95 protein-coding genes and 2 tRNA genes (2 of these 97 running past the window's edge) are annotated in these 115,343 nt (G+C 47.5%); 47 read left to right on the forward strand and 50 right to left on the reverse strand.

What is annotated here, in order from left to right; all coding sequences use genetic code 11:
• Positions 1-295, reverse strand: partial view of a phosphopyruvate hydratase gene (gene eno, locus BQ7480_RS16190; RefSeq protein ID WP_022353034.1) — the 5' portion only. Its footprint begins 986 nt before the window's first position; the window shows 295 of its 1,281 coding nt (coding positions 1-295); the start codon lies at positions 293-295; its stop codon lies beyond the left edge, outside the window.
• A 149-nt stretch (positions 296-444) separates the two neighbouring features.
• Positions 445-1,023 carry a rubrerythrin gene (gene rbr / locus BQ7480_RS16195; protein WP_072543647.1) on the reverse strand — a complete coding sequence of 193 codons (579 nt, stop codon included), beginning with the start codon at positions 1,021-1,023 and terminating at the stop codon, positions 445-447.
• Between the two features lie 360 nt (positions 1,024-1,383).
• Here rbr and BQ7480_RS16200 point away from each other — a divergent pair, with 360 nt between their 5' ends.
• Positions 1,384-3,078, forward strand: coding sequence for a SulP family inorganic anion transporter (locus BQ7480_RS16200; protein WP_072543648.1), 1,695 nt, complete (start codon positions 1,384-1,386; stop codon positions 3,076-3,078).
• 223 nt (positions 3,079-3,301) lie between these two features.
• Here the strand turns inward: BQ7480_RS16200 and BQ7480_RS16205 are convergent, their stop codons facing one another.
• Complete coding sequence (locus BQ7480_RS16205; RefSeq protein ID WP_083581855.1) at positions 3,302-5,269, reverse strand: helix-hairpin-helix domain-containing protein; 1,968 nt, start codon at positions 5,267-5,269, stop codon at positions 3,302-3,304.
• 179 nt (positions 5,270-5,448) lie between these two features.
• Here BQ7480_RS16205 and BQ7480_RS16210 point away from each other — a divergent pair, with 179 nt between their 5' ends.
• Positions 5,449-6,027, forward strand: a complete 579-nt coding sequence (locus tag BQ7480_RS16210) for a DUF4294 domain-containing protein (RefSeq protein ID WP_072544094.1) — start codon at positions 5,449-5,451, stop codon at positions 6,025-6,027.
• Positions 6,028-6,080: 53 nt separating this feature from the next.
• Here the strand turns inward: BQ7480_RS16210 and BQ7480_RS16215 are convergent, their stop codons facing one another.
• Complete coding sequence (locus BQ7480_RS16215; RefSeq protein WP_072544095.1) at positions 6,081-6,626, reverse strand: RNA methyltransferase; 546 nt, start codon at positions 6,624-6,626, stop codon at positions 6,081-6,083.
• 451 nt (positions 6,627-7,077) lie between these two features.
• Here BQ7480_RS16215 and nadA point away from each other — a divergent pair, with 451 nt between their 5' ends.
• From nadA to BQ7480_RS16235, 3 genes are all read left to right on the forward strand, one after another.
• Positions 7,078-8,070, forward strand: coding sequence for a quinolinate synthase NadA (gene nadA / locus BQ7480_RS16220; RefSeq protein WP_072543650.1), 993 nt, complete (start codon positions 7,078-7,080; stop codon positions 8,068-8,070).
• Between the two features lie 629 nt (positions 8,071-8,699).
• Positions 8,700-8,773 (forward strand) — tRNA-Asp (locus tag BQ7480_RS16230).
• 80 nt (positions 8,774-8,853) lie between these two features.
• Entirely contained in the window at positions 8,854-9,270 is a 417-nt protein-coding gene (locus BQ7480_RS16235; protein ID WP_072543652.1) for an EamA family transporter, read from the forward strand.
• Between the two features lie 71 nt (positions 9,271-9,341).
• Here BQ7480_RS16235 and BQ7480_RS16240 read toward each other — a convergent pair whose 3' ends face one another.
• Entirely contained in the window at positions 9,342-9,644 is a 303-nt protein-coding gene (locus BQ7480_RS16240) for a hypothetical protein (RefSeq protein WP_072543653.1), read from the reverse strand.
• Between the two features lie 606 nt (positions 9,645-10,250).
• Between BQ7480_RS16240 and BQ7480_RS16245 the strand changes: the two genes are divergently transcribed.
• Entirely contained in the window at positions 10,251-11,459 is a 1,209-nt protein-coding gene (locus tag BQ7480_RS16245) for a leucine-rich repeat domain-containing protein (protein WP_161946444.1), read from the forward strand.
• Between the two features lie 210 nt (positions 11,460-11,669).
• A complete protein-coding gene (locus BQ7480_RS16250) occupies positions 11,670-12,554 on the forward strand; it encodes an MBL fold metallo-hydrolase (protein WP_072543655.1) in 885 nt (294 codons plus the stop codon).
• Between the two features lie 95 nt (positions 12,555-12,649).
• On the opposite strand, the gene BQ7480_RS16255 is transcribed toward BQ7480_RS16250, so the two are convergent.
• Together BQ7480_RS16255 and mutS are read right to left on the reverse strand one after the other, a co-directional pair.
• Entirely contained in the window at positions 12,650-13,429 is a 780-nt protein-coding gene (locus BQ7480_RS16255; protein ID WP_072543656.1) for a radical SAM protein, read from the reverse strand.
• 12 nt (positions 13,430-13,441) lie between these two features.
• A complete protein-coding gene (gene mutS / locus BQ7480_RS16260) occupies positions 13,442-16,030 on the reverse strand; it encodes a DNA mismatch repair protein MutS (protein WP_072543657.1) in 2,589 nt (862 codons plus the stop codon).
• A 197-nt stretch (positions 16,031-16,227) separates the two neighbouring features.
• On the opposite strand from mutS, the gene BQ7480_RS16265 reads away from it, so the two are divergent.
• A complete protein-coding gene (locus tag BQ7480_RS16265) occupies positions 16,228-16,734 on the forward strand; it encodes a flavin reductase family protein (RefSeq protein ID WP_072543658.1) in 507 nt (168 codons plus the stop codon).
• 98 nt (positions 16,735-16,832) lie between these two features.
• Here BQ7480_RS16265 and BQ7480_RS16270 read toward each other — a convergent pair whose 3' ends face one another.
• The 5 genes from BQ7480_RS16270 to BQ7480_RS16290 form a co-directional block, all read right to left on the reverse strand.
• The gene (locus tag BQ7480_RS16270; RefSeq protein WP_072543659.1) at positions 16,833-17,816 is read right to left on the reverse strand and encodes a Ppx/GppA phosphatase family protein; all 984 of its coding nucleotides are present in this window, start codon (positions 17,814-17,816) and stop codon (positions 16,833-16,835) included.
• A 16-nt stretch (positions 17,817-17,832) separates the two neighbouring features.
• Entirely contained in the window at positions 17,833-19,905 is a 2,073-nt protein-coding gene (locus BQ7480_RS16275; protein ID WP_072543660.1) for an RNA degradosome polyphosphate kinase, read from the reverse strand.
• Between the two features lie 71 nt (positions 19,906-19,976).
• Positions 19,977-21,095, reverse strand: coding sequence for a glycosyltransferase family protein (locus BQ7480_RS16280; RefSeq protein WP_072543661.1), 1,119 nt, complete (start codon positions 21,093-21,095; stop codon positions 19,977-19,979).
• Complete coding sequence (locus tag BQ7480_RS16285) at positions 21,092-21,901, reverse strand: UDP-2,3-diacylglucosamine diphosphatase (protein WP_022354517.1); 810 nt, start codon at positions 21,899-21,901, stop codon at positions 21,092-21,094. The genes BQ7480_RS16280 and BQ7480_RS16285 overlap by 4 nt, the downstream gene beginning before the upstream one ends.
• 192 nt (positions 21,902-22,093) lie before the next feature.
• Entirely contained in the window at positions 22,094-22,285 is a 192-nt protein-coding gene (locus BQ7480_RS16290; RefSeq protein WP_022354518.1) for a type II toxin-antitoxin system HicB family antitoxin, read from the reverse strand.
• Positions 22,286-22,844: 559 nt separating this feature from the next.
• Between BQ7480_RS16290 and BQ7480_RS16300 the strand changes: the two genes are divergently transcribed.
• Positions 22,845-24,368, forward strand: a complete 1,524-nt coding sequence (locus BQ7480_RS16300) for an IS1182 family transposase (RefSeq protein WP_072543663.1) — start codon at positions 22,845-22,847, stop codon at positions 24,366-24,368.
• A 173-nt stretch (positions 24,369-24,541) separates the two neighbouring features.
• Here the strand turns inward: BQ7480_RS16300 and BQ7480_RS16305 are convergent.
• Positions 24,542-24,612, reverse strand: a tRNA-Gln gene (locus tag BQ7480_RS16305).
• Positions 24,613-24,744: 132 nt separating this feature from the next.
• On the opposite strand from BQ7480_RS16305, the gene BQ7480_RS16310 reads away from it, so the two are divergent.
• Positions 24,745-27,993, forward strand: a complete 3,249-nt coding sequence (locus tag BQ7480_RS16310; RefSeq protein ID WP_072544096.1) for a S41 family peptidase — start codon at positions 24,745-24,747, stop codon at positions 27,991-27,993.
• 253 nt (positions 27,994-28,246) lie between these two features.
• On the opposite strand, the gene tyrS is transcribed toward BQ7480_RS16310, so the two are convergent.
• The 10 genes from tyrS to BQ7480_RS16360 all read right to left on the reverse strand — a co-directional run bounded on the left by tyrS (position 28,247) and on the right by BQ7480_RS16360 (position 38,750).
• Positions 28,247-29,539: a tyrosine--tRNA ligase gene (gene tyrS, locus BQ7480_RS16315; RefSeq protein ID WP_022353781.1), complete on the reverse strand. Its 1,293-nt coding sequence runs from the start codon at positions 29,537-29,539 to the stop codon at positions 28,247-28,249.
• Between the two features lie 77 nt (positions 29,540-29,616).
• Entirely contained in the window at positions 29,617-30,276 is a 660-nt protein-coding gene (locus BQ7480_RS16320) for a TatD family hydrolase (RefSeq protein WP_072543664.1), read from the reverse strand.
• 11 nt (positions 30,277-30,287) lie between these two features.
• On the reverse strand, positions 30,288-30,509 hold the full coding sequence (gene yidD / locus BQ7480_RS16325) for a membrane protein insertion efficiency factor YidD (protein ID WP_022353779.1): 222 nt from the start codon (positions 30,507-30,509) through the stop codon (positions 30,288-30,290).
• Positions 30,506-30,901 carry a ribonuclease P protein component gene (locus BQ7480_RS16330; RefSeq protein WP_072543665.1) on the reverse strand — a complete coding sequence of 132 codons (396 nt, stop codon included), beginning with the start codon at positions 30,899-30,901 and terminating at the stop codon, positions 30,506-30,508. The genes yidD and BQ7480_RS16330 overlap by 4 nt, the downstream gene beginning before the upstream one ends.
• A 72-nt stretch (positions 30,902-30,973) precedes the next feature.
• Complete coding sequence (locus BQ7480_RS16335; RefSeq protein WP_072543666.1) at positions 30,974-31,720, reverse strand: uroporphyrinogen-III synthase; 747 nt, start codon at positions 31,718-31,720, stop codon at positions 30,974-30,976.
• A gap of 5 nt (positions 31,721-31,725) precedes the next feature.
• Positions 31,726-32,535, reverse strand: a complete 810-nt coding sequence (locus tag BQ7480_RS16340) for a DUF4271 domain-containing protein (RefSeq protein WP_072543667.1) — start codon at positions 32,533-32,535, stop codon at positions 31,726-31,728.
• Positions 32,532-33,119: an LOG family protein gene (locus BQ7480_RS16345; protein ID WP_072543668.1), complete on the reverse strand. Its 588-nt coding sequence runs from the start codon at positions 33,117-33,119 to the stop codon at positions 32,532-32,534. Before BQ7480_RS16345 ends, BQ7480_RS16340 begins: the two co-directional genes overlap by 4 nt.
• Positions 33,120-33,211: 92 nt before the next feature.
• Positions 33,212-34,525 (reverse strand): TolC family protein, encoded by a 1,314-nt coding sequence (locus BQ7480_RS16350; protein WP_072543669.1) that lies wholly within the window; start codon positions 34,523-34,525, stop codon positions 33,212-33,214.
• Positions 34,522-37,692, reverse strand: coding sequence for an efflux RND transporter permease subunit (locus tag BQ7480_RS16355; RefSeq protein ID WP_235816703.1), 3,171 nt, complete (start codon positions 37,690-37,692; stop codon positions 34,522-34,524). The genes BQ7480_RS16350 and BQ7480_RS16355 overlap by 4 nt, the downstream gene beginning before the upstream one ends.
• Positions 37,692-38,750, reverse strand: a complete 1,059-nt coding sequence (locus BQ7480_RS16360) for an efflux RND transporter periplasmic adaptor subunit (RefSeq protein WP_235816704.1) — start codon at positions 38,748-38,750, stop codon at positions 37,692-37,694. Before BQ7480_RS16360 ends, BQ7480_RS16355 begins: the two co-directional genes overlap by 1 nt.
• Positions 38,751-38,925: 175 nt before the next feature.
• Here BQ7480_RS16360 and BQ7480_RS16365 point away from each other — a divergent pair, with 175 nt between their 5' ends.
• Positions 38,926-39,840, forward strand: coding sequence for a helix-turn-helix domain-containing protein (locus BQ7480_RS16365; protein WP_072543670.1), 915 nt, complete (start codon positions 38,926-38,928; stop codon positions 39,838-39,840).
• Between the two features lie 82 nt (positions 39,841-39,922).
• Here BQ7480_RS16365 and metK read toward each other — a convergent pair whose 3' ends face one another.
• The 8 genes from metK to BQ7480_RS16405 all read right to left on the reverse strand — a co-directional run bounded on the left by metK (position 39,923) and on the right by BQ7480_RS16405 (position 46,613).
• Positions 39,923-41,218, reverse strand: coding sequence for a methionine adenosyltransferase (metK, locus tag BQ7480_RS16370; protein ID WP_072543671.1), 1,296 nt, complete (start codon positions 41,216-41,218; stop codon positions 39,923-39,925).
• Positions 41,219-41,456: 238 nt separating this feature from the next.
• Positions 41,457-41,915 (reverse strand): 2-amino-4-hydroxy-6-hydroxymethyldihydropteridine diphosphokinase, encoded by a 459-nt coding sequence (gene folK, locus BQ7480_RS16375; protein ID WP_072543672.1) that lies wholly within the window; start codon positions 41,913-41,915, stop codon positions 41,457-41,459.
• A gap of 12 nt (positions 41,916-41,927) precedes the next feature.
• Positions 41,928-42,983, reverse strand: coding sequence for a tRNA preQ1(34) S-adenosylmethionine ribosyltransferase-isomerase QueA (queA, locus tag BQ7480_RS16380; protein WP_072543673.1), 1,056 nt, complete (start codon positions 42,981-42,983; stop codon positions 41,928-41,930).
• A 17-nt stretch (positions 42,984-43,000) separates the two neighbouring features.
• Positions 43,001-43,705: a tRNA pseudouridine(55) synthase TruB gene (truB, locus tag BQ7480_RS16385; RefSeq protein ID WP_072543674.1), complete on the reverse strand. Its 705-nt coding sequence runs from the start codon at positions 43,703-43,705 to the stop codon at positions 43,001-43,003.
• Between the two features lie 46 nt (positions 43,706-43,751).
• On the reverse strand, positions 43,752-44,555 hold the full coding sequence (locus tag BQ7480_RS16390) for an undecaprenyl-diphosphate phosphatase (protein WP_072543675.1): 804 nt from the start codon (positions 44,553-44,555) through the stop codon (positions 43,752-43,754).
• A gap of 5 nt (positions 44,556-44,560) precedes the next feature.
• Positions 44,561-44,809, reverse strand: coding sequence for a DUF3098 domain-containing protein (locus BQ7480_RS16395; protein ID WP_072543676.1), 249 nt, complete (start codon positions 44,807-44,809; stop codon positions 44,561-44,563).
• A gap of 31 nt (positions 44,810-44,840) precedes the next feature.
• Positions 44,841-45,710 carry a cell division protein FtsX gene (locus tag BQ7480_RS16400; RefSeq protein ID WP_072543677.1) on the reverse strand — a complete coding sequence of 290 codons (870 nt, stop codon included), beginning with the start codon at positions 45,708-45,710 and terminating at the stop codon, positions 44,841-44,843.
• Between the two features lie 6 nt (positions 45,711-45,716).
• Positions 45,717-46,613, reverse strand: coding sequence for a class I SAM-dependent methyltransferase (locus tag BQ7480_RS16405; protein WP_072543678.1), 897 nt, complete (start codon positions 46,611-46,613; stop codon positions 45,717-45,719).
• 140 nt (positions 46,614-46,753) lie between these two features.
• Here BQ7480_RS16405 and BQ7480_RS16410 point away from each other — a divergent pair, with 140 nt between their 5' ends.
• Complete coding sequence (locus tag BQ7480_RS16410) at positions 46,754-46,954, forward strand: PspC domain-containing protein (RefSeq protein ID WP_072543679.1); 201 nt, start codon at positions 46,754-46,756, stop codon at positions 46,952-46,954.
• A gap of 186 nt (positions 46,955-47,140) precedes the next feature.
• Here the strand turns inward: BQ7480_RS16410 and miaB are convergent, their stop codons facing one another.
• Positions 47,141-48,514 (reverse strand): tRNA (N6-isopentenyl adenosine(37)-C2)-methylthiotransferase MiaB, encoded by a 1,374-nt coding sequence (gene miaB, locus BQ7480_RS16415; RefSeq protein WP_072543680.1) that lies wholly within the window; start codon positions 48,512-48,514, stop codon positions 47,141-47,143.
• A 121-nt stretch (positions 48,515-48,635) separates the two neighbouring features.
• Between miaB and BQ7480_RS16420 the strand changes: the two genes are divergently transcribed.
• On the forward strand, positions 48,636-48,998 hold the full coding sequence (locus BQ7480_RS16420) for a hypothetical protein (RefSeq protein ID WP_072543681.1): 363 nt from the start codon (positions 48,636-48,638) through the stop codon (positions 48,996-48,998).
• Between the two features lie 50 nt (positions 48,999-49,048).
• Positions 49,049-50,545 carry a butyryl-CoA:acetate CoA transferase gene (locus BQ7480_RS16425; protein ID WP_072543682.1) on the forward strand — a complete coding sequence of 499 codons (1,497 nt, stop codon included), beginning with the start codon at positions 49,049-49,051 and terminating at the stop codon, positions 50,543-50,545.
• A 76-nt stretch (positions 50,546-50,621) separates the two neighbouring features.
• On the opposite strand, the gene BQ7480_RS16430 is transcribed toward BQ7480_RS16425, so the two are convergent.
• On the reverse strand, positions 50,622-53,060 hold the full coding sequence (locus BQ7480_RS16430; RefSeq protein WP_072543683.1) for a glycoside hydrolase family 2 TIM barrel-domain containing protein: 2,439 nt from the start codon (positions 53,058-53,060) through the stop codon (positions 50,622-50,624).
• Positions 53,061-53,200: 140 nt separating this feature from the next.
• Here BQ7480_RS16430 and leuS point away from each other — a divergent pair, with 140 nt between their 5' ends.
• The 5 genes from leuS to BQ7480_RS16455 all read left to right on the forward strand — a co-directional run bounded on the left by leuS (position 53,201) and on the right by BQ7480_RS16455 (position 62,799).
• Positions 53,201-56,035: a leucine--tRNA ligase gene (leuS, locus tag BQ7480_RS16435; RefSeq protein ID WP_072543684.1), complete on the forward strand. Its 2,835-nt coding sequence runs from the start codon at positions 53,201-53,203 to the stop codon at positions 56,033-56,035.
• Positions 56,036-56,105: 70 nt separating this feature from the next.
• On the forward strand, positions 56,106-57,002 hold the full coding sequence (locus BQ7480_RS16440; RefSeq protein WP_072543685.1) for a YitT family protein: 897 nt from the start codon (positions 56,106-56,108) through the stop codon (positions 57,000-57,002).
• 136 nt (positions 57,003-57,138) lie between these two features.
• Positions 57,139-59,703: a beta-mannosidase gene (locus tag BQ7480_RS16445; protein ID WP_083581900.1), complete on the forward strand. Its 2,565-nt coding sequence runs from the start codon at positions 57,139-57,141 to the stop codon at positions 59,701-59,703.
• A gap of 34 nt (positions 59,704-59,737) precedes the next feature.
• Positions 59,738-62,056, forward strand: a complete 2,319-nt coding sequence (locus tag BQ7480_RS16450; RefSeq protein ID WP_394332638.1) for a glycoside hydrolase family 20 protein — start codon at positions 59,738-59,740, stop codon at positions 62,054-62,056.
• Between the two features lie 152 nt (positions 62,057-62,208).
• A complete protein-coding gene (locus tag BQ7480_RS16455; RefSeq protein WP_072544099.1) occupies positions 62,209-62,799 on the forward strand; it encodes a non-canonical purine NTP diphosphatase in 591 nt (196 codons plus the stop codon).
• Here the strand turns inward: BQ7480_RS16455 and BQ7480_RS16460 are convergent.
• The 6 genes from BQ7480_RS16460 to polA all read right to left on the reverse strand — a co-directional run bounded on the left by BQ7480_RS16460 (position 62,796) and on the right by polA (position 70,294).
• A complete protein-coding gene (locus BQ7480_RS16460) occupies positions 62,796-63,782 on the reverse strand; it encodes a winged helix-turn-helix domain-containing protein (RefSeq protein WP_072543688.1) in 987 nt (328 codons plus the stop codon). The genes BQ7480_RS16455 and BQ7480_RS16460 overlap by 4 nt on opposite strands.
• A gap of 220 nt (positions 63,783-64,002) precedes the next feature.
• On the reverse strand, positions 64,003-64,653 hold the full coding sequence (locus tag BQ7480_RS16465) for a chloramphenicol acetyltransferase (protein ID WP_072543689.1): 651 nt from the start codon (positions 64,651-64,653) through the stop codon (positions 64,003-64,005).
• A complete protein-coding gene (locus BQ7480_RS16470) occupies positions 64,650-65,561 on the reverse strand; it encodes a ketopantoate reductase family protein (RefSeq protein WP_072543690.1) in 912 nt (303 codons plus the stop codon). Before BQ7480_RS16470 ends, BQ7480_RS16465 begins: the two co-directional genes overlap by 4 nt.
• A gap of 71 nt (positions 65,562-65,632) precedes the next feature.
• Positions 65,633-66,736 carry a redox-regulated ATPase YchF gene (ychF, locus tag BQ7480_RS16475; RefSeq protein WP_072543691.1) on the reverse strand — a complete coding sequence of 368 codons (1,104 nt, stop codon included), beginning with the start codon at positions 66,734-66,736 and terminating at the stop codon, positions 65,633-65,635.
• 249 nt (positions 66,737-66,985) lie between these two features.
• Positions 66,986-67,372, reverse strand: a complete 387-nt coding sequence (locus tag BQ7480_RS16480; RefSeq protein ID WP_072543692.1) for a DUF3836 domain-containing protein — start codon at positions 67,370-67,372, stop codon at positions 66,986-66,988.
• 153 nt (positions 67,373-67,525) lie between these two features.
• Positions 67,526-70,294: a DNA polymerase I gene (polA, locus tag BQ7480_RS16485; RefSeq protein ID WP_072543693.1), complete on the reverse strand. Its 2,769-nt coding sequence runs from the start codon at positions 70,292-70,294 to the stop codon at positions 67,526-67,528.
• A gap of 94 nt (positions 70,295-70,388) precedes the next feature.
• On the opposite strand from polA, the gene BQ7480_RS16490 reads away from it, so the two are divergent.
• Positions 70,389-71,363 (forward strand): polyprenyl synthetase family protein, encoded by a 975-nt coding sequence (locus BQ7480_RS16490; RefSeq protein WP_072544100.1) that lies wholly within the window; start codon positions 70,389-70,391, stop codon positions 71,361-71,363.
• Between the two features lie 82 nt (positions 71,364-71,445).
• On the opposite strand, the gene deoC is transcribed toward BQ7480_RS16490, so the two are convergent.
• The 8 genes from deoC to BQ7480_RS16530 form a co-directional block, all read right to left on the reverse strand.
• Positions 71,446-72,393 (reverse strand): deoxyribose-phosphate aldolase, encoded by a 948-nt coding sequence (gene deoC, locus BQ7480_RS16495; RefSeq protein ID WP_072543694.1) that lies wholly within the window; start codon positions 72,391-72,393, stop codon positions 71,446-71,448.
• 7 nt (positions 72,394-72,400) lie between these two features.
• Entirely contained in the window at positions 72,401-72,721 is a 321-nt protein-coding gene (locus BQ7480_RS16500; protein WP_022353851.1) for a nucleotide pyrophosphohydrolase, read from the reverse strand.
• 2 nt (positions 72,722-72,723) lie between these two features.
• Positions 72,724-73,176 carry a D-aminoacyl-tRNA deacylase gene (gene dtd / locus BQ7480_RS16505; protein WP_072543695.1) on the reverse strand — a complete coding sequence of 151 codons (453 nt, stop codon included), beginning with the start codon at positions 73,174-73,176 and terminating at the stop codon, positions 72,724-72,726.
• A 33-nt stretch (positions 73,177-73,209) separates the two neighbouring features.
• The gene (gene uvrC, locus BQ7480_RS16510) at positions 73,210-75,042 is read right to left on the reverse strand and encodes an excinuclease ABC subunit UvrC (RefSeq protein ID WP_072543696.1); all 1,833 of its coding nucleotides are present in this window, start codon (positions 75,040-75,042) and stop codon (positions 73,210-73,212) included.
• A 100-nt stretch (positions 75,043-75,142) separates the two neighbouring features.
• Entirely contained in the window at positions 75,143-75,667 is a 525-nt protein-coding gene (locus BQ7480_RS16515) for an adenine phosphoribosyltransferase (protein ID WP_072543697.1), read from the reverse strand.
• Positions 75,668-75,724: 57 nt separating this feature from the next.
• The gene (mnmG, locus tag BQ7480_RS16520; protein WP_072543698.1) at positions 75,725-77,596 is read right to left on the reverse strand and encodes a tRNA uridine-5-carboxymethylaminomethyl(34) synthesis enzyme MnmG; all 1,872 of its coding nucleotides are present in this window, start codon (positions 77,594-77,596) and stop codon (positions 75,725-75,727) included.
• A gap of 38 nt (positions 77,597-77,634) precedes the next feature.
• Positions 77,635-78,057, reverse strand: coding sequence for an rRNA maturation RNase YbeY (ybeY, locus tag BQ7480_RS16525; RefSeq protein ID WP_072543699.1), 423 nt, complete (start codon positions 78,055-78,057; stop codon positions 77,635-77,637).
• A gap of 9 nt (positions 78,058-78,066) precedes the next feature.
• On the reverse strand, positions 78,067-79,299 hold the full coding sequence (locus BQ7480_RS16530) for a nucleoside recognition domain-containing protein (protein ID WP_072543700.1): 1,233 nt from the start codon (positions 79,297-79,299) through the stop codon (positions 78,067-78,069).
• Positions 79,300-79,399: 100 nt separating this feature from the next.
• Here BQ7480_RS16530 and BQ7480_RS16535 point away from each other — a divergent pair, with 100 nt between their 5' ends.
• The 18 genes from BQ7480_RS16535 to BQ7480_RS16620 all read left to right on the forward strand — a co-directional run bounded on the left by BQ7480_RS16535 (position 79,400) and on the right by BQ7480_RS16620 (position 104,459).
• Positions 79,400-80,449, forward strand: a complete 1,050-nt coding sequence (locus tag BQ7480_RS16535; RefSeq protein ID WP_072543701.1) for a DUF3810 domain-containing protein — start codon at positions 79,400-79,402, stop codon at positions 80,447-80,449.
• A gap of 314 nt (positions 80,450-80,763) precedes the next feature.
• Positions 80,764-81,894, forward strand: a complete 1,131-nt coding sequence (locus tag BQ7480_RS16540) for an N-acetyltransferase (RefSeq protein ID WP_072543702.1) — start codon at positions 80,764-80,766, stop codon at positions 81,892-81,894.
• Positions 81,895-81,915: 21 nt separating this feature from the next.
• Positions 81,916-83,856, forward strand: coding sequence for a DNA topoisomerase IV subunit B (locus BQ7480_RS16545; protein ID WP_072543703.1), 1,941 nt, complete (start codon positions 81,916-81,918; stop codon positions 83,854-83,856).
• Between the two features lie 39 nt (positions 83,857-83,895).
• Positions 83,896-84,357, forward strand: coding sequence for a pantetheine-phosphate adenylyltransferase (coaD, locus tag BQ7480_RS16550; protein ID WP_072543704.1), 462 nt, complete (start codon positions 83,896-83,898; stop codon positions 84,355-84,357).
• A gap of 12 nt (positions 84,358-84,369) precedes the next feature.
• Positions 84,370-85,959 carry a S41 family peptidase gene (locus BQ7480_RS16555; RefSeq protein ID WP_072543705.1) on the forward strand — a complete coding sequence of 530 codons (1,590 nt, stop codon included), beginning with the start codon at positions 84,370-84,372 and terminating at the stop codon, positions 85,957-85,959.
• Between the two features lie 263 nt (positions 85,960-86,222).
• Complete coding sequence (locus BQ7480_RS16560) at positions 86,223-86,912, forward strand: succinate dehydrogenase/fumarate reductase cytochrome b subunit (RefSeq protein WP_072543706.1); 690 nt, start codon at positions 86,223-86,225, stop codon at positions 86,910-86,912.
• Positions 86,913-86,945: 33 nt separating this feature from the next.
• Entirely contained in the window at positions 86,946-88,928 is a 1,983-nt protein-coding gene (locus tag BQ7480_RS16565) for a fumarate reductase/succinate dehydrogenase flavoprotein subunit (RefSeq protein ID WP_072543707.1), read from the forward strand.
• A gap of 35 nt (positions 88,929-88,963) precedes the next feature.
• On the forward strand, positions 88,964-89,719 hold the full coding sequence (locus BQ7480_RS16570; RefSeq protein ID WP_072543708.1) for a succinate dehydrogenase/fumarate reductase iron-sulfur subunit: 756 nt from the start codon (positions 88,964-88,966) through the stop codon (positions 89,717-89,719).
• Between the two features lie 288 nt (positions 89,720-90,007).
• On the forward strand, positions 90,008-90,724 hold the full coding sequence (locus tag BQ7480_RS16575) for a hypothetical protein (RefSeq protein ID WP_072543709.1): 717 nt from the start codon (positions 90,008-90,010) through the stop codon (positions 90,722-90,724).
• Positions 90,667-91,644 (forward strand): helix-turn-helix domain-containing protein, encoded by a 978-nt coding sequence (locus tag BQ7480_RS16580; RefSeq protein WP_139255803.1) that lies wholly within the window; start codon positions 90,667-90,669, stop codon positions 91,642-91,644. The genes BQ7480_RS16575 and BQ7480_RS16580 overlap by 58 nt, the downstream gene beginning before the upstream one ends.
• 341 nt (positions 91,645-91,985) lie before the next feature.
• Complete coding sequence (locus BQ7480_RS16585) at positions 91,986-92,546, forward strand: DUF3575 domain-containing protein (protein WP_072543711.1); 561 nt, start codon at positions 91,986-91,988, stop codon at positions 92,544-92,546.
• Between the two features lie 14 nt (positions 92,547-92,560).
• Entirely contained in the window at positions 92,561-94,024 is a 1,464-nt protein-coding gene (locus BQ7480_RS16590) for an OmpA family protein (protein ID WP_072544101.1), read from the forward strand.
• A gap of 52 nt (positions 94,025-94,076) precedes the next feature.
• Positions 94,077-95,606 (forward strand): Mfa1 family fimbria major subunit, encoded by a 1,530-nt coding sequence (locus BQ7480_RS16595; protein WP_072543712.1) that lies wholly within the window; start codon positions 94,077-94,079, stop codon positions 95,604-95,606.
• Between the two features lie 167 nt (positions 95,607-95,773).
• Positions 95,774-96,811, forward strand: a complete 1,038-nt coding sequence (locus BQ7480_RS16600; protein WP_072543713.1) for a FimB/Mfa2 family fimbrial subunit — start codon at positions 95,774-95,776, stop codon at positions 96,809-96,811.
• A gap of 27 nt (positions 96,812-96,838) precedes the next feature.
• Positions 96,839-98,347 (forward strand): hypothetical protein, encoded by a 1,509-nt coding sequence (locus BQ7480_RS16605; RefSeq protein WP_072543714.1) that lies wholly within the window; start codon positions 96,839-96,841, stop codon positions 98,345-98,347.
• Positions 98,348-98,361: 14 nt separating this feature from the next.
• A complete protein-coding gene (fimD, locus tag BQ7480_RS16610; protein WP_139255804.1) occupies positions 98,362-100,620 on the forward strand; it encodes a fimbrial tip adhesin FimD in 2,259 nt (752 codons plus the stop codon).
• A gap of 25 nt (positions 100,621-100,645) precedes the next feature.
• Positions 100,646-103,492: a hypothetical protein gene (locus BQ7480_RS16615; RefSeq protein WP_139255805.1), complete on the forward strand. Its 2,847-nt coding sequence runs from the start codon at positions 100,646-100,648 to the stop codon at positions 103,490-103,492.
• 13 nt (positions 103,493-103,505) lie between these two features.
• Entirely contained in the window at positions 103,506-104,459 is a 954-nt protein-coding gene (locus tag BQ7480_RS16620; RefSeq protein WP_072543717.1) for a DUF5106 domain-containing protein, read from the forward strand.
• 2 nt (positions 104,460-104,461) lie between these two features.
• On the opposite strand, the gene dprA is transcribed toward BQ7480_RS16620, so the two are convergent.
• Together dprA and BQ7480_RS16630 are read right to left on the reverse strand one after the other, a co-directional pair.
• Entirely contained in the window at positions 104,462-105,574 is a 1,113-nt protein-coding gene (dprA, locus tag BQ7480_RS16625; RefSeq protein ID WP_072543718.1) for a DNA-processing protein DprA, read from the reverse strand.
• Positions 105,571-105,975 (reverse strand): acyl-CoA thioesterase, encoded by a 405-nt coding sequence (locus BQ7480_RS16630; protein WP_072543719.1) that lies wholly within the window; start codon positions 105,973-105,975, stop codon positions 105,571-105,573. Before BQ7480_RS16630 ends, dprA begins: the two co-directional genes overlap by 4 nt.
• Positions 105,976-106,033: 58 nt before the next feature.
• On the opposite strand from BQ7480_RS16630, the gene BQ7480_RS16635 reads away from it, so the two are divergent.
• Positions 106,034-106,972: a tRNA-dihydrouridine synthase family protein gene (locus BQ7480_RS16635; RefSeq protein ID WP_072544102.1), complete on the forward strand. Its 939-nt coding sequence runs from the start codon at positions 106,034-106,036 to the stop codon at positions 106,970-106,972.
• Between the two features lie 423 nt (positions 106,973-107,395).
• Here the strand turns inward: BQ7480_RS16635 and BQ7480_RS16640 are convergent, their stop codons facing one another.
• Complete coding sequence (locus BQ7480_RS16640) at positions 107,396-108,667, reverse strand: DUF2851 family protein (protein WP_072543720.1); 1,272 nt, start codon at positions 108,665-108,667, stop codon at positions 107,396-107,398.
• 83 nt (positions 108,668-108,750) lie between these two features.
• Here BQ7480_RS16640 and dapB point away from each other — a divergent pair, with 83 nt between their 5' ends.
• The 8 genes from dapB to BQ7480_RS16680 all read left to right on the forward strand — a co-directional run.
• Positions 108,751-109,506, forward strand: a complete 756-nt coding sequence (gene dapB / locus BQ7480_RS16645) for a 4-hydroxy-tetrahydrodipicolinate reductase (protein ID WP_022353063.1) — start codon at positions 108,751-108,753, stop codon at positions 109,504-109,506.
• A gap of 2 nt (positions 109,507-109,508) precedes the next feature.
• The gene (locus BQ7480_RS16650) at positions 109,509-110,933 is read left to right on the forward strand and encodes a S26 family signal peptidase (RefSeq protein ID WP_072543721.1); all 1,425 of its coding nucleotides are present in this window, start codon (positions 109,509-109,511) and stop codon (positions 110,931-110,933) included.
• 4 nt (positions 110,934-110,937) lie between these two features.
• A complete protein-coding gene (lepB, locus tag BQ7480_RS16655; protein ID WP_072543722.1) occupies positions 110,938-111,855 on the forward strand; it encodes a signal peptidase I in 918 nt (305 codons plus the stop codon).
• Positions 111,856-111,869: 14 nt separating this feature from the next.
• Positions 111,870-112,520 (forward strand): WbqC family protein, encoded by a 651-nt coding sequence (locus BQ7480_RS16660; protein WP_072544103.1) that lies wholly within the window; start codon positions 111,870-111,872, stop codon positions 112,518-112,520.
• A 65-nt stretch (positions 112,521-112,585) separates the two neighbouring features.
• The gene (locus BQ7480_RS16665) at positions 112,586-113,260 is read left to right on the forward strand and encodes a rhomboid family intramembrane serine protease (protein ID WP_072543723.1); all 675 of its coding nucleotides are present in this window, start codon (positions 112,586-112,588) and stop codon (positions 113,258-113,260) included.
• Positions 113,235-114,128 (forward strand): rhomboid family protein, encoded by an 894-nt coding sequence (locus BQ7480_RS16670; protein ID WP_072543724.1) that lies wholly within the window; start codon positions 113,235-113,237, stop codon positions 114,126-114,128. The genes BQ7480_RS16665 and BQ7480_RS16670 overlap by 26 nt, the downstream gene beginning before the upstream one ends.
• Entirely contained in the window at positions 114,125-115,183 is a 1,059-nt protein-coding gene (locus BQ7480_RS16675) for an endonuclease/exonuclease/phosphatase family protein (RefSeq protein WP_072543725.1), read from the forward strand. The genes BQ7480_RS16670 and BQ7480_RS16675 overlap by 4 nt, the downstream gene beginning before the upstream one ends.
• A gap of 18 nt (positions 115,184-115,201) precedes the next feature.
• On the forward strand, positions 115,202-115,343 hold the beginning of the coding sequence (locus tag BQ7480_RS16680; protein WP_072544104.1) for a M3 family metallopeptidase. 1,952 nt of this gene lie beyond the right edge of the window; only the first 142 of its 2,094 coding nucleotides appear in the window; the start codon lies at positions 115,202-115,204; the stop codon falls past the right edge of the window.

A 115,343-nucleotide genomic window follows, 5' to 3' on the forward strand; every position in this document is an offset into this window, starting at 1 on the left:
TGCCGTCCAGCTCCAGCATTTTCTTATCAATACTCCGCTGATCCAATACAGACCAACCTATCAATGCCGGAGCAATTACTTTGTTTACATTCTCGACAGCCTTCAAGACTCCCTTTCCTCCGTAACGATGTGCATCCTTATCGCGCAATTCCAATGCTTCATGTTCACCCGTAGAAGCTCCCGACGGTACAGAAGCACGTCCTATCACACCAGACTCCAGTTTCACTTCTACCTCTACAGTAGGATTTCCTCGTGAATCGAGTATTTCACGACCTATAATCGACTTTATTTTCATATTTATTGCATTTAAAATTTGATATACAAAAATGAGAACTTCCTACGCACGACGCAATACCTTGAAATAGGTATTTTACCTTACAAAAAAAGGACTGCCGCTGAAAAAACAGCCACAGCCCTTCTTTGTTGTCATGCAATCAAAATGGATTAGTAATTATTTTTCTTCACTTCAAAATAAGCCTGTGGATGCAAGCAAGCCGGACATACCTCGGGAGCTTCCTTTCCTACATAAATATAACCGCAGTTACGGCACTGCCATACCACTTCCACGTCTTTCTTGAATACGGTTTCATCTTCAATATTCTTCACGAAAGCCAGGTATCTTTCTTCGTGTCCCTTTTCGGCTACAGCAATTTCACGATACATCTTTGCGATGGCCGGAAAACCTTCTTCGTCGGCAATGTCGGCAAATTTCGGATAATCCAGACTCCACTCTTCATTCTCGCCTGCAGCTGCAGCCTTCAAATTTTCCAATGTAGAACCGATTACTCCGGCAGGATAGCTGGCTGTAATTTCCACCATTCCACCTTCCAACCACTTAAACATTCTCTTGGCGTGTTCCTTTTCCTGTTCAGCAGTTTCCAAGAAAATAGCTGAAATCTGTTCGAAACCTTCTTTCTTAGCTGCACTCGCAAAATAAGTATAGCGCATTCTGGCTTGTGATTCACCTGCAAAAGAGATTGCCAAATTTTTCTCGGTTCTTGTTCCTTTAATGCTTTTTCCCATATCTATTAGTTATTAAGTTGATGAATAAATTACGTTTTTAGGTTTACGCCACAAATATAGTAGTTTTATTCAAATTTGTAATAATTACAATTTTATTTTTCTATTTTATTAACGTTTCATCTTATATATAACAAGGTATTTATCTATAAAACAAAACACAATGAAAAATGGTTTTCCCGGTTGACCATAAATAACGCCTGCGGAACAAAGTTTCATCTACATGACATTTTTTGAGTCAAACCAGACGCCTTTCACCCTCCACCCTATCTTTTTCAAAGATAATTAAAATAAAGGTCGCTCAAATATAAGAAAATATATACTTTTGTGCTTCTTTTTAAATTAGTAACATTTTTAAGATAGATGAAAGGATTAGAATTCAGACCCAAACTTTTCACCATGATGAAAACCTATACCAAGGCCGACCTGATGACCGACCTGATGGCAGGTGTCATCGTGGGAATTGTTGCTCTGCCATTAGCCATTGCTTTTGGTATTGCTTCCGGAGTAAGTCCGGAAAAAGGAATCATCACAGCCATTGTGGCCGGTTTTATCATCTCGTTTCTGGGAGGAAGCAAGGTACAGATTGGCGGACCGACCGGTGCTTTTATTGTCATCATTTATGGCATTATCCAACAGTACGGAATCGAAGGACTGATGGTAGCCACCATGATGGCCGGTATTCTCCTTATATTATTAGGAGTATTTAAACTGGGGACCATTATCAAATTTATTCCCTATCCCATCATTATCGGCTTTACCAGCGGTATTGCCGTCACGATTTTCACCACCCAGATTGCCGATATTTTCGGACTGGATTTCCAAGGTGAGAAAGTACCGGGAGATTTCATTGGAAAATGGATTCTTTATTTCCATCACTTCGATACGGTTAATTGGTGGAATGTCATAGTGAGTGTGGTCAGCGTGTTCATCATTGCCGTCACTCCCAAATTCTCTAAAAAGATTCCGGGGTCATTGGTAGCTATCATTCTGGTAACCGTAGGAGTCTACTACCTGAAAATATATGGAGGAATCACCTGCATCGACACCATCGGCGACCGTTTCAGCATCAAGTCACAACTTCCAGAAGCAGCCGTTCCGGCACTCGATTGGGAAGCCATCAAAAACCTGTTTCCTGTAGCCATCACCATTGCTGTACTGGGAGCTATCGAATCGCTGCTTTCGGCTGCAGTGGCCGACGGTGTCATCGGCGACCGTCATGATTCCAATACGGAACTCATCGCCCAAGGTATCGCCAACTTTGTATCCCCTATCTTCGGAGGTATTCCTGCCACTGGAGCCATTGCCCGCACGATGACCAATATCAATAACGGAGGCAAGTCGCCCGTTGCCGGTATCGTGCATGCCGTAGTGTTGCTGCTCATCCTCCTTTTCCTGATGCCCCTGGCACAATATATTCCGATGGCCTGCCTGGCCGGCGTACTGGTCATTGTTTCTTATAACATGAGTGGATGGAGGGTGTTCAAAGGACTGTTGAAAAACCCAAAGTCGGATGTAGTAGTACTGCTCATTACCTTCTTCCTGACGGTTATCTTCGATTTGACAGTAGCCATTGAAGTCGGTCTGGTCATTGCCTGTATACTATTCATGAAGCGTGTCATGGAAACAACCAAGATTTCTGTCATTACAGACGAAATAGACCCCAACAACGAATCTGACCTGGAAGTACACGAAGAACATCTGGTCATCCCGCAAGGCGTGGAAGTATATGAAATCAATGGTCCGTATTTCTTCGGTATCGCCACCAAGTTCGAAGAAATCATGTCCCGGTTGGGCGACCGTCCGAAAATCCGCATCATCCGTATGCGAAAAGTTCCTTTCATTGATTCCACAGGTATCCATAACCTCACGACCCTATGTGAAATGTCACAAAAAGAAAACATTCACATCATCCTGTCGGGTGTCAATGAGAAAGTACATCAAGTGCTGGAAAAATCCGGCTTTTATGAACTGCTTGGAAAAGAAAATATCTGTAGCAACATCAATGAAGCATTGGAAGTAGCCACCAAGGAAATAGCTGAAATCAACGCAAAATAAAAAGTTAAAATAAAAACCCCCATTCTGTTAAAATCAAAATAGGATTTAACAGAATGGGAGTTTCCTTTAAATCATGTTATAAAGTCCATTATTTTAACCTCAGGACTTGTATTATTCCGAGAATTCCGTACCTTTGTACTGTGTTTTTCATAGTATTAGATTTAAGGTTAACAAAGGTTGGAGTACAGCGGTACTCCTTTTTTTATGTCCTTACTTTAGAAAATCACCACTTAAACCGCACCTGAAACTGTAAATCATATTTTTGGTTTCCCTGAATTTCTTCTGCTCCCGAACCAATCAAGTTCCGGTCTCTGTAATGTGTCCATCCCCATTTCATCTGAAAAAACACCCGTTTCTTCCAGTTATAATCCATTCCTACAGCCAACCGTTCTCCTTTTCCATACAAGGCCCTCATGGAAAACGCATACAACAATCCCTGTTCATACAGATACACTCGTGAAGCATAATCCTCTGTACGAAACCAAACCCCACTCAAAAAAGTCCGTACATTCCAACGAGGTATTTCCAATTTCAGACTACTCCCCAACGCCACTCCATTGGATACTTCTTTCCGGAACACGGATGAACGCACATATTCCACCACCGTTTTCCACTGCGTCCATTTCACCGGTGAATAAGTCAGCTGATAATGCAGACGCTGCCGGATATCAGGTAACACATACTTCTCTTCATCCGACTCTTTATAGTTTTTAGCCTTATTCTTATAACTGTATTTTATCCACATATCCAGTGAATTTAACGGTGAATAAGATAGTTGAAATACTACCTCCATCCCTGTAGTTTTCCGCTTGTCCACCAAATAACGATACCATGGAAAATAAAAGAAATCTCCGGAACACAATAGCTTGATATTCCGTAAAAAGCTTGTTTCCAGTCCAATAAAAATTCCGGTTTCATTTTGCAACTTGGAATTTTCACCAAAAGCATTGCCGTATAAACTCTGGTATTTTTTATCATAATACCTGTTAATAACTACCCATGAAGTATTCACAGTCGGTGAATAAGTCAGCTGGTTCAATGTAGCGACCTTACCCTGCTTATCAATGGCCGTTTCCCCGGAAAAAATAAACTTCCCCTTATACCATTTATAATTCACACCAACATTATAGAAATACTTTCCCCGAGGATAATAACGGTTATACAATCTTTCCGCCGGATTCAACACCTTGTTGAAAACATTATAAACAACCGTCAGTCCACCTTCAAAATACTTTCCATCATAACATAAATTACTACCTGCCAAGGTATTGAAAATTGTATTTTTCTTTTCCATATCTTTTTTCAGACGATGATACCCATCGGTTTTCAATGTAGTTATACACCCATTATCCACCGTAGCATCCTGATTGCGTAAAGACAAGAATCCGGTCCATACCCAGCGTTCATGCCACTTCCAGGAAACTCCTGCCCCTTGCAAATAGTTTGCCTCGTTCATGGAAGTATACCTACTCAATCCTTTTCCCACACGATTCAATGCCGAAAAGGAAGTATATTTTCCCATTCCGAACCCCATGTTCATTACCAGTCCGTAACCAAAACTGGCTTTATAGTGGCCTAATACTAACGTATGCAAATGTCCGAAATCCTTTAGTTGCACCGATGCACTGTAAAAATCAAACCCCTTCCGGTTATAACGATTGAAAAAAGGTTCACCCGCATCTTTTTCGGCCGCAAAACTGACAGCTATTTTATCCCTGTACTGCAATCTGTACCTCAAATTCACATAAAAAGGATCTCCGTAATACCGTTTCGAGGACAGCTTATCCTCTTGTCCGGAAGGAATGTCCGCATACCCCGCCTTCTTGTTCAACGGATAATCAGTCCTTATCCACATTTCCTGACGGCGATATTTCCAAAAATTTCTCCAAGAGAAACGTTCCCGGCGATTCGTCTCGCCTACATAAAGAAAATCTTCCAGAAACAAACGCGTCTGACGATCCATCCCTTCCACTCCCCACAATTCATTCAAACTGACCAGCGGTCCGTGTTTATACACATAATACAGCAGATTTTCAATTATCCGGTCGGACAAGAACGGTAACTGCTGTAACTCTTCCTTCGTCACGGCATTCACGTTAAAAGGATGTTCGGCCAGCTCGCTCAACTCCTCGTACCTCTCTTCCCAAGAAACCGCACTCTCCTCTTCTCCCATCTGTTCCTCCCATTCCATCCACGAAGATTGCCCATACAGATTTAAACCACTAAAAACGACTGATACACAGAGATAAACAAACCTTTTCCACATGTTATTCACAAGGTTATACACATCCTATAAATACGTTAATTATGCCACGTAATCTGAATATTATTTCTATTTTTGCGTATATGAAAAAGAGTCTCTACATATTCATGATTCTGTGGCTAAGCAGCTGCCTCTATACACATGCCCAGAAATTGACCCCTACAGTGATTATAGGTCATAAAGTCCCTGTATGCGTCTATAAAGGAGACACTATACCTTGTATAACGCTAAGAAACATTTACGTTTACCCGAAACTCAAGTTTAAAAACAAAAAGCAAGAAAGATATTACTATAAACTGGTCCGCGATGTAAAAAAGACGCTACCTCTGGCCAAGGAAATCAAAAGAGCGGTGATTGAAACGTATGAGTATATGGAAACCCTACCCAATCAGAAAGCCAGAGAGCAACACATGAAACTGGTGGAAAAAGGGTTGAAACAACAGTACACCCCTCGCATGAAGAAACTCACCTTCTCACAAGGCAAACTGTTGATCAAGCTGGTCAACCGAGAATGCAACCAGTCCTCCTATCAACTGGTCAAGGCCTTCATGGGACCTTTCAAAGCCGGATTTTATCAGGCGTTCGCTGCCCTGTTCGGAGCCAGCCTGAAAAAAGAATACCATCCTGAAGATGACGACAAGATGGTAGAAAGAGTCGTTACACTGGTCGAAAACGGACAGTTATAATATTATAAATCAATAAATTAACAAGTTATCAATAGGATATTCACAAGCGGTGTTCAACGCAGTTTGAACAGTTTGTGCGCAAACTCCCATATCATGATACCTGCCGTGACAGACACGTTCAAGGAATGTTTTGTGCCATACTGAGGAATCTCAATGCATCCGTCGGACATATTCACCACTTCCTGCTGCACACCTTTCACTTCATTTCCCAGCACAATGGCATATTTCTTCCCCTTCTCCAATGCCAGCTCATCCAGCAAGGTACTCCCCTCGCACTGTTCGATAGAGAGCACGGTATACCCCATCTCATGCAGTTCATTCACAGCATCTTGCGTGTGGGAAAAATATTTCCAGTCGACCGTATATTCTGCTCCCAGCGCCGTCTTATGCATTTCCGGATGAGGAGGAGTAGCCGTAATGCCACAAAGATAAATACTGTTCACCAGGAAAGCGTCCGATGTACGGAATACCGCTCCAATATTGTGCAGACTGCGCACTTCATCCAGCACCACCACCAACGGCAGCTTATCTGCTTCCTTAAACTCCTCCACCGTCAGGCGGTTCATCTCCGTCACCTTCAATTTCCTTAATTCGGCCATAATTCCTATCTTTGAAATACGTTCGGCTGCAAAGATAAAAACTATATTCATAACCCTGTTGAAAACGGTGGAAAAGGTGTAAAAAACGAGCGCATAGAAAATGAAAATTATTTCTTGCAAGATTCCACAAATCAATTATAGCAGGCTTGAAACCAACAATCCAAAAAACTTAGAAATAATTTTCACTGACAGTTTAAACACATTCTTATTGAATTTTCAGAAATGAATCACCGAAAAGTTTTTAACTTTGCAACGTATCAACAATTTGTTAATAGAATCAGTAAAGATAATGATATCAATCAGTAAGCCTGTTTATGAGTGACTGATATCCTTCACCTCAAAGATGATAACGGAAAAACAAAAAAAGAAGCATCATTTTTACGAACACTATTAACGGGATATTATCAGTATCATATTTTCTTTTAAAAAGAAGAAAAAATATAATCTAATAATGAATAAAGAAGAATGGTTGAAAAAGGGTTATGTGGATGAACCCGTAGAAAAGAATCTCGACCTGAAGGCTGAGATTAAAAAGTTATGTCGTGAAAAAGAAGCGGTCATTTTAGGACACTTCTACCAGGCGGACGAAATACAGGAGATTGCCGACTTTATCGGCGACAGTCTGGCACTGGCACAATGGGCTGCCAAAACGGATGCGAAAATCATTGTGATGTGTGGAGTTCACTTCATGGGTGAAACCGCGAAAATCCTTTGTCCGGACAAGAAAGTGCTGATTCCCGACCTGAATGCCGGTTGTTCACTGGCCGACAGTTGTCCGGCCGACAAGTTTGCCGAATTTGTGAAGGCACATCCGGGATACAAAGTCATTTCGTACGTCAATACCAGTGCGGCAGTCAAAGCGGTGACGGATGTGGTGGTAACTTCTACCAACGCCCGCCAGATTGTGGAAAGCTTCCCGGAAGATGAAAAGCTGATTTTCGGTCCCGACAAGAACCTTGGAAATTACATCAATTCCATTACCGGGCGTCAGATGTTGCTTTGGGACGGTGCCTGCCATGTGCACGAGAAATTCTCTGTAGAAAAGATTCTGGAAGTGAAAAAGCAGTATCCGGATGCAGAAATCCTGGTTCATCCGGAATGTAAGGGAGCTGTAGCGAAACTGGCCGACAAAATCGGTTCGACGGCAGGATTGCTGAAATACGCCATGGCTAGTGACAAGAAAAACTTCATTGTGGCTACAGAAAGCGGCATTCTGTATGAAATGCGCAAGAAGTGTCCGGACAAGCACTTTATTCCAGCTCCGCCGGAAGACAGTACCTGCGCTTGCAACGAATGTAACTTCATGCGTTTGAACACACTGGAAAAACTGTATAATACGCTGAAGTATGAATGGCCGGAAGTGAAGGTGGATGAAGCTGTGTCAAAAGAAGCCATCAAGCCTATCCAGAAGATGCTTGAAATATCTGCAAAGTTGGGACTGTGATTACAGTCCCAATCTTTTTTGTTAAGGGCTTTTAATGACGATATCGTCCTTCTTAAAACATGTTATATAGCATAGATTTTAGAAGGAATAATTTGTAGATATCTGGAAAGTCCTTACCTTTGCACTGTGTTTTTCATAGTATTAGATTTAAGGTTAACAAAGGTTGGAGTTCAGCGGAACTCCTTTTTTTATGTCCATACGTTTCCTCTTTTATTTATTGCCGGCAGGTGAATGTGTTACCGCAACATCGGTAAGCAGGAAACTGGCAGTTGTTTTTTACGTTTCCCTACCCGGAAATCTACGTTTCTCTTACCGGAAACGTATGTTTCCCTAGGCGGAAACATACGTTTTCCGTCAGCAAAACATAAAAAATGTGGGAAAACCATCTTTTCTTGATAAGCACACTTTCAGATTTTATGGGGATGTATGAATGAAAGTAAGCCGATATCACATCTTGTTCCATTTTTTGAGTGGAAAAAAATTGTTCCGATGATGCTTGAAAATCAATTATTTGTGATTTTTCGCCGAAAAAATATGAAAAAAAATGCTCGAAATGTTTGTGGGTTTCAAAAAATGCACTACCTTTGCAACCGCAATCGAGAGAGAAAGCAACGAAAGAAAAACTTAATGGTGCGTTAGTTCAGTTGGTTAGAATACATGCCTGTCACGCATGGGGTCACGGGTTCGAGTCCCGTACGCACCGCGATATATGAAGCTCTGATTCAGAAAAGAATCAGAGCTTTTTTATTTTCGGTAGTTTCAGCCATTGGAAGGAGAGAAGTTATGTGGAAATATTATGCTTTATTGTCGGCTTTTTTTGCCGCACTGACAGCCATTTTTGCCAAAGTAGGTGTGAAGAATATCAACTCAGACTTGGCCACAGCGATTCGAACCAGTGTTATTTTGCTGATTACTTGGGGAATTGTATTTTCTGAACGTCAAGTGGTGAATGTAAAGCATGTGGATACACATACCTGGCTTTTTTTAATATTGTCGGGTGCGGCTACCGGTTTGTCCTGGTTGTTTTATTTTAAGGCTTTGCAGACAGGCGATGTATCAAGAGTGGCGCCTATTGACAAACTGAGCGTGGTAATAACCATTTGCCTGTCTTTCCTGTTTTTGAGGGAACCGGTCAGCTTGAGAGTGATTGTGGGAGCGGCGTTAATTACGTGTGGCAGCATCGTCATGCTCTTGAAATAAAACGAAGGATGCCTTCGTGACAGCTTTGTCACTGGGGCACCCTTCTTCTGAACTCAAATCATAATTAGTGCTTATTCTTGTACTTCACCTTTTTCGTTGTAAATCAACGTCGCGGTGTTTTCTTCCTGGTCGGCCAGTTCCACCTTGTAAGTTTTTACACCGTCTGTTTCTTCTACGTATGCTGCTTTGAGAGTCCATTCTGCATAATCTTTTGTGATGGCATCCTGAACAGCTTGAGGAAGATCTTTTACATCAATGGGTTTGAATTCGTTGACTACGTTTACAGTGTCCACATTTGCGTTCAGGTTTTCTGCAAATACTACTGAAGTTCCTAATCCCATTACCAATGCTACTGCTACAAATAACTTTTTCATATTGCTTTTAATTTAAATAGTTAGTAAATAAGTTTTACACTGATTGTAGTTCAAAGGCGGTGCCAAACTTTTTGATTTTTATTAAAATGTTGATAATCAGATTTATGTCTGTTTTCCGTTTTGAGGATTCGGGTAAAAAGTGTGTAATTTATTCCCACTTATCTGTGGATAATATGTACAATTCTACAAAGGAGGCTGGGGAAAGAGAAGAAAGTTCATATAGAAAAACGTCCTGATGCCAATGGAGAAAAATAAAGAGGAAGCAATTGAAACAAATGATAAAGAATCTAATAAAATGAATTTTTCTTCTATATATATTCAATTTTTATTGTACTTTTGCCGCTCCTTAATGAAAGCAGAGTAATATCTGCGGTAAATATGATTAAAATCATTTTTTGTTTTTAGAGAAGAGAGTACATCTGGCATCTACGTCGGTAGGATGAGTTTATTGTAAATTTAGATAACCCTATGAACATGTGTAAAATTTTGTCCGTAGCTTTATTAGGTATTTGTGTACTTCTTTTTGGTTGTAAAAAAGAGAGACTTTCAGAGAATGACAATTCTTCCATTGTGGAAATTACGGTGTGTAATTCAAAAGGAGAATTATTGGAAAATCAGCTTGTCAAGATGTATGACGAGGCTACTTATGAAACTTTTAAGGAAAAACAGACTACCAAAGCTTTATGTGAGGTAATGACTGATAAGAATGGAAAGGCTACTTTTGTATTGGAGCGTCAGAAATGGTTTGCTGGAACGAAATCCAGAGAACTGATGTTTGTGGTGCTGGACACTTTGGATGCAGCAAATTATGCCTGGTGGAGCAAGGGAGGAACCGTAACTGCCGGCCAGAAACAGTCGTTTAAAATAGAGGTGGACCGGCAGAAGGCAGGAGAGAAGACTGCCGAGAGTCTGTTTTTGATGGAAGATGGCGTACTCAAAGGTATAAAAGATAAGAACGTGTCGCAGGTGATACTTCCTGCAGAAGTGAAAAGTATCGCTCCAGGAGCCTTTTGGGAGTCGAACGTGGAATCTTTGGTACTCAATGAAGGATTAGAGTCGATTGGGGTACAAGCGTTCGCCAGATGTAAGAAATTGGTTTCTGTCTCCTTCCCGTCATCGTTGAAAGTAATCGAAAAGCATGCGTTTGAAGATTGCGTGGCCTTGGCGAAATTAAATCTTTCGAAAACGCATGTGGAAGAGATTGGTTCGAATGCGTTCCGTGAAACAGGCTTGAAGAGTGTGGCATTTCCTTCTTCTTTGAAAAAAATAGGTCCACAAGTTTTTTTGAAGACCCAACTGGAAAATGTGGTACTTCCGGCAGAGGTACAAGAGGTTGGCCCAGAAGCTTTCCGGGAAGTCGTAACACTGAAGTCAATTACTCTTCCGAACAACATACAAAAGATAGGTTGGCAGGCTTTTTACGGTTGTACTAAGCTGGAAAATGTGAATTATACCGGTTCTATGAAATCAGCCAATGGAGTAGTGGAAAGTGCGGCTTTTGAGGGCTGTGAGGCTTTGACTCGAATCATCCTTCCGCAAAGTGTGGCGGAAGTTCAAGAAGGTATATTCATTGAATGTCCCCGCTTGAAGCAAATCATCCTTCCTGAGTCTGTGAAAAAAATTGGAGGTTATGGACTGAGAACGAACTATTCTGTGGAAAAGATTGTGTTTAAAGGTTACGAACCACCTGCTCTTGAAGAAACTTCCTTACCTTTTGTAGATGATATCACTTCTATCGTGGTGCCTAAGGGTAAGCTCGAGGCGTATAAAGCTGCGTATGCAGATTATCATAAAATCATGGTTGAAAACCTCTAACATCTGTTATATATAAGGAGACAACGTGTACGGCTACCTTTTTTAAAGGCAAGTGTACGCGTTGTCATGTTTATGTGATATGCCTTTGAAAAAGGGCTGTTGAAGATGTCAAAATAGAAAAATGTGTTTCTATTTTTGATTGCATCCAGCTTTTGTTATCTTTGTGGAGAAGCCTGAAGGGTATGGGTTATACGTAAAAATGAGATAACAATGAAAAACAGTAGGTGGAATTATGTTGCAGCAATGGTGGCTGCAGTGTTGTTTGTCGGTTGCGGCGGACAATCCAAACAAAAAACAGAGAGCGAGATGAATACAGACAGTACAAAAGTGGCATACGGCGAGATTCAGATGCAGAAGGACAGTATGTTGGCTACACTGACACTGGATGGAATGAAGGTGACATGGATTCGTGACAACGTTCAGCCACGTTTGATGCCGCGTACCTTGTTTCCCGATGCCAGTGACGCTCAGATAGACAGTCTTTCTTTACAGAACGGGGTACCTGCTTCTATCAGTACCTTCTTGGTTGAAAAGGATGGCGTGCGCATGCTTTTCGATACCGGAATGGGGGCACCCGATAGCCGGTTGCTCGAGGGTTTGAAAGCTTTGCACATCCATCCGGAAGATATCAACTACTTGTTCATAACCCATTTTCATGGGGATCACATCGGTGGCATGATGAAAAACGACAGTGTGGCTTTTCCACGTGCGGAAGTATATGCTTCCCAGCTGGAATACGATGCGTGGATGAAGATGCCGGCCGACCAGAAAGCACAGGTAGAGAAAACCATGAAGGCTTACAAGGACCGTTTGCATCTCTTTGTTTTCGGGGATACGCTACCGGAAAATGTAATAGCCATGAATGCGGTGGGACATACGCCCGGACACACGGTGTTCCAAGTGGGAAAACTGTTGGTAATAGGAGATTTGTTCCATGGAGCAGCCTTGCAGCTGGCACATCCGGAAATCTGTGCACAGTATGACATGGACAAGAAAGGAGCCGTAAAGAGCCGTAAGTATTACTTGCAATATGCCCGGGAGAACGGGCTGACAATGGCGGGCATGCACCTGCCGGTGCCGGCTTTTATGAAGTGAGAAAAAAGGACGTATAGATGAATAAACAGACAGCGTGTACAAATGCTTTTCAAGCAGGCGTACACGCTGTTATTTTTAGGGTGAGATGTACTTTTTCAATAAGAAGCACTGGCTTCGATACCGGCTTCTTTTACCAGCCGGACAATGCGGTCCAGTTCCTCGTGAGTGGCTTTCTGGAGTTTCCGGTCGGGGGTTTCCCGGTCGATGGTATAGACCATCACCTGACGGGGACGAATCTGTTTGATGGCTTCCAGCCAAGGCAGTACATACTTGTCGGTGGTATTGTCCACATCTTTACCTTCGTCGGTAGTACCTTTCAGGAAAATTGTCTGGATAATCAGGTTGCCGTGGAAAGCCTTCAGACCTTCAATGATATCTTCTACCTGATAATTTCCGGTCGGTCGGTCGACGGTCTGTATATAGTCCGGGTCTACCGTATCCAGTTTCAGAATGTTGTTGTCTACTTTGTTCAGGGCTGCAAAGACCTTTGGATGGTGGATAAAAGTAGAGTTGCTCAATACGCTGACTTTGGCATTGGGAAAATACTTGTCGCGCAAAGCCAGGGTGTCGTCAATGATTTCCGGGAAATACGGGTTGGCAGTCGGTTCTCCATTGCCGGCAAAAGTCAGCACATCCGGAGAGGGACCGTTTTCCTTCATTTCAGCCAGGCGTTTTTCGAGTGCTTCACGCACGGCTTCACGGGTTTGTACTTTCTGTCTCGGACGAAAGTCCTTGTTGTATCCGCATTCACAATAAATGCAGTCGAACGTACAGAATTTGCCGTCGGCGGGAAGCAGGTTAATACCAAGCGATACGCCCAAACGGCGGCTGTGGATAGGGCCGAAGATAGGGGCCGGATAAATAATGGTTGACATAAGCGTTACGGTTTATCTTCCTTTTACTATTTTTTTGATGTCATTCAGTTTGTTCAGTGCCTCCAGGGGGGTGAGGTTATTCACGTCCAGGTTCAGGATTTCATCACGAATCTGACACAGTACGGGATCATCCAACTGGAAGAAACTCAACTGTATTCCGTCGGAAGAAGCCTGTTTGGCCGGTTGTGGCTTTGCGGAAATTCCTTCCTGGCGGTTTTCTGCTTCCAGCTGATGCAGGATTTCATCGGCACGTTTCACAATGGATTTCGGCATACCTGCCATTTTGGCCACATGAATACCGAAGGAGTGTGCACTTCCGCCACGTTCCAGTTTGCGGAGGAAAATGACCTTGTTGTCTACTTCCTTGACCGACACGTTGTAGTTTTTGATGCGCTTGAACTGTCCTTCCATGTCGTTCAGTTCGTGGTAGTGGGTGGCGAATAACGTACGAGCCCGGGCTTTCTTATGCTCATGGATGTGTTCCACAATAGCCCAGGCAATGGAAATACCGTCGTAAGTGGAAGTTCCTCTACCCAGTTCGTCGAAAAGTACCAGACTTCTTGGTGAGATGTTGTTCAGAATATTGGCCGCCTCGTTCATTTCGACCATGAAAGTAGATTCGCCCACGGAAATGTTGTCGCTTGCTCCCACACGGGTGAAAATCTTATCCACCAATCCGATGTGGGCGCTCTCGGCAGGTACGAAACAACCGATTTGTGCCATGAGGGTAATCAGGGCTGTCTGACGGAGCAGGGCAGACTTACCGGCCATGTTCGGTCCCGTAATGATGATAATCTGCTGCTCTTCCGTGTCGAGATATACATCGTTGGCAATGTATTTTTCTCCCGGAGGAAGCTGTTTCTCAATCACCGGATGGCGTCCCTGACGGATATCGAGTACATCGTCATCCACCACATTCGGGCGAATGTACTTATTGGCACGGGCCACGTTGGCAAACGACAGCAGACAGTCCAGCCGGGCTATCTGTGTGGCGTTGATTTGGATGGCCGGGATGAATTCTGCCAGGTCGGTGACCAGTTCGTTATATAATCGGGTTTCCAGAATCAGAATCTTGTCTTCCGCTCCTAAAATCTTTTCTTCATATTCTTTCAGTTCCTGCGTGATGTAACGTTCTGCATTGACCAGTGTCTGCTTGCGTATCCATTCGGCCGGTACCTTGTCCTTGTGTGTATTGCGTACTTCGATATAGTAACCGAATACGTTGTTGTAAGCGATTTTCAGGCTAGGAATACCTGTCAGCTCACTTTCCCGTTGCTGGATTTGCAGCAGGTAGTCTTTGCCGGAATACGCAATCTTGCGCAATTCATCCAGCTCCGCGTTGACGCCGTCGGCAATTACCCCGCCTTTGTTGACCAGCAGGGGAGGGTCGTTGGTTATTTCTTTGGCAATTTTGTCGCGGATGGAAGCACAAAGATTCAGTTGTTCGCCAATACGGCGTAGACTGGGATTGTCAGCGTTCAGGCACGCATTCTTAATCGGTTCGATGGCCTGAAGAGCTATCTTCAGCTGTACCACCTCACGAGGTGAGATACGTCCTACGGCCGCTTTCGAACTGAGTCGTTCCAAATCACCTATCTGATGCAGTTTCTCTTCGATGAAATCCTTGAAATCCGGTTCCTTAAAAAAGAACTCCACTACATCCAACCGTTCGTTGATGGGTTTGATGTCCTTTAGAGGGAACACAATCCAGCGTTTCAACATTCGAGCTCCCATCGGGCTGATAGTATGGTCGATGATATCCAGCAGGGAAGTACCCCCTTCGTTCATACTGTCAATCAGTTCCAGACTGCGTACGGTGAATTTATCCAGTCGCACGTAGCGGTCTTCCTCGATACGGGAGAGTGACGTGATGTGTCCAATCTGGTAATGCTGGGTCATGTCGAGGTACTGAAGAATGGCTCCGGAAGCAATGATGCCATTGTGCAGATTTTCCACTCCAAAACCTTTGAGGTTCTTGGTTTCAAAGTGCTTCAGTAACTTTTCTCGGGCAGAAGTCTCATTGAACACCCAATCCTCCAGTTCGAACGTGAAGAACTTGTTGCCAAAGTTTCCTTCGAACATAGGCTTTTTACCCCGTTCGAAAAGCACCTCTTTCGGTGCGAAGTTGTTCAGAAGTTTGTCAATATAATCGGTAGGTCCTTCGGAAGTGAGGAATTCACCGGTTGATATGTCGAGAAAGGAAATACCGCAGGCTGTTTTGCCGAAATACACGGCAGCCAGGAAGTTGTTTTCTTTGTACGACAACACATTGTCGTTGATGGCCACACCGGGAGTCACCAGTTCCGTAATTCCACGTTTGACGAGTTTTTTTGTGGTTTTCGGGTCTTCCAGCTGGTCGCAGATGGCTACTCTTCGTCCGGCACGAATCAGCTTGGGCAAGTATGTATCGAGGGCATGGTGAGGAAATCCAGCCATTTCTACTGTCTTGCTTTGTCCGTTGGCACGTTTTGTTAAAGTGATTCCCAGAATCTCGGCTGCTGCCACGGCATCTTCGGAATAAGTTTCATAAAAGTCTCCGCACCGGAAAAGCATGATGGCATCCGGGTGTTTGGCTTTTAAATCAAAATATTGTTTCATCATCGGGGTCAATACCACCTCTGTATCTTTAGCCACGGTTCAGTCCTTTCTTTTTTAGTTCATGATATTTCCTGCAAAGATACTTTAAAAGCCCGAAATGAAAAAAGATATTTTTTAGGATGCTATTTAAATTCAGTTTAAAAAACGAAAACGGGAGCCGGAATTTCCTTAGCTTTGTGGAAATTTAATGTTAAGAGATTATGAAGAAAATAAGTGTGTCCGAATTGAAGGACAATATGTTTGATGCCATTGGCAAGGAGTGGATGCTGGTGACTGCCGGCACACCTGAAAAGTTTAACATGATGACGGCCAGCTGGGGAGGTACCGGTATCCTGTGGGGAAAACCGGTGGCGTTTATTTTTATCCGTCCTGAACGTTATACTTACGAGTTCATTGAAAAGGGCGATACATTGACCCTGTCTTTCCTGGGGGAAGCGCATCGGGACATACATAAGATATGTGGAAGCCAATCGGGTAGGGACATTGATAAAGTAGCTGCTTCAGGATTGAAACCGTATGTGACGGAAAATGGGAACATTGCTTATGAACAGGCTCGCCTGATATTGGAGTGCAAGAAGCTGTATGCTGATTTCATAGATGCTGATAACTTTGTGGATAAGTTGTTGATAAGCCGTTGGTATGGAGAAGAACATGGTGGATTTCATAAGATGTACATTCTTGAAATACAGAATGTTCTTGTGGAGTAACAGGCTGTTCATAGGTTGTGGATAAACCGGTGTATAACAAAACGGCCCTACAGGTGGATTTCCTATAGGGCCGTTTCCATAATCTGTCGTTATGTACGTTATTTATTCACTTCTTCCGTAGTGTCTGTATGCTTTTCAATTGCATTGTCCTTTACGAGTGGTTGTGCCTCTTCCAGGTGACTGGCATATAAACCGTCGATGATACCGTCGGCCAGACCGATGACAGGCACATAGATATAAGTGGCATGAATGATGTCGGCAATGGTCAGGAAAATATCTCCTGCCGGTACGATGACATCTGCCCGGTCGGGTTTCAGCTGGTATTTCTCCATGCGTTCCTCTACGGACAGACTTTTCAATTCATCATGTAGCTTATGCAACACTTCTACGGTGATTCTTTGTTTCTTCTTGTCCTTCTTTTCTGCCAGGCGGTACAGTTTGTTGATGTTTCCACCTGAACCGATGATGTTCGTGCCGGGATAGGAAGCAGCCAGTTCCTGCATGTCGGTCTTCAACCGTTCCCATTCCGTATCTTTCACGGCATTGTTCAGGATACGGACCGTACCGATGTTGTACGAGCGGCTGCACACCAGTGTGCCCTGCGAAAGTAAGTTGATTTCCGTACTGCCGCCCCCTACATCCACATACATGTAGTTTCCATTCCGGTCTTCCATACATTCAATGTGGTTGTTGTAAATCATCCGGGCCTCTTCCTGTCCGTCGATGATTTCGATACGAATACCCGTTTTCTTTTCAATCCGTTTGATGATAGACTTTCCGTTCTTGGCATCCCGCATGGCAGAAGTAGCGCAAGCGCGATAGTCTTCCACGTCGTAGATTTTCATCAGATGGCGGAACACCTTCATCAGGCGCAGCATGTTCTTTTCCTTTTTCTCGGCAATCTTGCCCATGGCAAACACATCGAATCCCAGACGAAGGGGGACACGAAGCAGGAGTACTTTCGAGAAGAAAGCCTTGCCCTGCTCGTCTTCCTCTACACACTTGATGAGTAACCTCACTGCATTGGAACCGATATCAATGGCTCCATAATAAGTTTCGCAATTTTTTATGAGATTGTCCATAATAATAGTATTTAAGTTATTCTTCGGAATTTTCGGCCAGATAATAGTTGTAGAGTGCCTCCTGTGAACGGAAAGGAGTTTCCTGTCCTTCTTCGCTCCAGAACTGGTTGTCGCCCAGCCCGTCTACCACACGCCCCTGCAACGTATCTTTCAATCCATATTCCACAATCCGCTTCATTTCGCCCTTGATAGCCGGGTCATACACTGGCGTAATCACCTCGATGCGGTGGTCGAGGTTACGCGGCATCCAGTCGGCGGAACCCAGGAATACTTTCTCTTCTCCTCCGTTGGCGAAGATGAAGATACGCGAATGTTCCAGGTAGCGGTCGATGATACCGTGAATCCGGATATGTGTGCTGAGGTCTGGAATATCGGTTATCAAGGAACAGTTGCCACGTACCACTAGGTCGATGTCCACACCCGCTTCAGAAGCCTCATACAGTTTGTTGACCATAATCGGGTCGGTGATGTGGTTGATTTTTATCTTGATATACGCAGGTTTTCCCGCTTTCTTGTTCTTGATTTCGTTGTTGATGAGGGTGATGAACTTGTTCTTCATTTCATTCGGTGAAACGAGAAGCTCCTTGAACCGGATTGGCGTGTAAGGACGTTCGATGAACTCGAATACCTGATCGACATCTTTTACCAGTTTCGGGTAAGCCGTCATCAACATACAGTCGGTGTACATCCGGGCATTTCCTTCGTGGAAGTTACCCGTGCTGATACAAGCGATATCCGGCCCGGTCTTCATGCCGATGTGCGTAATCTTGGAATGTACTTTCAAGCCTTCTACCCCGAAAATCACCTTGATGCCTGCATCCTGCATCTTCTTCGACCAGTTGATGTTGGAAGCCTCGTCAAAGCGGGCCAGCAGTTCGATGACCACGGTCACCTTCTTACCGTTGCGGGCTGCTCCGATAAGCGCTTTTACCACCTTCGATTCCTTGGCCAGACGGTAGAGTGTGATTTTGATGCTTGTGACCTGTTTGCTCACAGCTGCTTCCTGCAACACCCGGATAAACGAGTCGAAGCTATGGTAAGGCACGTGGATGAAACGGTCTTTCTGCTGGATTTTTTTCAACAGGCTTTCCGGACCGTCGAGTTCCTTCTTCAGGATAGGCGGCCATTTCGGATATTTCAGGTTGCTGTGTCCACAATCGGGGAATTTCATCAAATCCTTGTGGTTCTGATAGCGTCCGCTTTCAATCACCGTATCCAGGCTGTCGAGGTCGAGCTTTTTCAACACCCTTTTCAACAGGTCCTTCGGCATGTGATTATCGTAAATCACACGGAGCGGTTCGCCTCGTTTGCGGCTCTTTACCCCTTTGGAGATTTTCTGAAGGGTACCCGTACGCAGGTCGTTGTCGATTTCCATTTCCGCATCGCGGGTAAACTTGAAGGCATAAGCTTCAAACTTGTCGTAACCCAGTCCTTCGAAAACCAACGGGAGGCAGCAGCGGATGACATCGTCCAGATACATCAGGTAACTCTTGTTCTCATGGTCGGGCAGCTGTACGAAACGGCCGCAGATATTGACCGGAAGTTCCAGAAAAGCATAGTCAGGAGAGGGTTTGCTGCCACTTTTGCTCACCTTCACAGCCAGGTAAATGTTTTCGTCGTTTTCACAGTCCAGCAGCTTGATGGCCGAGAACCATACCGGCACGATGAATCCGTTCAGTTTCTCTTTGTAGAAAGACTGGATAAACTGCAGCTGTTCGGGCGTGACTTCCGAATCGGATACGAGGTAGATATTTTCCTTTTTCAGTTCCTGCGTAACCGTGCTTACCGCCTCTTCATAGTCTTTTACATAGCGTGCATTCAGTTTCCCAATCTGTTTGAGCAGTTTTTTGGCTTTCTCCCGCTCTTTGGCAGCCGATTTGTCCATGCACTCGGCAATACGGTTCTGAGAAGCCACTCTTACCCGGAAAAACTCATCCAGGTTGTTGGAATAGATGCCAAGAAATGCCATCCGTTCCAGCAAGGGCACATGACTACGGGTTGCTTCTTGCAGAATTCTGCGGTTAAAGTACATCCAGCTGATGTCTCTTTCCAAATAAGGCTTTTCTTTTTTTCTATTTCTTGTTACCATAAAATCACTTTTTTTGCAAAGAAAAGGATTTTATGTTACAAGATGATTTCAAAACGATTTTTTAGAATTTTTTACACAAACTCCTCTACCATGTACATGCCTTGCAGGGTATTTTGCGGTGCAAAACGCTCTATTTCATTCAGTATGATGTATTCGGCCGACCTTGCCCATTCGCCGAACAGTCGGTTGGGTTTATAGGTCTGTGCGAAGCGCAACAGGTTGCTCAGGTTGAAATTCCGGTCGATGATGCCGGCGCCGTTCTGCAGGGCATCAAGGGCGTTACATTCCTGCTCGATATGAGCCGGTACCATCAGGATGGGTTTTCCGAGGTACATGGCTTCGCACACGGATTCAAATCCGGCCGTGCTGGCATAGGCCTTGCATCCCGCCATCTGACGCAGGAATTCCGTGTCGTCGAGCTGGTAGAAGGAGAGGGTGTCATCGACCTTTTTCACCGGCTCTTCTTCCCAGTGGTCCCAGAAGAAACGCAAGGGCACCTCCGGATGCTTCTGATGCCATTGGAGAATGTTTTCCGAGAATCCGGCATTCAACATGTAGCCGTGGATGTAATCGCCCGGCTGGCTTTCCTGTTGCAGCACGTCCTGACGCAACAGAGGAGGCACCACACTGATATGCTGATGTTTGTCTTGTGGCATGGCCCGGAAGGAGAGGGCCAGTTTCTGCGAAGCTCCCAGTGCCGTCAGCCGGGTGAAGAAGTTGAGCATGAACAGACTTCCTCTGTTTTTCTTGGGTAATTTGAACTGAGGGTGCAGGAACAGATACTGGTGTCCGATACAGATTTGAGGTACCGACGGGCGGAAGAAGAGATAAGTCAGTCCGGTGAGCAGTTCATAGAAATTGAGGACCAGGTCGGCCTCTGTTTCCTTGATTTGCTGATGAATGAAAGAGATACTTTCCGCGTATTCGGGAAGTTTCAGGAGATTATATAGCACGCTTCTGGTCAGGTTCACCCGCTTGTTGGCGTGTGTGGGCAGGAAATTCGGGCTGATGAACTGTTTGATGGGTGCCTGAATGTTCCGGCTGAAAAAACCGGGGAGTCTTCTGGATTCACTTTTTCCTACGAGCACTTCCACCACTTCGTGTCCGTTGCTTCGGAGCAACTTCTCCATGGATATGGCCTGTGTGAGATGGCCGCGTCCTTCTCCTTGTACAATAAACAACACTCTCATGAGGCAATCGGTATGAAAGGTATGACATTATTTTCTTTTTCCCTGTCGGCTTGCTGTGCCAGTTCGGTGTAGTACACCACTTTCCACACCCCGTTTTCATCTTCCGTCAAGGCCGACATCGTTTCCACCCAGTCGCCCGAATTCAGGTAATGGATGTGGTTGATCATGCGGTTTTCCGGATGATGGATGTGGCCGCAAATCACTCCTTCACACTGGCGGCTGCGGGCGAAATCTACCAGCACGTTTTCAAAGTCGGAAATATAAGACACGGCCGATTTTACTTTCTGCTTGATGGCCTGTGAGAGTGAGAAGTAAGGTTTACCTTTTTTCACCCGGTAGCGGTTATACTGGCTGTTGAGCCACAGCAGCAGCGTATAGCCCATGTCGCCGAGTTTGGCCAGCCATTTCATCTGGGTGGTCACCTTGTCGAACACATCGCCGTGCGTCACGAAATAATGCTTGCCGTTGCTTTCCAGTATATAATCTTTCGTGATGGTCAGATTGGCAAATTGCAGCGGGGCAAGGTTGTCCAGAAAGTCATCATGGTTTCCGCGGATGTAAATGATTTCCGTGCCATGCTTTTCCATCATCTTCATGATAATTTTGAAGAAATGCGTATGTGCCGGTTTCCATTTGCTGATACCCGATTTCTGCAAGTGCCATCCGTCGATGATGTCACCGTTCAGAATCAGCCGTCCGCAATCGACTCTGCTCAGAAAATCGCTGATTTGATCCACCTTTGAATGGGTGGTCCCCAGGTGGATATCCGAAACCACGATGGTTCGGTAATAAGGTCTATCTTCCATAGATATATGTTTTTCTTAACGCTTCACAAAGGAAGAGAAAGCATATTACAAGCGTGTGACTGTCAGGTGAATAACCTGTTTCATCCACAGGCGGGGAAGGGAACGGAAAAAGCCATTTCGGCATCCCGCGGAAATGGCTTTGAGAAATGACTAAATATCGGCAATTTATTTTTACAATGTGTTCAAATAGTATCAGGCTATGTCTTCGATATAGAAAATAGAATTGATTTCGCCATAAAATTCTTCTGCAGCGTCTTCCAGGTTCTCCAGCGCTTCTTCTTCCGTCTCGCCGTAGGCAAAGCATTGCTCGTGATTGGACAGATAAGCATAATATTCTCCGTCTGGAGTACATTCCACTACATATTTGCTTCCATTAGTTTCCATTTTAACCTCCTTTTTAAAAGTCTGCCCAAAGGTCGGTTTTCTATGTTACAGAATGATTGCCAGGAGGTGACGTTTGCATGAAGAACCCACAAAGCGGGATGGAGAAGGTGTAGGGGAGGTATGGTAAATGTAAATCGCTGGGGTGGTGTTTTTCTTGCGTCGAAAAGTTTTTTAGGTTTCCCTTTAGGAAAACGTATGTTTCTCGACCGGGAGACGTACGTTTCCGACGTGCGGAACGTATGTTTCAGGGAAGGGAAACCTAAAAAAGAGACGGGTGTTCGAAGGAAAATGAAAGGGAGTTCAATGATTGGTATCCTGTCGGATTTATTTGTCAGGATACACTTTATCCGCGACAGCAAGCAGAGGTTGCAATTCCTCAAAAGACCATTGATTGACAGGATGGATGGGGGACAATAAAAAATGAGGCTGTCTCAAATTGAAATATAATTTGAGATGGCCTTTTTTGTGTCTGCAAAAAAAATCGGGCAAGCCCCAACTTCGCTCAGTCAGGACTTGCCCGTCTCCCTAATTTTTTGTATCTTAGGGAATCAAGCAATATATCCCAAAGATAGTAGTAAAAAACTATACCTCCAACGATAATCTGCTTTTACCTCCGTGTTTAGGCGATTTTATTCCCCAGAACGACCCGGTCCGGGTTGTTCACCGTATCATTGAACAGATCAGCCTGGAAGAACTTTACCGCAAGTACTCCGTCAAAGGCTGTCCGGCCTACCATCCCCGCATGATGCTGCAGATTCTGGTATATGCCTATCTGCGCAACATCTATTCCAGCCGCCGCATCGAAGAGTTTTGCCGCAATGACATCCGCTTCATGTGGCTGACCGGCAATGTGACTCCTGACCACAACACCATCAACCGTTTCCGCAGCAGTCGGCTGAAGGATGTGCTCAAGACCGTCTTCGCCACCATCGTGAAGTTCCTCGTGGCGGAGGGCTTTGTAAGTCTGGACGTGGCCTGCACCGACGGGACGAAGATGGAAGCAAACGCCAACCGTTATACGTTCGTCTGGGGCAAGTCCATCCACACCCGCATCTCCAGAATCGCGGAACAGCTTGAGGAAATATGGCGGTACGCCGAGTCCGTCACCAAGCAGGAGTTGCGCGACTCCGCTCCCGTCACTTACCAGGACATCACCCCCGAGAAGGTGGAAAGGGCGCTGGAGCAGATACATGAAGCCTTGGAGGGAACGGATGCGGACCGGAAAGTGAAGGCCAAGGTTCGGCGCGTGAGGAAGGCATGGCCCGAACAGCTGAAGAAATATGAATCCCAGGGAAAGATTCTCGATGGGCGCAACAGCTACTCCAAGACAGACCCCGACGCCACGTTCATGCGGATGAAGGAGGACCACATGAGGAACGGGCAGCTCAAGCCCGGATACAACCCGCAGGTCAGTACCAACAGACAGTTCATCCTGAACTATACCCTCCACCAGTGTGCCGGTGACACCTCCACCTATCCCCTGCACATGGAAGACTTCCATTCCCTGTACGGCAGATATCCTGACGTGTCCGTCTGTGACGCCGGATACGGAAGCGAGGAGAACTACCTGTACGCCTTCAGGCATGGCATTGAAACCTTCATAAAGTACAGCTATTTCCACAAGGAACAGAAAAGGAGCTTCAGGAATGACCCGTTCCTGTCTGCCAACTTTTACTATAATGAAGAAACCGACGGGATGTACTGTCCGATGGGACAGAGGATGAAAAGACTCTCCGATGTAAAGCGGACGACGGACAACGGTTTTGTACAGACCATCTCAAGGTACAGGGCCCGGAACTGCAAGGGCTGCCCGTTAAGATGCCGGTGTCACAGAAGCCGGTCGGAAAGGATTGTGCAGGTAAACCACAGGCTGAGGAAAATCAAGGAAAGGGAACGTGAGAAACTCCTTTCTGCGGAAGGTCTTAAATACCGGAGCCAGCGGCCGCAGGATGTGGAAGCCGTATTTGGAAACCTCAAGAACAACAAGCACTTCAAGAGGTTCCATCTCCGTGGACTGAAGAAGGTGGAAATTGAATTTGGCCTGCTGGCCATAGCGCATAATCTTGCAAAAGTAGCCTCTTAGGAGGCTTCTGACCAAGAAAAAACCGTTTAAAGCGATGAAATCTGTAGAAAGAAACTTGTAAATTCCTTTTTTTGAGAAAAATCCAAACGACTTCAGTCTGATATGAAACGACAAAGGCCATCTCAATTCATTTTGAGACAGCCTCATTCCGACTGTAAATGTCTTGAAAAACGTTGGACTACCAAGATTCGAACTTGGACAAACAGAACCAAAACCTGTTGTGCTGCCATTACACCATAGTCCAAACTTTATGTTGTTTTCCTCGGAAAACGTTGCAAAGATAAATGTTTTTAGGAATACTTTCCAAATAAATTCTTACTTTTTTTCCGTTTCTGCGGGGAATACTTACCTTTGTTTTTAAAACCATTTGATTATGATGAAGAAAATATTGTCTGCATTGGTGCTGGGAAGCACAGTGACTTGTGCCATGGCGGTTACCCCGTTGTGGATGCGTGACGTGCGTATCTCCCCAGACGGAAAAGAAATTTTGTTTTGTTACAAGGGAGACATCTACAAGGTAGCTTCCAAAGGGGGTGAGGCGGTACAGCTGACTACCCAGGATTCCTACGAATCGTCTCCGGTGTGGTCGCCCGATGGCAAGCAGATTGCCTTTGCCAGCGACCGTTTTGGGAATACGGATGTGTTTGTGATGTCGGCCAACGGAGGTTCGGCTCGCAGATTGACCACTAACTCGGCTTCGGAAATTCCTTCTGCTTTCACACCAGACGGAAAGTACATTGTGTTCTCGGCCAGCATTCAGGACCCGGCCAGCAGTGCGCTGTTTCCGACTTCTGCCATGACGGAATTGTATAAGATACCGGCAGAAGGAGGAAAGACGGAACAGATTCTGGGTACGCCTGCCGAAATGGTTTGCTTCAATGCGGCGGGCGACAAGTTCCTGTATCAGGACCAGAAAGGTTTTGAGGATGAATGGCGCAAGCATCACACTTCTTCCATCACAAGGGATATCTGGATGTACGACATGACCTCGGGCAAGCATACCAACCTGACCAAACGGGCGGGAGAAGACCGTAACCCGGTATTGTCGGCCGATGGCAAGGAAGTGTTCTTCCTGAGTGAACGCAACAAAGGTTCGTTTAATGTGTATTCGTTTCCGTTGGATAACCCGGACCAGGTGAAGCCGCTGACTTCTTTCTCCACACATCCGGTGCGTTTCCTTTCTTTGGGAAGCGACGGTACGCTGTGCTATACGTATAATGGAGAAATTTATACACAGGCTCAGGGTGGAAAACCGGCAAAAGTCGCTGTTTCACTGACACGCGACGACGAGGATATTCCAGTGACGTTGACCTATACGAGAGGTGCTTCGGAAGCGGTGGCTTCGCCCGACGGCAAGCAGGTGGCTTTCATTGTGCGCGGAGAGGTGTTCGTGACCTCTGTGGAATATGGCACGACCAAGCAGATTACGCATACACCGGAAGCGGAAGAGGGACTGTCTTTCGGAGCAGACAACCGTACGCTGGTATATGCCAGTGAGCGGGAAGGAAACTGGCAGCTTTACAAGGCGGAAATTGAACGGAAAGAGGATTTGAATTTCCCGAATGCCACTTTGATTAAGGAAGAAGTGCTGTTGCCTTCCAAGACCGTGGAACGGATGTATCCCAAGTTCTCGCCCGATGGCAAGGAGGTGGCTTTCATTGAAGACCGTATCCGCCTGAAGGTGTTGAACCTCGAAACGAACAAGGTGCGTGAGATTACCGACGGAAGTACGTGGTATGAACTGAGCGGGGGATTCCATTATGCCTGGTCGCCCGATGGAAAATGGTTTACGCTGGAGTTTATCGGCAACAAGCACGATCCGTATACCGATATCGCTTTGGTCAGTGCCGACGGAAAAGGAAAACTCGTGAACCTGACCAACAGTGGTTACACCAGCGGTTCGCCGAAATGGACCATGGACGGCAATGCCATCCTGTTCACCACCGAGCGTTACGGAATGCGTAACCATGCTTCCTGGGGTTCACTGGACGACGTGATGATGGTTTTTGTGAACCAGGATGCCTACGACAAGTACCGCATGAGCAAGGAAGATTACGAGTTGCAGAAGGAACTGGAAAAAGAACAGGAGAAGGCTGCGGAAAAGAAAGACGGAAAGAAGGAAGATAAAAAAGAGGATAAAGACAAGAAAGATGAGGCTGCCAAGGTGAAAGACATCGTGGTGGAACTGGAGGGCATTCAGGACCGTATCGTGCGTCTGACACCGAATTCATCGAGCATCGCCTCGGCCATTCTGTCCAAGGACGGAGAGAGCTTGTATTATCTGTCGGCTTTCGAACGGGGCTTCGACATGTGGAAACTGGATTTGCGCAAGCGGGAAACGAAACTGTTGCACAAGATGGGTTCCGGATGGGCCGACATGGAGATGGACAAGGATGGAAAGAATCTGTTCGTGCTGGGGTCAGGTTCCATGCAGAAGATGGACATGAGCGGGGAGAAGCTGAAGCCGATTTCTTATCGGGCGGATGTGAAGATGGATTTGGCTGCTGAACGGGCTTACATGTACGATAACATGTGTCGTGAGGAGCAGAAACGTTTTTATGATGTGAAGATGCACGGAGTAGACTGGAAGGCCATGACGGCTAATTACCGTCGTTTCTTGCCGCATATCAACAACAAATATGATTATGCGGAAATGCTGAGTGAACTGCTGGGCGAACTGAACGTATCGCACACGGGAGGCCGTTACCGTCCGGGAGCCAAGGAAGCTACCGCCAGTCTGGGATTGCTGTATGACTGGAGTTACACGGGCAAAGGCATGAAGGTGGATGAAGTGGTGGAAAAAGGTCCGTTCGACCGGAAGACGACACAGGTGAAACCGGGTGTGGTGATTGAGAAGATTGACGGACAGCCGGCCGAGGGTGATTTTGCGGCGTTGCTGAATGGAAAGGCTGGCAAGAAGGTCTTGGTTTCGTTCTACGACCCCGAGTCGAAAGCCCGTTGGGATGAAGTAGTGAAACCCATCAGCGGCGGAGCCTTGAGTGGCCTGTTGTATGAGCGTTGGGTGAAACAGCGTGCGGCAGATGTGGACAAATGGTCGAACGGTCGCCTGGGATACGTACATATCGAATCTATGGACGACGGCAGTTTCCGTACCATCTATTCGGATATCCTAGGTAAATACAACAACCGGGAAGGTATCGTGATTGATACGCGTTTCAATGGAGGAGGCCGTTTGCATGAAGACATCGAAGTGTTGTTCAGCGGACACAAATACCTGACGCAGGTCATCCGCGGACGGGAAGCCTGTGACATGCCGAGCCGTCGCTGGAACAAGCCTTCCATCATGTTGCAGTGCGAGGCCAACTATTCGAATGCACACGGCACGCCGTGGGTATACAAGCACCAGGGAATCGGCAAACTGGTAGGCGCACCGGTTCCGGGTACGATGACGAGTGTGAACTGGGTACGGATGCAAGATCCGGATTTGATTTACGGTATTCCAGTCATCGGTTACCGTCTGCCGGACGGCAGTTACCTGGAAAACAAGGAACTGGAGCCAGACATTTATGTGCTGAACGCGCCCGAAACCATTGTGAAAGGAGAAGATACGCAGTTGAAGGCGGCAGTAGACGAGCTGTTAAAAGAGCTGGATGCGAAGAAATAAGTCCTGAAATTTCCGGAAAGACTGTCTTTCCGGACTTACAAAAATGCCGGTTGATTCGCAATGAGTCAGCCGGTATTTTTATATCCTTATTTTTCTGAGAGACTTTTATATTATGCCGGTAGTCCCTTGTCAGTACTGACTTGAAAGTATTGGCGGCTTATCGGATAAAGAGTGATGGACGTACTTCAAGACACAAGAAAGGCTGTCCCAAATGATATTGAGACAGCCTTCCGTTATCTTTTTTCGAAAGAATTTATTTGGCGATAACCAAGTAATAGTTTTTCTTTCCGCGCTGTACGAGCAGGTATTTTTCATCCAGCAGGTCGGCTGCGGTAATCTCCTGGTCGAAAGCTGCCAGTTTCTCTTTGTTCAGAGAAACGCCACCGCCTTGAACCAGCTTACGCATTTCACCTTTTGACGGGAAGATGGCCGCTTTTTCGGTAAACAAATCTACCGCCTTGATACCGGCTTCGATATCCGTCTTGGATACCTCGAATTGAGGAACCCCTTCAAATACAGAGAGCAGGGTATCTTCGTCCAGTCTCTTCAGGGCTTCGGAAGTGGCTTTTCCAAACAGAATACCAGAGGCTTCCACTGCCGCATTGTAGTCGGCTTCCGAGTGAACCATGATGGTCACTTCCTTGGCCAGACGTTTCTGGAGCACGCGTGCTTCAGGAGCCTGTTCGTGTTCGGCAATCAGGCCTTCGATTTCCTCCTTGCTCAGGGAAGTGAAAATCTTGATATAGCGTTTGGCATCTTCATCGCTTACGTTCAGCCAGAACTGATAGAACTTGTAAGGAGAAGTATAACGGGGATCCAGCCAGATGTTTCCTGATTCTGTCTTTCCGAATTTACCGCCGTCGGCTTTTGTAATCAGCGGGCAAGTCAGGGCAAACACTTCTCCTCCGTTGGTACGGCGAATCAGTTCGGCACCTGTGGTGATGTTTCCCCACTGGTCGGAGCCACCCAGCTGCAGCTTGCAGTTCTTGGTTTCATACAGATGCAGGAAATCGTATCCTTGTAACAGCTGGTAAGTAAATTCTGTGAAAGAAAGACCGTCGCGGGCTTCTCCGTTCAGACGTTTCTGTACGGATTCCTTTGCCATCATGTAGTTCACGGTGATGTGTTTTCCTACGGTACGGGCAAAATCCAGAAAAGAGAAGTCTTTCATCCAGTCGTAGTTGTTTACCAGTTCTGCACGGTTCGGGGCATCCGATTCAAAATCGAGGAATTTGCCCAACTGCTTCTTGATACACTCCTGATTGTGGCGCAGGGTTTCCTCGTCCAGCAAATTACGTTCCTGCGACTTGCCTGAAGGGTCTCCAATCATACCAGTGGCACCGCCTACCAGTGCCAACGGCTTGTGGCCGCAGCGTTGGAAATGACGCAACATCATCACGCCACACAGGTGACCGATATGCAACGAGTCGGCTGTAGGGTCAATACCCAGGTAAGCCGTTACCATTTCCTTCTTCAGCAGTTCTTCTGTTCCTGGCATCATGGTATGTATCATTCCACGCCATCTTAGTTCATCTACAAAATTCATCGAATGAAATTCTTAGTTTAACATATTTATTTAATAATTGAAGCAAAAGTACGACACTTTCTCTGAATAACCAATTTTTAGCGGTTAAAAAAGAGACGGTTAGCATTTTCGTTGAGGGCTTTGATGAGGCTCTCCATAGTCGTGCCGCGTACGGAAGCGACTTCGGAATAGAAGGTTGGGAAATCGATATTTTCTTTATCGCTTTCCACCAATAACTTTTCGGTCGGCACGGCAGACAAGGCTTTTTCTTGGTATTTTTTCCCGAAGGAAAGATAAAATCCATGCCGAAGCAAGTCTTCAGCCAGTTCTTTCTTTCCTCTGAAGCCATGAATAATCCAAGGTTGTGTCGGACGGTGTTTCTTTTGGAATGCCAGAAGTTCTGTCGTAGTCTTGACAGCATGAATAAGTAAGGGGAAACGGTACTTTTCAGATAATGCAATGGCTGCCTGAAAAGCTTCCTGTTGCAGCGGAAGAGGAACATCGCACAGCTTGTCAAGTCCTGCTTCTCCCACGGCTACTACCCGTGGGTCGGATGAAAGGCAGTGTTCCATCCAGTTTGTTTGTAATGGAAGGTTCTCTGCAGACAGATACCAGGGATGGAGGCTGACAGAGAGGAACTTGGCTTGTTGGAAAACCACAGAGGCCGATTCCATCATGCTGCAGCTGAGAATGGAGGTGGTCTGTGCGTCGGATGTCAAGTGATGGGTATGTGCGTCGAAAAAAGGAGTCTCAAGCATGGTGGAGAGGGTTAGGGAACAGGGTCGTATCCGGAGCCTCCCCAAGGGTGGCAGCGGAGAATGCGCCGTATGGCCAGATACAATCCTTTCAGGGGGCCGTGCTTCTTGATGGCTTCAATGGCATACTGTGAACAGGTGGGGGTGAAGCGGCAGGAAGGAGGCGTGAAGGGGGAGATGCAGTTCCGGTAAAAATAAATGGGAAGCAAAAGAAGAAAAGTCAGAATCTTTCTCATGCCAGACGTTCTGCGGTAAGTTGTAACAGTTTGACGACCTTAGCTTCTACTTCAGCGGAGTCATGGAGTTCGTTGTCCAGCCAGATAAAGGCCAGAGCCACTTTTTTGTGCGAGTTCTTCAGTGGATCAATCAGGATTTGCTTATGCTTGCGATAGGCTTCGCGTATCTGACGTTTCACGCGGTTGCGTTTCACGGCCCGTTTGAACCGTTTTTTGGGCACACTGATCAGGATGGTGGCTATGGGCAGATTCTCTCCTTCGACCGGCATGTAGACGATACGCAGAGGAAATGCAGGAAGCGACTTGCTGCCTCCTGTAAAGAGTTTCTCTATCAGTATCCGGCTGTTCAGCCGTTCTACTTTCGGCAAAGTGTTTTTTTGAGACTCAGTCATAGACACGGTTCTAAAAAGTAACAAAGCGAAGTAATGCTTTTATTGCTTCGCTTTGTTTGTCAGAGATATTTCTTATTTGTTGTGTTCGCGGATAAACATATCCAATGCGGCCGGCATGGAAGGAGCGGTACTGGAAGGAGCTTCCAGATCGAGACGTAAACCTGCGTCTTTGACAGCCTTAGCAGTGGTAGGACCGAAACTTCCGATGGCAATGTCCTTCTGTTCGAAGTTCGGGAAGTTCTTCATCAGCGACTGGATACCTGCCGGGCTGAAGAAAATCAGCATGTCATAGTTGAACTCTTCACCGGGCGTAAAGTCGTTGCTCACGGTACGATACATGACGGCTTCCGTATGCTGGATGTGGTTTTTGTCGAGCAAATCTTTAATCTCATCGTTGTGTACATCCGACATGGGGATGAGATATTTTTCTGTGTTATGCTTGACAATGAGCGGAAGCAGGTCGGCAAATTTACCTGTGGCTCCGAAAAAGACTTTCCGTTTGCGGTATTGCACATATTTCTGGATATACAATGCGATAGTTTCCGAAGTACAAAAATATTTCATCGTTTCCGGAATCGTTACACGCAACTCTGTGCAAAGACTAAAGAAATGGTCGATAGCATGACGTGAAGTGAATACAACGGCTGTATGGTCTAGAATAGAAACCTTCTGCTGTCTGAATTCTTTAGCCGACAAACTTTCTACTTTGATGAACGGGCGAAAATCTATTTTCACACCGTACTTCTCAGCAATGTCAAAATAGGGAGACTTTTCTGTCGTCGGTTTAGGCTGAGAAACGAGGACTTTCTTTATTTTCAACGTTACTAAAAATTTAAAATCAAAATGTGGTTTATATATACCAGTCCTTTCCAGAGGAAGAGGAGTGGGATAATTTCGAGGCTGCAAAAGTACAGAATTAAATGTAAAATGCCATGAAAATGATTGAAAAAGTTTCTAATGCATTTATAAAATAACAATATTTTGAAGCAAACTACTACAATGAGTACGAATGTTTTAGAAAAATTAAAGTCGAGATTAAAATAAATGATGAGCAAGGCCAGCGGAAACAGGATAAGAGAAGCTCCGGAAAGCAAGTCAAAGTAGGCGGTAATCCACGTCTTGTTTTTCTCTTTATCAAAGAAAATCCAATTGATGAACTGCGACAAGAGGGTCTTTGTTCCAATGGTCAGAAGCAGACAGAGTATGTACACGCATAAAATGATATAGTGAGGAATGACTTGATACAAGATCTGTTCGGTCTTGGAAAAAAAATCGTAGATGAACAGACTGGCCGAGATGCAGCTGATACTCCCTAGCGTGAGAGAGTAACGGATGTCGAAACTGGATGTTTCGTCAAACAGGCCGGCCCGTTCTTTGTGTCGGAAAAAGCCTTTCAGATGCTGGTGCAGATATTTCTTCCCGTTTTTCAGGGCATAAATAATCAGAAAGAAGCATAGGAAGACCACACAGGTAATGGGTAAATCGGTGCGTAGCTGATAAGGAAGTGGCTCTCCAGGCATACCCGTACTGCACTTCGCTTTTTTGCTATGCAGCAGCGCATCGTCTATTTCCTTTACGTGCTGTTCGTAAAGTTCCTGAATCTGTGAAAAACCTATGTGGCTGACTTCGTTCATATTGCCGCAAATTTACGAATTTCTTTGCTCCAATGAGGAATGGTGTATACTAAATTCACGGCTTCTTCCGGAGTTTCTGCTACATGCCAGATGTTTTTATGTTCCTGCCGCATGAAATGTTGGTTGATGGCCTGCTGGAGCATTTCGAGTAGCGGATCATAAAAATGGTTGATGTTGAGGATGACAATGGGTTTCAGGTACAGACCGAGCTGCTTCCAGGTAATGATTTCGAGTAGTTCCTCCAAGGTGCCGCATCCTCCGGGAAGGGCGATGACGCCATCGGACATGTCGGCCATGAGTTGTTTGCGCTCGTGCATGTCTTTTGTCTCAATCAGTTGGGTCAGCCCTTTGTGGTGCCAGCCCTGTTCCACCATGAAGTGAGGGATGATGCCCGTCACGGTACCTCCGGAAGCCAGTGTGGCGTCGCTGATGCGGCACATGAGCCCCAGGCATCCGGCTCCGTTGATGAGGTTGATGTGTTTCTGGGCCAGAATCTTTCCCAGTTGTTCGGCTGCTTCGAAATAGATGGTGTCAATTTTTGTGCTGGAGGCGCTGTACACGCATATATTTTTAATGTCGTTCATTGCAAAGGAGAATAATTTTTGCAAAGATAGAGATTAAACAATTATATGCAATGCCTGGCATCGTCTGTAATTGTCAATATTATAGGTAAAAGCTATTCCTCCAAACGTCCCGTGCACCGCTTGTATTCTGTTTCATAAATTTTGTATTGCGTCAGTGCTTCGATACGGTTGCTTTCAGCCTGTTGCCATTGGGACTGTGCTTCCAGCAGGTCGGTCAGGGTGCTGAGGCCGTGGGTGTAGCGGTTGCGCATCACTCGCAGGCTTTCCAGGGCTTGCTTGGAACCGAGTGCGGCAGTTTGTACCAGGTTATATCCGTTGGTCAGGTTCTGGATGGCCTGTCGTACCTCGATGGTGAGCAGACGTGAATTTTGTTGTAGGTCCAGTTGGGCATTTTGCAGGTCCAGCTTGGCTTTCTTGACCTTTCTCAGTCCTTCTCCCCAATGGAAGAGCGGGATGCTTACTGAAGCCATGACCAGTCCGATTCCGTCATCCATTTTTTGCGTAAAAGGTATGTAGTTTCCTTGCGGGTCGGCTGTCATCCCTTTCAGCTTGATGTTTCCGTAGTAGGCATATCCGGCAGAGAGTCCTATTTGTGGCAGAATATTCCCTCTGGCCATTTTCACTTGCTGTTCCTGGGCGGCAATCTGCTGTTTCAGCAATTTGAACTCAGGGCGAGAGTCAATTCCCTCGTCCAATTGTTCGGGAGGCGTGACTTGGATGAGGGTGTCTGTGGGGAGAATCTGTGTTTCCAACGGTTCACCCAACACATGGCACAGAGCAAACCGGCACAGCTCGTTCCCGTTTTGGGCTTTTTGCAGTTGATAGTTGATTTCGCTTCGTTTGGCGGTGATGCGCAACAGTTCATTGTCTGTGCCCATGCCTGCTTTTACAGCTGTTTCTACCTGTTGGTATAGGGTATCCATCTGTGTGCGATACGCTTCCAGCATGCGTACCTTTTGCTGGACAGCAATGTAGTTCCAGTAGGCCTTGTCTGCTTCCGCAATGACTTCCATGCGTGTCTTTCTTCTGCTTTCAGCGGCACTCTCCCGACCAATCTTGGCTAGTTTGTTTCCAGCCCGGATTTTCCCTCCGGCATATAACGGCTGGGTCACACTGATGCCAGCCAGGTACATGCCGTGAATCTGGAGTTCCATTCCAGTCATTTCGACATCTGGAAACATATAGGAACCCGATACCATTCCGTCGAATTTAGGCAGATAGGAACTGAAGGCAATCTTCTGGTCCAGTTCGGCCTGCTGTAAGGCATTGGTGGCTTTCTGTACCTCCTCGTTGCGTTGCAGGGCCAGTTCCCGGCAATCGGCTTGCGTGAGTGAAAGTATGTGTTGTGCAGGGAGCTGTGTCAGAAAGCCGAGCCATAGTATCCCACTTAAAATGTATCGTTTCATAATTGTTTGGATGAAGGGTTAGACATGGAATTGGGTTTGTGTATATGGAACAGAGCGGTATAGAAAATAGGAAGCAGCACGAGAGTAATGAGGGTACCTACGGTCAGTCCTCCCATAATCGTGATGGCCATGGAACCATACATTGGGTCGTTTACAAGCGGAATCATGCCCACAATGGTGGTCAGTGAGGCCATCAGTACGGGGCGTACGCGTGAAATGGTCGCTTCTACCACGGCATGATAAGGGTGAAGATGTTCTTCTTGTTGCAAGCGGTTGATTTCATCGACCAGTACAATGGCGTTTTTCACCATCATACCGATAAGTCCCATCATTCCGATGATAGCCATAAAGGTAAAGGGCTGTCGGAAAAGTAACAGGGCAGGCGTGATGCCACAGAAAACAAACGGGAAGCAGAGCAGAATGAGTATTACTTTTTTCCAACTGTTGAAAAGTAATAACAGAATACCCAGAATGATGAAGAGGGTCACAGGCATGTATTTCATGAGGTTGCCGATGGCTTCTCCCTGCAATTCACCTTCGCCTACCCATCGCATTTTGTAACCGTCCGGCAGAGGGATGTCTTCGATTTCTTTCTGAATGGAGGCGACGACTTTTGCCGGAGTGGCTTCGTATAAGTCGGTATTGGGGTCACATTCCGCTTCGATGGCTCTTTGTCCATTGAGACGATAGATGTAGTTGTCCTCCCAGTCCAGCCGAATCTGACGGGCTACGTTGCCGAGGGGTACACTACGGAACAACTGGTCTTGCAGTTCGTCCATTTTGGTGGAACCGGTCAGCAGACCTTTCAGTTCGTTGTCGTCCATGCGTAGGTTCAACGTACTCCATACGGGAATATCATTCAGGTTGGTAATCCGGCTTCCGTCGGCATTTCGTACCAGCAGATGGATGAGTACGGTCCGGTCTTGGTCGTTCAATACGCCTACAGGTAATCCGTCGGTAGCGGCCAGCAAGGCATTTCCTACATCACTTCGCTCAATACCCGACCTTAATGCATCTTCGCGTACATAATCGGCTGTCAGGGTCTTGCCTTCGGGTTTCCAGTTGTTACCCACGGAATAAGGGTCTACATACGGGCAGCGGCGCATAATATCTTCTGCCTGTTGGCTCAGTTTCCGTAGGATGGCAGGGTCCGGACCTGAAAACTCGACTTCCACTGTATGAGAGGAGGCAATGGAAAAATTGTATTTCCGGATGCGGATGTACGCGTCGGGATAACGTTCGCGCAGAAGTTTCCTAATTGCAGGAATTTGTGCAACCACGGTCTCATAATCTTTACAGTCGACCATCAGTTCACCGTAACAGTCGCCTCCTGATGTCATGGGACGCACCAGGCAATAATGGGCAGGTGCACTTCCCATGCTGGCAGCTACCCGCTCAATGGCAGGATTTTTCTTAAGCAGGGCCGATATTTCCAAAAGGTCTTTTCGTACACGGTCGGGGTCGGTTTGCGAAGGAAGAAAATATTCTACAATGAATTGCTTGTAGTCAAAATCCGGGAAAAACAGATTTTTTACCTTCGTCATGCCGAATATACAGAGAGCCAAGAGGATGAAGGCGGTAGCCAGTGTCGTCTTTTTGTATTCTACCAGCAAGCTGATGGTACGACGGATAAACCGGTGGATGGGTGAATGGTATATCTGTGGCTGCTGGGTCGTCTTTTCACGAACAGGCAGCCACGATTTGGCACAGACAGGTACTTGGATCAATGCCAGTATCCAGCTGGCCAGCAAGCTGACACAGAGCACCAGGAATAGGTCGCCGGCATATTCTCCGGCTGAATCGGGAGAAAGATATACGGCAAGGAAAGTCGATACGGCAATCAGGGTAGCTCCCAGCAGAGGCATGGCGGTGTGCTGTCCGATGCGGTACAAATAAGTCTTTGGGGCTAGCCCGCGTGCTTTGTCAATCAAGATGCCGTCCATGATGACGATGGCATTGTCTACCAGCATCCCCATGGCCACGATAAAAGCCCCAAGGGAGATACGCTGAAGCGTAGTGCCACACATCAACAGGATGGGGAAGGAGACAGCGATGGTCAGAATCAGTCCGAAGCCGATGATGAGGCCGCTGCGGAATCCCATGGTGAAGATAAGAATCAGGATGACAATCAGGACCGACTCTACCAGGTTGACCATAAAGGAGCTGATGGCTTCATCCACCTTGTCGGGCTGGAAGAATATTTTTTCCATTTCCATTCCCGCGGGAATCTGTGGCATGATTTCTGCCAGCCGTTTTTCAACAGCTTTTCCCACATCGGGGACAATGGCATTTTCTTCCATGGTCAGGCAGATGGCCAGGGCCGGTTTCCCGTCTACGAAGAAGCCGTTTCGTTGCGGTTTGCTGTAAGTACGTTCTATTTGTGCAATATCTCCCAGTCGGATGGTTTTCCCCTGCGGGGTGCGGATGAGCAGGTTACGGATATCTTTCTCATCGGTAACGGCACTGCTCACATGCAATGGCAGCCGGTCGCTTTCATTTTGGTAACTGCCTGCGTTCACCGTTTTCCCGGCATTCTGCAGGCTCATCATGATTTGGGTTGGGATAATGCCATTACGGGCAATCTTCTCTTTCGATAACGTGATTTGAATGACTTCATCCCGGTTGCCCGTGATAAGGATACGTTTCACACCCTTTACTCCCAGCAGTTCCCGGCGTATCAGTTTGGCGTATTTGTAGAGTTCCGGATAAGAATAGCCTTCACCTGTAAAAGCATAGAAGATGCCGTACACATCCATCATGTCGTCTATGACAATCGGGTCATAACAGTCTTGTGGCAATTTGGAACGACTGTCGTTCACTTTCCGTCGCAGGAGGTCGAAGTGCTGTTCCAAGTCTTTTTGAAGGACGGTCATCTGGAATTCGACGGTGATTGTGGCCATCCCGTTTTGGCATTCCGATTTGATTTTCTTGACATTGGGAAGGGCACGAAGTTCGTCTTCCATGGTTTGTGCCACTTTCAGCTCTACTTCATGAGCGGTAGCTCCCGGATAAGGTATGATGACCATAGCTTGTTTGACGGAGACAGCCGGGTCTTCCAGCTTGGGCATTTGCAGGAAAGCCAGCACACCGGCTATCAGAATGAATGTCATGAGCGACCAGAACAAGGTAGGCCGCTTCATAAAGTATTCGGTGAGTTTTATTTTCATCAGATAAGTCCTCCTACGTTGGTTTTACTATCCGTATGGATGACACGAACTTTTTCGTTCTCCTGTAGGGCATTTACCCCTGCCTTTATGATTTGTTCATCGCCTTTCAGTCCGGCTGTAATGACGGCATGGCCTTTTTCATCTATTCCGCAATAGTTCACTTTCCGTTTGCTGACGGTAGAATCGGCGTTCATGATCCAGACATAGGTTTCTTCCTGTGATTGAATGAGGGCATGCAGGGGAAGCGTAAAAGAAGTACGAAGGCTGTCGGTGGCGGCAATATGGATGCGTACGTTGACATTCATGCCTGCACTGAGTTGTGAGTCGGCTTCCTTCTGGAAGGTGAGTCTCAGTTGGTACAACTGGTTACCATCTGCTTTGGGAGCGATACTCAATATTTTCATGGGAATATCTTCTCCTTTCGCAGAAGGAAGCTCGCAGGTGATACGCTGGAAGCGGGAACGGAACAGATATACCTCGGCCGGCAGTTCGGTTTCCACTTCCATGGAATGCATGTCGAGCAGGTTGATGACAGGAGTTCCTGCATCCACCATTTCCGACGGAGCGAAATTGACGCTTTGTATGTAGCCGTCGGTAGGAGCATACAGGCGGGTATATGCCAGCTTGTTACGGTTGACTTGCAATTGTACTTTCAACTGCTGCAGTCCGGCCTGTGCTTTTTCATAATCGTTGATGGAAATGCTTTTGCTGCGATATAAGGCGTCTGTCCGTTTGACTTCATCTTCCAGTTGCTTGCATTGTATTTCCAAAGCTTGTACACCCAGTTGGTAGTCTGTGTGGTCCAGTTGGGCGATTAACTGCCCTTTCTTTACATAATCTCCTTCTTTTACGTATATTTTTTCAATTTGTCCTGCGGTTTTAAACCCCAGTCCGATGTTATGGCTCTCTTGTACCACTCCAGAGAAGTTTTTGATGCTTTCTGCTCCAGACGGGGTAGGAGTGGTCACCATCACACTGCGGATAAAGGTTTGCGTGGGCTTTTCTGTGCATCCACTGGCCAACCAGAGAAGGAAGGGAAGTAATAATAATCGTTTCATCTGTATGGATTTAGAAGTTCTTTAGATACAAAGGTCACATTTTTTGTTTTCTTCTTTACACCCTTATTAGCCTGCAAAATGTTCTAAAGGTTGGATTGGTAGATTAAATAACCTGTTTTACCCTTGTTTTCTGTTCTAAAGGACTATCTTTGTAAGAAAATAAAGAGCTAAATAGATGAAGAAAGAAGATTCTATTTTTAAGGAATTGCATTTGTTGATGCTTCCTGATGTGGGGCGTACACTGATTTATGGAAATGAACTGGTTTTGCTGGATAACATTGGAATGAATGTGGAAGAGGAGCTGGTTTCTGATTTTGTGTCTCCTTCCTACCCTTTTAAGCTGACTTTTACCTTGGTGATGTTCTGTTTGCATGGTACCATGCGGGTACGGCTACAGTTGAAAGAATATGTGTTGTCGGAGAATGATGTCCTGGTGGTGCTTCCAGGTACGATTGGAGAATGTCTAGAAGTGAGTGCAGAGGCTGAGGTGGCAATTATTGGTTTATCCGGTCATCGTTTGTGGAAAGGGCAACAATCGTCCTTAAGTATGGCTTTCCTGCGTTTTCTTACTGCTACTCCCCTGATGCATATCTCGTCGGCTCAGATGGAAGAGTGTATGACGCTCTATCAGTTGATACGGAAAAAGATGGAGCAACCCGGTTATAAGTTTAAGTTGGAAGCTATTGCAGGCTATTTGCAAGTATTTTTTTACAATGGATGCCAATGGTTGTTGGAGTATGACCGGCAGCAGGTACGTAAAAAAGTGGAAAGCAGGCAGGAAAAGTTGTTTGAGGCCTTTCTGGAGTTGGTTCAAACACATTATAGAGAACATCGGAATATGTGTTTCTATGCCGAGAAACTTTGCCTGACTCCCAAATACTTGTCCCAGGTCATTTGGGAAGTAAGCAACCGCCACGCTCCGGAATGGATTCGCGATTATGTGATTCTGGAAGCAAAGGCTTTGTTAAAAAATGGACAATACACCGTACAGCAGGTAGGTGATTTCCTGAATTTTGCAAATGCCTCTTTTTTTTGTAAATATTTTAAGGCTGCGGTAGGATGTACTCCCCGGCAATATATGTTGAAATAGCCGGTGATTAAAATAAAAAAGCAGGAAGAAAACCTTGGATTCTTCTTCCTGCTTGATATTGTTGTCGTTTAAGAATTTCGGATTATTTCAGTCCGAAAGCTTCTTTCACTTTATTCACGTAGTCCAGTTTCTCCCATGTAAAGAGTTCCACTTCCACGTCTTTGTTGCCTTCGTAAGCCGATTCGAAATGTTTGGTCACGATTTTCGGTTCACGGCCCATGTGTCCGTAAGCGGCTGTCTCGCTGTAAATCGGGTTACGCAGTTTCAGGCGCTCTTCGATGGCGCGGGGACGCATGTCGAAGATTTCACCCACCTTCTTGGCAATCTCTCCGTCGGTCATGTTGACCTTGCTGCGTCCGTACGTATTGACGTAGATGTTGATAGGGCGTGCCACACCGATGGCGTAAGACACCTGTACCAGCACTTCGTCGGCTACTCCGGCTGCCACCAGGTTCTTGGCGATATGACGGGCAGCGTACGCCGCACTGCGGTCTACCTTGCTCGGGTCTTTTCCAGAGAAAGCACCGCCTCCGTGCGCACCGGCACCTCCGTAGGTATCCACGATAATCTTACGGCCTGTCAGTCCGGTATCTCCGTGCGGACCACCGATGACGAACTTACCGGTCGGGTTCACATGGTATTTGATTTTATCGTTGAACAAGGCCAGTACTTTCGGATTGTGGATTTCAGCGATGACACGCGGCATCAGGATTTCGATGACATCCTTGCGGATTTGGGCCAGCATTTCTTCGTCGGCCTTCAGTTGCGCTTCCTTGGAATCGTTTTCCGGCTGGATGAACTCGTCGTGCTGGGTAGATACCACGATGGTATCGATACGTACCGGACGGCGGTCGTCATCGTATTCAATCGTTACCTGGCTCTTTGAATCCGGACGAAGGTAAGTCATGACTTTTCCTTCACGGCGGATTTCAGCCAGTACCATCAGCAGTTTGTGTGCCAGGTCTAGTGAAAGCGGCATGTAGTTCTCTGTTTCGTTGGTGGCATAGCCGAACATCATACCCTGGTCGCCGGCTCCCTGGTTCATCGGGTCTTCGCGTTCCACGCCGCGGTTGATGTCAGGACTCTGTTCGTGGATGGCAGAGAATACACCGCAAGAGTTACCTTCGAACATGTATTCGCTCTTGGTATAGCCTATCTTGTTAATCACTTCGCGTGCCACGCGTTGCAAATCGATATACGCTTTGGTTTTCACTTCTCCTGCCAACACCACCTGTCCGGTAGTTACCAGCGTTTCGCAAGCTACTTTTGAACTGGGGTCGTAAGCCAACAGTTTGTCAAGCACAGCGTCCGAAATTTGATCGGCCACTTTGTCGGGGTGTCCTTCAGACACCGATTCGGATGTGAATAAGTATCCCATTGTTTTGGTAAATTAAATAAGTTGTTAATGGTTTCGTTTATCCGTGTACGGACAGAGTAGAGAAGTAATCTTCAAGGAAATATAACTATGTGTTTTAGCATTTTTTTCCGTGGTTGCAAGCTACTCAAATCTTTCCACTTTTTTAATTGTTTGCAAAGATAGGGAGATAAATTGGAATAATTACAATTTCAGTATGTTTTTAACATAGCTTTACTGAGAGATGGTCTTTAAACCTGTCTCAGGCTTTGTAAAGGGCGGACAAGATTTTTTTTCGCACAGGATGCATCACATTGCCGGCAATCTCCATCAAGGGTTTCATCACGAAGTCTCTTTCTGTCATCAAGGGGTGGGGAATGGTGAGTTCGGGCGTATGGAGGACGAGGTCGTCGTATAAAAGGATATCAATATCCATCGGACGGTCGCTATAGACACCGTTGGCCGATTTTTCCGTTCTTCCAAGCTCCTTTTCGATTTCTTGGGTGGCGTGCAGCACTTCCAAAGGAGTGAGCCGGGTTTCCAGGCAAATCGCCGCGTTGAGGAAACTGTGGGCGGATTCAAACCCCCAGGGAGCGGTTTCATAAAAAGAGGATAGGGAAACTTGTTTCCCTATCCTTTCTTGCAGTTTATAGATGGCGGTACGTAAATTTGCTTCTTTATCGCCCAGATTCGTGCCGAGTCCCAGATAAACTTTTGCCATTGTTTCTGCTTTTTATTTATCCAAAATTAGCATGGCGTCACCGTAGGTACCGAAGCGGTAGCCTTCTTTCAAAGCCACATTGTAGGCCTCCATAATCAGTTCGTAACCTCCGTAGGCGCACACCAGCATCAGCATGGTAGAAAGCGGCATGTGGAAGTTGCTTACCATGGCATTGGCCACCGAGAAGTCGTAGGGCGGGAAAATGAACTTGTTGGTCCATCCTTCGTATTCTTTCAGGTGTCCGTCTGTGCCTACAGCCGTTTCAATGGTACGCATCACGGTGGTTCCGATGGCGCATACTTTGTTGCCTCTGTCTTTCGCTTCGTTTACGATACGGCAGGCTTCTGCGTTGACAAACATCTGTTCCGAGTCCATTTTATGCTTGGTCAGGTCCTCCACGTCGATGTCGCGGAAGTTACCCAGTCCGGCATGCATGGTGATGAACGCAAAGTCGATTCCCTTGATTTCCATGCGTTTCATCAGCTCCCGGCTGAAGTGCAGTCCGGCAGCCGGTACAGTCACGGCTCCTTCGTTTTTGGCGTAGATGGTCTGGAAACGTTCTTCATCTTCCGGTTCGGCCGGACGATGGATGAAAGGAGGCAATGGGGGTTCTCCCAAGGCATAAAGCGCTTTCTTGAATTCATCGTGAGGACCGTCGTACAAAAAACGGAGGGTACGTCCGCGTGAAGTGGTGTTGTCAATCACCTCGGCCACCATGGAATCATCGTCACCGAAATACAGCTTGTTGCCGATACGGATTTTACGGGCCGGGTCTACCAGCACGTCCCAAAGGCGCAGTTCTTCATTCAGTTCGCGGAGCAGGAATACCTCGATGCGGGCTCCCGTCTTCTCTTTGTTTCCATACAAACGGGCGGGAAAGACTTTGGTATCATTAAAGATAAACACATCCTTGTCGTCGAAATAGTTCAGTATATCCTTGAAAATGACATGCTCAATTTCTCCGGTGGATTTGTGAACTACCATCAGGCGGGATTCATCTCTGTATTTGGCCGGGTAAAGTGCGATTTTGTCTTCCGGCAACTTGAATTTGAATTGTGACAGTTTCATCTTCTTCCTTTCTTTCCTTAATCGTTTATAACTTCTATTTCTTGCTGGTCAAGCCAAGTCTCAAAATCTTCCACTTTCATGCAGTCTTCCAGTCTCACGTTTCCCACTCGCGTGCGGACCAGTCCTGTGAGATGTGCGCCGCTGTGCAAGGCTTCCCCGATGTCTCTGGCCAGTGCCCGGATGTAGGTTCCTTTGCTGCACACCACCCGTATCTTAATTTCCGGCAGGTTGTATTCCAGCAATTCGATTTCATCGATGACCAGTATCTTGGGCTTCAGCTCCACTTCGTCCCCGTTGCGGGCCATTTCGTAGGCGCGCTTCCCGTCTACCTTGCAGGCCGAGAAGGCAGGGGGAACCTGTTCGATGGTGCCTATGAATTTTTTCAATACATCTTCCACCATTTCCCGGGTGATGTGTTCGGTGGGATAAGTGGCGTCAATCTCCTTTTCCAGGTCGAACGACGGGGTGGTGGCTCCTAATTGGAGGGTGGCGATGTATTCTTTCGTGTGATATTGAAACTCCTCGATACGCTTGGTGGCTTTTCCGGTACAGATGATCATCACCCCGGTGGCCAGCGGATCGAGCGTTCCGGCATGTCCTACTTTTATTTTCTTTACTCCCAGCTTTCGGCTGATATGGTATCTTATTTTATTGACCACTGCAAAGGATGTCCATTTCAGTGGCTTGTCAAAGTATAGAACTTCTCCTTCCTTAAAATTCATCTTATCTTCTTCGTTCTTGGATACTAATGTATGAAGAAACAGGGAATCAACCCCACAGGCTGCATGCTATCGTGATAATTCCGGCAATGGCACAATATACACCGAACCAGATGAGCTTTCCTTTTTTGACGATGCTGATCATCCATTTGCAGGCCACGCATCCTGAAATGAAAGCGGCCAGGAAACCGATAATCAGGGCACCGATGCTGATTTCTGCATCGGCTGCAGAAGCGTTCTTCACGATTTCCATTCCCGACAGCAGGGCCTCGCCCAGAATCGGCGGAATGACCATCAGGAAAGAGAACTGAGCCAGCGTTTCTTTCTTGTTGCCCAAGATAAGTCCGGTGGCGATGGTACTTCCGGAGCGTGAGAGTCCCGGCATCACGGCACAAGCCTGGGCCAGACCGATGATGAAGGCATCGCGCATGCTGATTTTCTCTTTCTGACGCGGCTTGGCGTAATACGAGAAGGTCAGCAGGATGGCGGTCAACAGCAGCATGCATCCCACGATAAGCAAGCCGGACCCGAAGATTTCTTCCACATAGTCCTTGAAGAAAACACCCACGATACCGATGGGAATCATGGAAATGATAATGTTGATGACGTATTTGGTTTCGTCATTCATTTTCCATTTGAACAAGCCGCGGAAAATCCAGTCGATTTCTTTCCAGAGAATGACCAGCGTACTCAGTACGGTGGCAATGTGTACCACGACCGTAAAGGTCAGATTTTCTTCTCCTTGTATACCGAACAGTGCCGAACCGATGGCAAGGTGTCCGCTGCTACTTACAGGCAGGTATTCCGTCAGTCCCTGCAGAATACCTAAAATCAGGGCTTCAAACCAACTCATTGTCTTTATTCTTCTTTAGAGGTTATTTCTTTGTCTTTGGGTTTGCGCAAGATGCCATAAATCATGAAGATAAAGCCTACAAAGCAGACCAGCGGAGCTACTTTGATACGGCGTACGCTGAAAATGTCCGGTTCGAAAGTGGTTTCTGTGGAACCGGGACCACTCATCAATATAAAACCGAGGATAATCACCACCATGCCTATTGCCAGCAGGATGAAGTTGGTTTTATCGAAGGCAAAACTTTTTTTATCCATAACGATTCGTTATCTATTTAGTTAGTTGATATTAAAGACTATATAATTCTCCCGCTTTCATCCGCAAATATTTGTTGATGGAGATGTAGGCGCACAGCATCGTAATCAGGATGCCGGAGATGAACACCGTCCCCATGACGTAAAGCATGACTTCCGGCGTAATCAGTTCCAGCAGCCCCGGTTCATAATTCACCAGCATATAGGCCATGCTGGTCAGCAACGCATTGGCAATGGCCGCGGCGAGAATGCCGATGCCTATATTCCGGACAATGAACGGACGGCGGATGAACCCCCAGCTTGCCCCTACCAGTTTCATGGTGTGAATCAGGAAACGTTTGGAATAGATGGTCAGCCGGATGGTATTATTAATCAGGGCGAATGAAATCAAGGTGAGCAAGGCAGCCAGGCCCAGCAGGAACAGGCTGATTTTACGGATATTCCGGTTGATGGTGTCAATCAAGTCCTGCGGGTAGTTGATTTCAATCACCTGCTTGTGGTCGAGCAGTTTCTCCTGTATCCATTTCAGGCTGTCTGTGTTGGCATACGCCGCATTCAGCTTGATTTCAATGGAGGCTGTAAAAGGGTTGTAGCCTAAAAATTCGGCAGGGTCGGTCCCCATGGCTTCCGTCTGTTCCTTCAGTGCCTGTGCCTTGGAGATGTAGACCGCCTGTTTCACGAAGGGCTCCTCTTCCAGTTGTTTCTGGAAATGAAGGGCTTCGGTTTCCTTTATGTCATCGTTGAGGAGAACCGAGAAGTTGATATTCTCACGCACGTACACCGAAAGATTATTGGCCGTCATGACGAAAAAGACCACCATGCCCAGAAGCAGCAACACGAGCATCGTGCTGATGCAGGAGGTAATGAACTGCATGTCAAAAAGTGTACCCGGCTTGTGACTCATAACGGTTTATTTTTTTCTGAATACGTAAATCATCGAACTGCTTCTCTCTTTTTTGGCCAGCGAAACGAACCACGCTTCGGTGCCAGACCATAAGCCCTTTAAAAAAGGTATGGAGGATTTCCGGTATTTTTCGCTCAGCATGGACACGTAGAACGCATCAAAAGGCATGGGATGGCGTTCGCAGAGAATGAAGTTGTGTTTGGCGCCAAACTGCTGCATGACCGACGGGGTGAAGTGCCATAAGTGGCGAGGCACGTCGTAAGCCGCCCACATTTCCTTGTATTTCCCCGCATCGAAGGAGGTGGGGTTAGGAACGGCGATTACCAGAATACCCCGGTCTTTCAGAATACGGCCGAGGGTTTCCCACGTGTCGTTCAAATGTTCCAGGTGTTCCATGACATGCCACAGGGTAATGACATCGAACGACTTGTCCGGATAATCCGTCAGTTCTTCCGGTTTGCGGACTTCCAGTCCGAAGTGGGTCTGGGCAAAGCGGCGTGCCTGCGGACTTTTCTCGATGGCCGACACGCGCCATCCTTTTTCCTGCATGAAATGAGGGAAATATCCCGTCCCGGTACCGATGTCCAGCAACATTCCTCTGCTGAGGCCTGAATTGTGCTTGATCAGGCGGGCTTTACGTGCAAGCATGAAACGGCGCACCCAATGATAGACACGGTTCATCAGTCCTTTGTGTGTATCACTGTGTGAAATATAGTCCGGGCTTTCATAATAGCGTCCTATTTCCGCTTCTACGGGAGCGGACTGTGTGAACTGAAAGCCGCAGTGAGTACAACGACAGATGGCAAAAGACTCACCGGAAGCATAGTGGTCCGTACATGTCATTACTTCTTCAAAATGGCTTTCTCCACAGAGTGGACATTTATCTATTTTTAGTGTATTCACTTCATTCCCTAATTTGCTGCAAAATAACAAATAAAAAGCCTATAGCACGACTTTCTTTAAAAGTTTTTAAGAGTATTAGACTGCTTTATGTTTGTTTTTTGTATCTTAGCCGCCATTAATAGACACTTTGCAAAATAAATATGAACAAGAAACGATTGACACGGTCGAATAACCGCATGATAGGAGGGGTTTGTGCCGGTATAGCAGACTATTTTAACTGGGATATTACGCTGGTGCGGATTGTGTACGTACTGGCTACTTTCTTTACCGCTTTTTCGGGGGGAATTGTCTATCTGATTTTGTGGCTGATTATGCCGGAAGCCGGAAGGGATACCGACTGAAACTGGAAAACGCACTTATATAAAAAGAAAAACGCGCTCGTATGTTGGATGTTTCCCAGTGCGGAAACGTACGTTTCCCGGACGGAAAACATACGTTTCCGCAGCGAGAAACATACGTTTTCCTTGAGGGAAACGTAAAAGATGTCGGGAAATTCTCACTTTATCTTTTGGTGAGTTCCCGGAATATTATTCTGTCACTTCTATTCCTTTGAGGGTAGCCGAACTGGATTCCGTAATCTTGACTTTTACAAAATCGCCGATTCGGTGGTTGCCACGGTCGAATACTACCACTTTATTTTGTTCCGTACGTCCAAACAGCTGTTCTTTGGAGCGTTTTGACACGCCTTCCACCAGCACTTCGAAGGTCTTCCCCACATCCTTGGCATTGCTTTCGGCCGAAAGCTGGTTCTGCAGTTCGATGAGTTCGTTCAGGCGGCGGATTTTGATTTCTTCCGGTACGTCGTCGGGAAGATGCTTGGACGCGTAGGTGCCCGGACGTTCGGAATACTTGAACATGAAGGCCGAATCGTAGGCACATTCCCGCATCAGCGAGAGGGACATTTGATGGTCTTCCTCCGTTTCGGAATGGAAGCCGGAGAAAATGTCGGTGCTGAGTCCACAGTCGGGGATGATGCGACGGATGGCAGCCACTCTTTCCAGGTACCATTCACGGGTATATTTACGGTTCATCAGTTTCAGGATGCGTGAACTTCCGCTCTGTACGGGCAGGTGGATGTGCTTGCACACGTTAGGCACTTCCGCGATGACATGGAGGGTCTCGTCGCTCATGTCTTTCGGATGGGAAGTGGTGAAGCGTACGCGCATGTCGGGTACAGCCTCGGCCACGGTACGGAGCAGCATGGGGAAAGTCACCGTTTCTCCGTCTTTCTCAAAACGGTAGGAGTTGACGTTCTGTCCCAGAAGGGTGACTTCTTTGTAGCCTTTCCGCTGCAGGTCGCGCACTTCGTTCAGGATGCTTTCCACGTCGCGGCTGCGTTCACGTCCGCGGGTGTAAGGCACGATGCAGTAGTGGCAGAAGTTGTTGCATCCGCGCATGATGGACACAAAGCCTGAGATATGGTTGCCGCAGATACGTGAAGGAATGACGTCGCGGTAGGTCTCGGTGGTGGAGAGTTCCACGTTGATGGCCTTTTCTCCGGCTTCCACGGCTCCGATGAGGTCGGGCAGTGTCAGGTAGGCATCGGGTCCGGCCACCAAATCGACATGGTGCTTTTCAATCAGGTCGTTTTTTACTCGTTCGGCCATGCATCCCAATACGCCCACAATGAGGTGCTTGCGCTTTTTGCGCAAGGAATGGAAGAATTCCAGTCGGTTCAGGATTTTCTGTTCTGCATTGTCGCGGATGGAGCAGGTGTTCATAAACACGGCATCCGCCTCTTCCAGGTTGTCGCACGGGGTGTAGCCGGCCATTTGCATGATAGAGGCAATCACCTCACTGTCTGCCACATTCATCTGGCATCCATACGTTTCGATAAACAGTTTCTTGCTTTCGTTTTCAGTTGCAGATTTAAAGTCTGCTCCTGTAATTTCTTTTGTCATAAGGTTTTTTGAATTAAGAATTTGCCTGCAAAGATATCTGTTTCTTGGTTAACTTCCATGAAAAGGGTAGGATATATAGATTTTATTCGTATCTTTGAAGAAAACCTTAACACTTGTATTTATGGACGTTTTTCAAATTCTTATCTTTCTGGGAATAATCTGTCTGGGGCTTTATCAGACGAGAAAGCAGACACAGAAAAAGACCGCTCAGAAAAAAGTGGTGAGAAAAACGGTTCTTGCAGATGCTTCCCCGAAGGCAGAGGAAGCGGTGGAAGAAGTGCGGATGACTCCGCCGCCAACAAGACGGAAAAAGCGGGCGGAACATTTCGCGAAGCAGGTAAAACAGCCTCCAAAAGAAGGAAAACAGGCCTCCGCACAGGTGGAGATGCCGGAAGAAGACCGTTCGGAATATGCTTTCCGCACGCCGTCGGACGCGCGTAGGGCTTTTATCTATTCTGAAATCTTCCGCCGGAAATACGACTGAGAGACAAACTTTTATACTTAAATACTATAACATAAAAAACACTTGATACTATGAGCTTTAACTTTATTACGGCAGCCGAGGCTGCCAGCTACATCAAGGATGGGGATATCGTCGGATTAAGCGGCTTTACCCCTGCAGGAAGTCCGAAAGCGGTGACCGCAGAGTTGGCAAAAATAGCAGAGGAAAAACATGCGAGGGGTGAAGCCTTTCAAATAGGTGTGATTACGGGAGCGTCTACAGGAGACTCTTGCGACGGGGCACTGACCCGGGCACACGCCATCAAGTTCCGTGCTCCTTATACCACAAACGCAGATTTCCGCAAGGCGGTGAACAACGGTGAAATCAATTATACGGATATCCATCTGTCGCAGGTGGCACAGCGCCTGCGCTCCGGTTTCTTGGGGCATGTCAATGTGGCTATTCTTGAGGCTTGCGAGATTACGGAAGACGGGCGTATCTACCTGACAGCCGGTGTGGGTATTTCACCGACCATTGCCCGGCTGGCCGACAAGGTGATTGTGGAACTGAATGCAGCTCATAGCAAGCGTTTGATTGGTATGCACGATTTGTATGAGATGGAACGTCCGCCTTACCGCCGGCCGATTCCGATTGTGCGTCCGAGCGACCGTATCGGTCTTCCTTACATTCAGGTGGACCCTTCCAAAATAGTAGGTATTGTGGAGACAAATATTCCGGATGAGGCCCGTGGCTTCCATGCTTCCGATCCGGTAACGGATAAAATCGGACAGAATGTGGCGGAGTTTCTGGCAGCCGACATGCGCAAGGGAATCATTCCTTCCACTTTCCTTCCGTTGCAGTCGGGGGTAGGGAATATCGCCAATGCGGTGTTGAGTGCGTTGGGAAAAGATTCCAGTATCCCTCCGTTTGAAATGTACACGGAAGTGATACAGAATGCGGTCATCACCCTGATTAAGGAAGGACGCATCAAGTTTGGCAGTACCTGTTCGCTGAGCGTGACCAACGACTGTCTGCAGGACATTTACGACAACATGGACTTTTTCCGCCACAAGCTGGTGTTGCGTCCTTCGGAAATCTCCAACTGTCCGGAGGTAATCCGTCGTATCGGTGTCATTTCCATGAATACGGCCATTGAAGCGGATATTTATGGCAATGTGAACTCTACCCATATTTGCGGTACCAAGATGATGAACGGCATCGGTGGTTCCGGCGACTTCACCCGCAGTGCCTATATCTCTATCTTCTCTTGTCCGTCGACGGCCAAAGGCGGATGCATCAGTTCCATCGTACCGATGGTATCGCATCTGGACCACAGCGAACACTCCGTGAACGTGATTATTACCGAGCAGGGTATTGCCGACTTGCGTGGAAAGAGCCCGATGGAGCGTGCGGAGGCAGTGATTGAAAACTGTGCACATCCGGACTACAAGCAGCTGCTTTGGGATTATCTGAAAATCTCCACGAAAGGGCAGACTTGCCACAGTCTTTCGGCTGCATTGGGCATGCATCAGGTATTTCTGGACAAGGGTGACATGCGCTTGACCAACTGGGCCGATTTCCAGAAATAAAAAGGATGGCGTTAATATATAAAATGCCCCGTATCAGCCGACTGGTACGGGGCATTGTTATGGTATAAGGAGGGTTTTATTCTACGTTGATTTGAAGTTTCCCGGTTTTTATGCCTTGTGCGCTGACCTGCAGTTCGAGTATTCCCTTTTCCTCTCCTGCCTGTACAATAGCAGTCAGCATCCCATTGAAGGCATGCATTTGAGGCAGGTGGAACAAGTCTAGACAAGTCGGGTCGCCATTGGCAGAGGCCTTGTAGCTTCCGGCACCTTTTACTTTGAATTTCACCAGGCGCATGTCGGTGGGGCAGAGGTTCCCGTCTTTGTCTACAATGCGTACGGTTACGTAGGCCAGGTCTTTTCCGTCGGCTTTCAGCGATTTCTGTGCAGGAATCAGTTCAATGTGATGCGGCTTTCCTGCTGTGCGGATTGTTTTTTCCGCTTTGGCCGTACCAGCTTCATCGTATGCCACAACTTTCACTTCTCCTGGTTCGTAAATGGCATGCGGCCACATCAGGCGGTAGCGGTTTTCCACCGTTTGGTGGTTCTTGGTCTGCTTTCCGTAGCTTTTCCCGTTGATGAAAAGTTCGGCTGTCGGATAGTTGGTATAGACGAATACGGGCACTTCCTTGCCTTCCCGTCCTTCCCAGTTCCAGTGCGGGAGAATGTGCAGGGTTTCTGCCTGCTTGTTCCATACACTGCGGTACAGGTAGTAGCGGTCTTTCGGAATAGAGGCCAAATCGATGATGCCGAACATAGAGCTGTGGTTGGGCCATGCGTTCGTGTCGTACGGACTGGGTTCACCCAGGTAGTCGAAACCGGTCCATACAAATTGTCCCAAAGTCCATTTATGGTCGTCTGCCTGGGCGAAGTCGATGTCGGGAATGTTGGACCACGAGCAGTATTCCAAGTCGTAGGAAGACGACTGATGGTCTTCATATTTGGCGTCTGCTTTCCGTTCGGCAGGGAATTTATACACGCCACGGGAGCTGACGGTCGAAGAAGTCTCTGAGCCTAACACCAAGTTTTGTGGCAGCCGCTGATAGGCTTCTTCGTAGCGGTGTGCCCGGTAGTTGAATCCCGGAATGTCGAGCATGGCGGCAAATCCGTTGTCCAATACACAATCTACCTGGTCCATGCCGCAGGTAACCGGACGGGTAGGGTCTTCGCGGTGACAGATATCTTGCAGGAATTTGGCTACCTTATAGCCTTCGGCACTGCACTGGGTGGGCACCTCATTTCCGATACTCCACATCACCACACAAGGGTGGTTACGATACTGTTGCAGCATGTTCACCATGTCTTTTTCCGCCCATTCGTTGAAGTAGCGGTGGTATCCGTTGTCGCATTTGGCGATGTCCCATTCGTCGAAGGGCTCAATCATCATCATGAAACCCATCTCGTCGCAGAGGCTGACCAGTTCGGGAGCCGGCATGTTGTGGGCCGTACGGATGGCGTCGCATCCCATGTCTTTCAGCAGAGTAAGTTGGTGGCGTAAGGCCGAAACATTGATGGCTGCTCCCAGCGGACCTAAATCGTGGTGGTTGCATACGCCTTGGAATTTACGGTGTTTTCCGTTCAGGAAGAACCCCTTGTCGGCCACGAACTCGATGGAGCGGATGCCGAAGCGGGTGGTATAGGTATCAGTGAGTTTCCCGTCGACATAGATTTTGGAGACAGCCTGATAGAGTACGGGGGTTTCCGGTGACCATAACTGAGGATTTTCCACGATGAAGTTCTGTGTGAAAGGTTGGCCATGGTTGATGCGTCCTTCGTTCTTTTTGCTGGCCACTTTCTGTCCGTCGGGAGAAAGAATTTCCGTTTCTACGGTAACTTTTTCTTTTTCCACGTTATTTAGTGTGGTGTGGAGGCAGACGGATGCATAGTCAGTAGCCACGTGAGGAGTGGTGATTTGAGTACCCCATACAGGTACGTGTACCTTCTCTGTGGTAACCAAGTGGACGTTCCGGTAGAGTCCGGCTCCCGGATACCAGCGGGAAGACTGGGGACGGTTTTCCAGACGTACCGCCAGTACGTTGTCTTTCCCGTCTTTATGCAGGAATTCAGTTATATCGCAGTGGAAAGAATTGTAACCGAACGGCCAAAAGCATGCTTCTTGTCCGTTGACATATACATGGGCCTCGCTCATGGCACCGTCGAAAATCAGTGTGGTTTTTTTGTCGGGGTCTGCATCAAATCGCGTGCGGTACCAGCCCACTCCCACGTAGGGAAGTCCGCCGGTACGTCCGGTTTTTACGGAAGCCTGTTTTTCGAAGTTTTGGGTAATGGCTACGTTCTGCAGGTCGTTGTTACGGTCGAACGGTCCGTAGATGGCCCAGTCGTGAGGAACACGGACCGATTCCCATTGCGTGTCATTGAAGGTGGGGGAGGCGGCTCCGGAAGCTTCTCCTTTATGGAATTTCCAGCCGGTTTCTAGAAGTTGTTCGTGACGTTGTGCGCTGAGGCTGCATACGCTGAAGAGCAAGACTGTGAGCAGGAAGAGATTACGGATGTGCATAAAGTTTTAGTATTAGGTTTTCATTTATCAAGCAAAGATAAACTTTTCGTTCGAAACTATCCTTATTTATTGCTGAACTCTTACTATATTTGCGGAAAATTTGGAGAAATACGTAAAAATCAATCATATAATATTTCGATATGGAATATAATTTCAGAGAAATTGAGAAAAAATGGCAGCAGAGATGGGTGGACCGGAAAACCTATAAGGTTGTCGAGGATGAATCCAAGAAAAAATTCTATGTGTTGAACATGTTCCCTTATCCTTCGGGAGCTGGCCTTCACGTAGGTCATCCGCTGGGATACATTGCCAGCGATATTTATGCACGCTACAAGCGTTTGCAAGGATTCAATGTGCTGAATCCGATGGGATACGATGCCTACGGTTTGCCTGCCGAGCAATATGCCATTCAGACGGGACAGCATCCGGCGGTTACTACTGCAGCTAATATCGCCCGTTATCGTGAGCAGCTGGACAAGATTGGTTTCTCGTTCGACTGGGACCGTGAAGTGCGTACCTGCGAGCCGGGATATTACCACTGGACGCAGTGGGCTTTCCAGAAGATGTTCAACAGCTTCTATTGCAATTCTTGTCACAAGGCTCAGCCTATCAGCAAGCTGGTGGCACATTTTGAAAAGGAAGGTACAGAAGGTCTGGATGTAGCTTGCAGTGAGGAACTGCATTTCACTGCCGAAGAGTGGAAGACTAAGACGGAAAAGGAACAGCAGGAAATCCTGATGAACTACCGTATTGCTTACCTGGGTGAGACCATGGTAAACTGGTGTCCGGCGTTGGGTACCGTACTGGCCAACGATGAGGTGGTCGACGGGGTGTCTGAACGTGGAGGTCATCCGGTAGTACAGAAGAAGATGCGTCAGTGGTGTTTGCGTGTGTCTGCTTATGCACAGCGTCTGCTCGACGGATTGGAAACGGTGGACTGGACCGATTCTCTGAAAGAGACCCAGCGTAACTGGATTGGCCGTTCAGAAGGTACGGAAGTCCGTTTCAAGGTGAAAGACAGCGACTTGGAATTCACCATCTTTACGACCCGTGCCGATACGATGTTTGGGGTGACTTTCATGGTACTTGCACCTGAAAGTGAACTGGTTCCGCAATTGACTACCGAAGCACAGCGTGCGGAAGTAGAAGCTTACTTGGAACGCACAAAGAAACGTACCGAGCGTGAACGTATTTCTGACCGCCGGGTAACCGGTGTATTCAGTGGCTCGTATGCCGTGAATCCGTTTACGGGTGAGTCCGTTCCGGTATGGATCAGTGATTATGTATTGGCCGGATACGGTACGGGTGCCATCATGGCCGTACCTGCACACGACAGCCGTGACTATGCGTTTGCCAAGCATTTCAATCTGCCGATTGTACCGTTGGTAGAAGGTTGCGATGTGAGTGAGGAAAGTTTTGATGCCAAGGAAGGTATTGTCTGCAACTCTCCGAAAGCCGGTGTGACTCCTTATTGCGACTTGACTTTGAACGGTCTGACCATCAAGGAAGCCATTGCCGCTACCAAGAAATATGTAAAAGAACATAACCTGGGGCGTGTGAAAGTGAATTTCCGCTTGCGCGACGCCATCTTCTCTCGTCAGCGTTACTGGGGTGAACCGTTCCCGGTTTACTATAAGGACGGTATGCCGTACATGATTGACGAGAACAAACTTCCATTGGAATTGCCGGAAGTTGCCAAATTCTTGCCGACCGAAAGCGGGGAACCTCCATTGGGACATGCTACCCGTTGGGCTTGGGATGTGGAAAAAGGTGAAGTGGTGGAAAACTGCAAGATTGACAATGTTACGGTATTCCCGCTTGAACTGAATACCATGCCGGGATTTGCCGGTTCAAGTGCTTATTATCTGCGCTACATGGATCCGCACAACGACAAGGAACTGGTTTCTGAAAAAGCTGACCGCTACTGGCAGAATGTTGACCTCTATGTGGGAGGTACGGAACATGCGACCGGTCACTTGATTTATTCTCGTTTCTGGAACAAGTTCTTGTTCGACCTGGGTGTCAGCATCAAGGAAGAACCGTTCCAGAAGCTGGTGAACCAAGGAATGATTCAGGGTCGAAGCAATTTTGTATATCGTATCAAGGATACCAATACGTTTGTGTCACTGGGATTGAAAGACCAGTATGACGTGACTCCGCTGCACGTGGATGTGAACATTGTATCCAATGACGTGCTGGATGTGGAAGCCTTCAAGAACTGGCGTCCGGAATACCACAATGCAGAATTCATCCTCGAAGACGGCAAGTACATCTGCGGTTGGGCAGTGGAAAAGATGAGTAAGTCCATGTACAACGTGGTCAATCCGGATATGATTGTAGAACGTTATGGAGCCGATACCTTGCGTATGTACGAAATGTTCCTCGGTCCGGTGGAACAGTCCAAACCGTGGGATACCAACGGTATCGACGGGGTACACCGTTTCTTGAAGAAACTCTGGAACCTGTTCTATGACCGTCAGGGCACTTTCTTGCCTGCCGAAGGAGAGGCAACCAAGGAAGAACTGAAATCCATTCATAAGCTGATTAAGAAGGTGACAGGCGATATTGAAACCTTCTCTTACAATACGTCCATCAGTGCGTTCATGATTTGTGTGAACGAGCTGACGGCCTTGAAGTGTCGCAACAAGGAAGTGATGAGCGACCTTGTGGTGCTGCTGGCTCCGTTTGCTCCTCACTTGGCAGAAGAATTGTGGGAAGCACTGGGGCATACCACTTCTGTATGTGATGCGCACTGGCCTGCATTCAACGAAGAATACCTGAAGGAAGACAGCGTGAAATACACCATTTCGTTCAACGGAAAGGCGCGTTTCACTATGGAATTCCCTGCCGATGCAGACAATGAAACCATCCAGGCTGCGGTAATGGCCGAAGAGCAGTCGCAGAAATGGATTGACGGTAAGACACCGAAGAAGGTGATTATTGTGCCGAAGAAGATTGTGAATATTGTACTTTGAGTTTTTTAATTGTCATCCGGGATAGACGGATTGGAATTTCCGTTCTGTCCCGGATGATTTTTATTTGTGTATGGAAACATTATTGAAGAAGAAATTAGGGAGAGAGTCAAGGGACTATCTGGCCATAACCTTTGGCCTGATCTGTTATTCCATTGGCTGGGCGGCCTTCATGCTTCCGTATCAGATTACGACAGGAGGAGTGACGGGTATTGCTGCCATTATTTATTATGCGACGGGCATTGAAATCCAGGTTTCTTATTTTGTAATCAATGCGGTTTTTCTGGGGTTTGCCTTGAAAATATTGGGTCCGAAATTCAGTATCAAGACCATTTTTGCCATTTTCATGCTGACTTTCCTGCTCTGGTTTTTCCAGATGATTCTGAAGGATGAAAACGGGAACCTGCCGCAGCTGTTGGGACCTGGACAGGACTTCATGGCTTGTGTGATAGGAGCTGGTCTGCTGGGCTTCGGTATCGGTATTGTCTTCTGTAACAATGGAAGCACGGGAGGTACGGATATCATTGCATGGATTATCAACAAGTATAAGGACGTTACTTTGGGGCGGATGATGATGTATTGTGATATTGTCATCATTTCTTCGTGCTACTTTATCTTTCACGACTGGCGCAGGGTTTTGTTCGGCTTCTGTGTACTGTTTATCATGAGCATCGTGATTGATTATGTCATCAACAGCACACGCCAGTCTGTACAGTTCCTGATATTTTCCCGAAAGTATGAAGAGATAGCCGAGGGAATCGCTACACAAGTGGACCGTGGGGTAACATTGCTCGATGGAAAAGGCTGGTACAGCAAGCAGGACATTAAGGTTGTGGTGGTATTGGCTAAAAAGAGAGAGTCACTCGACATTTTCCGTCTGGTAAAAGACATTGATCCCAATGCGTTTATTTCACAAAGTAATGTGGTCGGAGTATACGGGGAAGGCTTTGATAAACTTAAAGTAAAATAAACATTTCCCTAAGATAATTAAAATAAAAGTGGGTTTTCCCGTTTAATTTGTTTTATCGGGAAAACTTACTTTATTTTGTAGATTAAATAATGATACTTAAATCTATAGCGTGAAAAAAATATCCAAGTTTATTCTGATGGCAATGTGGTTCCTGACCGGTGCTTTCGGAAATTATGTGTGGGGAAAAGACTTACCTCAAGTCCGTCAGTTGCATACGGGCTGGGAATTTTCAAGGTATGGTAGTAACGAATGGTTGACGGCTGAAGTTCCGGGTACGGTTCATCAGGATTTGTTGGCTCATGACAAACTGCCTGATCCGTTTTATGGCATGAATGAGGAGAAAATACAGTGGGTGGAAAAAGAAGACTGGCTGTATCGGACGTCGTTTGTGTTAAGCGAGGAAGAGATGAGTGCGGAGGGTGTGTTTCTGGTATTTGAAGGATTGGACACCTATGCAGACGTTTTTTTAAACGGTGCTTTGTTGTTGAAGACAGACAATATGTTTGTCGGTTATCGGAAACCTGTCAAATCCGTACTGAAAAAAGGTGAAAACAAACTGGTGATACGTTTCCGTTCACCCATTCGGGAGGCAATGCCCCAATGGGAAAGTAACGGATTCGATTATCCGGCAGACAACGACCATTTCCCACAGAAATTAAGTGTGTTTACCCGTAAAGCCCCCTATTCTTATGGCTGGGATTGGGGAATCCGTATGGTGACCTGCGGAATCTGGCGTCCTGTGTATCTGGAGTTTGTCAATAAGGCGGTGGTAGAGGATTATTTTGTACATCAGACCTCGGTCAGTGCAGCCCGTGCAGAGGTAGACAATCAAATAGAGATAAATAATATAGGCAATGACAGGCAGCAGGCCTTGGTCCGTGTCACTTACCGTTATCCGCGCGAAGCAGATAAGAGTATAGAGAAAAAGGTGGAGTTACAGCCGGGACGGAATACCGTGTCGCTCCCTTTGTCGGTGGAGTCGCCGCATTTGTGGATGCCCAACGGCTGGGGAGAGCCTGCGTTGTATGAGTTTGAAGCATCGGTGTGGGTCGACGGACAGCTGGTTTCGCAGAAAAGTCATCAGATAGGGCTCCGGCAGGTACGTGTGGTACAAGAGAAGGACAAAGAGGGAATGAGTTTCTATTTTGAGGTAAACGGCGTTCCGATGTTTGCCAAAGGTACCAACCTGATTCCTTCCGATGCCTTGCTTCCGCGGGTGACTCGTGCCCGTTATGCGCGTTTGCTGGAAGATGCACAAACATCTCACATGAATATGATACGTGTATGGGGAGGAGGCATTTATGAAGATGATGCCTTCTTTGAAGAGGCCGACAAGCGGGGAATCCTCATCTGGCAGGATTTTATGTTTGCTTGTACCACGTATCCGCACGACCCGGCTTTCCTGCATAGGGTGTCGGAAGAAGCCGAATACAATATCAAACGATTGCGGAATCATGCCTCATTGGCTATGTGGTGTGGTAACAATGAGATTTATGAAGGCTTGCGTTATTGGGGCTGGAAAGAAAAATATACACCGGAAGTCTATCAGCAGATGCTGAAGGGATACGATGTGCTTTTCCGCCATCTTCTGCCGGCAAAGGTGAAAGAGCTGGATCCGGGACGATTCTATCTGGAGGGTTCTCCCTATGAGGCCAACTGGGGAAGACCGGAAAGCTGGAAGATAGCCGACAGCCACAACTGGGGTACCTGGTATGGCCAGAAACCTTTCGAGAGCCTGGATATGGAAATTCCCCGGTTTATGAGCGAATATGGGTTTCAGGCCTTCCCGGAAATGAAAACCATCCGTACGTTTGCTTCTCCGGAAGACTATGAGCTGGAATCGCCGGTGATGAACGCACATCAGAAGAGTACTATCGGGAATGCCTTGATAAAAAAGACGATGGCCCTCTATTATCCGGTACCTGAGAAGTTTGAGGACTTGGTGTATATGGGACTTGTCTTGCAGGGGCAGGGTATGCGTCATGGCATGGAAGCGCATCGCCGGAATCGCCCGTATTGTATGGGGAGTCTGCCTTGGCAGCTGAATGACAGTTGGCCGGTGGTTTCCTGGTCGGCCATCGACTATTATGGCAACTGGAAAGCCATGCAGTATCAAACTCGCCGGGCTTTTGCTCCGGTGCTGGTGAATGCGATTCGGGAAGGCGAGAAATTACGCGTGTACGTGTTGTCCGATTGCCTGAAGGCGGAAAAAGTGACCCTGCAACTGGAATGGACTGACTTCCAGGGAAAGGTGCGTCGTCGGCAGCAGGTAGAGAGAATGTTGCCGGTCAATGCTTCGGAAGTCTTTTATGAGGAAGACTGGCAGAAGGCTTTTGCGGCCTGTGATACGACGGCCTCCTACTTGCGTATGACGTTAAAGGGTAAACAAAGCCGGAAAGTGCTTTCGGACGAAGTGTATTATCCGGTATATCCCAAGCATCAGCATCTTCCACAAGCCAAGATTTCTTGTAAGAAAGTCCTGAAGGACGGAACTTGCGAGCTGACGTTGAAGTCCAGCCAGCTGGCCCGTGATGTATTTATAGAAATACCGGTGCAAGGAGTACGCTTTTCAGATAATTTCTTTGACCTGTTGCCGGGAGTGACAAAAAAAGTGAAGGTAACTTCGGCCGACGGAAGTCCCTTGGAAGATTTTACGGTGGAAATACATCAGCTGAGTGATATTGCAAATTCTAATTATTAACCTTTATATTATCAACATGAGACCATTTTCAAAAATGAATTGCTTGGGGTTGGCATTGGCAGGAATGCTGGCGACCTCGTGTGCGGATAGTCCGACTGCTGTGGCAGACTATCAGATTGTGCCGATGCCATTGGAAATCACGGCGGCATCGCAAGGCTCGTTTCTGCTGAAAAGCGGAGAAACAATTTACTATCCTGCTGGAAATGAAAAGATGAAGAAGAATGCCGAATTCCTGGCTACTTTCATCAAGGAACAGACGGGCATTACACTGAAAACACAGGAAGGTGATAAAGAGGAGGGTATTGTGCTGAAACTAGGGTTGGAAGCTAATTCTCCAGAAGCATATCAGCTGACCGTAGACGGCAAGAAGGTGGTGATTACCGCTCCTTCGGAAGCCGGTGTGTTCTATGGTATCCAGACGTTGCGTAAGTCTGTGTCTGTACATGAAGGAGGGGGCGCCATTGAATTGCCCGCAGTAGAAATCAATGACAGTCCGCGTTTCAGTTATCGTGGAATGATGCTCGACGTAGGCCGTCACATGTTTACCGTGGATGAGATTAAGACGTACATCGATATGCTGGCGTTGCATAACATCAACCGCTTCCACTGGCACCTTTCAGAAGACCAGGGGTGGCGTATTGAAATCAAGAAATATCCGAAACTGACCGAAATCGGTTCCAAGCGTAGTGAAACGGTTATCGGACGCAACTCGGGTGAATACGATGGAAAGCCTTACGGCGGTTTCTATACCCAGGAGCAGGCCAAGGAAATTGTGGCATACGCAGCAGAACGTTATATTACGGTGATTCCGGAAATCGACATGCCGGGACACATGCAGGCAGCTTTGGCAGCGTATCCGGAACTGGGATGTACAGGTGGTCCGTATGAAGTATGGCGTATGTGGGGTATCTCCGACAATGTGCTTTGTGCTGGAAACGACAAGACCATCCAGTTTATCAAGGATGTGTTGGCTGAGATTATCGACATCTTCCCTTCCAAATATATTCATGTAGGTGGCGACGAATGCCCGAAAGTGAAGTGGGAGACTTGTCCGAAGTGTCAGGCCCGTATCAAGGCTTTGGGTATCAAGGGCGACAGCAAGCACTCCAAGGAAGAATATTTGCAGAGCTATGTGATTCATGAAGCGGAGAAGTTCCTCACCGAGCATGGACGGAACATGATTGGATGGGATGAAATCCTGGAAGGTGGACTGGCTCCGAATGCCACAGTCATGTCTTGGAGAGGCGAAGCGGGAGGTATTGAAGCAGCCCGTCAGCAGCACAACGTCATCATGACGCCGAATACTTACCTGTATTTCGACTATTATCAGGCAAAGGATACCGACAATGAACCGCTGGCCATCGGTGGCTATCTCCCGATTGAAAGAGTGTACAGCTACGAACCGATGCCTGCTGCGCTTTCGCCGGAAGAACAGAAATACATCACGGGTGTGCAAGCCAATCTGTGGACCGAATACATTCCTACGCTTGCACAGGCACAGTACATGGTACTGCCGCGTATGGCAGCCCTCTGCGAAACCCAGTGGAGTGCTCCTGAAAAGAAGAAAGATTATCAGGGATTCCTGAAACGTACGGCTCGTCTGACCAAGATTTATCAGCTGAAGGGCTGGAACTATGCGACTCATATCTTTGATGTGAACGTGAATATTGTGCCCAATTCAGAAACCGGTAAACTGGATGTCAGTGCCGCTACGATTGATGAGGCTCCAATATACTATACACTCGACGGAACCGAACCGACGGCTTCTTCTACCAAGTTTGAAGGCAGTCTGAGCATTGATGCAGCTTGTGTATTGCGCATGATGGCCGTGCGTCCGGAAGGTAATTCCCGCGTGACGCTCGACAGCATCTCGTTCAGCAAGTCTACTGCAAAACCGATTACGATGCTGCAGCCCATCAACAAGCCTTATGAGTTCAAGGGAGCTGTAACGTTGGTAGACGGTATGACCGGTAACCGGAACTACAAGACCGGCCGCTGGATTGCGTTCTACAAGAACGATATGGAAGCTGTCATCGATTTGAAGGAAGCTACGGAAATCAGTTCCATGACCCTGCGTACTTGTGTGGAAAAAGGCGACTGGATTTTCGATGCCAGAGGTATTACGGTGGAGGTGTCTGATGACAACAAGACCTTCAAGAAAGTGGCTTCGGAAACTTACCCGGCCATGACCGAGAAGGATGCCAACCAGATTTATACGCATACGCTGAAGTTTACACCGGTAAAGGCCCGCTATGTGAAAGTGACCGCTTTGTCTGAAAAGAATATTCCGGCATGGCATGGAGGAAAAGGTAACCCGGGTTATCTGTTTGTGGATGAAATCGTATTGAATTAAACCGAAAGTTCTTTTATAACGATAAAGGTCTGGCTTCCCGTATGGGGAGTCGGACCTTTTTTATTTGCAGTTTTTGAAAGGAGCATTTGAATTGTCGGCCGGCGATATGTATCTTTGTACCTGTAAATGTGATTATTTAGAAAGACTGCATGATGAAAAAGAAGTTGGTTTTTGCCACGAACAATGCCCATAAGCTGGACGAAATACGTGCCATATTGGGTGAGAAAGTAGATATCTTGAGTTTGAAGGACATCCATTGCGAGGCAGATATTCCTGAAACGGCAGACACCTTGGAAGGAAATGCAACGCTCAAGGCGGAGTATATTTATCAGCACTACGGTCTGGATTGCTTTGCAGACGATACGGGTTTGGAAGTAGAGGCGTTGAACGGAGCACCCGGTGTGTATTCGGCACGCTATGCGGGCGGTGAAGGACACGACTCGGAGGCCAACATGAAGAAGTTGCTGACCGAGCTGGAAGGAAAAGACAACCGGAAGGCACAGTTCCGCACGGCCATCTGCCTGATAGAAGGAGGAAAGTCGCACCTGTTTGAGGGAATCGTGAAAGGTGAAATCATCCGGGAGAAACGGGGAGCCTCAGGCTTTGGTTACGATCCGGTGTTTGTACCCGAAGGCTATGCTGAGACTTTTGCCGAGATGGGGGCAGAAGAAAAGAATAAAATCAGCCACCGGGCAAGAGCCGTACAGCATTTGTGTGAATACCTGAACGGACAGCCTTCTTAATTTGAAACATTATCCGCAGTAAGCGTACACTTCAAATAATATCCCCGTCCTTTGACGGTGACAATCCGATAATCCGGGAAGTCTTGCAGGACTTTCCGGATGGTTTGTATATGGGCCTCCAGCTTTTCGTTCGCCTGCGGGTCGTGTGGCCAGCAGACGGACGTGATTGCTTCCCGGTCGACACATTCTCCATGCTTCTCCCACAACTGATGGAGAATCTGTAAATCCAGGCGGGAGATGGCACATTGTATGCCGTCGATGAGGAGGGCCTGATGCGTCAGGTCGATGTAGAGGCCTTTTGCAGGCTTTTTCTGTTGTTTTCCGTGTAGCAGGTAAAGAAGTATGCCTCCGACAAGCAGCGCCAGGCAAAGGACTCCATAACAAGCCACAGGGACATAACGCAGCAGCGTAAGAAAGTCGTAGTCTGTCCATCCTTGCAGCTGGAGACTGTGTGTCAGGTCGAGGGGATAGACGGGCGTTCGATAGGCTGAGGCTGTCGGCAGGATGCCTGCCCGTGTTTGGGTACGGGCCTGTGTGTGGGTATAAAACACTCCGGCCATCCCACTGATGTGTCTTTGGGCGAGCTGTGCCTGGAACAGCTGGTTGATTTGCTCGGCATCGGCTGGCAGGATATCGTCCAGCAGGTATTCATTCAGCATTTTCCGGGCAGTGGCTTCCGGAAGGCTGTCCTGAAATACGTAAGTTGTTTTTTTCTCCAGGGTATGGAGGGTATAACTCTTGATTTTCCGATTGGATACGGGAGCGAGGAGATAGGCCTTGAGCGCAGGGTCTACGTATAAGCGTGTATCTGTCTGAAAAGTGTTCAGCCGGTCGTCATAATGCAGGCGTTCGGCTTCCTGCAAAGCCTCGTTAATGGCCGTGTGTACCTGCGTCCGGCTGTAGTGGAAGGAGATGTCACAGATAGCAATGCAGGCAAGGATAAAGACGGGGGAAAACAGGAGTGTGGTAGTTCTTTTATTCATGACAGCTTTCTTTGAGGACAAATTAAACGAAAAAAAGCGGGAATTCAAAAATGTAACGGCGCCAATGGAAAAGTGGACGTGCCTGTTTTAGGTTTCCCAGCCAGAAAACATACGTTTCTCGGAGCGGAAACATACGTTTCGCGTAAGGAAAACGTACGGTTCCGTACCGGAAAACGTAAGAAAGAACGAGGCTTTTTCAGGGAAATGTGCCTGCGTTTTCTTATCTTTCTTTCAGGTATTGTGCTACTTTTTCAAAAAACAGAGAGATGTGTGCTCCGTCTACGAATGCATGACTCACCGTCAGAGCGATGGGCATTATCAGCCTTCCTTCCCGTTTGACGGCTTTTCCTGCGTTCATCAGCGGGTAATCCAACGGATGGCCGGGGGCATACTGTGTGTAGGAAATGGATGTGAAATACAGTTTGGGAGTCGCACTGAGCAGGATGACATCAAAATCGCCTTGTGCGGCAATTTCCTTGTCGGTGCCGTACGGGTCTCCATCGTCCGGAATGGAAGTAATGATGCGCCGTGCTTCTTCGTAGAAGGCCTTGAAATCGCTTTTCCAGGGAATGCGTACGGTGTAGAAGGTCTTTCCGGGGACGGCAATCGGAGTGGTGATGTCTACTGTGTCATGGTAGACCACCTGTCCGTCTTTGTCCCATCGGTAGCGGAACTCCTTGATTTCGTTGGCGGCACGGAGTACGGCATACAGGTAATACAGGAAAAAGGAATGCCCTTTGGCCTTGGCTTCGGCGTAAGCCTCCGTACAGTCCACTTCGCTGGTGATGGCAATCCAAGAGTTATGGAAGTCGCGGAAGAAGAGGTAATTGTCCTTCCGCTCCCAGGTGTCAATGTCAATCAGGTGTTTCATGCAGGTTTGAATTTTTGCGCCACTTTCCGGTAGGTAGGCATATCAATGTGCAATTGTTCTCCCAAGTCAATCATGTCGAAGAGCAATCCCTGAATTTCCGATTCATGACCGCGGGCGATGTCCTTCTGCATGGAAGCCGTGCTGTGCGGGTCGAGCTTGTCGATGACCATCAGGTTGTAGGCAACCGGGTCGCTGGGGTAGCGGATACCCAGTTTTTCGCCTATCTGTGCGCTTTCACGCGACAGTCCGATGAAGGTATCACGCACTTCGCCTTCGTGTTGCACTTCTCCCATCGGCACATCGTGATAAGCCCCCGTGCAGGCCATGGCGGAGATGAACGACCATTTGATGAAAGTGTCCCGGTTGATATCGTCCGACACATCTACTTTGATGCCACATGCACGGAGCTCTTCGGCAATGGCTTCCAGCCGTTCGGGGGCGACATGCTGTTCCGGGCGGGCTCCGAATACCAGGCGGAAGATGCTTCCCATCTGGCTGATTTCTCCTTCACCCGACACGAATCCCACAATGTAGATACAGCCGTCGAGCACTTTTACCGACGGTACGAGGTGTCCGATGCGGGGGCCGGTACCGTAGACATTGAGGATAGGGATGACCAGTGTGTCGGGAGTGGCAGCCCGTTCCAGCACCTCCTGAATGGAGTCGATGGAGTAGCCTTTCACACAGACAAAAATCACGTCGGCTTTCCCCTGAAATTCTTCGGTGGTACAAGCCTTCACGGGGAGAAAATGTTCGCCTTTCAAATCCGATTTCAAATGCAATCCCTGACGGTGGATGGCCTCCAGGTGCTTCCCACGGGCAATGCAAGTGACCTCCTTGCCTGCCAAGGCAAGAAATCCGGCGATGCATCCTCCTACACCGCCTGTTCCAATGATGAGATAGTTCATGGTGTAATCAATTTAGAGGGATAAAAAAACAGCACGGAAGCGGTCGATGCTTCGTGCTGATGGGATGAGTGTTATACGTTGAAGCGGAAGTGCATGATATCACCGTCTTCCACGATGTAATCCTTACCTTCCACATTGAGTTTTCCGGCTTCGCGTACGGCTGCTTCTGAACCGTAGTGGATGAAGTCGTCATACTTGATGACCTCGGCGCGGATAAAGCCTTTCTCAAAGTCGGTGTGGATGACACCTGCACATTGCGGAGCTTTCCAGCCCTTATGGAAGGTCCATGCGCGGACTTCCATCTTTCCGGCCGTGAAGTAAGTCTCCAGGTTCAGCAGCTTGTAGGCGGCCCGTATCAGTCGGCTCACGCCCGATTCTTCTAGCCCGATTTCCTGCAGGAACATCTGGCGGTCTTCGTAGGTTTCCAGTTCGGCGATGTCGGCTTCCGTTTTGGCGGCCACAATCAGGATTTCAGCCCCTTCGTCCTTGACCGCTTCGCGTACCTGCTCTACGTATTTGTTGCCGCTTACCGCACTGGCTTCGTCCACGTTGCAGACATACAGCACCGGTTTGGAAGTCAGCAGGAAGAGGTCGTGTGCGATTTTCTGCTCGTCCTTTGATTCAAACTGTACGGTGCGGGCTGATTTTCCTTGCAGCAGGGCATCGCGGTAGCGCACCAACACTTCATAGGTTTGTTTGGCCACTTTGTCGCCTCCGGTCTGTGCCTGTTTCTGCACCTTCTGAATGCGGCTTTCAATGGTTTCCAGGTCTTTCAGCTGAAGTTCTGTATCGATAATCTCCTTGTCACGTACAGGATTCACATTGCCGTCCACGTGCGTTACGTTTTCGTCGTCAAAGCAACGCAACACGTGCAGGATGGCATCCGTTTCACGGATGTTGGCCAGGAACTTGTTGCCCAGTCCTTCTCCCTTGCTGGCACCTTTCACCAGTCCGGCAATGTCGACAATCTCTACTGTGGTAGGAACAATACGGTCCGGATCCACCAGTTCAGCCAGTTTGTTGAGGCGTTCATCGGGTACGGTAATGACCCCTACGTTTGGTTCAATAGTACAGAATGGGAAATTGGCTGCCTGCGCTTTCGCGTTGGACAGGCAGTTGAAGAGTGTCGATTTTCCGACGTTCGGCAAACCGACGATACCACATTGTAATGCCATAATTTATTGTTTGTTTTAATCTATTTCTACAGATAATCCTCTAATTTTCTGCAAAGATAGTGAAAGCCGCGCGCAGAGGCAAATAGAAAACGCAGTTTTCTGAATTTGACTCTGCCGAGGCGCTTCCTGTCTTCTGGAAAGATAGTGAAAGCCGCGCGCTACCTTCTGTTCAAGATGGGATATAAATAAAAAGAGGCGCTTCCTCACGAAGCGCCTCTTTCAAAGAGAGTTTATGAATTTTTTATTTAATCATTTATCCATTGTAACGGTCATTTCAGGAATCAGAACGAAATCATTCTTCTTAGAATTCCATTTATAGTATTCAGTCGTTACACTCTTGCTGTCGTAAGTATAGCGGATGCACAAATCATTTTTCCAGCAGTTATCGCTTGCATCCCATTTCTGTGACATATTTTCTGTCATCTGGTTATTGGCGTTATACTTGTAGCTATATTTCATATAGTTTGTCAGCATATTGCCATCTTTCTTGTATACAGTTTCAGAAACTTTCAATCCGTTAACTTCTTCTGCGTTGTAAATCAGATTGTTATTCATTTTTGCAGCGTAAGTAGATACACTTGCGATGAAAGTCATAACCAAAACAACCAAACACTTTGCTAAACTTATCTTTTTCATATCTTTTATATTTTAAGGTTTTACTTACTTTTTGTTCCTTTTGACGGTGCAAATGTAGTAAAAGCTTTGATAGGTTGTATGCATTCCCGCTAAAAAATTGCGATAAATTAGCAAAATGTCACTGATTAAGCATTTGTTAACAGTTTGGATGGTTTAGTGTGCTTCCAGCCAATTTTGTCCCCAACCATAGTCTGCACGCAGCGGAGCTTTCATTTTGTAAGCAGCCTCCATTTCAGATATCACAATTTGCTGTACTTTTTCTTTTTCTTCCGGCAAGACGCTGAAATTGAGTTCATCGTGTACCTGAAGAATCATCTTCGAACGGATGCCTTCTTCCTGGAAACGGCGGTAGATTCGAATCATGGCCACTTTGATGATGTCGGCTGCACTGCCTTGAATCGGGGCGTTGATTGCATTTCGTTCAGCATAGCCTCTGACTACCGCATTTTTAGAGTTGATATCGGGCAGATAGCGTTTGCGCTTGAAGATGGTTTCAATGTAACCTTTCTCCCGTGCCTGACGGATACTCTCGTCCATATAAGCCTTCACTTTCGGATAGTTTTCAAAGTAACCGTCAATCAGTTCCTTGGCTTCCTTCCGGTCAACGTTCAGGCGTTCGGCCAGTCCGAAGACTGAAATACCGTAGATAATACCGAAATTGGCGGTTTTGGCCTTGCTGCGTTGTTCGCGGGTCACATCCTCCAGTTTTACCTTATATATTTTAGCTGCGGTGGCCGCATGAATGTCCTGTCCTTTCTGGAAAGCTTCTATCATGTGCGGGTCTTCGCTCAGGTGGGCCATGATGCGCAGCTCGATTTGGGAATAGTCGGCCGAGAAGAACTCGCATCCTTCATCGGGGATGAAAGCTTTGCGGATTTCTTTTCCATCCTCGTTGCGGATAGGAATATTCTGTAGGTTCGGATTGCTGGAACTCAGTCGTCCGGTAGCCGTGACTGTCTGGTTGAAGGAGGTGTGAATACGTCCCGTAGCCGGATTAATCAGTTGGGGGAGGGCATCGATGTAAGTACCCAGCAATTTCTTCAGGCCGCGGTGTTCCAAGATTTTTCCGACAATTTCGTGTTTCCCTTTCAGGCTTTCCAGCACCTCTTCCGAAGTGACGTATTGTCCTGTTTTAGTTTTCTTGGCCTTTTCCACTATCTTCAGGCGGTCGAAGAGTACCTCGCCAACCTGTTTGGGAGAGGCAATGTTGAATTCCATTCCGGCCAGTTGATATACTTCTTGTTCTATCTGGTTCATGCGGGCCGTGAAATGACGGGAGGTCTCTTTCAAGGCTGCCGGGTCGATGCGTACCCCGTTTCTTTCCATATAGGCCAGTACCGGCATGAGCGGCATTTCAATTTCCTCAAACAGTTTTTCAACTCCGTTTTCTACCAGTTCTTTCTCAAGTACGTGTTTCAGCTTGAGAGTGACATCGGCATCCTCGCAGGCGTATTTGTAGACATCGGCTGGAGGCAGGTCGCGCATGTTGCCTTGTTTCTTTCCTTTCGGTCCGATGAGTTCTTCAATTTTGATTGTTTCGTAGTGCAAGTACACTTCAGCCAAGTAATCCATTCCATGACGCAGTTCGGGTTGGAGCACATAATGGGCAATCATGGTGTCGAACATCTTTCCACGCAGGGTCACTCCATAATGTGCCAGCACATTCAAGTCATACTTGATGTTCTGTCCGATTTTGAGCGAATGAGGGTTTTCGAAGGCGGGTTTAAATATATTTACAATTTTAAGGGCTTCTTCACGATTGGACGGTACAGGTACATAAAAAGCCTGATTTTCGGCAAAACTGAAGCTCATTCCCACCAGTTCGGCGGTGATAGGGTCTACTCCCGTGGTTTCCGTGTCTAGACTGAAAAAATTCTGAGCAAGTAATTTCTGGGCTAAAATCTCCATTTTCTCTTGATTGTCAGCCAGTTGATAATCGTAGGGGAGAGATTCTAACCTCGTGAGATTTGAATTTTTGGCGTCGCCCGTATCTTCCTGCGCAAATAAGCCAAAGAGATCGGGTTGAGCGGAGGGAGAAGAAGGAGCCTTCTGTTCGGTTTTGAGTACCCGGTCAATCAGGGTCCGGAATTCCAGCATCTCGAACAAGCGGCGCAACTCTTCTTCGTTGGGGGCTTCTCTTTTCAGCGCCTCCATGTCGAGGGTGATGGGCACATCCGTTTTGATGGTTGCCAGAAATTTGGAGAACGTAATCTGTTCTTTGTTTTCCTCTACTTTCTTTTTAAGAGCTCCTTTCAGTTCGTCGGTATGTGCCAGCAGGTTTTCGATGCTTCCGAATTGTGCAATCAGTTTCTGGGCCGTTTTTTCTCCCACACCGGGACAGCCGGGAATGTTGTCGGCCGTATCTCCCATCAGTCCCAGCATGTCGATGACCTGCAGGGGAGACTCGATGTCGAATTTAGCTTTGACTTCGTTGACACCCATCACCTCAAAATCCTTGTCACCGTATTTGGGGCGATACATAAATACGCAGTCGCCCACCAGCTGACCGTAGTCCTTGTCGGGTGTCATCATGTAGGTGGGGATACCTTTCTTCCCGGCTTCAGTAGCCAACGTACCGATTACGTCGTCGGCTTCATAGCCCTGCACCTCCAGAATCGGGATGTGGTAGGCACGGATGATATCTTTGATGATAGGGACAGACTGCCGGATGGCTTCCGGGGTTTCTTCCCGCTGGGCTTTATAGGCTTGATAGGCTTCGTGGCGAAACGTAGGCCCGGCGGGGTCGAAAGCAATGCCGATGTGTGTCGGATTTTCTTTCCGCAAGACCTCTTCCAGTGTGTTGACAAATCCCAAGATGGCCGAGGTGTTCAGTCCCTTGGAATTGATACGGGGATTCTTGATAAAGGCGTAGTAGGCACGATAAATCAGTGCGTAAGCGTCTAGTAGAAATAGTTTCTCCATTCGTGTAAAAATATTAAGATTTTTCATGTAAAAGTACAAAAAAATACGGTATTCAGTCTTTTATTATTACTTTTGTGGGCTTAAATAAATGTACATGAACAAAATTGAGTTAATAAAGCAGCCTGTAGCAAAAGAGTTGGAAGAATTCAGAACGCTTTTCGAGGATTCCCTGACCAGTACAGACCCCTTGCTGGGAGAAGTACTGTCGTACGTCAAGAAGCGGAGTGGAAAAATGATGCGACCGATACTGGTGATGCTGATGGCTAAATTGTTCGGTACGATAAACGATTCCACTTTTCATGCGGCTCTTTCATTGGAACTGCTTCATACGGCCAGTCTGATTCACGATGATGTGGTGGATGAAAGCAATGAACGTCGCGGACAGTCGTCGGTCAATGCCATTTACAACAATAAGGTATCGGTATTGGTGGGCGATTACATGTTGGCTACGAGTCTGAAACATGCGGCACATACCGGAAAGGTGGAGTTGGTGGAACTGGTGGCATGTCTGGGGCAGGAACTTTCGGAAGGGGAGATTCTTCAGCTGGGCAACACTGGTAAGGAAGACTTTGCAGAAGAGACTTATTTTGATATTATCCGTAAGAAGACGGCGGCCTTGTTTAAGGCGAGTGCGAAAAGTGGGGCCGTATCGGTCGATGCCTCCCCGGAAGAAGCGGTGAAAGCGGCACTTTTTGGTGAGATGATAGGAATCGCTTTTCAGATAAAAGACGATATCTTCGATTATTTTGAGAATTCTGAACTCGGTAAGCCGACGGGTAACGACATGCTGGAAGGTAAGCTTACGTTGCCGGCATTGTACGTGTTGAACAAGCTGCATGACGCTTCCTTGAAGGAACTCGCGTTGCGGATACGCGCCTTGCGTGCATCGAAAGAAGAGATTGCCCAGTTCGTCGAGACGGTGAAGAAGGAGGGAGGCATTGAATACGCTACCCGGAAAATGTATGAGTTCCGCGAGAAGGCTCTTTCACTTTTGCCTGTCTCTACCGACGAGGCGATTCGTACTTCACTTACTGCTTATATTGATTACGTTATCGAGCGAAACAAGTAATTCGTGTCATCCATAAGAAATGCCCCTTTCTTCCGTGGTTTTCCCGCGATAGAAAGGGGCATTTTATTTTCTTTTTTCTTAGTTAGAAGAATTTGGTCTCACTGCCTACAATCTCCGAAAGCAGGAGGTTGGCCATACGGCTGGTGCCCAGACGGAACCGTTCGTTGGTCAGCCATTCTTCGCCCAGCAGTTCCTTTACGATGGTATAGTAGACCAACGCATCGTGTACGGAATTGATGCCGCCGGCAGGTTTGAAACCTACTTTCCGACCCGTTTCCAGGAAGTATTCCTTGATGGCCTGGCACATCACGTAAGCGGCTTCCGGGGTGGCAGCCGGATTCTCTTTTCCGGTAGAAGTCTTGATGAAATCCGCTCCTGAATACATGGAAAGGATAGAAGCCTTCTTGATGTTGGAAGCGCTGCCCAGTGCACCTGTTTCCAGAATTACCTTCAGGTGTTTGTCGCCGCACACCTCTTTCAGTTCTTCGATTTCATCGCACATGCCTTCGTAGTCTCCGCTCAAGAACTTGCCTACTGAGATTACGATGTCAATCTCATCGGCGCCGGCATGAAGTGCCATGGCTGTTTCGGCCACTTTCACTTCAATGAAAGTCTGTGAGGAAGGGAATCCTCCCGATACGCAGGCAATCTTGACATCGTCTGCTTCCAGAGTATCGTTGACAATCTCGGCCATGTTAGGGTAGACGCAGATGGCGGCTACATTCTTCAAGTCCGGATAGCGGTCTACGAACTCATTCACTTTTTCGGTAAATTTCATCACGCTTGTGTCACTGTCCGTGCATTTCAGTGTGGTCAGGTCGATACAGTTGAAAAGGAATTTCTTTACCTCCAGGGTGTTGTTCTCTTCCAGATGTTTTTCGATGAGTTTAGCCGTTTTGGCGGCGATTTCATCGTCATTCAGCGCTGTATTGTACTTGTGTAAAGCCTCTTCATACTTGCTGGTCTGGTTCGGGTTTTCTCTTTCGTCCTCGGGGGTATATCCGCCCCCATGTTCGCGATAATGTTCCATACGCTTATTATAGTTTAGGGTTGTTTTTATGTCTGTCCTTGTCACGGTTTGTCTTTTTCTCTAGGTTCTTGCGGAATGCTTCCGTCAGGTCTACACCTGTCTGGTTGGCCAGGCAGAGCAGCACCCAGAGCACGTCGGCCATTTCATCGCCCAAGTCCGTCTTTTCTCCGGCTTTGAACGACTGGTCGCCATACGTCCGTGCCATGATGCGTGCCAGTTCTCCCACTTCCTCGGTGAGCACGGCCATGTTGGTCAGTTCACTGAAGTATCTCACTCCATACGTCTTGATCCACGTATCTACTGTTTTCTGTGCTTCTTCCAGTGTCATAGTTATTCCTTATTTTTGGTGTCCATGCAGATGGTTACCGGTCCGTTGTTGATGAGTTCCACTTTCATGTCGGCCCCGAATTCACCGGTGCCAACCTCTTTGCCGAGGGCGATACTCAATTCGTTGCAGAAATAATTATAGAGTGGGATGGCCGTTTCATGTCCGGCTGCTCGGATATAAGACGGGCGGTTTCCTTTCTTGGTAGAAGCCATCAAAGTAAACTGGCTGATGACCAGTATTTCTCCCTGCACATCCAGAATCGATTTGTTCATCACTCCATTTTCATCGTCAAACACACGGAGGTTGACAATCTTCTTGCAGAGCCAGTCGGCATCTTCCTGTGTGTCGGCTTCCTCGATGCCGACCAGTATCATGAAGCCTTCCTTGATGGCCGATTTGCATGTCCCGTCAATGGTGACGGAGGCACGTGTCACACGTTGTATAACTACTCTCATGATTCTTTTCTTGTTTTTACAAAAGTAAGAAAATTATTTGGATTCCGACAGGGATTCCTTGACGCTTTTCGCCGCGCTTTCTCCGATGACCTCTGCTATCTCTTCCAGACTTGCCTGACGGATACGGGTCACGCTCTTGAACTTTTTCAGCAAAGCTGTCTTCCGTTTTTCCCCAATGCCTTTGATGGTGTCGAGGGCCGAGGCAATCTGACTCTTGCTTCTTTTCTCCCGATGGAAAGTGATGGCAAAGCGGTGCACTTCGTCTTGTATATTCTCCAGAAGATGGAACAGGGGAGTACCTTGCTTGATGCCGAGGGTTTGCGGTGGAAATCCGTACAAAATCTCCGATGTCCGGTGGCGGTTGTTCTTGGCCAGTCCGACGATGGGAATCTGCAGGTGCAATTCATCTTCCACGACTTCGCGTACCACCTCCATTTGTCCCTTTCCACCGTCGGTCAGAATCAGGTCGGGCAGTTCGCCCTGTTCTTCCAGAACGCGGGAGTAGCGGCGGCGCACTACCTCCTGCATGGATGCGTAATCATCGGGGCCCACCACGGTTTTGATGAGGTATTTGCGGTAATCTTTTTTGCTGGGCTTGGCTTGTTTGAACACCACGCAAGCGGCTACGGCATCCGAGCCTTGGATATTGGAGTTATCGAAACATTCGATGTGGTTGGGCATTTTCTCCAGGTGAAGCTGTGCTTGGATTTCTTTCATCAGACGTACGCTCCGTTGCTCTGGATTGAGCTTTTCCGCTTGTTTCAACCTGTCCACCTTATATTGCTTTACGTTCATCAGCGAGAGGTCAAGCAGGTGTTTCTTTTCGCCTCTTTGAGGTACGGTGAACGTCACCCCGTTCATTTCCATGTCCAGCTCAAAGGGAACAATGATTTCCTTGGATGTGCTTTTGTAGCGTTCCCTCATTTCCACGATGCCGAGAGACAGCAGTTCTTCCTTACTCTCGTTCATCCGCAGCTTGTATTCGAAGGTGAAGGCCTGGTTGATGCATCCGTTCGTGATGTGCAGGTAATTGATGTAAGCCGCGTTTTCGTCCGTCTCAATCGAAAAGACATCGATTTGGTGCAGGGTGGCACTGACCACCTCACTCTTGGCGCGGTAGCTTTCGATGAGCATGTATTGTTCCTTGACCTTTTGTGCTTCTTCGAAACGCATCTCTCCGGCCAGCTGTTTCATCTCTTCCATCAGGGCATTGCTCACGGCCTGTGTGTTTCCTTTCAACAGTTCTTTTGCCTGTGCGATGTGCTGCATGTATTCTTCGTGCGATTGTTGTCCGATGCAAGGTCCCAGGCAGTTCTTGATATGGTATTCCAGGCACACCTTGAATTTTCCCTGTGCGATGTTTTCGGGCGTCAGGGCGAGGTGGCAGGTGCGCAGCGGATATAGTTTCTTAATCAGCTCCAGAATCGCCATCATCGAAGGAATGTGGCTGTAAGGGCCGTAGTAGGTAGACCCGTCGCGAATGATTTTCCGGGTCTTGTAGATACGCGGAAAATACTCGTTGCTGACGCAGATGGAAGGGTAGGTCTTGTCGTCTTTCAGCAAGACGTTGTAGCGTGGTTTGTATTTCTTGATAAGGTTGTTTTCCAGCAGCAGGGCATCTTCCTCCGTATTGACCACAATGTAGCGGATGTCCGCAATCTTGGACACCAGCATCCGTGTCTTAGCTGATTGGTGATCTTTGGAGAAATAAGAGTACACACGGCGCTTCAGGTTCTTGGCCTTTCCCACATAGATGATGACTCCCTCCTTGTTCAAATACTGGTATATGCCCGGTCCTTCCGGAAGGTTCAATACGATTCCCTTCAGGTATTCACCGGTATTTTCTTTCTTTTCTACCTCTTCCATGGTTGCTTTCTTCTGGTTGAAAAGCAGCCTTCCCTGCAGGGGCTTTTCGCTCCTTGCAAAGAAGGCTGCTTGAATACTTTTCTGTCAAGACGGAAACTGTTTACAGCTTCAGCAAGGTGGTTACTTCTACGTTCTCATCGAAAGCTTTCCGGCCTTTCAGTCCTTCCAGTTCGATGACGAAGTTGACATACGCTTGCTTTACCCCACAGCGTTTCACCAGTCGGTGAGCAGCCGCCATGGTTCCTCCCGTAGCCAGCAGGTCATCGTGCAACAGCACGACGTCCTCTGGACTGATGGCATCTTTATGAAGCTGGATGGTGTCGGTACCATACTCCTTGGCGTAGGTCTCTTCTATCACCTCAGCGGGAAGCTTACCGGGCTTGCGGGCCATGATGAAGCCTGCCCCCAGACGGGCCGCCAAGGCACCTCCCAGGATGAATCCTCTTGACTCAATTCCCACGACCTTCGTGATGCCTTTGTCCTTGTACATCTCGTAGAGTTCGTCAATCATGCCCTGCAAGCATTCAGGATTTTTAAAGAGGGTAGTGACATCGTAGAACAGGATACCGGGTTTGGGAAAATCAGGAATTTCCCGGAGGTTTTTCTTTAATGTTTCTTTGTTCATATCCAGTGTTTTATATGTAATCCTTAAATGAATTGTTTCACGTGAAACATGGCCTGTTTAGCGCCCCAGCAACACCAGCAGCACATTGATATCGCTGGGAGAGACACCTGGAATACGGCTGGCTTGAGCCAGGGTCTCCGGGTCTATCTTCACGAGCTTCTGTCGTGCTTCGGTTGAGAGGGACTGTAGGTTCTCGTAGTCGAACTTACCCTTGATGCGGATGGATTCCAACCGGTGAATCTTGTCGGCGATGGTCCGCTCGCGGTCAATGTAGCCTTTGTACTTGATGCGGATTTCGGCGGCTTCTATCACCTCTTCCTTGCGGTCGTCAATCTTATCTAGCTCGGCCTGGAAGGCAGGAATATGCGGGGCGATATTTTCGATGGTAATCTGTGGACGACTGATTAAGTCCACCAACTTACATCCATGGGTGAGTTGGGCTGTGCCCAAACTTTCCAGCGCTTCGTTTATCCTGTCGGCTTTGACCGAGAAATTATTGACGAAGCTGACCAGGTGGTCGATGGCTGCCCGCTTCTTTTGGAAGATGGCGTAACGGTCGTCCTTCACCAACCCCAGCTGGTAGGCTCGTTCCGTCAGTCGCATGTCGGCATCGTCCTGACGGAGCAGGATACGGTATTCGGCTCTCGACGTAAACATACGGTACGGTTCGTCCACTCCCTTCGTCACCAGGTCGTCAATCAGTACGCCGATGTAAGCTTCATCGCGTCCTAGGATGAAAGGCTCTCCGCCGTGGCAGTTCAAGTGCGCGTTGATGCCGGCGATGATTCCCTGGCCGCCCGCTTCTTCGTATCCGGTCGTTCCGTTCACCTGTCCGGCAAAGAACAGGTTCTTCACTACCTTTGATTCCAGCGTATGCTTGAGCTGGGTCGGGTCGAAGTAATCGTATTCGATGGCATATCCCGGACGATACACCACCAGGTCTTTAAAGCACGGAATCTTCTTCAAAGCTTCCAGCTGAATCTCCATCGGCAAGGAAGAAGAGAATCCGTTCAGATAAAGTTCACGGGTAGTTTCTCCTTCCGGCTCCAGGAAAAGTTGGTGTTGGGGCTTGTCAGGGAACGTCACAATTTTGGTTTCAATGCTTGGGCAGTAACGTGGTCCGATACTCTTGATTTGTCCGTTGAAAAGGGGAGAGTCGGCCAGTCCTTTCCGCAGGGTGGCATGTACTTCCTCGTTGGTGAAGCACGTCCAGCACTGCAGCTGTTTCAGGTGGCGCGGTTCGCTGATGAACGAAAAACGGTGGAAATCGTTTTCTCCATCCTGTGTATCCATCAAGTCGAAGTGGACACTCTTTCCATCGATGCGTACTGGTGTACCTGTCTTCATTCTTCCGGCCGTGATGCCGTGCCGGGTGATGGATTCGGTGAGATGGTAGGAAGCCGGTTCCGCACAGCGTCCGCCCGCCAGCATCTTGTGTCCGATGTGCATCAGTCCGTTCAGGAATGTGCCTGCGGTGAGCACGATACATTTGGCATGGAATGTTACACCCCAGCAAGTCACCACTCCCGTTACTTCTCCATTTTCTACCAGCAGTTCCTCCACGGTGTCCTGCCAGATATGTAGGTTTGGCAGATTTTCGAGTACCTCTCTCCATGCCCAGATAAATTTGCCACGGTCGCATTGCGCACGCGGACTCCACATGGCCGGACCTTTGGAACGGTTCAGCATGCGGAACTGTATCGCCGTCTTGTCGGTCACCAGTCCCATGTATCCTCCCAGGGCATCAATCTCTCTGACGATTTGTCCTTTGGCGATACCTCCGACCGCCGGGTTACAGCTCATCTGCCCGATTTTGTTCATGTCCATGGTAATCAGGCAGGTCTTCGAACCCAGATTGGCTGCAGCGGCTGCTGCCTCACATCCGGCATGACCGGCACCAATTACGATTACATCATACTTAAAATCCATTCGTTTTTATGTTTTTATTTCTTCTGCAAAAATACGAATTACATGAAATCTTTCCGCATTTCCAGGGCCTTGTTTTCGGCAGCCTCCATGATTTCGCGTTCGCCGGGACCCTTGTCGTTGATACCACACAGGTGCAGGATGCCGTGGATGATGACGCGGAAAAGTTCTGTTTCATACGGGGCCTCAAACTGCACGGCGTTACTCCGTACAGTGTCCAGGCTGATGAACAAGTCGCCCGACAACCGTTTCCCTTCGCAGTAGTCGAAGGTGATGATATCCGTATAATAATCGTGTTGCAGGTATTGTCGGTTCACCTCCAGAATCTTTTCGTCCGAGCAGAATATGTAGGCAATTTCGCCCACTCTTTTTCCGTAACTTTCCGCTACGGCTTTGATCCATGCAGTGGTTTCATGCTGTTTGATGGCGGGCATTTCCACGCCTTCGGTTTGATAACTAATCATAATGGTATGTTAATTGAAAAATAAATATCCGATAAAGATGGCGGCCAGTACGCCAGCAAAGTCGGCAATCAGGCCGCAGGGGACGGCATGCCGGGTGCGGGTTACGCTTACACTCCCAAAATAGACAGCTAGGATGTAGAATGTGGTATCGGTGGAACCTTGGAAAATGCAGGCCAGTCGTCCTACAAACGAATTGGCCCCGTATGTGGTCATGGCATCTACCATCAGGCCGCGGGCCCCGCTTCCACTCAACGGTTTCATCAGGGCAGTAGGTAAGGCCCCCACGAACTGGTCGTCCAGTCCACAGCCTCTCACCAGTGTGGCGATGCCTTGTATCAGAAAGTCCATGGCCCCTGAAGCCCGGAAGACCCCGATGGCTACCAGAATGGCCACCAGATACGGGATGATTCTTACGGCAGTGGAGAAACCTTCCTTGGCTCCTTCCACGAACGCATCATAGACATTGACCTTTTTCCGTACGCCGGCCACGATGAAGCCGATGATAATCAGAAAAAGGAAGACATTGGCAAAAGTGGTAGAGTAGAGGTCGATTTGCTGCCGGGTGAGCAGGTGGAAAAAATAGATGATACCCGCGATGAAAAGGCTTGCTCCTCCCAAAAACAGGAGGATGGTGCGGTTCAGCAGATTGATACGCTGGTACGCGCTGACCGCAAGGATACCGGCCAGAGTCGAGAAGAACGTGGCCAGCAGGATAGGCACAAACACGTCGGTCGGTTGGATCGCTCCCAGTTGTGCCCGATACACCATAATGCTGATAGGAATTAAAGTCAGCCCCGAAGTGTTCAGCACCAGAAACATGATCATCGGATTGCTGGCCGTATCTTTTCGTGGATTCAGTTCCTGCAGTCCCTCCATGGCTTTCAGACCGAGCGGCGTGGCCGCATTGTCCAGTCCCAGCATGTTAGCCGCCAGGTTCATGAAAATACTGCCTGTTACCGGGTGCCCTTTGGGAATGTCCGGAAACAGTCTCGAAAACAGCGGACTGAGCAGTCGGGCAAAGAGCTGGATTACGCCTCCCTTTTCTCCAATCTTCATGATGCCAAGCCAAAGCGAAAGCACGCCGGTCAGTCCCAAAGAAATCTCGAAAGCCGTCTTCGACGAGTCGAAAGTAGAGTTGATGATTGCTGGAAAAACCGCTGTGTCGCCAAGACACACCAGTTTCACGAGGGCCACTCCGAAAGCCAGCAGAAAGAATGCAATCCAGATGTAGTTTAATGCCATTTTCTGTCTAAGTATAATTCATGATTAATCTGTGTTACAAAAGTATATATTTTCTTTGTCACTACCTTCACCTTCTTTGAAAACATATAACTTTGTGTGTATGAAAAGTTTTTCGTCGCGTTACATACGTTGGGCCATAGAAGCCCTTTTGCTGATAGTGGTTATCCTTTGCCGTTATTGGTCGGAGGCGGGTGAGGTGTATGCTCGCCACGTTTATCCCGTATTGTCTGCCGTGTTGTCCGTTTTGGTGGCATGGATTCCTTTTTCAGTGGAAGAGTGGCTGGTCTTCGTTTTCGTTCTTCTTTTCATCGGGTTGCCGTTCTGTGCACGCCGCCGTAGAAAAGGTTGGAGATGGGCGTTGCGTGCCGAAGTGGAGTGTGCGGTAATCTGCTACCTGTGGTTTTATTGGGGATGGGGAATCAACTATTTCCGAAAAGACTTTTTTGTCCGTTCATCTACCGAGCCGGTAGCTTATGTGGAAGCCGATTTCCATCGTTTTCTGACAGCCTATACCGACAGCTTGAACGCTTCGTACACGGTGGGTGAATTTCCTGCTTCTGCAGAGATTGAACGGGAAGTGAAGCAACTGTACGCACAGGTCCCTTCCCGCTTTGGACTTGCCAGTCCTCGCAGCTATCAGCATCCCAAGCCAGTTGCTTTCAACGCCCTTTACTCTGGCGTGGGGGTGCTAGGTTATATGGGGCCTTTCTTCTCCGAGTCGCAGTTGAACCGTGAACTGCTTCCTTTGCAATGGCCCTTTACCTACGCCCATGAATATGCCCATTTGCTTGGGGTGAGCAGTGAAGCCGAAGCCAATTTCTGGGCCTATCAGATTTGTATCCGTTCCCAGTCGCTGTCGGTCCGTTATGCCGGTTATTTCGGTTTGCTGCCTTATGTCCTGTCGAATGCGGCAGGTCTGCTCGATGAAGAAGCTTATCAGCAACTGTGTCGTTCCATTCGTCCGGAAGTGTGGGAGGCTCTTCGGGAAAAGGAAGCTTATTGGGACTCGAAGTACAGCCCGTGGGTGGGACGCATACAAGCGCAGATTTATGAATGGTACCTGAAAGGCAATCAGATTTCGTCCGGTCAGAAAAATTATGGGGAAGTCATTTCTATGGTGCTGTCTTTACCGTCAGACTGGTGGTGGTGAGCTTGCGAGAATGTAAAAATCGTGCTCATCTGCCCGGAAAGAAATAAATTTTGAATTCTCGCAGAAGAAAAACATCTTATTTTCTTGTAAAACAATAAATTGTGAAAAATGGGGACTTTGCAATCTGGAAGGGAAATGAAAAGAAAACTTAAAATCAACCTTTCTGATAGGTCCTAGAAAGCGATTCCTGTTGTTCTCCGTCGTAGCTTAAAGTGTGAAAATCAGTAAATAGACCGCATTTTCAGAGAAAAAGCATTATCTTTACAGCCTTAATTTTTCTAAACTCATAGCGAACGAAAGAAAATTATACCACAATGACTATCTCGATTCAAAAAGTTACGACGAAAGCAGAACTGAAGAAGTTCATACGTTTCAATTACGAACTTTATAAAAATAATCCTTATTCTGTTCCCGATTTGTACGATGACATGCTCAATACCTTCAATCCGAAAAAGAATGCTGCGTTTGAGTTTTGTGAGGCAGATTATTTTTTGGCCTATCGGGGGGATGAAATCGTAGGGCGTGTGGCTGCCATCATCAATCACCGGGCCAATGATACGTGGCACAAGAAAGAAGTCCGCTTCGGCTGGATTGACTTCATCGATGAGGAAGAAGTCTCGGCTGCCTTGCTCGACACCGTGGCCAAATGGGGAAAGGAGCGAGGTATGGAAGCCATGGTGGGTCCGCTGGGGTTTACCGACATGGATGCCGAAGGCATGCTGGTGGAAGGATTCGACCAGCTGGGTACGATGGCTACCATCTATAATTATTCCTACTATCCCGAACACATGGAGCAGCTGGGTTTCGAGAAAGAAGCCGATTGGGTGGAGTACAAGCTCACCGTGCCACACCAGCTTCCCGATAAGTTCGTACGCATTTCCGAAATCATCCTGCAGAAATACAAACTGAAAATCAAGAAGCTCAAACGGGGCGACATCAAGAAAGGAAATTACGGCCAGAAAATCTTCGACCTGATTAATGAGGCTTACGCACCGTTGTATGGCTATTCGCAGATGACACAGGGGCAAATCGACCAGTATGTCAAGATGTATCTTCCACTCATTGATTTGCGTATGGTGTCATTGGTCGAAGACGAGGAAGGCAATCTGGTGGCAGTGGGTATTTCCATGCCTTCGTTGTCGGTCGCCTTGCAGAAAGCCAAGGGCAAGATGTTGCCTTTCGGCTGGTATCATTTGCTGAAAGCTCTGTTCATCAAGCGTCCCCGTATTCTCGACCTGCTGCTGGTAGGTGTGAAGCCCGAATACCAGAGCAAGGGAGTCAATGCCCTGCTGTTCTACGACTTGGTACCTATCTTCCAGCAAATGGGATTCGAGTATGGCGAAAGTAATCCGGAACTGGAACTCAACAAGAAAGTACAGGCACAGTGGAGTGCCTTCGAATCCGTGCAGCACAAGCGTCGCCGGGCTTACAAGAAAATGATTTAATGTCAGAAAGGGGATATATCTATGGAGGAAATTAACGAACACACCGTTTCTTCCGCCAACTATACGGAAGAGAATATTCGCCACCTGAGTGACATGGAGCACGTGCGTACCCGTCCCGGTATGTATATCGGACGACTGGGCGACGGTTCACAGGCCGAAGATGGTATCTATGTGCTGCTCAAGGAAGTGGTGGACAACAGCATCGACGAGTTCAAGATGGGAGCCGGAAAGCGCATCGAGATTCAGCTGGAAGATAATCTGCGTGTGTCCGTGCGCGACTATGGCCGGGGCATCCCTTTGGGAAGTCTGGTCGATGCCGTCTCCATGCTGAACACCGGAGGAAAATACGACACCAAGGCTTTCAAGAAAAGTGTGGGTCTGAATGGAGTAGGTGCCAAGGCGGTCAATGCCTTGAGTTCCCGTTTTGTAGCTTGGAGTGCCCGCGACGGACAGATGCGCAAGGCTGTTTTCGAACGTGGGGAACTGATCAGTGACGAGACCTGCGCCACTGACGAGGAAAACGGTACCTATATCTTCTTCGAACCCGATGACACCCTGTTCCTGAACTATCGGTTCCGCCCGGAGTTCATCGAGACCATGCTCCGTAACTATACCTATTTAAATACGGGCCTGTCCATTTACTATAACGGTCACCGCATTATAAGCCGTAACGGACTGGAAGATTTGCTGAACGATAACATGACGGCGCCGGGGCTGTATCCTATCGTACACCTCACGGGCGAGGACATCGAGATTGCCTTCACCCATAGCGCCCAGTACGGCGAAGAATATTATTCCTTTGTCAACGGACAGCATACCACACAAGGAGGAACCCATCAGAGTGCCTTTAAAGAACATATTGCCCGTACTATCAAGGAATTCTACGGGAAAAACCTTGAATACCAGGATATTCGTAACGGGCTGGTGGCTGCCATTGCCATCAACGTGATTGAGCCTACCTTCGAGAGCCAGACTAAAATCAAGCTCGGATCGCTTACCATGGCTCCCGAGAAAGATTCCGAAGGAAATCCTTATCCGCTTTCGGGAGTCAGTGTGAATAAGTTTGTGGGCGATTTCGTGAAGGAGCAGGTGGATAACTACCTCCACAAGCATCCTGATGTGGCCGAAATCCTTTTGCAGAAAATTCAGGAGTCAGAAAAAGAGCGCAAGGCCATTGCCGGAGTGACGAAGATTGCCCGTGAACGTGCCAAGAAAGCCAACCTGCATAACCGCAAGCTGCGCGATTGCCGCATCCATCTCAACGACCAGAAAGGCGGTAAGAAAGACGATGAAGATGACCCTCGTCTGGAAAGTTCCATCTTTATCACCGAGGGAGATTCGGCCAGCGGCTCCATCACGAAGAGCCGCGATGTCAATACCCAGGCGGTGTTTAGCTTGCGTGGTAAACCGTTGAACTCGTTCGGCCTCACCAAGAAGGTGGTCTATGAGAACGAGGAGTTCAACCTTCTGCAGGCAGCCCTGAACATCGAAGACGGGCTCGACGGTCTCCGATATAATAAGGTAATTGTGGCCACCGATGCTGATGTGGACGGTATGCACATCCGTCTGCTGATGATTACTTTCTTCCTGCAGTTCTTCCCCGACCTGATAAAGAAAGGCCATGTCTATATTTTGCAGACCCCGCTGTTCCGCGTGCGCAACCGCAAGAAAGGGGTTTACGAAACCATCTATTGTTATTCGGATGAAGAGCGCCTGGCAGCCATTGAGAAACTGAGCCCCAATCCGGAAATCACCCGATTCAAGGGACTGGGAGAAATTTCGCCCGACGAGTTCCGCCATTTCATCGGCAAGGACATGCGTCTGGAACAGGTTACCCTCCGCAAGACCGACGCCGTGAAGGAGCTGCTGGAGTTCTACATGGGCAAGAATACCATGGAACGCCAGAACTTCATCATCGACAATCTGGTGGTGGAGGAAGACCTGATTAAGAATGAAGAATGAATAGAATAATGAATAATTAATAACTGCCAGTCATCAGTGATGAAAAAAGCAATATTTCCGGGTACGTTCGACCCGTTTACCATCGGCCACTATTCCGTGGTGAAGCGTGCCCTGACCTTTATGGATGAAATTATTATCGGCATCGGAGTGAACGACAAGAAGAAAACCTGGTTCCCCACCGAACGGCGCGTGGAGATGATCCGGAAACTCTATGCCGACGAACCCCGTATCAGCGTCGAGGCATACGACAATCTGACCGTGGATTTTGCCCGCGAACGGGGAGCCGGATTCATTATCCGCGGCATCCGTACCGTACACGATTTTGAATACGAAGAAACCATTGCCGACATCAACCGCAAGCTGGCCGGCGTGGAAACCATCCTGCTCTTTACCGAGCCGGAACTGACTGCCATCAGCTCCACCATCGTGCGTGAACTGCTGCAGTATGGCAAGGACGTGTCGGCGTTCCTGCCTGAAGGAATGGATATAGACGAAAAATAAAACTTTCAACACATGAAAATCAGAAAACACGTATGGATATTTCTCTGCGGACTGGCTGTCTGGACGGTCTTGCCCGCACAGAACAGACTTCTCGATTCCCCCTCGCGCAAGTTGCAGCTGGCGGAATTTGCCATCTCCAACCTGTATGTCGACAAGGTGGACGAAGACAAACTGGTGGAAACCGCCATTGTCAGCATGCTTGAAGAGCTCGACCCGCACTCCACTTATTCCGACCCGGAGGAAGTGAAGCGCCTCAATGAACCTTTGCAGGGAAATTTCGACGGTATCGGCATCCAGTTCAATATGGCTACCGATACTTTGTTTGTCATCCAGCCTGTATCGGGCGGGCCTTCCGAGAAAGTCGGCATCCTGGCTGGCGACCGCATTATCGAGGTGAACGATACCGTGATTGCCGGTGTGAAAATGAATACCGACGAGGTGATGCGCCGTTTGCGCGGACCGAAAGGTTCCACGGTGACGGTGAAGGTGCTGCGTGCCGGTGTCAAGGAACTCCTGCCGTTCACCATCAAGCGTGACAAGATTCCCGTGTACAGCCTCGATGCTTCCTATATGGTGGAAGGACAGATTGGCTATATCCGAGTGAACCGTTTTGCCGCCACTACCGCCAAGGAATTCACGGATGCCCTCCATAAATTGCAGAAGCAGGGCATGAAAGACCTGATACTCGACTTGCAGGGCAATGGCGGCGGCTACTTGAATGCAGCCATCAGCCTGTGTGACCAGATACTGGGCGAAAAGGAACTTATTGTCTATACCGAAGGCCGCCGCAATCCACGTGCGGAATTTGAAGCCAAGGGTGACGGCGATTTCCAGCAAGGTCGTCTGGTGGTGCTAGTCGATGAATATTCGGCTTCGGCCAGCGAAATTGTCACCGGAGCCATTCAGGACTGGGACCGTGGTATTGTGGTCGGTCGCCGTACCTTCGGAAAAGGATTGGTGCAGCGTCCCATCGACCTGCCCGACGGCTCTATGATCCGTCTGACGGTGGCCCGTTACTATACTCCTTCGGGCCGTTGCATCCAGAAGCCCTACGAAAGTATTGAAAAATACAACCAGGATTTGATTGACCGCTACAACCGGGGCGAAATGATGAGTGCCGACAGCATCCACTTCCCCGATTCGCTCAAGGCCAAGACCCTGAAGCTGGGACGCACCGTGTATGGCGGCGGGGGTATCATGCCCGATTATTTCGTACCCATCGATACCACGATGTACACCGATTACTACCTGTCCCTCCGCGACAAGGGAGCCATGGTACAGCTGAACATCAAGCTCATCGACCGTCACCGGAAAGAATGGCTCAAGCAATATAAGACCTTCGACCGTTTCAACCGCGAGTTTGAGGTGACGAAGGAGATGCTCGACGAGCTGGTGGCGCAGGGCATTTCGCTGGGAGTGACCTACAACGAGGCTCAGTTCCAGACCGCACTGCCGCTGGTAAAGACCCAGCTGAAAGCCCTGCTGGCCCGCGACATTTGGGACATGAGCGAATACTTCCAGGTGATTAACACGCTGAACGACAGTATGAAAAAGGCCGTGGAACTGTTGCGTGAGCCCGGTATGAATTTTCCTAAAAGATAGCCCTCGGAAAACGTCCTTGCGTTTGTGGAAAAACGCAAGGACGTTTTCATTAAAACGCAAGTGCGTTTGGATCAAAACTCTTCGGCGTTTTGTTTCAAACGCACTTGCGTTTTTGGGTGCTCCCGAATCCGCCGGTCGATTACAGAATTTTTTCCATAATCTGTTGTATTATCTGAATAAATCTTCTAATTTTGCATCATAATTTGGACCGTGAAGTGCGAAATTATAGTTCTAACAATTAAATAATTTAAATTCAATCATTTATGTGGTTAAGTAATTCATCTATTGGAAGGAAAGTGGTGATGAGCGTCACAGGTATCGCCCTTGTCCTGTTTCTGACATTTCACATGGCGATGAACCTTGTTGCATTGTTCTCGGGCGAGGCATACAACATGGTCTGTGAGTTCCTCGGCGCTAACTGGTATGCACTGGTAGCTACTGTCGGACTGGCTGCCCTGTTTGTAATTCACATCATCTACGCTTTCTGGCTGACGATGCTGAACCGTGCCGCACGCGGTCACGAACGTTATGCAGTGACAGCAAAACCGAAAAACGTGGAATGGGCATCTCAGAACATGTTGGTGCTGGGTATCATCGTGATTCTGGGTCTGGCACTTCACTTTGTGAACTTCTGGAGCAAAATGCAGTTCGCTGAAATCGTAGGCAACCCGATGCTGGGAGGTCTTCATGCAGCCGACGGTTATGGCTACATCCTGCAGACATTCGCTAATCCGGTGTTCTTTGTACTGTACATCATCTGGCTGATTGCCTTGTGGTTCCATTTGACTCACGGATTCTGGAGCGCCATGCAGACGCTGGGTTGGAACAACACCATCTGGATTAACCGCTGGAAATGCATCTCAAACATCTATTCTACCATCATCGTACTGGGTTTCATGCTGGTAGCTGTAGTGTTCTTCCTGAAGAGCCTGATGGGTTGCGGTGCTTGCTAATTTAAGTGTAACTGATTAAATTGAAAAAACATTATGACTAAGATACTTGATTCTAAGATTCCTGAAGGCCCGATAGCTGAGAAATGGACCAATTATAAAGCTCACCAGAAACTGGTGAACCCGGCTAACAAACGTCGTCTGGACATCATCGTAGTAGGTACAGGTTTGGCAGGTGCTTCTGCAGCTGCTTCTCTGGGTGAAATGGGATTCCGCGTATTCAACTTCTGTATTCAGGACTCTCCGCGTCGTGCGCACTCTATTGCTGCACAGGGAGGTATCAACGCGGCCAAGAATTACCAGAACGACGGTGACTCTGTATATCGTCTGTTCTATGATACAGTGAAAGGTGGTGACTACCGTGCACGTGAAGCTAACGTATATCGTCTGGCTGAAGTGTCAAACAACATCATCGACCAGTGCGTGGCACAGGGTGTTCCTTTTGCTCGTGAATATGGTGGTACACTGGCCAACCGTTCATTCGGTGGTGCACAGGTATCTCGTACTTTCTATGCCAAAGGTCAGACCGGCCAGCAGCTGTTGCTGGGTGCTTATTCAGCATTGAGCCGTCAGGTAGGTGCTGGTACCGTAAAACTGTACACCCGTTATGAAATGGAAGATATCGTTATCATAGACGGTCGTGCACGTGGTATCATTGCCAAGAACCTGGTAACGGGTAAGCTGGAACGTTTCGCTGCCCATGCAGTAGTAATCGCTACCGGTGGTTACGGTAACACTTACTTCCTGTCTACCAACGCTATGGCTTGTAACTGTACAGCCGCTATGTCTTGCTACCGTAAAGGTGCGTTCTTCGCTAACCCGGCTTACGTACAGATTCACCCGACTTGTATTCCGGTACACGGTGACAAACAGTCTAAGCTGACTTTGATGTCTGAATCTCTGCGTAACGACGGTCGTATCTGGGTTCCAAAGAAACTGGAAGATGCCAAAGCATTGCAGGCTGGTACCATGAAGCCGACAGACATCCCTGAAGAAGACCGTGACTACTACTTGGAACGTCGTTATCCGGCATTCGGTAACCTGGTTCCGCGTGACGTAGCTTCACGTGCTGCCAAGGAACGTTGCGACCACGGTTACGGTGTAAACAACACAGGTCTGGCTGTTTACTTGGACTTCTCTGAATGTATCGAACGTCTGGGCTTGGATGTAGTTCGTCAGCGTTACGGTAACTTGTTCGACATGTACGAAGAAATTACTGACGTCAATCCGGGTGAAGTAGGAAAAGAAATCAATGGCGTGAAATATTATAATCCGATGATGATTTATCCGGCTATCCACTATACAATGGGTGGTATCTGGGTAGACTATGAACTGCAGACTACCATCAAGGGTCTGTTTGCCATCGGTGAATGTAACTTCTCTGATCACGGTGCCAACCGTCTGGGTGCATCTGCATTGATGCAGGGTCTGGCCGACGGTTATTTCGTATTGCCTTACACTATCCAGAACTATCTGGCCGACCAGATTACCGTTCCTCGTTTCTCTACCGACCTGCCTGAATTTGCAGAAGCAGAAAAGGCTGTTCAGGACAAGATTGACCACCTGATGAACATCAAGGGTAAGAAGTCTGTCGATTCTATCCACAAGGAATTGGGTCGCGTGATGTGGGAATACGTCGGAATGGGACGTACGGCAGAAGGCTTGAAGACTGGTCTGGCCAAGCTGAAAGAAATCCGTAAGGAATTCGAAACCGAACTGTTCATTCCGGGGTCTAAGGAAGGTATGAACATTGAGCTGGATAAAGCTATCCGTCTGAACGACTTCATCACAATGGGTGAGCTGATTGCTTACGATGCATTGAACCGTAACGAATCTTGCGGTGGTCACTTCCGTGAAGAATACCAGACTGAAGAAGGTGAAGCAAAACGTGATGATGCCAACTTCTTCTACGTAGCTTGCTGGGAATACCAGGGAAGCGACGACAAGGCTCCGGTATTGTACAAAGAACCGCTGGTTTACGAAGCTATCAAAGTACAGACTCGTAACTATAAGAGCTAATCAGTGAAGTTAAACAATTAAAGAATCTAAGTAAAATGGATAAAAATATATCATTTACGCTGAAAATTTGGCGTCAGAACGGACCTAAGGATAAAGGTCATTTCGATACATTCCAGATGAAGGATATCCCGGGTGATACTTCTTTCCTGGAAATGCTGGATATCTTGAACGAACAGCTCATCGAAGCAGGAAAAGAACCGATTGTATTCGACCACGACTGTCGTGAAGGTATCTGCGGTATGTGCTCATTGTATATCAACGGACATCCTCACGGACCTGCTACAGGCGCTACTACCTGCCAGATTTACATGCGTCGTTTCAATGACGGCGATGTGATTACGGTGGAACCGTGGCGTTCTGCCGGTTTCCCGGTCATCAAGGACTTGATGGTTGACCGTTCGGCATACGACAAAATCATGCAGGCTGGTGGTTACATCAGCGTGCGTACAGGTGCTCCTCAGGATGCCAACGCTATCCTGATTCCGAAGACCGTTGCCGATGAAGCCATGGACGCTGCCACTTGTATCGGTTGTGGTGCTTGTGTAGCTGCTTGTAAGAATGGTTCAGCTATGTTGTTCGTTTCTGCCAAGGTGAGCCAGTTGAACCTGCTGCCTCAGGGCAAGCCGGAAGCATTGCGCCGTGCAAAGGCCATGATTGCCAAGATGGACGAGCTGGGCTTCGGTAACTGTACGAACACTCGTGCCTGCGAAGCTGAATGTCCGAAATGCGTATCTATCAGCAACATCGCCCGTTTGAACCGCGATTTTATCAAGGCCAAACTGAAAGACTAATTGTCAACTATTTCTGAATAAACAAAGATTCGCCCCGGAGCAGATATTGTTTCGGGGCGAATTCTTTTTTCTATTGCTAAAGATTTTTAAAAAGCTGAAAATCAACGGGTGAATATTTGCATAGAATAAGTGTTATTCTTACATTTGTCACGTGATTTTTTTCATAGTATTAGATTTAAGGTTAACAAGGTTGGGAGAAAGCGTTCTCCCATTTTTTTTGCCCGTTTTTTTGCAAGGCAAAGAAAAAGTTGGTATTTTAGGAGTAGCTTTGTATAAAATTGGGGGATTATGAAGCGGTTTATAGTATGTATTTGGTTTGGATTGGTCTTTTCTTTTCTTTATGGAGCAGCGGTATCTTTTGATGATATGCGCGAGAGGATTGCGTATGACCCTCTGGGTTCGCTGGCGTCGCTGGACAGTCTGGAGACTGATTCTACTTATTTCTCTTATCAGATAGATTATTTACGGGCTTTGTCCTATCAGTCGCAATCACAATATTATATGTCCGTGTATTATGTCCGGCGTGCGTTTGAGACAGATGGCATGCAGAGGGATTCGATATTGCTTCCTTATGCGTATATGCTGTGGGCCAAGTCGTCCATCATGTCCTTTCAGCTGAAAGAGGCGGCCAAGGTGATAGCCGCGGGGAAAAGCTATGCCTTGAAATGCCATAATTTGGGTCTACAGGCCAATATGTTGCAAATGGAGGGGGACCTTTACCGTAAAATGGGAATTCTGTCTAAGAGTTATGAATGCGTCACAGAGGCTGTGGCGTTGCTTTCGGCTGCCAGGACACAGGACGATTATCTCTTGCTTTCCGACAGTATGGGTTACCTAATGTCCTATTATATCACGGATAATCAGCTGCAGAAGGCTTGGGAAGTCGGTCAGCGTCGGGAAGAAGTGCTTGCCACGTGGGAGAAGTGTCTGAGCGAAGATACCCATGAGTGGACCGGCAGAAAGGTTTCTTCTACAGTAAGATGGCTTATCTGGCTTATAAGCTGAAAAAAGGCGGGCTGTCTGAGTCTTATTTCAACAGATTCTATGTAACCAATTTTTCCAAGACCCAGAGAGGATTGCTTGAGATAAACAATTATTTGTTGAAGGTAGGCCGTTATGAGGAGGTGTTGCGTCATAACGAGGCTTATCTGGGCTTGGTGAGTGAGGCTGATTCATTGAATCTTATTCGTCTTCGTACACTGGAGCAGAGTAGCCAGGCGTACCGTGCTTTAGGAGATTATGTACATGCCTATCTTACGATACTTCAAGTGCATCAGATTTCCCGTCAGATGGCTACCAGCCGTGAGCGTAGCCAAATATTCCAGTTGGCGGATGTGACGGAAGCAGTGGCCCGTCAATATCATTTGGAAAAGGCCGATTATGAGTTGAAGGTCCAGCGTTATGTCATTTCTGTATTGCTGGCTATAACTTTAGTGTTGCTGGTCTTGTTTGGCTTGCTTTGGCGTACACTGCACGTGATTCGCCGAAAAAACCGGAAAATGGCGGAACTGGTGCTACAACTGGACGACCAGCGTAAGGAAATCCATTCGGTGGAGAATGAGCTTGAGCGGTGGGAGGAAGAGATTAAAACCGATGAGAAATTGTTTTTCAGTTTCGACTGGCAGGTAAAAGAGCAGAAACTGTATTTGAACTACCAGTTAGGACGCGACGACTATGCTCAGCTGATGGGAGTAGATCGCAACCGTTTTGCTGCCATACTGAAAAAGTTTACCTCCAACAACCTGAGTACTTATCTCAATGACCTTCGTCTGGAATATTCAGTCACTTTGTTCCGCGAACATCCCGACTGGCCTATTAATAGAGTGGCCGAAGAAAGTGCACTTCCCCGTATTTCTACCTTCTACCGGTTGTTTAGAGACAAATATGGCATTAGCCCCAATAATTTCCGGAAGACATTGAACTGATGATCACGGCATATACAAATCATGCATACATAGTGTCCTAGGATTGTTGATTAGGCTATCTTTTAATTTCTTATTTGGATAAAATGCTTACTGACAAAATAAGAAAAATCTTTGACAAAATGAGAATTTTTTACGTTCAATGACATTTTATTTCTATATACTTTTGTTCCAAAATAAAGTTAGATGTAAAGATTGTAATTATGGAAAGAGTTTTTGCCTATTAGGGGATAAAAGCTTTTCTTCTATAAATTGATACGTATTTATTTTATTCTTCTTCTTAGTTTAGGATATATGTTAAGGTTTAAACAAGTGAGTAACGCAACAATAAAAGAAATGGTACTATGAAAAAAGCACTTGTATGGATATTTTATTTGTTTGTATTTGTATCTATATCTGCTCAAAAAATAGCTGTAAAAACAAACATTCTTTATGATGTAACCACCACGTTAAACATTGGTGCAGAGTTTCGTGTGGCGCCGAAGTGGACCATCGATTTGTCGGGGAATTACAATCCTTTTAATTTGGGTAATGACAGGAAGATGAAACACTGGCTGGTGCAGCCTGAAGCGCGTTACTGGTTCTGTGAGGCTTTCAACGGACATTTTCTGGCACTTCATGCATTGGCTGGACAGTTTAATGTCGCCGATATGGATTTAGGAATTTTCCCTTCTTTTAAGGACTATCGTTATCAAGGCAGCATGTACGGAGCCGGTATCGGCTACGGTTACCAGTTCGTGCTTTCCAAACATTGGAACTTGGGGCTTGAAATTGGTGCCGGATGGATACGTGCCCATTACGACCAGTATGATTGTCCGCATTGTGGGGAATGGCGCGGAAGCGACAAGAAAGACTATTTCGGCCTGACCAAGGCAGCCATATCCTTGATTTACGTAATTAAATGATGGAGGAACGCAGGATGAAAAAATATATTATCTCTCTCGTATTCGTGCTGGCTGCCGGTATTCCCGTTCTGGGCCAGACTTCTTATCTGAGTGAAATAAAGATAGTGAACCGCGAAGTGGCGAAGACGGCCGACCGTCAGGCCCGTGTGAAGATGACGGTGAATTTGGATAATCTGGACATCAAAAAACAGCATTCGCTGCGCGTGGTGCCGGTCATTCTTTCTGCCGACGGCAGTCAGGAACAGGAACTTCCTCCTTTTGTGGTGAACGGCAAAGTGCGCGATAAAATGCAGCAGCGTACGGAAGCTTTTGAACATGTCGATTTCAATCCCGGAGCCGTGGCAAAGATACGCCGTAAGAACGGTGAGGCTCAGACGGTGGATTACGAGGCATCCGTACCCTTCAAACGCTGGATGATTGGAGGCAATCTTCAACTCCGTGCGTATGTGACAGGCTGTGCCCAGTGTAATGACGGTGACGAAACAGCTACTACGGGCGATATTTTCCTACCGATGACTCCGGCTTACTATTCTCCGTTTATCCAGCCGAAGGAAGAGATTGTGAAGCGTCGTTCCGAGACCCGTTCTGCACGCTTGCAGTTCCGTCAGGACAGCTATCGCATTGAGCCGAAGTACAAGGGCAATCAGGCAGAACTGGACACCGTGAGCAATTCCATTGCGCTGGTAAAAGATAACGATGACCTGACCATTACGGGGATTTATGTAACGGGTTACGCTTCTCCGGAAGGAACTTTTGCCTATAATATGAAGCTGTCTGAGCGTCGTGCGAAGGCCTTTACGGAATATATGAAAGACGATTTGAAAGCGATTGATCCGCAGCTTTACCACGTGGACTGGAAAGGTGAAGACTGGACTGGTCTACGTGAAGAGGTGGTGAAATGTTCCGACCTGCCGAAGCGTGAAGAAGTTTTGGATATCATCGATCATTGCGGGGATGATAAAGATGCCTGCGAAAAACAGTTGAAAGCGTTGGTACCATCGACCATTTACCAGTATTTGCTGAAGGAGCTGTATCCAGCGGTTCGTCGTAACGAATACCGTATAGAATATAATGTGCGTCATTTTACGGTAGAAGAGGGCCGGGAGATGATTAAGAACCATCCGGAGCTGATGAGCGTGAGTGAGATTCAGCAGGTAGCCGACAGCTACGGCAAGGGAAGTCCTGAATATGTGAATTGTTTGGTGAGCGGTGTAAAGGCTTATCCAAACGATGTGACGGCTGTGAACAATGCTGCACTGGCCCTGATGGAGGCCAACCGTACAGATGAAGCTATCCGCTTGCTGGATAATGCTCCGGCAGAAGGTGAATTGCTAAATATGAAGGGAGTGGTTTATGTCAAGGCTGGCAATCTGGAAAAGGCCGTACAGGCTTTCTCTGAGGCGCAGGCTAAAGGCTATTCTCAAGCAGGGGAGAATCTGACACAACTGAAACAGTATATGGAATATATGGCCGAATGAAATAGGATAGAGAATAATATAAGAAAAATGTGTAATTTAATTTTTATTTGCTATGAAATTGTCTAAAAGTTTATTTTTGGCATTTGCGGGCTTGGGTTTGTTCGCATGCTCTAATGAAGACAATGTACCGTCGACTGACAACAGTCATAGCGGTACATTCTTGACGTTGACTTTGGTAGGAACAGAAAACAGTGGTTCCAGAACGGTGGCTGGAGAAGATGGTACAGTGGAAGGAACGGTAGCAGAGTCAACGATTTCAGAAGCTATGGTAGTTTTGTGTGCTTCTGATGGAACTATACAATCTGCAAAGAAAGTGAGTTGTATAAAAAAGGATGATAGCAGCGTGGAAACTTATCCGGTAGAAGCTGGAGTTGGTACTTATTATGTGTATGTGATTGCAAATCCGGGAACTACTTTGTTTGATGGAATTACAGGTAATATTAAGAGCTTGGAGAAAGCAATTACAAGTAGTGCTGATTTTGCTACAAATAGTCAATTCCTGATGTTTAGTGAATGTCATGGAACTGATAAGACAGGAGGGCAGGAGATAACCGTATCTGCTGAAAATGATTATGACAATCCGGCTAGGACTGCTGAACCTATCAAACTCGACCGTTTAGCAGCAAAGATTACTTATGAAGAAAAACAAGGGGGGGTCGATATTAGTGCTGCAGAAGGAGAGTTGACAGAATTGACTGGGATTACATTCAATGGTTTTGCTTTGGTAAATGGAATCAAAAATTTTTATCTGCAACAGCATTGGAATGCGGCTGCCCCTACTACTACAGGAAGTTCCCATATAAATACTTTGTTAACCCCCACAGTAACGAATAATGCTTCTGATAATTTTTATAACAGATGGGATGATTTCCGTACGGTGACTAAGGTAAGTGATTCTTACACTGCAGCTGTTGATGTAAAGAATACTTCTTTTACTACAAATGCTTTATATTGTATGGAAAATAACTCAGGATCAACAGCTGATAATTGTTTTGCTGAAGGCTCAGATTTGAATGGTAATACTACGGGGGTAATTTTTAAGGCCACAGCTACGGTTACAGGAAGTGATGAATGTGCAGGAAAGAACTGTTTCTATGCCTATAATGGCGAGTATTTTGCTACATTGGGGGCTGTTCAAGCTAAATATTCAGCAGTATTTGATGATAAAGATGGACTTGACAATGATAGAATAGAAGAACTAGCAGCAGCGGAGGCTGAGCTGAAGTCAGCTAAAGCCGGAACGGCAAGCGAAGAAGCTACAGTAAAAACTATTTCTGACTTCCGTGTGAAATACAATATTCATGTGTATGAAGACGGAGTGATGTATTATACGCATTATATTGAAGATCAAAACTATACGGCAGCAGATAGTGAACAGGCTCAAGTGAACTATCAGTCTGTTATGCGTAACACTATTTACGGATTGACTGTAAATTCTGTAAAAAATATTGGAGATGATATTCCGGGTGGATGGAATCCGGATACTGATCCGGAAGATCCTACTACTCCGAAGACTTATTTGGTAGTAGAGTGTCAGGTGAATCATTGGGTTTTAAGTAATTATGATGTAGACTTGCAATAAATTAAGGAGGTCCATGGAACAAAATTTGCTTGTTCCATGGACTATACAAAAGTCGGCAGACTATACATGCTTTTTTGCAACATGTGTTTTGTTGCCCCGAAGTAGAAAACAATGAGGGAATGTCCCAAGTGGGCTTCCTGCGATATATAAAATAAAAGCACTGAATCATGAAACGAAGTCAGAAAGTAGGGATGTGGAGCATGCTGGTAGCAGCGTTCTGGGTATTGCTGTGTACATCTTGTATTCGTGAAGACAGAGATGATTGTCCGGCTACTGTAGGCCACGGTGTGAAGGTGAACTTTCGTTACACGTATAATATAGTAGAGAATGATGCTTTTGGAAAGGAAGCGGAGAATGTACGTGTATGGATTTTTGATGAAGAAGGAAAGTTCGTTTCCATGCAAGAAGATGAAGGTGATCACATTGTGAATGGTTATACTTTGGCGTTGCCGTCTTTGTCAGTGGGTAAGTATAAACTGGTGGCTTGGGCAAAAAGTATGGATTATGATGATGAACTGTCGGAGTTCTCTTTTCCAGATTTGATTGTGGGACAATCAACGGTGAGTGATTTAACTGCTTATTTGAACCGCGATGAAGACAATGTGTGTAGCACTCGTTTGAATGGATTGCTGAGCGGTACGCTGGATGTGGAAGTGACGGGTGCAGAAGAAGAAGTCTTCACTATCGATATGATGAAGTGTACCAATACATTGCGTGTTATCTTGATGCCGGCTCGTGCGGGACAGACTTTATATCAGGAAGATTATTCGTTTGTGATTGACGGAAAGAATGGATGGTTGGATTATAAGGCCGATTCTTATGGGCAGGGTGAAGTGACCTATAAGCCTTATTATCAGGAATTGTTGAGAGATGAAACTGTATCTGGAGAATCACGTGCGGACAATACGGAAATCAATCATGCGGTGGTGGCCGAGCTTAATACGTCAAGAATGATGGTAAACCAAGGGCCTCGTTTTAGAATTATCAATAACAGGACCGGAAAGGATGTGTTAGACATTAATTTGACATGGTTTCTGTCACTGCAGGCGGTAGGAGAGCATCGTGCGGAATGGGATGATCAGGAATATCTGGATCGTCAGGATACGTATGCCGTTACTTTCTTTGTGGATGGAGATACTTTCCTGCAAAATTATATCATCGTCAATGGATGGGTAATTTCATTGGAAGATGTGACTTTAGGCTGAGTATGTGAAACAGGAAGAAGAATTTTTATGTATAAGATAGGGTGGATTTATTGGGTAGTCCTGCTGGGGGCGTTGATAAGCCTGTTGCCGGGTTGTAAGGAAGAGGTTAAAGAGGAAGCGACGTATGCACATATCGTGACATTAAACTTTCCTTCTTTGCAGCCTTACACCACTCGTACGCGTGCGGAGGGAATTGTAAATGCTGAAGAAGGAGAGAGCACATTTTATAATGCTCGTATCTGGATTTTCGGTTCTTCTGCCGCTGATGAGGATAAGGCATTGGCTTATAAGTATGTGCCTGATGCCTTACGTTATACAGATAATATGGGCACGTTGCGGGTAGAAATGGTTCTTCCTTCCGAGTGGGAAGGCGAGTCGGACATCTATGTGCTGGTGAACGGAGGAGAGGAAACCGGATTGTCTGCTGAATCTTCACGGAAGGCACTTAAGGAGGCTGTTTTCAGTAAACCATCTTCTATGTTGACAGACGAGGGACTGTTGATGTCGAGAATTGTAACGGGAATCACCAGAACCCAGTTGGAGACGGGGACTTTCCAGATTCCGCTGGAAAGGGGTTTGGCCAAAATAGGCTGCTATTTTACAAATCAGACCAGTGAGGAATTTAGGGTGACTTCAGTTGCTTTTAGCGGATTGTCATCGCAAGGTACGGTCTTTCCTGAATCAGTAATGGCTGACAAAGTCACTTCGCGTCCGACAGTTCCTTCTATACCTACTACTTCTGCTTCTTCTGAAAGTTTAACGATAGCTGTTCAGGAAACGATAATATTTGGAAAAGGCCAGACTAAAATCACTTTGCAGGAAGGCAAAGAACAGGCCTATCTTGACGCCCTGAATCAGACAGCTACTTCTCTGACTCCATATTATATTCATGAAGCAGCCTCAAATCGAGTGAAATGTGTCATTCGGTATACAATAAATGGGGAATTCAGAAGTCGGGAGGTCGTGTTGGATGGCAGTATAATACGTAATCATTTTGTCGTGGTATATGCTCACTATTCGGGAGAACTGAGTTTGAAATTCGTGGTACTTCCGTGGGATACTGAAGATGAAATTTCCATTAGCTATAATGACCAGTTTAAGGGTAGTCTTGTCCTTTCCAGTCAGGATGTACGTGTTGAGGGAGATAAAGCGTATGCTACGGTGTTTAATGATGAAAACCGCCAGGTGACGTTTACGATGGAAATGGAAGTTCCTGTTGGTGCTAGGTGGACTGCCAATTTATCAAATGGAAATGAATTTGAGCTGTATAGTGAGTCAAGTACTTCTGGTACGGCTTCGGGTATTGGTGGAGCGGGACCGGTCACTTTTTCTGTTCGGCCTACTCAGGCATTTGATGCAGCTGTAGAACGTGAAACAGAACTTTATATAACCTTGACCCGTTTGGTGGATGGAGGAGAAACAGAAAACGGAGAGCAGGTTATCAATAATGAAGGGAATCATCCTGGAACTACCACTCGTATCCGGATACGTCAAGTTTCAGCTGACCAGTGGGATGCTGCTGCCATTCAACCATGATAAATTGAGAGTATATGATGAAAAGAGATTATTTATATATGTGCTTGCTTTTGCTGTGTAGCCTGCTTTTTTGTACTGGTTGCACGGAAAATGAGATGTGGGCTGACGAGGAAACTGTTTCTGAAGGACTGGTCTTGAATTTGCTGGCAAGTGGTGAAGCTGTTGTGGCAGGGCGTTCTATTGCATCAGACGAAGATTTGAGAGAAGATGTGGTAGAGAATGTGGATGTGTTTTTCTTTGCCGCAGACAATAAAGAAGAGGTGGCCCGTTATTATCATAAAGAGGTGGGGGAAGATGGTAAAGTGCTTTTGGAAACGGGAAACTGGAAATCCAAGTTCCCGGAAGCGAGTTATGACGTTTATGTAGTGGCCAATTTTCATCAGTACGATGATGCTTCTACTCCGGACACAGAGACGGATTTAAGTCGGATAAAAACTTGGACGGCATTGGTGGCTCTGAGTGATACGGATCCGGATATTTTTAAGGTAGAGAATGATCGATTTGGGAATGAGGATATTTATACGGGAAAGAAATTCATGATGGATGGCAAAAAAGAAGGATGGACCCCCGGTGAAGGTACAGACGAAACAATTGTCATTGATTTGGCACGGGCTGCTGCTAAGATTGTAGTGAATGTAAGCTATACAGACGATTTTCTGGTTGCAGATAGGACGATTGTAGATGTACGGAAGAAACTTGTACGTTACGCACAGGATGTCCGTGTGCTGGCAGAGGCGGATCCCATCCCCATTCTTGATTTATATGGCGATGCAGACGGTGCAGGTATGTCCACATCCAATTATACAGAAGGAAGTGGGGTAGCACGAAAGGATGTGCTTTATGCATATAGTTATCCTAATGAATGGGGGGATAATGTAGCCGATCAGGAAACCTATATATTGATGAATATTCCGTATACAGATGGCAGTCAGGAAGATTTATACCAGAATTATTATAAGATTCCGGTACGTATCTCCAATACGGCCGCCGACTTATGCTTGAAACGTAATACGGTATATACTATCAATGTGACAGTAGACCGTGTGGGAAATAAAGAGATAGACCAGCCTGTAGAACTTAAGCCTGAAATTTCGATTGCTTCTTGGCAAAATAAAGAAATAGAGGTGGGAGGAGATGCCTATAAATATTTGATTGTCAGCGAAGATGAGATTGAGATGCATAATGTGGCTGACACGGTAGTCACTTTTTTCTCTTCTTCAGCCATAAAAGTCACGTTGGATGCAGCTTATTATGTGGATAAATCTGGAAATGAGATTTCATTGAAAGAAACATCTTCCGATTGGTATTCTGTGGATTATGATGAATCTGCCTTGTCTGGGGAGTTAAAGATTCACAGTGAGGTACCTAAGATTGTGACAGCACGTTATTTTACGTTGACCGTTACGAACGGGGATGGCATGGAGAAAACAATCCATGTGATACAATATCCTCTGGAATATATCTCGGGTGTGCCAGGTTTGTATTCCTATGTAGAACAATATATAAACGAAGAAGGGAAAACTGTGAAGGTGAATGGTGGATGGCCCAGTAACTTTAGCTGGGATGGAGAATATTTTACAGATATAAAAAAAGGACTGAATGGGCATATAGGTAATAATCCTTATATGAAATCTAAATTTTATAGAGTGGAGGAGAAGAAGATTTATCGTATAGATGAGAGCTATTCAAACCATGTGAGGGAAAACACTAATGCACATAACAACCGGATGTATTTGGTGCAAATATCCAGTACGAGTGAAAAATATACAGTGGCTCGTCCTAAAATGACAGGTACAGGAGTAGGGAGTGTGACTGCTTTGGGAGAGGAAAATAACCGACTAGTCTCTCCTGCATTTATGTTGGCTTCCAATTTGGGAAATATTGGAGATGTAAATTGGGTTAAGGCACAAGATAACTGCAAATATTATGTGGAGCACAGTATTTATACAGTTGAGAAGGCAGATCGGTTGGAAGGGAAAAATTATGACGGTAAGGGGCATCGGTGCTTTGATGACTGGCGGTTACCTACTTACGCAGAGTTGCAGATTATCGCAGGTTACCAATCGACGCAGACCGTAGTGATGGATTCGGTGTTGACAGATGATTATTATTGGGCTGCAGACAAGTATACGTATTTAATAACAGCTGCCCCAAAACCAACAGACAATCAGATTCCTACTGGTACAGATTCAAAAAGTGATGGGAAGGTACGTTGTATACGGGATGTGACTCCTGAAGATTTGAAAGAGTTGCGTGCACACAATATCAGATAAATAAAAACGAAAGATAGTTAGATATATGAAACAGATATATGTTTTTTGGATGTGTTTGTTTTTACTGGTAGGCTTGTCTGCTTGCACTGACGAGGTTGCCGTAGAAAACGGACAAGAAACGGTAGCCGAGGGAGATGTGGCACTTCAGTTGAGTGTCAGTGTGCCGGATGTGAAAGTGGTGACTACACGTGATATTGACCCCGATGGTTTAGGGATAAAAACACTTTATCTGTTTTGTTTTGACGGGTATGGTTCTTATATAGGACGTCGTGATGCTTCCCACATTCAGTTGGTAAGCGGTGAGAATGGGAATTATGCATATACGTTCGACGTAACGGTACCGAGTAGTACGCGTAGAATTCATTTTTTGTCGAATGTCTATTTGGATGATATAAATGCCGTGCCTGGGATGAGCGAGACAACTTTGATACCTTCTATTGTTTCCGCTTCAGGGCTCATGGCCTATTGGGGACGTGTAGCTGTAACAGACTTAAACAGTTTTCCTTCGTCGATAGTGCTTTACCGTAATCAGGCTCAGGTGTGCTGGGAAGTAGAATCAGGGGGCGGATTGCAGGTTTTTGGGTATGCGGTTTGTAACCGCCGGGCATGGGGAACCATTGCTCCTTTTAATCCGCATGCAGAAAAGGATGAAGATAAATTTAATTATTCACTGGATGCTCCTTATGTAACGGAACCTGCTGCAGACTATCAGGTGTTGTCGACCGACGCTACGGATGTGACGGTGCAGGGAGATGAGGCGCAAGGAGACCCTCATTATATATTTGAAAATCCGAATACGCTCGATGCTCCCGTTTATGCTGTCATGCTGATTGGAGAAACGAAGGAATCGGCCAAGTATTATAAAATCATGTTTGTGGATGGCAACAAGAATTTGCTTCCTATTTACCGTAATTTTAAATATGTGATTCGAATTAATTCTGCTCCTCCTGAGTCAATGGGTTACACCACTTTTGATGAGGCGAAGGAAGGCATTGCAGCCAATAATGCCTGGGTCTCTGTCGATCCGGAGATTCCAGAACTCAGCGACGGAACGCATACGTTGAACATTCTGAATGGGACGACACAGATATTCAACGAGGGAGGTGAACAGACAATTGATTTTACTTACGATGGGAATAGTGAGGATGTTTCTGTTTCGTGGCTTGATAATGATGGAACACTTTCCAGTGTAACCCCTCAATTGAGTTCTACAGGCAATAATACATATACAATTACAATGAATTTGGCGCAACCAAAGGAAGACCCGGTGATTGGTACCTTGTTGTTGCGGGCCGGCGTGTTTACCCGTCAGATAAAAGTTTATTTGATGAAGCCCTTTGAGTTCAAGCCTGTATGGGTGTCTACCGGAGTCCCGATGAAGAAAGATGAAAGGTTGTCCATGACATTTGTCATTCCGGATAATTATCCAAGCGAATTGTTCCCGATTACTTGCAAGATTGCTACAAACACCATGAATGCCAATGATGATTTGGGGGTACAGTTGCCTGTTATAATAGAGGATTGCGAGTATCATATTGAAACAGAGGATGGAGAACCGAAAGAACCAAACCGTACTGCTAACTGGGGATATAAATTTGTTTATACAGCCACCAGACCAGGTATTCAGGAAGTCTTTTTTACATTGAATGTAAGTGAAGGAAATGATCCGGAGGGTACAGTAGAATATGTTGGTTCCTCTTGCCCGTATTTGACGGAGAAGCAGAATCATGCACATGTATTTCTGGAAGCAGAAAACTTTAAAGACGAGGAAAAGGTCGTTTTATTCCAGTCGGGCTCGAAAGATATGTATATTACGATGGACGGAGCGGATGAGAATAATCCGGGCTTTTTATTGAAAGAATTGGCTCCCACAGTCAATCAGCCAGTCACTATTAAGTTGAATTTTACAGGAGGGACTCCTACAACGAACACTGTGATGCGTATTGCGACCACTTCATTGGTTCCTGTGGATAGTGAGAAGAATAAATATATCAACAATGGGACTCCTACGACGAATGGTATTGTGAACTATTATTGGATTAAGCTAGGAAAGGTTTCTAGTTTGACTTTGAATTTCCTGACAAATACTCCTGATGTGGATGATTTGGTACGCTTTTCAATTGATAATGAAAATGAATTTGGTTATAATTCTAATTCTGATGATTGGTTTAAATCGGCCGCTGTCGAGCTGCGGGCAACTCCGAAGAATTTCACATTCGATTTTAATATTGTAGATGATACTCCGGAAGTTGATGCGGTAAAATATGGCTTGAACCAGCCGGCCAACATGTATTTGACGATTCCGGAGGCTGCGGTGCAGTATACGGATTTGAAACTGTTTATTCAAACGAATAATTTGAAGCGTGACCCTAATGGTGAACATGCGGAATGGCTTGAAGAAACTGTGGGAGGATATTATCTTACCATACCGAAAGGCACTTCTTTGGAGCAACGAGGAACGATAAAGTTCTTGACGAGCCGAATTGCAAGTGCGGAAACCGTCACTATCCGTACAGCGGATAATTCGCAAGCATTGTTTACTCCTGCTTCTGCTTCGTTTACGAATCTTCCCATCACCGGCACGTTGACTTTAGACGGTGAAGAACCGTTAAGTAACAATTCATTTATTACGTTGCAGCGTAAAAATGGCACGCGTGTAGGCGATTTGGATATACAATCTGTGGAGGAGAATATAGCGACCTATAAATTGACTCTACGACCGGAATATGATTTTACAATGGATGAGGACTTGATTGTTTACTATACGGTTCCAAATACTTCCGTGGTTTATCAGTTAACTACTACGTTCAGTTATTTGGTAAGTCATGAAATTGGTGAGTCGGTGCCGCTCATTACATTAAAAAAACAATAAATCGGTCTCAAGAATGAATGGATACTTTTTAGGGATAGGAATGATTTTGCTGTTTTCTGCCTGTGGAAATTCTTCCCAGCGAAAACAAAAGGAAACTTCCGTAACGGTAGAAAACCCTCAAACCGTCTCGGAAGCCAAGTTCCCTTTCCCTGAAATCCCCACCATGCTCACCCAGCCAGAGGAACGGAAAGCGTATCTCATGGCGCACTACTGGGATAACTTTAATTTCGCAGATACGGCATTGGTGAATGACCGGAACGTGGCGGAACAGGGTGCTGCGGATTACGTGGCCATACTGGCTGACGGGACACTCTCTGGGGAGCAGGTAAAAGGCAGTTTGGACAGCTTCTGCAAAGGGCTGGAAGTGCAGGAGCATGCGCGGAAGGTGTTCTTGCAAATGATGGAGGACTACCTGTATAACCCGAATTCGCCTTACCATAATGAGGCCTTGTATGCCTTGTTCTTGGAGCGGATGCTGAAAAGCAAATATGTAGACGAGGCGCGGAAGAGTTCGCTGAAATTCAGCCTTGACCTGATTAGCCGGAACTGTCCGGGAAATGTGGCAACGGATTTTGTGTATTTCCTGCCGGACGGAAGCAAGCGGTCGCTGGCGCAGACGCGGGCAAAGAACAACCGTCTGCTGCTGGTGTTTTATGATCCGGAGTGCCCGAGCTGTCACGAGACGATGCAGGAGATGGTGGCCGACGGGCTGCTGGCAGAAGCGGTGAAAGCCGGGAAGCTGACTATGTTGGCGGTGTACACCGAAGGGAATCAGGAGGTATGGAAGCGTACACTGAGTGATTTGCCTCAGGGATGGACGGTAGGCAGTGACCATGAGACGGTGAAGCAGGGGGCTTTGTACGACCTAAAAGCGATGCCTTCACTGTATCTGCTAGACGGATCGAAGAAGGTATTGCTGAAGGATGCGCCTTATGCAAAGATTCGGGAGGAGATTGCGGCCTTATAGCGTCAGGCCAGCTTATAGACTCCTCCTGCCAAAGCACGGACCACGCCTTTCATTTCCAGATTGAACAGCAGGCTGGTCATGCGGTTGATGGCGATGTTGGTCTCCACCACGAGTGTGTTGACCTGAATGCCATCGGGGTGTTTCTTTAAATGAGTGACCACCTGTTCTTCTTCGGGTGTCAGTTCCGGGAAAAGCTGTCGCTGGACGACTTGGGGAACAACGGGGGTATGGTCCCAGTTCATGGCTTTTACTACGTCTTCCGCGCTCTGTATCAAGGCAGCGCGGTTTTTTTGTATCAGTACGTTGCAGCCCGTGGAGTAGGTATCGCCCACACGGCCCGGAAAGGCGAAACAGTCGCGCTGGTAGCTTTCGGCAATTTCCGCTGTAATCAAAGAACCTCCCTTGGGACCAGATTCCACCACGAGGGTGGCGTCGCTGAGTCCGGCTACGATGCGGTTGCGCTTCACGAAGTTTTGTCGGTCGGGATTGGTGCCGCTCATGAACTCGGTAAGAAGTCCACCCTGTGTCAGCATTTCGGTAGCCGTGCGGCGGTGTACGGCAGGATAGATGCGGTCTAGCCCGTGAGCCAGTACGCCGACGGTGTCGAAGCCGCGGGAGAGGGCTTCCCGGTGGGCGTGAATATCAATGCCGTAGGCCAGTCCGCTCACAATCAGCGTGTCGGGCAGCAGAGTGCTGAGCTCCTGCATGAACCGCTGGCAGAGCGATTTGCCGTAGTCGGTGGCGTTTCGGGTACCCACGATGCTCAGGATGTGCCGACTGTTCAAGTTGGCCGAGCCTTTGTAGAACAGCACGAGCGGGGCGTCGGGACATTCGCGAAGGCGGGAAGGGTAAGCTTCGTCGTCTTCGGTCAGGTATTGAATCTGGTGTTTCTGTGCAAACGACAGTTCAGCTTCGCACACGCGGAACACTTCGGTGTGCTGGAAGGCGGTGGCTATCTTGGGCGACAGGCCAGGAATAAGGGCCGGTAGCTCGCGGGTATGCTCGAAAAGCATGGTGGCACTTCCGGCAGCCTGAATCAGGTGGCGGGCGCTTACCAGACCGATGCCGGGTAGAAGGGGCAGGGCCAGACGGTAGAGAAGTTCTTTTTCGTTCATTTCAGGTAAGGCGCAAAGATTTCATTGAAAAGGGGACTGTCACCCAGTCGTCCGTGGATGACGCACACGGTCTCTACGGTCGATTTGATGACGGGTTTCAGGTCGGGCAGACGGTAGATGTCCTGCACAAAGACGTATTTGATACCTTCTTTGCGGAGAGCCAGCCGGGAAATGAACTCGTCGCCGCTGGTTAGCGGGGTCTTGAAGGCCATGTTCAGGCGGGCTACTACGGGGTCGATGCCTTGCTGGTGGAGCTGGGCGAAACTGACGCCGACAGAGGTCAGAAACTCATGGCGGGTATGTTCGATGTAGTGCTGGTAATTTGCGTTGTTGACGATTCCTTGCAGGTCGCATTCATAGTCGCGGACCTTCATTTTCAGTTCAAAGATGTAATTCTCCATGCGGGTGAGATTTATGTATTTCTACAAAGATAAGGAATTATTCCTATATTTGCGGAATATGAAAGAGAATGTACCGGTAATTTATGCGGCCCCTTTGCAGGGCTTTACGGAAGCGGCGTGGCGCAATGCCCATGCGCAGTGTTTTGGAGGTGTGGAGGCTTATTACACGCCTTTTGTGCGGCTGGAGAAGGGAGTCATCCGCAACAAGGACAAGCGTGATGTGTCGCCCGACGAAAATATGGTGCCCCGGTTGATTCCCCAAGTGATTGCATCGGAGCCGGAGGAATTACGGCAGCTGACAGATTTTCTGGCAGAACTGGGCTATCGGGAGCTGGATGTGAACATGGGTTGCCCGTTCCCGCTGATTGTCCGCCGTGGAAAAGGGGCGGGTATCTTGTCCTCCCCGGTGAAGGTGGCGGCTTTGTTGGAGATGATGAAAACCTTTCCGGAGATACGTTTTTCGGTCAAGATGAGATTAGGAGGCCAGGAGCCCGATGAGTGGAGAGCGCTAGTGCCGTTGCTCAACAATTCGTGTGTGACACAGGTCACGCTGCATCCACGTATCGGAAAACAGCAGTACAAGGGAATGGTCGACCGGGAGGCGTTCCGGGCATTTTATGAGGCTTGTGAGTTGCCGCTGGTCTATAATGGCGATTTGCAGACGGTGGCCGATATCCGGGAGGTGTTGGAAGCTTTTCCCCGACTGAAAGGGGTGATGCTGGGAAGAGGCCTGCTGGCTAATCCGTCGTTGGCTCTTGCTTTCCGAGAGGGAGAGTTGTCGGAGGGCGAGTTAAAAGCTTGCGTAGCACGAATGCATCGGCTGATGTACCTGTACTACCATCGTGTGATAGAGGGCGGAGAAGCACAGCTGCTGGCCAAGCTGAAGACCTGCTGGGAGTACCTGCTTCCGGACTTGGACAAGAAACGGCGGAAGGCTATCTTGAAGAGCAATCGCCTGGACGGGTATCTGCGGGCAGTGGAAGAGGCATTGCGGTGAAAGGTATGAAGAACTGAAAAGACTTAACTTTTTTTACAGAAGTAGGATGGTGATTTTGGTATTTTCATCTGTCTCTATTTGAAATAGAAATCGATTTGCACATGGGAAGAGACAGATTAAATATAGATGCCTCCTTTCTTGCGTAATCGACTTTCAGGCTGGGAGTGTTTGGTCTATATTCCTTTGTCAGGACGGAAATGATTTTTTCCCGAAAGGGATGGCAGGATTCTCTATAAATTTCTGTAATATGTTGAGAAGTATAGCTTTATTTACTTTCAGTACTTCCTTGGCAGTACTGGAGTACTTCCATGAAAGTACTGTAGTACTCCAAGGAAAGTACTGGAGTACTGCCGAGGAAGTACTGAGAGACTGACTTTGATTGAAATGAAAGAGTCGTGTGTGAAGGGAGAAAATCTTCGGTTCTTAACTTTCTTTTTTCTTGAAATATTCATATCCGATGCGGCAGAACAGGCATTTCTTGGTGTCGCAGTAATTCTTCTTGAGTTGGATGAGTGCCTGACTGTCGCCGGCATGGGCGGCGGAGAGGCCACATTCCTTCCACAGGCGGATGATGTAATTGTTTTCCGGTTTCAGTTGTTCCAGCAGGTTGCTGGCCCGTTCGATGAGCCGTTCTTCACCTTTGTGCTTCCCATAGGCATAAAGGAAAGGCACCACGGTGTTGATAATCAGGAGGTCGATGGAAGCGTCGCTGAGAGTCTTCGGACGGGCGGGCGACGGTTCACCGAACACGTAGTGAGTGAGCCAGTAGAGAGAGGTACCTCCCCGCAAAAGGTCGCGCAGCTCTTTCACGGTAGGAGCCAGCAGGAGCTGGGAAAGCATCCCCTGGGAATGATGATAGAGGTTGGCCAGTTGGGCGATGCGCACGTGTGGAAAATTACCCGGACGCATGCGGAGCATCTTCCAGCGAAGATGTTCGGAGGGATGCAGTTCGAATTTGTGGGCCAGGTAAGTATATTCCTTGGTAAGCTGGGCGGAATAGTCGTCGGAGGGGAGTTCCTGTAGCAGACCGGCTTGTCCGAAGAAAATCGCTTCTATCTGGAAAAGATTGTCACGGTGTTTGTTGACGGCCTGTAAGGGAATGGTCTGGGCCCATTGTTCGAAGGCATCGCTGTTGGTGCCGAAACCGAAGTTGCGGGCCAGGGTGAGAAAGAAGGCCTGTTCCCAGTCGCCTTTGCTTTGGGTGAGCTGGGCTTGGATACGCTTTGTTTTCTGCTCGAAACGTTCCGTCTGCAAGCTGGAGAGCCAGCTGTGGAGCAGGAGTTTGGGCAGTTGGGGGATGAGGCGGTAGCAGGCCGGATAGTGACTGGTTTCAATCAGTTTGCGGTAGTTTTCCAGCAAATAGGGCGGGTAGTGCAGTTCCATTTGTGGGATGGGTTCGCCATCCGTACGGAAGGTCTCTGCATCGATGTCGGAAGCCACGTGGAGAATCACGGAGTCGTAGGCACGGTCCAAGTGATGCTGGTGGCGTTTCCAGTCGGAGGCATGCACATGGATTTCCACATTGCCTACCCAGAGGATACCGTCAATCTTGATTTTCGCGTTGAAAAAGTCCGGACCGGCATTGGGGTTGGGGAGTCCGGGGTCGATGACTTCCACGGTTTGCCCTTGGGTGGTGCATAGCGGAGTAAGCGGGAAAAGCTTGTGCTTCCATACAAACTGGAGGAGATGTTCCATGTTAACGAGCTGTAAATGTCGGGTAAATGTAATGATTAATACTGAAAAACACTATCTTTGCGAATAAAATTATCAGCAGAATTATGAAAATTGCATTGATTGGATATGGAAAGATGGGAAAGGAAATCGAAAAGATAGCTCTTTCCAGAGGACACGAAATTGTCAGTATCATTGATATAAATAACCGGGAAGATTTTGCTTCCGAAGCATTCCGTTCGGCCGATGTGGCTATTGAGTTCACGGCGCCGTCGGTGGCTTACGGCAATTGCCTGGAGGCCTTTAAGAATGGAGTGAAGGTGGTTTCAGGCAGTACCGGGTGGATGGCTGAACATGGGGAGGAAATGCGTCGCCTGTGTCAGGAAGAAGGAAAGACTTTGTTCTGGTCGTCCAACTTCAGCTTGGGAGTGGCTATTTTCTCGGCGGTCAACAAGTATCTGGCCAAAATCATGAACCAGTTCCCGAATTATGACGTGTCGATGGTGGAAACGCACCACGTACACAAGTTGGATGCACCGAGTGGTACGGCCATCACACTGGCGGAAGGGATTCTGGAGAACCTGGACCGCAAGCACAAATGGGTGATGGGCACGCTGACGGCTCCCGATGGAACCGTGACGGGTACAACTGATTGTGCACCGGATGAATTGCCGGTAAGTGCCATCCGCGAAGGAGAAGTACCGGGTATTCACACCATCAAGTACGAGTCGGAAGCCGATTCCATCGTGATTACGCACGATGCAAAGAACCGTAAAGGGTTTGCTTTGGGAGCGGTGCTGGCTGCCGAATATACAGCCGGACACACCGGTTTTCTGGGTATGAATGATTTATTTCAGTTTTGAGTATGATACAAGCCTCACGTAAACAATGGATAAAGTTCGGCATAGTGCTGGTGCTTTACCTGATTTTCCTGATTTGGTTGAAAAGCTGGCTGGGACTGATTGTGGTTCCGTTCATCTTTGATGCTTATATCTCCAAGAAGATTCCTTGGACATGGTGGAAGAAGTCGACCAACAAGACCGTGCTGACGGTGATGGGGTGGGTGGATGCCATCGTGTTCGCGTTGGTGGCTGTCTATTTCGTGAACCTGTATTTCTTCCAGAATTACGTGATTCCTTCGTCTTCATTGGAGAAATCGTTGCTGGTGGGCGACTACCTGTTTGTGAGCAAGATGAGTTATGGAGCCCGTATCCCGCAGACCCCGCTTCACATGCCGCTGACGCAGCATACGTTGCCGGTGTTCAACTGCAAGTCGTACCTGGAATGGCCGAAATGGGACTACAAACGGGTGTCCGGACTGGGGAAAGTGCAGCTGAACGACATCGTAGTGTTCAACTTCCCGGCTGGTGATACGGTGGCAACCGGCAATCCGGCAGAGGATATCTACCGCATGAGCTATGCCATCGGCAAGCAGCTTTCACAGCCCATCGACTTGGCCAGCTTGAATGTGGAACAGCAGCGTGAAGTGTACGATTATTATTATACGGTGGGCCGCAAGTATATCGATGAGAATCCGCAGCTGTATGGCAAGGTGATTACGCGTCCGGTAGACCGCCGGGAGAACTACGTGAAGCGTTGCGTGGGACTTCCGGGACAGACGTTGCAGATCAAGGACCGGATTATCTATCTGGACGGCAAACCGAACAAGGAGCCGGACAATGTACAGTACCGTTATTTCGTACATACCAAAGGCATGCTGCCGGAGGATTTGTGTCATGAGCTGGGTATCAGCAAGGAAGACCTGATGGGGTATTATACGGAGGAATCGGTGTACAACATGCCGCTGACCGAGAAGGCCAAAGCAGCTCTGCTGGCCCGGAAAGATTTGGTGACTTCCATTGAGAATGTACCGGACGACGATGCGGGCGGGTTGTATCCCGACAACAAGCTGACGGGCTGGACGGTAGACAACTATGGGCCGATATGGATTCCGAAGAAGGGGGCTACCGTGGATTTGACCTTGGACAACCTGCCGATTTATGAACGTCCTATCCGGAACTACGAAGGCAACAGTTTGGAGGTGAAGGACGGAAAGATTTATATCAACGGACAGGAAACTACGAAATATACCTTTAAGATGGATTATTACTGGATGATGGGAGACAACCGTCACAATTCGGCCGACTCCCGTTTCTGGGGTTTTGTGCCGGAAGACCATATCGTGGGCAAGCCGATTTTCATCTGGCTGTCGCTGGATCAGGACCGCGGGTGGTTCGACGGAAAGGTTCGCTGGAACCGTCTGTTCAAGTTTGTAGATTCCATCAAATGAGTGTATGAGCAAAGGAAAGTCCGGATGGGGGTGGTTGAAGGCAACCGGCGTGGCGGTGCTGACCGTCTGGCTGGTGCGGACACTGCTTGTGACGACTTGTGTGATTCCTTCCTCCGGCATGGAGAATTCACTGTACCAAGGGGAACGGATTCTGGTCAGCAAGTGGAGTTACGGGCTGCGTCTGCCTTTCTGTTCGCTTTTCGGCTATCACCGGCTGGCAGCTTCCCGTGCAAGGAAAGGGGATATCGTGCTGTTCAACAATCCGCATCCTGAGAATCCGAAGACGGGAATCGAGTGGCGGGAACTGTTCATCAGCCGTTGCATCGGTACGCCGGGCGATACGCTGATGCTGGACGCTGATTTGAATAATGTAGGCGGGAAGGTGTTGAGCCCGGATGCCAAGTCGCTGTATGCTTATCCGGTATCGACGGAGGATTTGATGCTGACGGTACTGTCGGTGCTGGGCCTCAAGGGCAATGCGCTGGTGGGGTATACTTCCGACGGGGGGTATATCCGGAGTTTCAGCCAGTATGAATATTATTTGCTTTCGCAGAAGCTGGAAGGGCGGATTCCGCTGATTCCGCTGGACGAGAAAAACCGTACGGAGGCGCATCCGTATGTGATTCCGGCAAAGGGAATACCAGTGAAGGTGTATCCGTGGAATGTGACGTTGCTGTGCAACACGATTGTGGCACATGAGCATCAGCCGGCAGAGGTACGTCACGACACGTTGTGGGTGAAAGGAAAGCCGGTAGAGGCGTATACCTTCAGTAAGGACTACTACTGGATGGCCTCGAACGACCCGGTGAATATCTGTGACTCCCGTTTGTTCGGGCTGGTTCCGGAAGACCATCTGGTGGGAAAGGCCTGGCTTATCTGGTATTCTTCCCGGAAGGGACGTTTCGGGCAACGGGTGCAATGACTAAAAGAGAAAAAATGAAAGATGAAGTGATTTTAGGGTCGGCCTATCTGGCTCCCGTGGAATATTATACTAAACTTTTTGCTTATCCTTCGGTGTATGTGGAGCGGTATGACCACTACATGAAGCAGACCTACCGGAACCGCTGCGTGATTGCATCGGCCGACGGCCCGCTGGCATTGACCATCCCGACAGAAAAGGGGGATGACCTGAAATGCCTGATGAAGGATATACGTATTTCCGACCATGGCAACTGGCGGCACGTGCATTGGAACGCCTTCGTGGCGGCTTACAAGCATAGCCCGTTCTTCGATTATTATGCGGATGAGTTCCATCGGTTTTTTGAGCAGAAGTATGCGTTTCTGTTCGATTTCAACCTGGAATTGTGTGAGTGGGTGTGCCAACAGATTGATATGCAGCCTCGCCTGATACCAACCGACGATTATGTGCCGGAGCCGGAGACTGCGGATGATTTCCGGGAACGGATTCATCCCAAACGGGATTTCCGGGAGGCGGACAAGGAGTTTGTGCCGAAGCCTTATTATCAAGTGTTTGACCAGAAATTGGGTTTCCTGCCTAACCTGAGTGTGATAGACCTGCTTTTTAATATGGGGCCGGAAAGCTTGCTGGTGTTGCGTGACTCTATCGGTGTGTGCAATGAATTTTAAGCATACAGATGCGTCCAAACCAGATTTATATTGTACATTTGCAACTGAATCAATGATTTAACAACATGAATAATCTTCCAACAGTAACGAAAAACCTGCTTATTATCAATGTGCTCTGTTTTCTGGGTATGTTTGTGGCCCGGAAATACGGGGTGGATATAGAGAATCTGCTCGGTCTTCACTTTTTCCTGGCCTCGGACTTTAACCTGGGGCAGCTTATCACGTATATGTTCATGCATGCCAACTTCTCGCATATCTTTTTCAATATGTTTGCGGTATGGATGTTCGGACGGGTATTGGAACAGGTGTGGGGACCCAAGCGTTTCCTGACATACTACCTGGTTTGCGGTATCGGGGCCGGACTGATTCAGGAACTGGTGCAGTACCTGGAATATGCCATGGTGTGGTCGAACTATACTTCGGTCGATACGGGACTGGGTGTCATTCCGATGGAAGCCTTCCTGAACCAGCTGACCACAGTGGGTGCTTCGGGAGCTGTGTATGGTATTCTGCTGGCTTTCGGAATGCTGTTTCCCAACAGCCAGATGTTCGTATTCCCTATTCCGATGCCCATCAAGGCAAAATATTTCGTGATTGGTTATGCGGTATTGGAGCTGGTGCTCGGTTTGGGAGGCGGTGACAATGTGGCACACTTCGCACATTTGGGCGGTATGCTGTTCGGCTTGATACTGATTATTTATTGGAAAAAGAAAAATGGCAGCGGACGGATTTATTACTGATTTGAAACGGAAATTCCAGCAGGGCGACATTGCGGTACGGTTGGTGTACATCAACGTGGCAGTGTTTCTGGCCGTGACGGTGGTACAGATTTTTCTGACCCTGTTTAATGTGCCTTCATCGCCTTGGATGCATTTCCTGGAGCTGCCAGCCTGGACGGAAGCGTTTATCCGTCAGCCTTGGTCGCTGCTGACGTACATGTTCATGCATGCCGGCGTGTTGCATATTCTGTTCAATATGCTGTGGCTTTTCTGGTTCGGACGTTTGTTCCTGATGTTCTTTTCGGCCAGGCACCTGCGTGGACTGTATTTTCTGGGAGGTATCTGCGGCGGGCTGCTGTACATGCTGGCGTATAATGTGTTCCCCTATTTTCAGGAGGCTGTGTATTCCTCTTATCTGCTGGGGGCATCGGCTTCGGTGCTGGCCATTGTGGTGGCAGTGGGCGTACGCGAGCCGAACTATCCGGTGCAGTTCCTGTTCATAGGTACGGTTCGCCTGAAATATGTGGCTTTGTTCATGGTGGTGCTCGATTTGCTGTTCATGACTTCGGGCAATGCGGGTGGTCATATCGCTCATCTGGGTGGTGCATTGGCCGGATGGGTGTTTGCGGCTGGTTTGCAGCACGGGCGTGATGTCACGAAAGGAATCAATGCGGTGTGCGACTGGTGCATGCGGCTGGGACATCCGGTGAAACGCAAGCCTAAGATGAAGGTGCATTATGGAGGACGTCAGGCCGATTATGATTACAATGCCCGCAAGAAGGAACGGGAGGCTGAAATCGACCGGATTCTAGATAAATTGCGGAAGTCGGGATACAACAGCCTGACGGAAGAAGAAAAAAAGAGATTATTTGACGCGAGTAAGAAATGAATATTCTGGGACATACAGTAAAAGGGGTGCTTCTGCTTGCGAATATCGGGGCGGGAGCGGGATTCCTGTTGTGTGCGTATAGCCCTTCTTTGTCGCCTGTAGCCCATCCGGTGCTTTCGTGTGCGGGACTGTTTTTCCCTTTTTTATTGCTGGCTGTACTGGTGTTTGTACCAGTCTGGCTGTTTTATTACAGACGGTTTTTGTGGGTACCGCTGGCCTTTCTGCTGTTGGGTGGAGGGGCTATTGTGACGTACTGTCCTTTTCGCAGTGCACAGGAAACGGCAGACGGAGAGGTGTTGAAATTCTTGACGTATAACGTGATGGGGATGCAAGGGGATACGGAAGATGAATCTCATCCGATACAGACTTATATCCAGCAGAGTGATGCCGATGTGGTATGTCTGCAGGAATTCCGTTGGGATGAGAAACAGATGAAAAAAGCGTTTCCAATGTATCCTTACGTGCGGAGTCTGGATGTGGGAAATGGGAACCGGATGGGATGTCTTTCACGTTTTCCCATTCTTTCGGCACGGCCGATACCGTATCAGAGCGGGACGAACGGGAGTTTTCTTCTTCAGTTAAAGATGGAAAAAGATACTTTGACGGTGGTATGCAACCATTTGGAATCGAACAAGTTGGATGCACACGACAAAGAGGTGTATGAAGGGTTGTTGAAATCGCCGGATGAACAGAAAGTCAAATCGGACGGGAAGTATCTGATTCGGAAACTGGCAGATGCGGCGGTGATTCGTGCTCCTCAGGCTGACTCTGTGGCTCAGGTCATCTCCCGGGAGGCTACCTCATATTTGCTGGTATGTGGCGATTTCAATGATTCGCCGATTTCGTATGCCCATCGTACCATCGGAAGGGGATTGACCGATGCCTATCGTGCGGCGGGATGGGGGCCTGGATTTTCTTACAACCGGAATTTCCTGTATTTCCGCATCGATCACCTGTTTGTGAACAAGGGCTTCCGACCTTTGAAATGCCGGGTGGATAATTCCATTTCGGCTTCCGACCATTATCCGCTGTGGTGTTTGGTAGAGAAATTATAACCTGATAAAAACAATATGATGAAGAATTTAATTTTTGCAGCCGCTATGAGTTGTATGGTATGTGCCTGTGGACAGCAGGCAGCTGATACGGACAATCCGTTTCTGACTGAGTTTGAAACGCCTTATGGCACGCCGGATTTCAACCGGATTAAGGTGGAGC

Origin of the sequence: Bacteroides mediterraneensis (assembly GCF_900128455.1) — a bacterium.
Taxonomy (GTDB): Bacteria; Bacteroidota; Bacteroidia; order Bacteroidales; family Bacteroidaceae; genus Phocaeicola; species Phocaeicola mediterraneensis.

What these genes read in the sequence shown, in the direction of transcription:
- rbr (WP_072543647.1), bottom strand. Translation starts at nt 1,023, where the DNA reads ATGGGAAAAAGCATTAAAGGAACAAGAACCGAGAAAAATTTGGCAATC.
- BQ7480_RS16200 (WP_072543648.1), top strand. Translation starts at nt 1,384, where the DNA reads ATGAAAGGATTAGAATTCAGACCCAAACTTTTCACCATGATGAAAACC.
- BQ7480_RS16205 (WP_083581855.1), bottom strand. Translation starts at nt 5,269, where the DNA reads ATGGAATGGGAGGAACAGATGGGAGAAGAGGAGAGTGCGGTTTCTTGG.
- BQ7480_RS16210 (WP_072544094.1), top strand. Translation starts at nt 5,449, where the DNA reads ATGATTCTGTGGCTAAGCAGCTGCCTCTATACACATGCCCAGAAATTG.
- BQ7480_RS16215 (WP_072544095.1), bottom strand. Translation starts at nt 6,626, where the DNA reads ATGGCCGAATTAAGGAAATTGAAGGTGACGGAGATGAACCGCCTGACG.
- nadA (WP_072543650.1), top strand. Translation starts at nt 7,078, where the DNA reads ATGAATAAAGAAGAATGGTTGAAAAAGGGTTATGTGGATGAACCCGTA.
- BQ7480_RS16235 (WP_072543652.1), top strand. Translation starts at nt 8,854, where the DNA reads ATGTGGAAATATTATGCTTTATTGTCGGCTTTTTTTGCCGCACTGACA.
- BQ7480_RS16240 (WP_072543653.1), bottom strand. Translation starts at nt 9,644, where the DNA reads ATGAAAAAGTTATTTGTAGCAGTAGCATTGGTAATGGGATTAGGAACT.
- BQ7480_RS16250 (WP_072543655.1), top strand. Translation starts at nt 11,670, where the DNA reads ATGAAAAACAGTAGGTGGAATTATGTTGCAGCAATGGTGGCTGCAGTG.
- BQ7480_RS16255 (WP_072543656.1), bottom strand. Translation starts at nt 13,429, where the DNA reads ATGTCAACCATTATTTATCCGGCCCCTATCTTCGGCCCTATCCACAGC.
- mutS (WP_072543657.1), bottom strand. Translation starts at nt 16,030, where the DNA reads ATGATGAAACAATATTTTGATTTAAAAGCCAAACACCCGGATGCCATC.
- BQ7480_RS16265 (WP_072543658.1), top strand. Translation starts at nt 16,228, where the DNA reads ATGAAGAAAATAAGTGTGTCCGAATTGAAGGACAATATGTTTGATGCC.
- BQ7480_RS16270 (WP_072543659.1), bottom strand. Translation starts at nt 17,816, where the DNA reads ATGGACAATCTCATAAAAAATTGCGAAACTTATTATGGAGCCATTGAT.
- BQ7480_RS16275 (WP_072543660.1), bottom strand. Translation starts at nt 19,905, where the DNA reads ATGGTAACAAGAAATAGAAAAAAAGAAAAGCCTTATTTGGAAAGAGAC.
- BQ7480_RS16280 (WP_072543661.1), bottom strand. Translation starts at nt 21,095, where the DNA reads ATGAGAGTGTTGTTTATTGTACAAGGAGAAGGACGCGGCCATCTCACA.
- BQ7480_RS16285 (WP_022354517.1), bottom strand. Translation starts at nt 21,901, where the DNA reads ATGGAAGATAGACCTTATTACCGAACCATCGTGGTTTCGGATATCCAC.
- BQ7480_RS16290 (WP_022354518.1), bottom strand. Translation starts at nt 22,285, where the DNA reads ATGGAAACTAATGGAAGCAAATATGTAGTGGAATGTACTCCAGACGGA.
- BQ7480_RS16310 (WP_072544096.1), top strand. Translation starts at nt 24,745, where the DNA reads ATGAAGAAAATATTGTCTGCATTGGTGCTGGGAAGCACAGTGACTTGT.
- tyrS (WP_022353781.1), bottom strand. Translation starts at nt 29,539, where the DNA reads ATGAATTTTGTAGATGAACTAAGATGGCGTGGAATGATACATACCATG.
- BQ7480_RS16320 (WP_072543664.1), bottom strand. Translation starts at nt 30,276, where the DNA reads ATGCTTGAGACTCCTTTTTTCGACGCACATACCCATCACTTGACATCC.
- yidD (WP_022353779.1), bottom strand. Translation starts at nt 30,509, where the DNA reads ATGAGAAAGATTCTGACTTTTCTTCTTTTGCTTCCCATTTATTTTTAC.
- BQ7480_RS16330 (WP_072543665.1), bottom strand. Translation starts at nt 30,901, where the DNA reads ATGACTGAGTCTCAAAAAAACACTTTGCCGAAAGTAGAACGGCTGAAC.
- BQ7480_RS16340 (WP_072543667.1), bottom strand. Translation starts at nt 32,535, where the DNA reads ATGAACGAAGTCAGCCACATAGGTTTTTCACAGATTCAGGAACTTTAC.
- BQ7480_RS16345 (WP_072543668.1), bottom strand. Translation starts at nt 33,119, where the DNA reads ATGAACGACATTAAAAATATATGCGTGTACAGCGCCTCCAGCACAAAA.
- BQ7480_RS16350 (WP_072543669.1), bottom strand. Translation starts at nt 34,525, where the DNA reads ATGAAACGATACATTTTAAGTGGGATACTATGGCTCGGCTTTCTGACA.
- BQ7480_RS16355 (WP_235816703.1), bottom strand. Translation starts at nt 37,692, where the DNA reads ATGAAAATAAAACTCACCGAATACTTTATGAAGCGGCCTACCTTGTTC.
- BQ7480_RS16360 (WP_235816704.1), bottom strand. Translation starts at nt 38,750, where the DNA reads ATGAAACGATTATTATTACTTCCCTTCCTTCTCTGGTTGGCCAGTGGA.
- BQ7480_RS16365 (WP_072543670.1), top strand. Translation starts at nt 38,926, where the DNA reads ATGAAGAAAGAAGATTCTATTTTTAAGGAATTGCATTTGTTGATGCTT.
- metK (WP_072543671.1), bottom strand. Translation starts at nt 41,218, where the DNA reads ATGGGATACTTATTCACATCCGAATCGGTGTCTGAAGGACACCCCGAC.
- folK (WP_072543672.1), bottom strand. Translation starts at nt 41,915, where the DNA reads ATGGCAAAAGTTTATCTGGGACTCGGCACGAATCTGGGCGATAAAGAA.
- queA (WP_072543673.1), bottom strand. Translation starts at nt 42,983, where the DNA reads ATGAAACTGTCACAATTCAAATTCAAGTTGCCGGAAGACAAAATCGCA.
- truB (WP_072543674.1), bottom strand. Translation starts at nt 43,705, where the DNA reads ATGAATTTTAAGGAAGGAGAAGTTCTATACTTTGACAAGCCACTGAAA.
- BQ7480_RS16390 (WP_072543675.1), bottom strand. Translation starts at nt 44,555, where the DNA reads ATGAGTTGGTTTGAAGCCCTGATTTTAGGTATTCTGCAGGGACTGACG.
- BQ7480_RS16395 (WP_072543676.1), bottom strand. Translation starts at nt 44,809, where the DNA reads ATGGATAAAAAAAGTTTTGCCTTCGATAAAACCAACTTCATCCTGCTG.
- BQ7480_RS16400 (WP_072543677.1), bottom strand. Translation starts at nt 45,710, where the DNA reads ATGAGTCACAAGCCGGGTACACTTTTTGACATGCAGTTCATTACCTCC.
- BQ7480_RS16410 (WP_072543679.1), top strand. Translation starts at nt 46,754, where the DNA reads ATGAACAAGAAACGATTGACACGGTCGAATAACCGCATGATAGGAGGG.
- miaB (WP_072543680.1), bottom strand. Translation starts at nt 48,514, where the DNA reads ATGACAAAAGAAATTACAGGAGCAGACTTTAAATCTGCAACTGAAAAC.
- BQ7480_RS16420 (WP_072543681.1), top strand. Translation starts at nt 48,636, where the DNA reads ATGGACGTTTTTCAAATTCTTATCTTTCTGGGAATAATCTGTCTGGGG.
- BQ7480_RS16425 (WP_072543682.1), top strand. Translation starts at nt 49,049, where the DNA reads ATGAGCTTTAACTTTATTACGGCAGCCGAGGCTGCCAGCTACATCAAG.
- BQ7480_RS16430 (WP_072543683.1), bottom strand. Translation starts at nt 53,060, where the DNA reads ATGCACATCCGTAATCTCTTCCTGCTCACAGTCTTGCTCTTCAGCGTA.
- leuS (WP_072543684.1), top strand. Translation starts at nt 53,201, where the DNA reads ATGGAATATAATTTCAGAGAAATTGAGAAAAAATGGCAGCAGAGATGG.
- BQ7480_RS16440 (WP_072543685.1), top strand. Translation starts at nt 56,106, where the DNA reads ATGGAAACATTATTGAAGAAGAAATTAGGGAGAGAGTCAAGGGACTAT.
- BQ7480_RS16445 (WP_083581900.1), top strand. Translation starts at nt 57,139, where the DNA reads ATGGCAATGTGGTTCCTGACCGGTGCTTTCGGAAATTATGTGTGGGGA.
- BQ7480_RS16450 (WP_394332638.1), top strand. Translation starts at nt 59,738, where the DNA reads ATGAATTGCTTGGGGTTGGCATTGGCAGGAATGCTGGCGACCTCGTGT.
- BQ7480_RS16455 (WP_072544099.1), top strand. Translation starts at nt 62,209, where the DNA reads ATGAAAAAGAAGTTGGTTTTTGCCACGAACAATGCCCATAAGCTGGAC.
- BQ7480_RS16460 (WP_072543688.1), bottom strand. Translation starts at nt 63,782, where the DNA reads ATGAATAAAAGAACTACCACACTCCTGTTTTCCCCCGTCTTTATCCTT.
- BQ7480_RS16465 (WP_072543689.1), bottom strand. Translation starts at nt 64,653, where the DNA reads ATGAAACACCTGATTGACATTGACACCTGGGAGCGGAAGGACAATTAC.
- BQ7480_RS16470 (WP_072543690.1), bottom strand. Translation starts at nt 65,561, where the DNA reads ATGAACTATCTCATCATTGGAACAGGCGGTGTAGGAGGATGCATCGCC.
- ychF (WP_072543691.1), bottom strand. Translation starts at nt 66,736, where the DNA reads ATGGCATTACAATGTGGTATCGTCGGTTTGCCGAACGTCGGAAAATCG.
- BQ7480_RS16480 (WP_072543692.1), bottom strand. Translation starts at nt 67,372, where the DNA reads ATGAAAAAGATAAGTTTAGCAAAGTGTTTGGTTGTTTTGGTTATGACT.
- polA (WP_072543693.1), bottom strand. Translation starts at nt 70,294, where the DNA reads ATGGAGAAACTATTTCTACTAGACGCTTACGCACTGATTTATCGTGCC.
- BQ7480_RS16490 (WP_072544100.1), top strand. Translation starts at nt 70,389, where the DNA reads ATGAACAAAATTGAGTTAATAAAGCAGCCTGTAGCAAAAGAGTTGGAA.
- deoC (WP_072543694.1), bottom strand. Translation starts at nt 72,393, where the DNA reads ATGGAACATTATCGCGAACATGGGGGCGGATATACCCCCGAGGACGAA.
- BQ7480_RS16500 (WP_022353851.1), bottom strand. Translation starts at nt 72,721, where the DNA reads ATGACACTGGAAGAAGCACAGAAAACAGTAGATACGTGGATCAAGACG.
- dtd (WP_072543695.1), bottom strand. Translation starts at nt 73,176, where the DNA reads ATGAGAGTAGTTATACAACGTGTGACACGTGCCTCCGTCACCATTGAC.
- uvrC (WP_072543696.1), bottom strand. Translation starts at nt 75,042, where the DNA reads ATGGAAGAGGTAGAAAAGAAAGAAAATACCGGTGAATACCTGAAGGGA.
- BQ7480_RS16515 (WP_072543697.1), bottom strand. Translation starts at nt 75,667, where the DNA reads ATGAACAAAGAAACATTAAAGAAAAACCTCCGGGAAATTCCTGATTTT.
- mnmG (WP_072543698.1), bottom strand. Translation starts at nt 77,596, where the DNA reads ATGGATTTTAAGTATGATGTAATCGTAATTGGTGCCGGTCATGCCGGA.
- ybeY (WP_072543699.1), bottom strand. Translation starts at nt 78,057, where the DNA reads ATGATTAGTTATCAAACCGAAGGCGTGGAAATGCCCGCCATCAAACAG.
- BQ7480_RS16530 (WP_072543700.1), bottom strand. Translation starts at nt 79,299, where the DNA reads ATGGCATTAAACTACATCTGGATTGCATTCTTTCTGCTGGCTTTCGGA.
- BQ7480_RS16535 (WP_072543701.1), top strand. Translation starts at nt 79,400, where the DNA reads ATGAAAAGTTTTTCGTCGCGTTACATACGTTGGGCCATAGAAGCCCTT.
- BQ7480_RS16540 (WP_072543702.1), top strand. Translation starts at nt 80,764, where the DNA reads ATGACTATCTCGATTCAAAAAGTTACGACGAAAGCAGAACTGAAGAAG.
- BQ7480_RS16545 (WP_072543703.1), top strand. Translation starts at nt 81,916, where the DNA reads ATGGAGGAAATTAACGAACACACCGTTTCTTCCGCCAACTATACGGAA.
- coaD (WP_072543704.1), top strand. Translation starts at nt 83,896, where the DNA reads ATGAAAAAAGCAATATTTCCGGGTACGTTCGACCCGTTTACCATCGGC.
- BQ7480_RS16555 (WP_072543705.1), top strand. Translation starts at nt 84,370, where the DNA reads ATGAAAATCAGAAAACACGTATGGATATTTCTCTGCGGACTGGCTGTC.
- BQ7480_RS16560 (WP_072543706.1), top strand. Translation starts at nt 86,223, where the DNA reads ATGTGGTTAAGTAATTCATCTATTGGAAGGAAAGTGGTGATGAGCGTC.
- BQ7480_RS16565 (WP_072543707.1), top strand. Translation starts at nt 86,946, where the DNA reads ATGACTAAGATACTTGATTCTAAGATTCCTGAAGGCCCGATAGCTGAG.
- BQ7480_RS16570 (WP_072543708.1), top strand. Translation starts at nt 88,964, where the DNA reads ATGGATAAAAATATATCATTTACGCTGAAAATTTGGCGTCAGAACGGA.
- BQ7480_RS16575 (WP_072543709.1), top strand. Translation starts at nt 90,008, where the DNA reads ATGAAGCGGTTTATAGTATGTATTTGGTTTGGATTGGTCTTTTCTTTT.
- BQ7480_RS16585 (WP_072543711.1), top strand. Translation starts at nt 91,986, where the DNA reads ATGAAAAAAGCACTTGTATGGATATTTTATTTGTTTGTATTTGTATCT.
- BQ7480_RS16590 (WP_072544101.1), top strand. Translation starts at nt 92,561, where the DNA reads ATGAAAAAATATATTATCTCTCTCGTATTCGTGCTGGCTGCCGGTATT.
- BQ7480_RS16595 (WP_072543712.1), top strand. Translation starts at nt 94,077, where the DNA reads ATGAAATTGTCTAAAAGTTTATTTTTGGCATTTGCGGGCTTGGGTTTG.
- BQ7480_RS16600 (WP_072543713.1), top strand. Translation starts at nt 95,774, where the DNA reads ATGAAACGAAGTCAGAAAGTAGGGATGTGGAGCATGCTGGTAGCAGCG.
- BQ7480_RS16605 (WP_072543714.1), top strand. Translation starts at nt 96,839, where the DNA reads ATGTATAAGATAGGGTGGATTTATTGGGTAGTCCTGCTGGGGGCGTTG.
- fimD (WP_139255804.1), top strand. Translation starts at nt 98,362, where the DNA reads ATGATGAAAAGAGATTATTTATATATGTGCTTGCTTTTGCTGTGTAGC.
- BQ7480_RS16615 (WP_139255805.1), top strand. Translation starts at nt 100,646, where the DNA reads ATGAAACAGATATATGTTTTTTGGATGTGTTTGTTTTTACTGGTAGGC.
- BQ7480_RS16620 (WP_072543717.1), top strand. Translation starts at nt 103,506, where the DNA reads ATGAATGGATACTTTTTAGGGATAGGAATGATTTTGCTGTTTTCTGCC.
- dprA (WP_072543718.1), bottom strand. Translation starts at nt 105,574, where the DNA reads ATGAACGAAAAAGAACTTCTCTACCGTCTGGCCCTGCCCCTTCTACCC.
- BQ7480_RS16630 (WP_072543719.1), bottom strand. Translation starts at nt 105,975, where the DNA reads ATGGAGAATTACATCTTTGAACTGAAAATGAAGGTCCGCGACTATGAA.
- BQ7480_RS16635 (WP_072544102.1), top strand. Translation starts at nt 106,034, where the DNA reads ATGAAAGAGAATGTACCGGTAATTTATGCGGCCCCTTTGCAGGGCTTT.
- BQ7480_RS16640 (WP_072543720.1), bottom strand. Translation starts at nt 108,667, where the DNA reads ATGGAACATCTCCTCCAGTTTGTATGGAAGCACAAGCTTTTCCCGCTT.
- dapB (WP_022353063.1), top strand. Translation starts at nt 108,751, where the DNA reads ATGAAAATTGCATTGATTGGATATGGAAAGATGGGAAAGGAAATCGAA.
- BQ7480_RS16650 (WP_072543721.1), top strand. Translation starts at nt 109,509, where the DNA reads ATGATACAAGCCTCACGTAAACAATGGATAAAGTTCGGCATAGTGCTG.
- lepB (WP_072543722.1), top strand. Translation starts at nt 110,938, where the DNA reads ATGAGCAAAGGAAAGTCCGGATGGGGGTGGTTGAAGGCAACCGGCGTG.
- BQ7480_RS16660 (WP_072544103.1), top strand. Translation starts at nt 111,870, where the DNA reads ATGAAAGATGAAGTGATTTTAGGGTCGGCCTATCTGGCTCCCGTGGAA.
- BQ7480_RS16665 (WP_072543723.1), top strand. Translation starts at nt 112,586, where the DNA reads ATGAATAATCTTCCAACAGTAACGAAAAACCTGCTTATTATCAATGTG.
- BQ7480_RS16670 (WP_072543724.1), top strand. Translation starts at nt 113,235, where the DNA reads ATGGCAGCGGACGGATTTATTACTGATTTGAAACGGAAATTCCAGCAG.
- BQ7480_RS16675 (WP_072543725.1), top strand. Translation starts at nt 114,125, where the DNA reads ATGAATATTCTGGGACATACAGTAAAAGGGGTGCTTCTGCTTGCGAAT.